The following is a 107,227-nucleotide window of genomic DNA, read 5'->3' as shown; positions in this document are numbered from 1 at the left end:
CAGCAGCTACTTGCTGATAGCCACAGTCTGCTCCATGTACCATCTTTTGTCCTAGAGGAGAACGAGTGAGATTGATGGCCTGCTGTTGGAATGGATCTACCTCACCACTGACAACGACAGCTGGAGGCTCAGGTCTGTTCTGAATGACGATGGAATCGTGCTGAGACATTGGCTGTTGTTGCTGAAGCTGCATCTGTTGAAGCACTTGTGCAACAAGGCGAGGATCAACTGGTTGTGGAGCAGGGGCCATTTGCCGTACTTGAGGCATCGGCTGTGGTTGAGAACCTCCTAGTACAGTTTTATTGTAAAAACTATCCATTGTATTGTCGTCTAAGTTATTTCATTCTAGCAATTGTCTGACATATCTTTGCCAATAATTTCTACTTTAGGGATGAAGGATGGTTTGAATGCCTGCCCTAGCGTTAGCAATGAATCAATATACCCATAACGTGCAAGTAGTGGACAGTGATGAGTTTGTGTAATTCTTTTTCCTTTTAAAGTAACGATTACTCGAAATCTATTGCCTGCTTTGGTATAGCCTAAATGCTTAGACCCATGCGGCCCATTAGCTTCAACACCTTTTGGTCTACCAATAATATTATCTGGTAGATCACTGCAGAAAAAGTCTCCGTGATGCTTCTTCGCTTCGCTCTCATAGGCTAGTCTGGCTAGTAATGGACAATCATAATGCCCAAGATTTTTTGATTTGCTATTTACTTTTAAGTGAGCTATAAATAAATTGTGTTTTGAGGAATAGCTATATCCTAATGCTGCTCTATTCTGAGCTTGTCCTTTTTGTAGGGTCAATCGAAGATTATTTTTCTTATTGTTTGTAGGGTTTCTGTCAATATGATCGACTGTTAGGTCTCCTGGATCTTCTTCATAATATAGATACCATGCGACTCTGTGCTCTAGATATTCTTTTCCATTAAAAGATAGTTTTCGATATCCACTTGAGTCAATATACCCTGCTCTAGTTCCAAGCTCTATTTCACAAGTTCTATTTGAACCTGAATAAGCGATTCGTAAGATTTCTCCTGTGTCAGGGTTGATACTTAAATAGTTTGATATATCCTTCGGAATAGGTTTATGTTTTATCATTTTGTTTTCAGTGTTTAATTTAATAGTCAATAATTTTCCCATCACTATCCATTCCCCATAGAGGTGACCGTTGCACTAAAGCATTGTTTTGTTTTTTGTATTCAGCTTGTTTAATTGCATCTAAACGTTGTTGGTTATCACGTTGTATCTGAGCTTGTTGTGCCATTGCGGCAGCATTGGCTTTAAGTTGTAAGTGAACACGCTCGATGTTTCGTGTATCAGGCACTGAACGCTGTTGGAGAGGAGGGGCAAAGCGTCCTTCACGAGCCGCTGTAATCATGTTTAATACCAAGGCATTGTTTGGTGTAGCAGCTGCAATTGGTTGAATAGTTTCAACTGGCATTGCCAGCCTGATTAATTCTGCATCTACTGGGGAGATAGCTCCACTGTTGAGAGCTTCGAGTGAGTCGAAGTCGTTAGCAGCAGCAGCTTGACGGATGCGTTTGCTTTGTTGCTTGAAGATGCGTTCATCAGACTGCTCTACTTGTTTCGTGAGATCATCGATACGCTTATGCAATAGCTGATTCTCTTTTACGAGACCAGCCAATTCGTTGCGTATCTGGCCTAAAGCTGAAGCGAAGTCTTGAGATAACATCTTTCTATTCCGTATCTAACTATTGTAAATACTTAGGCAGTTACTAGTGTCCTTTTCTTACGTGCACGGGATACACGTTTAGGAGTAACAGCAGGAGCTGGTTTTTCAGATAACTCGTTAACTGCAGGGGCAGCAGGACGAGGTCTTGGAACAGACTTTGTTGGGCGTTCTTTGACTGGTGCAGCGACTGCTTCAGAAGCAGGCTTTGTCCATTGATCTAATGCAGCTAATGGATGTTTATAAGCAGCCTTTGTAATTGCTATCACTGTCAAAGTAAATGCCACCACTGTGCCGATGAAGTTAGCGACGCTACGGATAGCGTTTGCATAATCATCAACACTAGCGGTAGTTATGTGTTTAATGTTTTGATTGAGTTGATCTTGTTGAATAATAATCATAGGTTTAGGAAACGAGAGTAAGGTTTACGTAGAGTTTTTCTGGAGCAGGGTTCCATAGAACTCCGGTTAAGAACCCGCATAGCCAAAGCTTCATGCCGGTTTTGTCGTCTGTGTAGAACGATGCGGAGGGATCTAATGGATCAGCTTCTAGGAACGTGAGACTTGTTGTCTCGTGTCGTAGTGGGATGCGACTTACTGTCATGGACATTGCGCTCCATTCGTCAGGCAAACAATCGGACATCTCTGTGTAGAAATGGTCGATGATTAGCTCCGTTCCGTTTAGAAGTAGCTCTCCATATGTTTTGTACTGTGGCAGATCGAATTGCCATAAGCCCATCTCGTTGCGTGTGATGTGAAAATCCCAAGCATCTAGATCTGGAGCTGAGGCATTGACTTTCTTGCGATCCTCATCGGATAGCTTCCAGTAAGTACAAGTTTGTAATGCTGTTTGTGTCATTGAATTATGTTGATGTAGGTGTTTAAGTGATGGCGATCACGAGCTTGCTCTTTAGCAGCACGTGTCGCACGTTTTTTTTCCGATTGTAAGAACTGAATCTGTACTTGGGTCATTTTGATATTGATATGTAGATGTATATGTGTTGGGGCTTACATCAGCTCTGCTGAATGCCCAAGGATCAGGCAATTACACGATGAGGTCTACGACCGCTACGTGCCATGGATCTGACAGCTACGCCACAGCTACGAATGTTCTCGCGGTGGAAGCGTGCTGAGATAACTGGGTTGACTGTTGAAAAGTCATAATGAGTCTCTTCTTTCTGTGTGGATGGGCGGAGAATAGTGATCACGAACGAGGGAATAAATCCTCGAACGAACGAGTAGACCTGGTTCTGATTGCAAGCACTCAGTGAAAAGGTCACAGTGTTTTTGTGATCTCCTCGGTAGTGACCGATGACTTGGAATGTTGATGATGTCATGTGAATATATAAATGACTGTGGACACGAATTGAAAAAGCCACCGGCAGGTGGCCTTGTTATTAACAGTCGAATACTGCATGGCCGATCTTGCCACTAAAGAAGCTCCCACAGTCCATAGCAATGCGGCCGGGGTGGTGTTCTACCTTTTGCGATTTAGTGACCGTATGGCCGTGGACAACGGTCCAAGGAAGTCCATGATCCTTACAAGTAAGGAAAGGTTTGCGTATCCAGATCAGGTCTTGAGAATCTTGATCTTCTAGTGACACACCTGGCCTAACACCAGCATGAACAAAGAGGTATTCACCCCGTTGCTCATATCGAGGTAGTGAGTGCATCCAGTTGAGATGACCCTTGAGATCTGGGATTACTTCTGCGTTACCGCCGTTGTATTCCCATAGTTCATAGTCATCGTCTTCTAATGATTCAATGAACATCTGCTCATGGTTACCGAGTAAGGCAACACATGAGCGATATCCATGGGATAGGGGTTCTTCAGTAAGAGCACGTACTCGATTGAGGACACGGAGGTCTCCATCTTCTTCAGGACTTCTATCAATGTAGTCGCCTAAGAAGATTAGATCGTGCCCTTGATGTGAGTAGGTTCTAAGTATTTTATCTAGAGGGTTATAGCAGCCATGTACGTCTGCAATTACTAGTGTTGTCATTTATTACTTATTTGATTGCACCAATTGAAATAGCCACCGAGAGGTGGCCTATTGATTAGTCTTCGTCATCTCGATCATTGGTTGTTGGATGTAATCTTTAGAGGGCAATCACCAAACAGATGAGAGCCGTGGTCAATGCGGTTGCAATGTGACCAAGGGGGGTTTTGTCAGCAGTGTTGTGGTTCATTTGGTGACCTCTTTTCGATACCTTTAATATCTTGCAAATGTTGGGATTTCACATCCCCTAAATGGGTGATTCTGTATCCCCAAATGGGGGAATGGTTTACGCGAACGCTGTAACTAATCGCTTCTCTTCGAGGTAGCAGTACGACCTGGGTTCATCTATAGGGAGCTTTGCGTATGTCTGATGAACAGCCATCCGTTTCTGAAAGAACGAATCCAGGAGATGCAGTCCCTTACTAGGTTGTCCGTAGAAACTCCAACCATTACGGGTAGGGAATGAAGCCCACGTGCTTGCAAGCCGATGAGCTTGATGCCTGAATGGACGGTTGACGTCATAACCAGTGGCACGAACGAGTTTCAGTGCTGCACTGTCCTGATTTTCAGGAGACATGACTTGGTTGGTTCCGTTATGCAGTCCTATCCACGTAGTAGATAAAAACTGATAGGCACCAGAGGCGTCTGATCGATAACCACTGCCGTAACGGCTGCCTCGAATTTGTCGGGGGTGGGGATGATCTGTATCAAGAGTGCCTTGCCCAGCTCTATCGGCAAACCGCATCGAATAATTTATCGATTGAGTTTTCTCATCCCACGTTCCTTCTGCGTAGGCAATAGTTTCAAGCAGTGCTTGTGTAGGAGCATGAACTACTGGGACAGGGATGTCTTCAGGTTCTGGTTGTGGTGATTGGTTGAAGCTGTCTAAAGCTTCTTGCATTGTTAGTGGTGCAGCATGTGTAATGGCACCGAGGTTGATACCTGCAGTTAACGAGCAATAGCTAGCCAGCAGAGTTTTAGCAGCGAGTGATCGCAGCTTGATTTTTCTAATCATAGATAAGTAGATAAATAGATATAGGTGTCTGCTTAAGCAGATACACCTATGGTAGATAGTTAAGTCAATTCACTTATTCACCTAGTTTCTGATGATGTGATATCCCACTTCCTGGGATTCCTACTGTCACTCCAGGTGTTTTGGCTTTACCAAGGAGTGGAATATTGACACGGAACCCAGGCACTCCTATGGATGCTGATACTCCAGATCCTGAAGTATTGATCCTTAGTAGACCATTTAAAAAGTTATTTCTTTTCTGGAATTTCATTTGTAATTTAGCAAGTTAATATTGATAAGCCCCGAAGGGCTATGTTTTTATCGTTGTACGGGACGACTGATATATGTCTGTCCTGGAGAACCATCTCCTACAGATACTGTATGAGTGATGACTGGTGTAGTCCCAACGGCAGACTGACGGTCTAGATATCGCTGATACCGCAGTTCCACCTCTTCACGGTGTGTAAGTGCAGTTCCTCTGCGAGTACGAGGACGCACGATTGATGAACGATGGGCGCCATGGCGCTTTGCTTTTTTGATAGACATAAAGTTACCTATATGAGTGGAGAGTCTTCTGATTAGAAATCAGAGGGTGTTTGTCCTATGAACTAGGACACGAACTAAAAAAGCCCCCGACAGGGGGCCATTGGGTTACGCCCAGCGAACTGAGCAGGTAGAGCCGCTTCGGCGATCATCGGGATCACGTCCCACGAATGGGACAGGTAGTGGACTTACACGATTAAATCGATGCCAAGTATATTTGACTATTGGAAGAACAAATATCCGCAGGATCACGTCCGATATACGGACAGGACTGGACTTACACGATTAAATCGATGCCAATCATATTTAACTATTGGAAGAAGAGGTATCCGCGTTCCATATGAAACGCAATTTGGTCAATATATTTACTTAGGCTTTGCAAGTTTCCACTTTTTACAAAGTGATGCACCTTGCGTTCAATCTGATTCAGTATTGTATTTAACTCATTTTTTGTATGAAATATGGGATTGATTAGCGTTTTATTCCCTTGGGGGGTATTGAATGATCCTGCAAGGCAGTTCGTACGTATACGATCCATTGCGTGGACCATCGTTGCATAATCAGATTTTGTATTCTCACAATTTATGATTGCGTTGAACATTTGCATTAAAGACGTACTGATGTATCGAGATGCTGTGATTGATGGTGTAGTGACGACGTTGTAAGAGCGCTCTTGATTTGTACGTGTGTATGGGTATATATGACCCACTCCACCCCACAAATCCCCTACAGCTAAAGCAAATTGTCTGTCACTGATAGTAATGTCTGTCTGCCATAGATGATCAATTGGCATTAACGTCTGCTGTGGTTTAGGTAGGTTTCTTTCGTCCCAAAGGACAACATCAATCTCAGTGAACAGAATTGTAAATTTTCCGTTTTCTTGTTTGAAGAATTTGTCAATTCGGCCTTTCATCATTACAAGTTGTCCGATGTGACCGGACATAATTGTGCGATCAGAACCTTTTTGGCAAAGCGGATGTCTAATTAACTGTTGCCGTCCACGTGTAATACGAGTAGGAACATTATGTGATTTTGATTGTGTAGTATTTGTAGTCATTTGACTGTATAGATAGTTTGTTTACTGGTCCTGAGGACACTTATTAAAAAAGCCGCCATCCCTGGCGGCCATAGTGATTCCTAATGTGTAATTACGTCCCACGAATGGGACAAGTTGTGGACTTATACATCAGTGATGAAGCCACAGAGATCGCCTGGCTCAAGGTAGGATCACGTCCGATAAACGGACAGGTGTAGCTGATTATCTGCGTGTGGCAGCTCTAAAGTTACGGCGAGCTATTTTGAGAGACTTACGTGCAGTGACAAAGTACTGCCATCTCTCAGGGGTGATGGTGGATGTCATACAGGCATCGATCTTTTCGATCATGTCGTCAAGATTCTCGATGTATGTATCGCATAATGAGATGAGTTCTTCGGCATCTACTGCAGAGATACCAGATGTGGCAGTCTCTGCGTATTGTTGAAGCTGTCCGAAGTCAATCTTGTCTGGGATGTCAGTCATGTGTTTGAACAGTATGGTCTACTAAAGCATGTCTTTTATTTGCAAAAGCATTACACCCTTATGTGTGAACAGGCTTTGAGGCAGAGTCGAAATATTCGACCATATAGTTATAGACGTCGGAGTCGTTCTCGATGTCATTGAGATACCTGCAAGTCCAGCCACCTACGGTTTGCCGGTTGCCTTGGCATACACGATGAATAACATGTGATGGATGTTTGATTATTTCAGCTATTTGAGCAGCTGTTCCGTCAAGCATTTGTTGGTCACGGGTGATTGCAACAATGCGTTGATTTCTTTTTTCTGATTGAGTTGTCATTTTGTTTGTAATTTGGATTGTTGTTTATTTGTGTTTTGTCTTACGTCTGACTTATCAAAATCGTCGTGATAAGACACTTCGCTCTACTTGAGTACATAGTGATACAAAAAGTGTCTTACGACGAGGTTCGAAAAAAAGCAGTGATAAGACAGCAGTTCTAGTCATACCAAGGGTTTTGGGAAGGGTGACTTAGCACGATTTTTTGTCCTAAGACAGCTGAAAACCACTGCAGGGCAATGCATTTCACTGTTTATATACCCTTCTGTCTTATGTCTTTGATCTCAAAAACATATGCAATATAAAAAGTAGAAGAGACCTGTGGAAAACCCTATTTAAAAAAGGTATATATAGGGAGTTTCTGTGACAGGTAAGACAAATCCTTGAGACACATTGCGCTGCAAGGGATTTGCCCTGTCTTACGTCATAAGACACCTTAAGTCAGCATTTAGTTACTGTTTTGCTCCACAATGTTTGTGACCCACTGCATCACCGAGATGGGCGATTCGAGGGCTTGAACTTTAGCGTCAAGAGCATCAGCAGCTGCTAGTAGTCCGTTGCCACGAAGTGAAGTTGCGTAGTAGGACATGCTTTCTTTCCAGCAGGAACGGATGTTGCCGTGCTGTGAGATCTTGAATTCGATTGATTCTCGATCCAAATTAAGCATCGACCACCAGATGTAATAAATCTGTGCTTCGACTGAAAGCTGTGTTTCCAAGTCGTCGAGGTTATCTTCTTCATAGCGGTCTTCGCGATACTCATTGAGTTCACGCATCATGTGAGTGAAGATGATGTCTTGATACTCTTCAGCGTCGCTGTCGGGAGGGCAGTCATTCTTGAAGGCTTGAGCATCTTTAGCTTCTTGAGGCCAAACTTCAGCGAATTGACGATCCCATTCGGTCTGAATTGCTTCTGTTATTGATTGAATAGACATAGGATTTTGTATGGGTAGGGGTTGTTTTGTTATTACGCTCAAGCTTGAGCTTTATGTGGGCTTATACAGGCAAACCTGACGCCACTAAGACCAAAAGCCGCGACACCTCGCGGCCATAATGAGTTCATTTATGAGAATGATTCTCACTTTGTAGAAAATAATTCACTATGAACGGTGGGTATGCTCCAGTTAACGAACACTCTCCAAAGTTTTCTGAAAGGTATTCAGTAAATGTAAGAGCATTAGTATTGCGTCCAGGTCTACGACCGAGAAACGCAAGTAACTGCAGACGCTGATGCGACTGTGTTAACTAGGGGGGTGTGGCTATTGATAGGAATCAAAGCTAGAGATAGGAGGTAGATGTAATAGATATAGGTATAAATCAGTGCGATATTGTACTCATATAGGAATGAGAATCATTATCACTACTGAATTATTAGATATCTGGGTGTCAATGTAGTGGATTGACGATTTCACTACCAGGATGTGCCTAATTTCCGTAGATATCGGGAGATAAACCCTAGTAATACTGCGGATTTACGCAAATGTAGGCGAATAATAGGAGTGTTAAGCTATTATTAAGTAATCTATCGGAATATATAGAGTCAGACAGTAGAATTTACAGCTGTATTTACTCCATATTTTTAGATAGAGGAATGAGTCGTAGAAAATATAGGCATATTCGCCCATATTTCTAGACATCGGGGGTGATCAGTAAATGATCGGGGGATATCAGTAGATATCAGTGGATGATCCCTAGACATGTCCAGTAAGAATGATAATCATTCTCATAATTAAGGACATATGGGGGTGATCATCTGTATATCAAGCAGGATCTAGTCAGATTGCTTCTCGATGTTGTGAGGATGGGTAAAGTCTTCCTCGCCCATGTAAATATTTTGCACAGCTACGGACGATGCCGATAATTGTGCAGCCATGGAGGCGAATGAAGCGAGATTATTTAAATCTTCGTGCTTGGCAGCGAGATCTTGATTACTCAGAGCCCATCCCATCATCTGATTGATGAGACGGAGGATAACCAGTTTTGGAATCATGTGATCATCGAACTTCTCACTCATCGCTTCGATAATCTCAGCAGATACCCGTTCGATTCGTTCTTGATAGTCTTCAGAACCCTCTGACTGTGCAGATGCTTCTGTTGTTGCGGATTTATGCAGCTGTTGTAGCTGTTCGATTGAAATCGAGGCAGGAAAATCCTCGGGGCGGGAGGTAGTCATAAAAAGTAGTTACGTATATGGGATACAAGTGAAAAAGAGAGCCACCGAGTAGGTGGCCTCTTGTGATTTCGCCCACTGACGTGAGCATGTGATGGGCCACTTCAAAAAGGGATAAGGATCACGCCCAATGTTGGGCAAGGGTGGACTTACACATCCGAGGATGCTGCCACCGTGATCAGTTCTTAGCCGCAGGCATAGCTCCGACTGTGACTGTCACCTGGTCCATACGGACGCGAGGTCTTTTGAGGAGTTTCACCTCACCAGTCGCCTTATCAGTCCATGTCGAGGTGACTTCTTTGACGTGCCCGACAACGTGGCAGCGACGGCCAGCAGGCAGATATCCCTTTTTGTAAAGTGACATCAGGCCATTGCTGTTTGTGAAACAGAATTCACATCCCATGTCGTCATCCTGAAGATTTTGGATGACAGACACAGACAGGAATTCTTGACCGTCACGGGTGACGAGTTCCGCATTGAAAATTCGTCCCTCCAGTGTCAAGGAATTAAATCCTGCGTAGTTTTTGGGAAGCGGCTTCTCAGTGGAGACAGCAGTGTTGGACAGGGTTGTAGCGGTATTGGCAGTAGCCATGAAGTGAATCCAGTACATGCTGGATACGAGAGAACGTCCTACGAGAGGACACGAATGAAAAAAGCCACCGACAGGTGGCTGGTGATTACGATCAGAAGATTTCGACTACATCGATTGCAGTGTCATTATCTGATGAGTAGTAGTCATCATCAGTTGGCACATCTAGTCCTAGCTCCTGATAACATTTACGCATGCCGGTGAAATCACCGTATGTATAAAGATCAGTGGAGCAGGAATCGTTGTTGTCGTTATAGATAGAACGCATTGGTTTATATGCAAAGGACATCCCATGACTGGGACACCCTTTGAAAGAGCCACCGATAGGTGGCCTCTTCACTCAGCTAGCAGACAGCATTGCCATGGCACGCTGCTGCTGGATGCTGGGAACATCAGCATGATTGAGTACTAATACTCCTTTAGGCATGCCGAGCTCCTGACGGAGACGCATCGCTCTGGTGACATATGCCTGGTAGGCATACTTCAGGTCATCACCTCTGAGAAATTCAGGGTGATAGTGAATCGTTGGATCACTAACCGTGATACCTGCTCTGATGAATGAGCGAAGTAGGGGAGCGATCTCGAATCGCTTCGAACCTGTAATCAGGTGCTGAGCTACCTGGATCACCATATTGTTGGTACCAGGAGCCATCCCCTCTGTGAAAAACACGAGGAGCTCTGGCAGACCGTGCTGAGCCATACCGACTGTGTAAATGAAACCGGGATGGGTCTCATCTCCACGAATCGGGAATAAGGCGAAACCGTGGTTCTTTGCTACACCGGTCTTCTGTATCTCGTAAGCCTCGATCGCAGAAGGGAAGGAGGAGGAGGTGGTTGTCATGTGAATTATGTGTAGGACACGATTTAAAAAAGACACCGGCAGGTGTCCTTCTTAGGCTGTTTCAGATGCTTGTTACACGAGTAGGTATTGCACCGCTCTCTAATCTGTATTGGATTTTAGTAAGCGATGAAATCTTAGAGTGTAGATCTTCTAATGATGTGAAGTTAAACTCCTTGCCAGTCCTTTCAGACTTACCTTTTACGCAACCCTTTGCGTTGACGTAGATGCGGAATCTGTCTCGGATCTGTCTGCGTTGAGTACCCTTGACATACTTGATGTAGCAAGCGATCTCAGTCCAATAGATGTGAAGCATAGTAATTAGAAATTTGATGATTACATCGATTGAAAAAGCCACCGGTAGGTGGCTATTGGATTAGCCAAAGCCGTGAGCTTTAGGCTGCTGTATGCGATGACGAGTAACGCCTTGTTCGCGACGGAAGCGCCTGCCTGCACGATTGCAGGGGAGGATTACTCCGGCAGCCTGCTTAATGCGACCGCGATACTTCTGTATCGTCTTCAGGAATGAAGCCTGTGTTTCATCGAAGAAACAGATGTTGCCGCTCATAGCGATTTCCTCTGTCTTCTCGATGAGTGTATTGATCAGATTGTGTTGCTGATCGAGGGTGATCATTTCAGATACCTTTCGAATTTCTCCGATTTGCTCGAAGAACTTCTTCAGGAGAGTGCCATCTGTCATGCCTTGCTCTTTGAAGCGTAGGCAGAAGGATTTAGTGCCGTCTTTACGAGAATATTCGTAAACGGTACACATCCCTACGACCGTATCAGTGATACGTGTCTTGAATGCATCAATACAGGAGATATCGATCCAGATGTGGTCACATGTGACGTATGGGCGGTCAATAAAGCGAACCGAATCATCACGATGTGTGATACGGACATTACGCAGGCATGCGAATTTCTTGTCTGGGGTAGGTGACTTGATATTGACTACGGTGCCCATGAAACAAGCTGATTCACCAAGGAATTCAGCAAGTTGTGAGCGATCGTATTGATCGAAGGGGATGTTATCCATGAGTAGTGAGTTATATGTTGTACACAATTAAAAAGAGACACCGGCAGGTGTCCCTTGTGTGGCATCAGGCAAAGCCTTTCTTAGATTTGTGCTTGCGCGTTCCTTTAGGAAGAACCATCATCATTTTGGGATGGTCTTCATGGAAATACAGGACAAGGGAGGTATTGGTCGAACAAGTGATTCTTCCTTCAGAAGCATTGTAATCTTTAAATACTTCAAAGTAAAAAGTATCAGCTAGATCGCTTAATGTTTTACGATCAGTTATTTCGATATGCCCGACTACTCCAGCTTTGTCTGGATTAGGTGCATCTTTGGAATGTAGGCTGAAGACCCAAACAGCAGGAGCAATGATTTGGTTGTCAATCTGAGATGCGACTTGTTGTGGCATGTAGAGGTAGCCCAGTGATGTTCTGGGGATAGGGATATTGCTCTGTGAGAGCACGAACTAAAAAAGCCGCCATACCTGGCGGCCATAGTTACGCCCATGAAAAACATGAGCGGGGAGGCATATAAATATGCGGTAGCGACGCCCAACGAATTGAGCGGAGGATGGCACCTGGCGCACTGTGGATCACGACTACCGTGGTAGTCAATAAAGCATGTCTTTTATCTGCAAAAGCGTTACACCCTGGTCTGTAAATCAGAGCTGTCTGACATTACATACAATAGGGGTAACAAGTGTAGAAATGTTATGGCTAATCCTGGCGCACACCGGTTGAGAGAGTTGATGAATGACCTCGGTGGTGGTCTTAATCGTATGGATGACCGAGTGCAGGAATTTGCTCGGAATACATATGGACGTATGGGTAATTATGTTCCTGAGGGAGCAAGAGGTTACTTAGATGATGTAAGTGAACTGATTCATAAAGATCGTAGTGGTTTTGATAATAGCTGGCAAGGTAAGACTGCTTTGTATGGAACAAGAGCACTGCAAGCAGGTGGAATTACAGCAGCTGGTGCAGGTCTGATTGACCTCACCCATGCGATGGCAAGTACGTTTGGTGGACCCGCAGATGATGCAGGCCCAAACACATTGCCGATGTGATCACATAAAGCCCATACATGCGACACCAATCATATCTAGAGTAGGGTCGTATTCAGGTTCATAAGTATCATCTTCGTTGATGTGACTATTGAGATAGTCTCGTTCCTCAGCTTCGTATGCCGCTACAGCAGCTTCAGCCTTAGCGGCTGCTTCTGGTGTACGGGTGTCAACCTTTTCCGTAGGCATCACCTCAGTAGGTGATACGGGTGTGACGACATCCTCAGGTTTTTGAGGGGTAGGAGTATCAGTCTCCTTGTCGGAAGACTTCTCCTTCTTGTCTGCCTTCTTTGTAGGCTCGGGATAACCGGGCTCACAAGGGATAGCAACACCTAACCCAGGGGAGCAATGTTTGCCATCAACACTTTCGAGTGAGACCCGAAAGAGTTTCCAGAAACGAGACTGCTCCTCACCTTGACGGTTAGGGTCAGGTATTGATTGGACCTTGGTAGATCCGACATGAATGAATAGGTCTGAACGACCGAATACTGGAAGTCGCATAATGCTCCTATGTAGGTGGTTAGTTGTCCTAAGAGGACACGATGAGAAAAAGCCACCGTCAGGTGGCTAATGATTAAGGACAGTTAAATGAATGATCAACATTGTTATCATTTAGTGCTGTATGAACAACTGCAGTGGCTACCGCAACAGCAGCCATAGGGGCAGCAACAGTTGGAGTTGCAACAACAGCTACGACTGCGGCAGGTGCAGTAACAGCGACTGTCTTGGCAACATTGACGACTTTCTTCTTGAAGGATTCTTCAAAGATTGAGTCTGAAGTCTCTTGTTGCGATTCATCCCAACGACTAGCAATGCCAAACCCTCTGGTGAGAGGTTCTCCTTCCATGTTTTCTACACACATCCTACGGATAGTCCAGGTACCAGGTGATTCTTGTGATGAATCATCGGTAGGTATTTGCTGTACTTGTATTTCTCCGATGTGAATTCGTTTCTTCATTCCCCATATTTTATATGAAGGCATTTGTTATCTCCTGTGTAAGTGGTTATTTGTCCTGTGAGGACACGATGAGAAAAAGCCACCGTCAGGTGGCTATATGGGTCAGCCAAATCCTTGGCGCTTACGGCGGTCGGAAGCCTTGGCTTCACCGCGAGCGCGTTGAGCATTTGCTCTGGACTGGGGTGATGTCATTTCGGCATCAGCAACAGCTGCCCAGAAGGCAAGCTCTTGCTTGTCGGAGGGGGTTAGTTCCATAAGTATTTAGATAGTGAAGGACATAGATAGAAAAAGCCGCCATACCTGGCGGCCATTGATATCAACCGCGTAGACGCTTGATATTCGCGATCTGCACATCAGATGCTTCTTTGATGGCATCTACGTTGCAGGTAAACCAGAAGGCGTAGAAGGCAAGACCGGCATACATGCCATAAGTGGACTGGTGGAAGGGCATGCCAAAGACATACCCGATACCACCAAGCATGGCGATGCCTAGTGCAATACCGACCAGAGCACAGGAGTAGATCCATGTCTCGGGGCGGCGCACAGCGAAGTCACCGATGGTGCGGTTGAGGGAATACAGAATGTGTGACATATCAGAGAAATATGAGAGGAACACGAATGAAAAAAGCCACCGGCAGGTGGCTAGTGGATCAGAGATATCTGCGATCAACACAGGTGTAGGTAGAGCCCATGAATGAATCGACAAGAACAATCTGATGTGTATCAGTTAGGTCCTTGCAGATGTCCTGTGCATAGGCTTCGGTCATCTTTGACCCTGCTACGCAGAGGATGAAGCCAAGACCCACGCCAAGGGTGATCGAGGTGAAGTAGGAAGACATTAGAAATATGTGATGAACACGATTGAAAAAAGCCACCGAGAGGTGGCCTTAGGTTCTGCATCAGATCAGAACATCCCTGCACTCCTTCACCTTGCGGTAGTGGGTGCGTCCTTCAAAGGATGTGTATGGATACAAGACCCACACATCCTTGAGGACAGTGAGAGGGGATGCCAGCCTGATGATGGACTGAGCGTTCTCACACCGTTGGATGCGAGATGCGTTATGCCATGCCTCACGCTGAGCAAGTTCTGCTTCAAGTGATGCAGAGAAAGGGACAGTAGTCATTGGAATCTTTCGATTGAACACGAAAGAAAAAAGCCCCCGGCAGGGGGCTAATGAATCAGGCAATTGCCTTGTCAGTGACATCCCTCCAGGAGGGGTTGAAGTCACTGGAGATGACCATCACAGATGGGTCACCCAAGACACGCCTGAAGTAGTGGCAGCGGCACATGTAGTCGTGCACTGCCTTGTCAGTATCTGAAGGACTGAGAACAGTGAAGGTGTACTCAATCTCTGGATCAGACACAACCTTCTTCGAACCATGAATGGAACGAATAAGTGCGTCTGCATCGAAGAGCTTTGAGCCTTCAATCAGATGACTGAGGAGATTCGTCAGGAACCCCATCTGTGGTGCGACGTACTCGGAGTCGAGGAACATCAGCACATCAGGTAGCCCATGCTGGGACATACCGATGGAGTAGATGAAGGCAGGACCTTCCTCATCCCCACGGACCATGAAGAAGCTGAAGCCATGCTTCTTAGCAGTAGCAAGGCGTTCCTTCTCATATGGGGTGATAGGAGCTGAAGAATTAGTGGTAGTCATAGTGAATGAATAATGAATGAACAACAAAAGAAAAAGCCTCCAACAGGAGGCAATGGTTCACAACCCAATTGGTAGTAGCAAGAGTGATACAGCCAGATAGATGTAGAAAATTTTCATGAATGAATATGTAATGAACACAAAAGAAAAGAGACACCGGCAGGTGTCCCCATTGATTAGGCGTAGGTCTTGCCTTGGATAAACAACAGGTGACGGGGGTCAACCGCCGCATCGTGTGATGCACAGCTGACTGACTTCACTTGCTGGCAAGCAATAGACTTACGGATGTGGAGAACCTTCTGATCTTCACGGGTACGGGACTTCATCTTGATGATTACATTGAACTCCCCGAGCAAGAGCAACCGGCAGGTTGCGGATTGGATTGCAATTAGATTGCTACTCAATGAGAAAGGAATCTCTTATCTGATTAGTTGTTAACCCTCGTAGTTATCACAGCTAACTCAAACGATTACACTTGCGTTGATCAACAGTTGCTAACTCAACTGTGATTCAACTGTGAATTCAAATAATATATTGAGAACAAAATAGTTTCAGCTACTAAAAGAACGCTGACTTCTATTGCAATGACACAAGTTGTATAGCTACTTATTTTTTTTTGTTTGACCGCCCATCGGGGTACGGAGGGTATTAAGCCCCCCAAGCGCGATGTACCATTTTTAACCTCCTATGGCGTTTTTGTCCGACATTTCCTGGGAGGTAGTGTGACAAAGAGGGGGGGTCCGTATATAACCGTAATTTTTTATTTCGTCAAAAAAGCTCTCTATAGAAATTTTTCTAAAACTGATTTTGGGTATATAGGAGACTTTATGTTTCCTTAACTATTCGCCAATCTGCTTAACTATCACTTGCCTCACTGTCGCAAATTAGTAACAGATAGAATGATTATTATTCTCGTAATAAATACATGCCCGGACCGAAGAAAAAGCCTGACTTGTCTAAACGATATAAAGAGACTAGTGGGAAACACATAGTTTCACCTGACGGAGCTCATATGAAAATCGGTGGATCAACGTTCAAACGCACCGTTCTACCTAGCGTTGCTACTAAACACGTGGAAAGTGAAAGCCTTGCTAGCGAATTAGAGGAGCTTGATGCCCAGCCAGTGAAAGAAGCCGATATCGACATCTGATCCCCCAATCGGGTGAGTAGATGCAGGAGCAAATCCCCCAGATAGGTGATGTGGCAAGGGTAATGGTCGAATTACAACGGATGTATGCACAGGCAAGACGCCGTGCTTCATCTCATATTCGTTTCAACCATGACCACTACAAGCAAGCGCACCAACCACAAGCAAGTCCTCGTCCGTCATTGCCCAAATGCAAGAGAGACCTTCAGTGCCGCCAGATTTCTGATGGCGCAACAAACTGTCTATCCAGTCAAACCTGGCTCGAAGACAGAAGCTTGGTTCAAACCCTTCTTGAATCATTTCATGACGATTGAAGGAATGGTGTTCAATACCCAACCCTTTGAAAAGGTGAACCTAAAATCCAACATAAAACGCTCTGTCAACCTCATTTCCTTGGCAACTGTTTGCTTAGTAGCGGCAGAAGATGAGGTTACATCTGTTTTTAAGGATGCTCCTTATCCTCAATTAGGTGAGGATCTGAAGATTGTGACAACCAACAGTTATATGGAGGGTGATTTAGTTCGATTGAATGTGCTTCCACTTGAAAATGAGTGGGGCTTACAGGTTGCTCATGACTCAGTAACACTGAAAAGTGATTATCTGCAACGCCTACTAAAGGCGCGACTAGTTGCTCTGCTGGAAAGTATTGAATGGACATATGAGAATTTGTTTCAGCTAATTCAAGATTTTGACCTTGTAAGTCGTGAGGTCTTTAATAATCAGCCGTTTTGGTTAAGCGATAGAAAGAAGATGCTTACTTACTCCACGCCATTGGAACGATTGGATGGTTTGAAGCAAGTGGTGGATTACTCGGCACATTTAATGAAACTGCTTTTGAAAGACGGAGTCATGACGTGTGCTGCTGAGTTGTTGAAAACACAAAGAGGGGACCATAAGGTGCAGCCTCTTCATGAGTTGGATCCGCAGTATCTGTCACTGCTTCAAACAGACATGCGGCTTCGGATCAGGACACTTGAAGCAGGGCCATTTCTGCTGAAGGACAATCCAAGGCTGTGGGAACACACCGGCTTGGAATAAAGCCTGATATTTCATCCGTTTGGGGGAGACTCAATCCCCCATCTGGGGGATGAAAAGCCAGTCCACGACAGGATATAACTAACTCATGAAAGAACTTCGCACCTACGCCGTCACCATCCGCAAGAGCGGCAGCCGCTATGAGCGCCGCATCATCGTCAGGTCCTGCGTCAGCCCAATGGCTGCTTGCCGTGTCGCCCACCTGACCAAGACACGTCCAGGGGAAACGGCGATCCTCGCCTATGCGGGGCGTGCATTAACGCAATAGGTCTGCACTATCGGGAGCAAACAAACCCGAGAACCATTGCTAAAAAGAACTATGACAACACTTCAAATGCTTCAATATCCAGATCTTACAGATGCTGAGAAAGCAGTCGTTGATGCACAGTTATCTGATCACGGTGAAGGGTTTGAGATCCACCGTATTAACAGCGAACTCTTCTATGCAGATGAGTACACAACGTGGTCAGTACAGATACCGAGCGAGCATGAGGAGCTGTATCCAGATCTCTTTGCTGATCAAGACGTTGGCTGTACAGACCCAGCTACCATCACTAAATCACGACTGCTTGGACTGACTGTTGATTTAGCTGATGACGATGATGCAGCACTCAAGATTATTGCAGAGGATTATCTAGGCGTTAAGTACGAGCACATCACCGACATCACTGTCGCCACTTGGTAAGTATCTCCACTTCTCCTTTAAATAACCAGAACTTAGTATGAGCGCATCAATAAGCAACGAAGAATTATTGGCAGCTATTGATGCAATGCACGGCTGCGGCAATGAGTCACTAGAAAACTGGCAAGACAAGCTCGACTTTGGCTACGAAGAGTTTCTTGAGCAATTTAATCAAGCCAAATTTGATGGGAAGAAAACTGAAGCAGAGTTAGAGAGTGTTCTCGATGAATGGCTAGGCGCAGAGAACATTGAACTTTGCCCAGAGAAGCAAGCAAAGCTTGTCACATTTATTGCAGGTATAGCAACTAGTGGCAGTGACAGTTGGGTAAGGGGTCATGAAGCCTTGAAATACTCAATTGCTCTTACAGATGAAGTATCTGAAGAAAGAGTTGAGCAGATCGATATGGCTGACTTTGCGACATACGTTGACGATGATGTTGTAGGTCACGGGGTTACTGGATTTCAGTACATATCGGCGGCAGTGGAATGGTGCAAGAAGTCAATCAAAGAGGATTTAAAAGATGCAACAGATGAGGAAAAAGCTCAGTTCTTTGAGAGTGCCAACTATGCTTACTCTTACGTCGGAAACTGGGAGTTCGGACAAGATGCAGTAGCATTCGTCCAACGTAATCCAGAGTGGCGCAATAATCTTTGGTTGTTTTATTTTGAAAATGAGGATTTTATTTCAGACAGTTATGAACCGCTGTTCATGGATCAGTGGTTTGTGGAGGAGTTCCAGGAAGAACTCAAACTAAATGCCAAAGCGATTTACAAGCGTTGGTGCGATGACGGCAACGAAGATCTATACAACGCATACGGACCAGAAGTAGAAGAGATCTTTGCCCAGTCTGGTGTAGTAACTAATACTGTAGCCTCCTTCCCCGAGTTCAAGCCAAAAGTCACTGGACGTAGCCGTTTACAAATACGAGAGGCTTTTCTTGCTGCTGCCGTTGGTGGAGCAGAAGATACAACTGGCATCTGGAAACTTCTAGAAAGCAAAGCGGGAACAGATGCTTATCCAGAGCATGGCCGGGAGATGCAAAGGCTTGTGATGTATATCGCTTCAAGACTTGAGAAGTCAAATAGCAATCTTGCTGGTGAACTAGAGACATCAACCACAGGGTTTCATATCTACAACATGATTGATAATCTTGTTCAGAATCGCAGGTGGGAAAAGTTTGAGCTGCCTACTGACACTGTAGAACCTGCTGTAGAAGAACCCAAGAAAGAAGAGCCAGTAATCGAGCAAGACACTACTGATGACAGATACGCCATGCTTGTCTTAATTAGTGAAGACGATTACGAAGATTGCATCGCTGGTGATCCTGATGAAGAAGGCGACTGGGAACCTGTTATTAATCAAGCAACGGATGCAAAATGCTGGCGTTACGTCCCCGCCAAGGCGTACCTAAACGAGAACGGTGAACGCCTGTCTGAAGAAGAGCACGCCAAGAAATACAAGATGAGCCTGGATGTCATCAGCTTTGTTGAGTGCTGCTATAGCCCGAAGTGGAGCCACGGCTTTGACTATTCACCTCTGTGGGAAGCAGCAATGTCTGATGGCTCAATAGATGGTGATGAGGTCGATGTTGACCAGCTCAGCCAAATGATTAAGGACCGAAAGTATTGGGCAGGAGATAACGGTGGATATGTTGTTGCGGATGCAGGCAGTGACCTAGCGACTTTGGTCCAACGTGGGCTTGATGGATTAGAAGGTAATGCATGGTTGAGTGGTCACCAGAATGTGGCAGCCTCATTCTTCCTGGCAGAAGCTTGGGATAGCGGTATGAAAGCCGTGCTTAGTGATTTTGCTCAGTATGTACACGAGCAAGAGGTGTCAGAAGAAGAGTACTTAAATGCTGGGAAACCTGTAGTCGAAAACTATGTAGCAGCTCTTCTTGGCGAGCAAAACATGAAAGCAAGTTTCCAATGGGCTTGGGACACATTTTCTCAGGAAGCTGATAACCCCTTCACAAACCTGTCGTTGGCTTATATCAAGCGTCATCCAGAACACCGTGATGCTCTTTGGGAGATGCTGTTTGCAGGTGACGCAGGCTCTGATAATTGGGAAGAGCTTTTGCAAGGTCAATGGTTTGATGAGTTCAAAGATAAGATTGAATTGTCAGCTAAGACAATCAATCACGAGTGGGGACAAGGTGGTGACTTCTCAGACTTTGGAGCAGAAGTTGCTGAGGTTTTCAAAAGAGGTCTATCACTTTCCACAACACCTGCAACCATTGATTTCAGTGGCAAACGTGTCTGTGTAACAGGCAAGCTCAGTCAGACCCGCAAGGAAGTTGAAGCATTGCTTGAGGCTGCTGGTGCAACCATTGCATCAGGCGTCAGCAAGACCACCGACTTCCTGGTGGCAGGGGACGAGAGCGGCAGCAAACTGGCGAAGGCTCAAGAGCTTGGTGTCACTGTGCTTACTGAAGAGCAGATGATGGCAGCGCTTGGTCAGGCTGAAGATGAATCAGCCGAAGGAGAGATATCAGACGATGAGTGGCCTTCCTTTTGCGAACAGCTCCACAGTGCAGGTAACGATCCTGATGCCTTTGGCTATGTGCTCGGACAATATATTTTGAACAATGCATTCACGGAAAAAATGATTGGGAAGTTGAAGAAGATTTATGCGTCAACGAACAGTCAAGAACTGAATCTATTCGATATGCCTTCCGAATCGGATTTCGTTGAATACTGCAAGAAAGCCGTGGTGGAATATATCCAAAGCGATGGTACATATCAAGTTGGCAACAAGCACTTCAACTTTGGTCAGCTGTATTTTGCAATTGATGCTGATACGGTAGAAGATACTGCAAAGCAAATGCTCTCATTTGCTCAACAGAATGCCGACAAGCCACACATAATGGAAAGGTTTACATCGTACCTACTTGATTCCAGTGAATCTGGGATAGGAGATAATTACCTGTGCTTAATGGAGCCATTCTGGAGTGCAATTAAACCGTACATCTTAGATAGTGAAATGCTTGATGCCTTCACCGGATGCACAGATAAGCTTTATTGTGATGACATGAGTGCGGAAATAGCTGAGTTATTTGAGCAACCTGATGTCCGTAAAACACTTGCAAAAGGAGGAGTCACGGTCTATACAAGGACGCTTAAGGATTAAGCCATTCCTCCCTTAGTCCTCACAACTAATTCACTTTATTATGGATTTAAATCTCACTCCCGGCGATCAAGCCATTCAAGATGCTTCATGCATAACCATCTACTGGAATGCCAATGAGTATCAAGAATTTAGCGAACAGCAGACATATAAATCATTCGCCAACGAGGAAGAGGCATACGACTTTATACAAGCCCTATACAGAAACTTAAACAAGAAGCTGACAGTCTGCCGACTAGAACTGACGATTGATGGTGAAGTCAACCAAATTCTGCCTGACAATACTGAGTACGAGCAGTGGGGGATAAACGCTCGTTACTCCAGCTATGAAGATGAACGAGACATTGTTTCGCAAGATCCTGAGTATGTAAATCTTGTCGGGGAGTCAAACGATGACCCTGAGACAGCCCGTGAGATACCAGTGCCTGAATTCATGGACCTCATCCGTACTGGCCAGTATCCAGTCATTCCTCCTGTTGAGTGGCAGGCTCAATGAGCTTGTGCTCCGCCTTCAGGCTTTTGATTGTTGATGTCAAGGTAGTCAATGCATTCTCATACTCTGATTTCCTAGCTTCGAGTGATGCGATTTGCTTTTCAGCTTCGCTCTTCTTCAGTTCAGCCATCTGGCTATCTGAAATAACGACCACACGATCACGAGTAGGGAATCCAAACTCGTTGAAAAGAGTAAAAGGGGAAGGTGCGAACATTTGATTATTGCGATTAGTAATAATCTATGTGATTACTATGAAGCAGGTTGTTCGGCTTTTGCATGGGATAACCGATCATCTAAGCTATTACTTCCTTTTTCTAAAGCTATTCAATTATCTTGTAAATATTATCATTGATTATCACGGATTCATTTTGTTGAAGCAGTAGTCGATATTTCTGATATTGCGGGTACACTCCCACTTCCCGTGCCCATGACATGATTGATGGGTGTATCTCACCTGTTGTTTTATTTTCTACTTTAAAGAACTCTTTTGCTTTGCAAGAGCAGAACTTGCATCCTTTGGTCTTACCTGATTTGGCATTGCATAGATTGAGGTTTACTGTTGTGCTACATCCTTGACAGATTGCTGGCACTGAATAGTTCGTTGGAGGAAGTTTCTTCCAAGGACCAGGAAGCGTTAGCCACAATCCATATTGCTTCCATGCAAATTGATAGTGACTTAAATTGAATCCAATAGCACGAGCAAACTCACGAACAGGCTGAGGAGGTGTCTTGAGACCTAAAGCCTTAATAGCATGAGGAACATATCCACCATGTTTCTGAATATGTTCCAGTATCTGACGATATTCTTTAATACGTTTCTGATGGTCAATGCTTGGTCCAGGTAGATTTCTGTTCCTACCATATTTAGATATTCGTAATTTGGCGAATACCTTAAAGATTGCTGGTTGAGATACACCAAACTCTCCAGCCCAAAATTTCTGTGACTTTCCTGAATCTTGTATTTCTTGTTTACGGGCTTCAACCTTATCGATCAATCTATTTCTAGGTAAAGCACGTTTAGCCCTCTTTAATGCAACTCGAATACCAGCTAGTGAAAAACCAACTTTAGCTGCGGCTTCGGCTCGCGTCATTCCATTTAAGCAAAGATACTCAAATTTATTCAAGAGCTCATCTGTTATTTGTTTATTCCTCCCTAAATTAGACATGCTACTTATTACTATTATCTGTAATGATTATAGGTGAATGTTAAGTATTTGTTGAAGGCCAAAAATTTCTTTGCTGTCCTGCTGATAAATATTTAGTGTCGGACATTTAGATAGAATAAGGAATATATTTAGTCGTAGTAGTAATGAATATCAGAGGTCGAAGATTTGCTGGAATGGAATTGGCTGGACAGCCTATTCAAAACATAAGTCAGCAGCTAAATGATGCAATTAATAAACTCAATCAAATCAATGTGAATGAGACACGAGGGTTCCCTTCTTCGGGGTTTAACGAAACAATCTTGGTGCCTGGCACAGATGCTCGTGTTGATATCAGGGCCAGCCGATCAGGTCTTCCTAACGCCTCGTTTGATCCCAACGAAACTACAATTTATGGAAACCCTGAGCAGATAGCTTTAATCGCTGACAAAAACAAAGGTGATGTTTTTTCCTTAGCTTGGTCTGTCGACGGTAGCTACGACAATGGTTCCCCTCGTAATGAGAGTGCCGCTGAAAGAAGCAGGCGTGTCAAGATCGCTAGAGCAGCAGACAGAGGGTTTGATAAAGCAATTAAAGATTTGCCTGAAGGCAGTCTTGTTGAAAATTCTCCAGTTGGTGCAGCTGCTGGTGATTTTGGTAGAGCTGACATTTACATGCAAAAAGGGTTCGGACCTTTGCAGAATGATGGTCTTCAGTATGGATTAGTTGAAAACGGAAGGATCAGACCTGTCTCTCCATTTGTTGTAAATGAAATGCATGCTCAGCATTTAGCTGAACGAGCTAAAAATGGAGGCAATACTCAGTTGTCGTCAGCTATCTCAAAAGAATTAGAAAGGCGTAAGTCTTTAGATCTAGAGAACAATTATGTAGGCAAACAGCCTGAGTATGACGATGACTATGGTTATGACGGCTATGATGATGGTCCTCCGCCTCCTGTAAGAAGACGTGAGTTTGAGAATCGCTTAGAAAGTGGACTTGATATACCTTACGACTACAGTGGTGATATCGATGAACAGTATCCTGACGGAATTGACGTTCGTCGAAGAGCAGAAGGAGTATTCAGGGAAGTTGACGAGTATGGTCGTCAAGATGATTTGGACGATGCCATCATTGCTGAAGGTGTCAGAAGAGTACGTGAACGTCAGTTAGAAGATATCGGTGATGGGCGTAATCGAGAAGCTGGGGCCAATATGGATCTGCTGCAACGCCTTAATCCTCGTCAGCTGCCTCAGCCAATATCAGCAACTGATCTGGACAGGATGCGGAATGCTCCTGATGATTACTCATCGCTTCGAACGGAATTACCAGCTAATACTCCAAGAGGTGAAAGGCGAGATGCATTTGTAAATGCTGTCCGAAATCGAATGGAAGCACACCCAACTGGAGCAGACTCAGCCCCTGCTGAAATACGCAACTCTGCTAAGCGTAACTTGATTGATATTTATGAGGAGACACCGGGTGGCCGTGTTATTGCACAAGAGTTGTTTAACCCAGGTGATGTAGAGAACCTGCGCCAATGGCAAGTCAATCAGGCTATTAACTGGCCGCTGCCTGCTTACACCCAAAGACCTGCACCTCCAATCCTTGATACTCAAGGGCGTGCAATGGGTCCCGCGCAATACAACGCTCATCCTGATGCACCTTCTCTAGGACAATCGAATTCATTCGGTCGTAGTACTTCTACAAATGCTCAGAGAAGAGAATTTGAAAATAGGGAACGGAATCCTTACTCCGGGACACCTTTAGCAACTGGAACCCGTGAAGTTCAATGGAGAGCTAATCAACCTGCTGAGAATTACGCAAACATTGATTCTTTGCAAGGCGTTGAACTGACACCAAGTCATATGCGAGTCAACGTTGTAATGGCTAATGATCGCATTGGAGCAATGGTTCAAAACGGAACCTTGCCAGTGAATACACCTAGAAATCCTCAGCAGATGCAGGAGTTCTATGGATTGCAGCCGAATTTCGATAACCTGCCTCAAGACTTGATGCGTATTAGGGCATTCAATGGACGCAATACAGCACCCTCTGATTTCTTTGATCGTGATTCTGCACAAGCATTAATCAATCTCAATGCAGCACAGAATGAATCTGGCAACATCTTGCTTGATTCAGTCAATGCAATGAGTAATCAATCGCAATTCAACATCGGCGAATCTGCACGTATCAGACGTATTCAGTCCACTCAGCCTTTTAATCCCAACTTTACAAACCCCATCGCTGATGAGCGTCAGAACAGAGAAGGTCGCAGACGAGCTAATCGAAGGAATGATCGTTGGGGTCCACCAATTGATGTACGACCCGATCCATTCACAGCATCTGTCCGTCGTCAGATGGAAGAACGTGCCATGCAACAAGCAGACAACCTTTCTCCAGATCCAGGTTGGTCTCTTGGCACCATCAGACGAGTTGACCCCAACTCGACTCGTCAGGATCTAGATGGCATCTCGTTTGCTGAACTTGGTATCGATGCGCAACGCCGAACTCAGCAACGCTCTCAATCTCCTGTTCCCTCTGGTTTAAGTCTTGATGAGTTCCTGGATTACACAGCAGACAGCACACCAGGAAACACTGTCGCAAGAGCGCAGCCAAGAGAGTCAACTCGTTCTGGTTCTACTTCTGCAGCATTGGCTAGACCTGAGAACCGGATTGTTCGTAGGCGTCGGCAAGCCGAAAGCTCAGCCGATAGATGGAATACAGCACCACTTGTTCCTGAATACGATGATATTCCGTTCTAGGTAGAGTGTTTAAAAGCAAAGTTAATCATAGATATAAAAATAATGTGGACCCAAGGAACCTCACTTCATAAATTCAAAGGGCTTAAACCGCCCGTAAAAGTTTATTCACATAGCCCTTACTTAGGACTTCCGTGTTTGCATCACGAACATGGTGATACTGAAGTTTATAGAGACGGGCATTCCCATGCTTGTCTTGCTTGTATTGAAAATATAGAAAGCTCTAAACTATCATTTAATCTTGATCGCTTAAAGCCTGAGCATCGTAAGCAAGCACAGAGCTTCTGGTCCAAAGTAAACATCGCATCCCTAGATGATTGCTGGCAATGGACTGCTCCCAATGTTCCAAAAATGGGCGTCGCTTTTTATTGGAAGCGTCCTCCTATTCGTAAAGTTTTTAAATTTCATGCAGTTCACGTTGCTAGTTGGCTGACCTGGGGAGATATTGGTAGACACGAAATCATCTCACTGTGCGGGCAGAGACGTTGTGTTAACCCTCTACATCAAATCCCATTAACACCAAGTGGTATTGGAATCATTGATGACATTGATATGACAAGCCTTTCTAAAGATCTTGAAATTTTAAAGCAGCAGCTTACGAGTGCTGCTCAGCATAATTTATTCTCCCCTTCTATTGAAGAACAAATTAGGCAAGATCCGAATGCCAATAGATATATGTCGAAGTACAGGCAAGCTTTAGACGATGTTGCTGATCGATACGAGTTAGCTTTATACGAGCGCAACGAGCATATCTACAATTCCACCCTTGAATTAATTTAGTGTCCGACAATCGTTAAACTAGATGTATATAGATAAGTAAGCAAATGTTAGATCAATCGTCATATCTTGGTTATCAACCCTCTAATACTGAAGTAGCGGCTCAAGAAGAAAACGAGTCAAACAATCTTCTGACTTTATTAGGTGGCGGATCTTTAGGGACTGGGCTGGCTATTGCAGGTGACATTACACAAAGAGCTAAGTCTAGTAGTGGTGAAATCACACGTGAGTCGCTGCAGAAAGCAGCCAATGAATTTGGCATGGATATTAAAACTGCTGCTTCTGTCATTTCTGGTAGATCTCAATATGACAAGGATCGCAAAAATAATATTTCAACAGAACCAACTATTCGTAAATATGCTGAGAGGAATGCTGGAACAGATAATTACATTAGTACTGATTTTGAGCCTGAATATACACTTGATGATCATCTACATGGACGCGAGCCTCAAAAGCAAGGGTATAGAAAAAACCGTCTAACTCAAGCAGCCATCGCAGCTAGAAGTGCCTTTCAACCTTCAAGTGAAGACTTCATTGCTGTAAAACGCGAAATCAATAGAAGACAAGGAAAAAATCCTGAAGGCCCACGCGGTGAAGTAGCTGTTGACAGAATGCCACTGGTTGATGGTATTAGAGAAGTTTTTGGCGGATATAGTGACGATCATATGAACGTTAGAAGAAGCCAAAACATAGACCTGATGAAACAAAATGCACATCAACAGGTTGGCTCAATTTTAGGAAGAACAGCATCTGATGCTGTTAATAATGGTGTAAGAAGTTTTTGGTGGCTAGTTAATGCACCACAAGCTGTGAGTGATTTAGTATCAGAACAAGGTGCTGGTTGGATGAACCGTGATGGTTTGTATGGTGCTGATGAATTAATCAAATCAGAAGCTGAGAATCGTCAGTGGATTGATAGTAAAGGCGCAGTCATGGATAATGATGTCCGTGTTCGTAAGCCTAATGTTCTTGCCGATGATATTGATTTAGATATTCTACGGAAGTACATGGATATGTATCCTGAAGCCAAGAATCGTCGTATACGCGATCTTGCAGAAATTGAAAGAGAAAAAAACCTTGGCAAAGATGAGGCTGAAATTAACAACCTAATTAAAAATAAAGTTAGTAGATATGATCCTATTTATAGCAGGAAGCGAACTAACAACAATCTATCTACCCTCCTCGCCTTACCTGCAGCCGTAGGTATTAACGCAGGTTTAGGGTTGGTTACACCGTTCGGCGGATCAGAAGGACGCAAGGCTATTTTTCCGTCTGACGAAGATCCATCTAAGACGAGTAATGTTTTCACGGAAATAGCAGCCAAATATTTTCTAGGAAGACAAGGAGATCTTTTGCCTTGGGAAGAGTTTAAAAAAGTACGACCTGATGTATCTAAATCAGATTACATGAGCTACAAGGGTTATCGGTTTAATAAAAAAGAAGATTGGAATATCTTAGACGGTGACTTTAATATTGCAAATGGAATCCTAAAAGGCGATGCAGATGGTATCGACGGCGCTGAAATTATGTTCTTAGGCAAATCGATGCCTGTTAATACTGTTCTTGCCCCTACAGGATTAGCAGTTATCGGCGCTGCTGCTGGAGCAGGGCTTGGAAAACATGGCATCCTCAATCTCACTGGACTGGAAGACGATGAAAAAGATCTTGCTTCTTTAGAGAAGTTTTACAATGATTACTCTAGTGATGAGGCTAATGTGACGCATCACTATAACCTTCATGATGATCAAGTAAGACGAGATGTGCAGAATATGAAAAAACAGATTGACGAAAGAAAGCCCCGCATTGAAGCAAGACGAAAAATTATGGACAATCCTCTTATGAGAGGTATTGGTAATCGCCTTAGAAAAACTAATCCTATCGTTACCGGATTGGTTGGCGGTGCAGCTGCTCTAGGTGCTGGTGCTCTTATTGGTGGTGAAGCAGAGCGACGTCGCCGTGAAGGCAAAATCCAAGAACGCCAAGAGCGGGGGTATTGATCATGAACTTCGGAAGTATTACGCGATTTGCAGGTGACCGAGTAGGTGGAATGTTTGGCAGTGCCTATAACGCTGTTGATAATCAGCTTGGAGGAATTCTTCCAGGTGGAGTAGATGTCAATGCCGGTGGTCTTGTCAAGAATGTTGTCAAGGATTCATTGCCAGGAAAACGATCAATGATTGGTGAAGCTGGTGCAAAGAAAGCAAACTCAGTTGCAGGTCATTTGGCTAGCGGTGATGTTGATAGAGCAGCAGTAGGTACTAGAGCTGGTGCAGCCACTGGCCAACTTCGTGAGCATCTTGTAGAAGAAGGCGTCGAAGCAGGTGCTAAAGCATTAGCTAGGCGTGCTGGGACATTCTCTATTCCTGTCGTGGGTCCAGTGCTTGGAACTTGGGACACCGTGAATGATGCCAAGAACGCATACTCATCTGTGCTTGAAGCAACAACAGGCAAGAACCTTGATCAACACGTGGACATCATGGCTCAGACCAGAGATAAAGGTCGTGGTCTTGCTGCACTATTTCCAGAAGCTGGATCAGTGATGCCAAGTGATGGAAGCATTCCAGAAGTCAGACAAGGCAGACAGCAAAATCCAATTGCTCAAGAAGTCAAAGCACGTTTTAACGACGCTGCCTCAACTTTCAATCCACTCAAGGGTGAGTGGGGTTTGAGTGAGATGTTGTGGGGTCGGTAAGCATTTAACCCATCACGTGCTTCACGGTCATCGGATCTTGAAACTGCGCAAGATTGCCCGTTCCGTACCTCTGATCCTGTAGATACTTCTCGTGATCGTCAAATTGATTACGCAACCTATCTAACTCATTCGGTTCCATGTCTCTCAGCTGACGTTCCCCAGGTCCGCCATGTGCTGGATTCCTAAGGTCAGGCTGGTGGAACTGATGTGTGTTTCCGCCTTTGTGGAAGTACATCGATGGATCACCATCATTAATGACACCTTCCTTGCCTTCATCTAAAAATGCATGACCACTTGCCTGAAGTATGGCTGGCTGCTGCGCAATTCCTGGAATCAAACGACCCGCAGCTACTTCTCCTTTAACTCCCTTTACGTAAGCATCCTTAAGGTCAAAGGCATGGGCTGCTTGTTGCTGAGAATGCTGCATTTGATCATGTCCGACATATTTATATATTCTACAAACTAATATGTACTCTTCATTTGCTTATTTGTTTGAATGATTTCATGAACTGTTCGCATAGATGATCACGCAATTGGTTCACACGTGCTTCGTCATAGGCTATAAAGTTTCCTCGCTTCTCTGCTTTCTTGTAGTAATGCAAGGCGTTGACGATGATTGTGTAGTCTTCTATTGAAATATCTATGTTTACATTCATTTTCTTATTGGCTTCTTGGCTTATTCTACAAACAATGGTTGCCATATTTATATGTTTAGTGGTATGATTTTTAAGGACAAGGTTTATAAAATAATGACTCCAGATATTCAGTTCCTCCACCATCGATTAGATTCTATTGAACAAAAGCTTACGCAAGTATTGCTTGCAATTGAAGAGACGGAAACAGAGCAATGGATCACAACAGCGAAAGCTTGTCAGTTGATGTCTATTTCTGACAGGCACTTAACCCGTCTCATTGCTTCCGGTGTGATCCATGGTCCTGCGATTAAAAATGTTGGGACCGCTAAGCGTCCTAGGTACAGGTATCACAGAACAAAAATGATGAACCAGTGGCTCAAGCGCGTTTCTTCAACTGCTTCTTAAACATCGCATCCATATGTGATTTGTTCAGCCAACGCCGATACGTCTCTGTATGAACCCGAACTGAGTGACCCATCAACTTGGCAGATAAATCGCTGTTGTATCCATCCGCCATTAAGCGAATCGCATATGCATGTCGCAGTGTGTAAAGCGAAAAAGGAAGTCGAGCAGGTCTTGTACGAATGCCAGGTCGCCCTGGCTTTTTTTCTGCAAAATAATCTGAAGCAGCTTTCGCAACTGTTTGATAAGACTGTGTTGGACGATGCTCTTCTCTCAGGTTTAGTTTTCTGACCCACTCAGGCTTGCAAGGCCAAGCTTCTCTTGCACCTGTTTTTCCTTCTGAAATATCAAGCCGACCATCTGCCGTTAGCGATGAATAAACGATCTCATGTGGTCTGATGCCATACGTGAGCATGATTCCGTATAGCCATTTCCAATGTGGAGCGTCAATTTCTTCGTAATAACCCAAGAGCTCTTCGTCTGAAGGAATGTCTCTAGGAGTTAACTCAGCAGCTGTGTAACCAGCGGATGCTTCAAAAATCGAACTCCGGTCAAACTGCTTCCAACCCTTGAAGGCAATTGTGATGCTGTAGATAGAGCCATCTGTTTTGCGAGCGGCAAGGCTTGGATTACTAAGCAGTAGATCCCTTAAAGCAGCTTCATCCACCACTGCTACTGGCGCAGAACGCATGCGTTTGTATGCAGGTGAAAACTTTTTGCCCCAAGCCGTTTTCCAGCTTTGCTCCACGCCTGGATGCTTGTGTCTAAAAGTCTCCTCAATAGCTGAGGCAAATTCTGCTGGGGTGATGCCGTCAGCTGCGATGCCTTGTGCTCTCTTCTTCAGTGCTTCCTTACTCCAGAGAACCCAGGAAAATGTCCCGCTTTGGATCTGTTCATCCAACTCCAGCGCCATTGCTTTCAGCAGTGCCACGTTGTCTGGAGTGGCCTTAAGCCCTGTACTGATGGTTTGATATGAGGTTGCACGTGCATCCGCCTTCTTAGGCAGTGTTGCTCTGAGTTGATAGGTGTTGAAACGCTCAGCCACACGGCAGTGAGACAGCGCTCCATTGATTCCATCAAGCCAACTCGCCACACGCATTCACACGGAATTCACACGCAGGGTAGGTAAAACCCAGTGGAATGGACCCCTTTACAGGGGACATTGGCACCAGTCACACGCTGGTCAAACGCTCGTCAGAGCAATAAAAAAGCCACGCTCATCGCTGAGAAGTGGCTCTATGACTGGGGTTTTGATGGACCGGTAATAAATCGGAGCGGCGGGATTTGAACCCACGACCCCCACTACCCCAAAGTGGTGCGCTACCAAGCTGCGCTACGCCCCGTCAGAAGGAAGCTATCACAGCGCATTCCCCCCTTTGTTGAAGCGTGCAGACCGTCTCAGCAGGCGGTCTGTCAATTCGCTTCGGCTGTCGCTGCTGTATCCCCAAAGGCGCAAATTCTTGGCAAGGAGACGCAACTCACAGAGCGTCATCGAAGCCAACTGGAGCTCCGGCAGTGTGCGCCAGGCTCTGCTGGTCATCGGCATTGCTGAGCGGCTCGGGCGCTCATTCAAGGCAAGCGTTCCATCGGCCAGCCATTCAGGAATGAGCACAATTAAAACGGCAATCAAGCCATAAAGCTCTACCAATCCCTTAGGCAATGGGTGCAGCCGACGGCGCTGGCGTGGGTCAGGTGAAGGCTTCACAAACCTCTTCTAGGTGCCTTGGTGGATCTCAATAATCTAAGTTTCACATTCAAAACTCTGTTTGTGATCAAATCGCCAAGGAGCTTTCGCTGGGCGAGGATTGCTCCTTCCACAGCAACGGCTCCGCGTTGTTGTTATTCGGTCTCAGACTGAAGATCAAAGCGAACACCACAACGAGGGTGAGAGCAATGGCTGCCATGACGACCCTGTCTGGCAAGGCGTTGTTCATGGGTTTAGGCTTTCAGAGAAATGGGGCTGTTGTCACCGCGCAAAACACAGTGACTGATGGACCAGTCGTAGTGGCTCCAAACAGTGCTTGGGAGTTTGTAATTGGCACCAGGGAAGTCACCAAGCAAGACACCGCTTGGCATGGCTGAGCAATACGGCCTGCTGCCCGGCCTGGCCAAGTATTGCTGGTGGTACTCCTCGGCTCTAAAAAACACTTGATCGGAAGCGATTTCCGTTGTGATGGCAGCATCACCTTGATTGTTTAAGGCTGCCTGGTACCAATCACGGCTTGCGATTGCCAGCTCTGCTTGCTGTTCCGTGCTGGTGTAGATCGCTGATCGATATTGGCTGCCTCGGTCGTTCCCCTGTTGATCGCCTTGGGTTGGGTTGTGGCATTCCCAAAACAGCTTGAGGAGATCACTGAAATCAATCGCCGTCGTGCTCCAGACCACTCGCACCACTTCCGAATGGCCTGTGCGTCCACTGCAAACCTGTTCGTAGCTTGGATTCTCGACTTTTCCGCCTGCGTAACCAACCGCTGTTGACACCACACCAGGAAGTTTCCAAAAGCCTTTCTCAGCTCCCCAGAAGCAGCCGCAACCAAACAGGGCCTCCTCCTGATCGTCCATCAAAGGCGCATTCAGGGCAGTGCCAAGCACGACATGCCGCCCTTGATCGCTGGACGGCTGTGACGGTGTTGTCTGTCCGGTAAGCCAGGAGGGCAGCATCGCGATGAAGTCAATGCCGAAACCCTAGGCAACTGATTTGGGTTCCAGTTGAATGTGGTTCAGCAACGTCGTGACAAAGGCGAATAGAAGAAAGGGCAAGCTCAACACAAGAATCAGCCCTACACCCACAAGCGCGAACAACGGCTTGGATGACCCCATCAGAGCCAGGCCAGAGGCCAAACTCACAAAAATCACTGCCATCCAGGCCAAAATCTGGCCGTAGATGTCGCCGAAGGTGAGGGTGCAGCGCACCGCGAAGGGAGAGCTGGAAGACATCGCTAAAACCTTTTGAACTAGCTAAGCCCCGAACGCCACATTTGTCGTGGCTTTATGGATAAGCGTTTCATGTTTCAAGCCACAGCGTCCAAGCGTTCGGCAGCCTGCTCCCGCTCCCAAAGGCTGCGGTAGGGGCCCTTCACCGTGATGAGTTCGTTGTGATGACCTTGCTGGACGAGGCGTCCCTGCTCCAGAACAAGAATCCGATCGCAAGCCGCAGCTGCCGACAGCTGGTGGCTGATCATCACAATGGTGCGTTGCGTTTGCCGACGGACGGACGCGAGAATCTCAGCGGCGGTGTTGTTGTCAACGCTGGCTAAAGCGTCATCCAGCACGAGCAACGGTGAGGTCATTAACAACGCTCTACCAAGGGCCGTCCGCTGCCGTTGGCCTCCACTGAGCGTGATACCTCTTTCCCCCACCAAGGTGTCAAAACCATCGGGGAAACCCTTCACATCATCAAGAAGTCGGGCTTGATCAGCTGCTGCTTCCACCCGATCCATGCCTGCTTCTGGATCTCCATAGCGGAGGTTGTCGGCAAGGCTGCTTGTAAACAGATAGCCCTCCTGGGGCACGAGCGCAATTTGCTCTCTGAGGTCTTGAAGCCGGAATTGGGTGAGATCGCAGCCATCTAAAAACAGCTGTCCCTCCGGGACTTCCACCATGCGACCCAGGGCTCGGGCAAGGGTGGTTTTTCCGCAACCAACAGGACCCACAACCGCCACCAATTCGCCTGGGGCAATCCGGAATGAGAGCCCCCTCAAGGTGTCTTGATCACTTCCGTCGTAACGAATATGCAAATTCCTTGCTTCTAGTTCGCCGAGCATCTGTTCTTTAACAGCGACAGGCTCCAATGGATCCGCAACACGGGGACGGCGCGAAAGGAGCTCTTCGACTCTCTCCAGGCTGACCTGACCGGTCTGAAAGGTGTTGAGCGTGAAGCCCAATAAGGCCGTTGGAAAGACCAGTCGTTCCACATAAAGGATGAGAGCAACCAAGCTGCCGATGGTGAGTGCTCCTCGCTCCAACTGTCCACTGCCAAGGGCAATCAAGAGCAGCAAGGAGATGGAAGAAATCCCCTCTAAAAGTGGAAAAAGTGTGCTGCGGGTTCGAGCCAATCGAATTGCCGAATCCCGGTAATTTTGATTTCGTGTGCCAAAGGCATCTAGTTCCTGAGCCTCTTGTCCGTAAATCTTGATCGCTGCAATGCCGGAAAGATCTTCTTGAATGAGTTCACTGAGACCCGCCAAATCTTCCTGTTGGCGTCGCTGTTGGCGCATCATTCGGCCGCCAAACAAGCGCACAGATCCGAGCATGACCGGATACAAGGCGATCGCTGCCACGGTTAGTCCTGGATCAATGGCCAACATCGCTGGGAGTGTGAAGGCGTAAGCCAGGACGGTGTTGGTCAGGCTGAGGACGGCAAAGCCAAGAAGCCTTCTTACGTTTTCAACATCGCTTGTGGCACGGCTAATAATTTCGCCGCTGCCGGTTTGCTGCACCCAGCCGGGTTCCTGCAGCAACATTTGATCGAATAACTTTTGGCGCAATTCCACTTCAACTTGCCGCCCAACCCCAAACACCAGCTGACGCGAAATCAGCCGCGCAATCCCCATGCTTGTGGCCAGCAACACGATGAAGCCGGCTTGACGGAGCACGTCGGAGATTGCGAAACCGTCTTGTAGGTCATCAATGACCCGTCTCACCTCAAGCGGGATGGTGACGCTGAGAATATTCACCACCACCAGCGTTAGGGCTCCCACCAGAACCGTGCGACGGTGCGGACGCAGATAGCGACCGATCAAATCGAGACGGAAGGCGGCCATGCCTGGTGCAGAACAGCTATCAACCTAGGCATTCGTCTTGGTTAGAAGTTGGTCCGCAACCGCTGACTTCGAGAGTCATAGCTAGTTACTTCTTTATCTGGTCATTGCCTGGTTTGTGGGTGATAGTGGAGATGTCCCCATCATCCGGCCCGGCGTGCATCTGCACACCGGGCTTTTTTCTGAGCAGACACTTCAATCGCGTTTCTCTCATGGTCACTGCATCAGCGTCCTGGCCCCAACTTCTTGAGCAGTTGTTGGGAGGGAACGTTCTGTCCAAGGAGGATGCTTCTGCACTGATGGAGGCTTGGCTGGCGGAAGAGCTCACGCCCGTTCAGACCGGTGCATTTCTTGCGGCTTTGCGCGCACGCGACGTTCAAGGCACGGAACTCGCCGCGATGGCCCAGGTTTTGCGCAAGGCGTGTGCGCTTCCAAACGCGAAACCAAACCTTGCTCTTGTCGACACCTGTGGCACAGGTGGAGATGGAGCTAACACCTTCAATATTTCAACGGCTGTTGCCTTCACAGCGGCGGCCTGTGGGGCCAATGTCGCCAAACATGGCAACCGCAGCGCCAGTGGAAAGGTCGGCTCCGCCGATGTTCTTGAGGGATTGGGATTGCAACTCAAGGCTCCATTGGAAACAGTGGTTGGAGCCTTACCTGCATCGGGAGTGACGTTCCTCTTTGCTCCTGCATGGCATCCAGCACTCGTAAACCTCGCTCCGCTTCGCCGCAGTTTGGGGGTGCGAACGGTTTTCAATCTGCTCGGCCCTCTGGTGAACCCACTCACCCCAGAGGCGCAAGTTCTCGGTGTTGCCAAAACGGACCTGTTGGATCCGATGGCGGAGGCCCTACAACAACTGGGGCTCAAGCGCGCCGTGGTGGTGCATGGCGCGGGAGGGCTGGATGAAGCTTCGCTGGAGGGAGCGAATCAACTACGCATTCTTGAGAACGGAACGATTCGTTCCGATCAACTCAGCGCCTCTGATGTTGGCTTGACCTCTGCTCCCCTGGAGGCCTTAAAGGGTGGGGATTTGGTGACCAATCAGCAGATTCTTGAGGCGGTCTTAAAGGGTGAAGCTCCTGCTGCGCACCGGGATGCCGTCGCCTTGAACACGGCGCTGGTCCTTTGGGCTGCAGGCCTTCAGTCTGATCTGTCCAAGGGTGTTCAACAGGCTTTGACAAGCTTGGGGGAAGCGCAGCCGTGGCATCGACTTGTGTCTCTCCGCGATGCCTTGGAAGGTCGCAAGGAAGAATGAAGAGGCCATGGCTGACACTCGCTTCTGCTAATGACCGCTCTTAACCCATTCACAGCGCGTCTGGTCCTGCAGGACGGCACGGTTCTCGAGGGCTTTGCCTGTGGTCAGCGCGGCAGCGTGATCGGCGAGGTGGTGTTCAACACCGGAATGACGGGATACCAAGAGGTCCTGACCGATCCCAGTTACTCAGGTCAGCTGATCACCTTTACCTATCCGGAGATCGGCAATACGGGTGTCAATTCAGATGATCAAGAGGCGGATCAACCTCACGCCCGGGGCTTGATCGTGAGGCAACTGGCCCCTCAAGCGAGCAACTGGCGCAGTCAACAATCCCTTCCTGAATGGATGGAGCAAAACGGTGTGATCGGAATTCACGGCGTGGATACCCGAGCTCTGGTGAGGCACCTACGCGAATTGGGCCCCATGAACGGCGTGATCAGCAGCGATGGTCGCCCAGCTCTTGAGCTTTTAGAGGAACTCAAGCAAGCCCCTTCGATGGAGGGGCTCAACTTGGCTGACCAGGTGTCGACCCCAACCGCCTACAAGTGGACGAAGCCCTGCGGCGTCCCGTTTGATCAACGGTTCCAAACGCGTCCTGAGCGCCCTTATCGGGTTGTAGCCATTGATTTCGGGATCAAGCGGGCGATTCTTGAACGACTGGTTAGCCACGGCTGTGACCTAACCGTTTTGCCCGGTAACACCGATATCAAGACCGTGCTCTCCTACGAGCCTGAAGGTGTTTTTCTGTCCAACGGACCTGGTGATCCAGCGGCTGTGCAATCGGGCATCACCCTGGCCCGGAATCTTCTGGAGCACAGGCAGCTGCCGATGTTTGGGATCTGCCTGGGGCATCAAATTTTGGGATTGGCCCTCGGGGGCACAACCTTCAAGTTGGCCTACGGCCATCGTGGCCTCAACCACCCTTGTGGCAGCACTGGTCAGGTGGAAATCACGAGCCAAAACCACGGTTTTGCTCTTGATGCAGCGTCCTTGCCTGCGGACCAAGTAGAGGTGACGCATTTCAACTTGAACGACCGCACCGTGGCGGCCTTGGCCCATCGGAATCAACCGGTGTTTGGCGTTCAATATCACCCTGAAGCCAGTCCAGGCCCCCACGATGCAGATCATCATTTCGCCCGATTTGCGGGCCTGATGGCTGATCGCCGTTGATTCGAGATCAGATCGTGGTGAGAAGGAGCCAATCTCCCTAGTATTTATCGCAACAGAATTCCGGGGGATTGGTCCCATTACTGAACTGCAGCGATTAACCGTTTCGCTTCGGGGTGGCTTCGAGCAAAAGGGTGGCTGTGTGGTGTTTCATTTCACCGGTCAGCTTGATGCCTATTCCGAGAGTCAGTTCATGACCTACGTGACTGATGTGCTGAAAACGAATAAGTCCCCGGCCGTGATCGACCTCGTCAAGGTTGATTTTCTCGACTCTTCTGGCTTGGGCGTTCTTGTTCAATTTGCCAAGCAATGCAAAGACTCCAAACGACGTTTTGCCGTTGTTGGCAATGCCCGCGTTGTTCAAACCGTCAAGTTGGTGCGACTTGAGGAATTTCTCCACCTCGTGGAAGATCTGGATAAGGCTGTTAGCCAATTTGCAACTTGAGTGACTGGATTCGTTCTCAGTTGCCCCAAGAGCCTGAGCGTGATCTTGGATCGTTACAGCTCGCTTGGCTGGGGGATGCTGTTTGGGAACTGCATCATCGACTGAGATTTTGCAAAACTCCAGGTCGATCTCAGGACTTACACCAAGCCGTTGTGTCTCTCGTTCGTGCTGATGCACAAGCCGCTGCGTTAGAGAAACTTGAGCCATTTTTGACCGACCAAGAACGCGATTACGTAAGGCGTGGACGCAATCGGGCTGGCCGGGGACCCAAGCGTGCTGATGCTGGTGTCTATGGAAGAGCAACGGGATTTGAGACAATGATTGGCTGGCTCTTTTTGCAGAATCCGGCGCGGCTTGCGCAGCTCTTGGATCGACTCGAGGAGACCGACACCGTCCTGTAATAACCACCCCTGCTATGAGCTCACGATTCGATCGCCGCCCCCCCTCTGGCTCTGGCAGCGGCTCAGGTTCACGCGGTCGGCGTCCGTTTCGTGATGGATCACCACCCATCCGTCGCGATCGAGATGACAGCTGGGGGGGACGTCCTGAAAACGGAAGCAGCGACCGACGTTCCAGTGACCGTCGCCCGTCGGATCGGCGCTTCTCAGAACGTCGTTCTGGCGACGCCTATGGAACGGATCGTCGACCGGCTTTTGATCGCCGCTCCTCCGATCGAAGACCCTCGGACCGACAGTTTTCCGACCGAAAGCCCTCCGAGCGAAAGCCTTCTGACCGACAGTCTTCTGACAGACGGCCTTCCGATCGCCGTTTTTCAGAGCGTCGCTTTAAAGATCCAAGCGCCAGTGACCGCCGCCCTTCCTTCGATCGCTCCTCTGATCGTTCCTCCGATCGTGCAAGCGGGGATCGGTCGTTGACGGATCGCTCCTCCTCAGACCGGTTTTCTGACAGTCGTCCGCCTGAAGGCTCTTTCAGCGATCAGCGTTTTTCCGATCGTCGCTTCAAGGATTCGGGCTCAACGGATCGCCGTCCGTCTTTTGATCGTCGCTCCTCTGACCGTTCTTACGGAGAGCGTCGAGCACGTTTTGCTGAGCGTCGTGGCCAGGCTGGGAGTGGTCAGGGTGGGAGTGGCGGTAAAAGATTTTCCCCACGTTTGGATGACAAGCCCCGGGGGGAGTCGAGTCCTCATGCCCCAGAGGCCGTGGCCGATGATTTGCTCTGGGGGCGTCATGCCACTCAGGCGGCGCTAGAGGCAGGCAGGCCCATTCATCGCATTTGGTGCACCTCTGAGCTGCGCAGTGCTTCGAAATTCCTTCAGCTGCTCAGAGATGCCAAATCGTCCGGAGTGTTGGTGGAGGAGGTCACCTGGGCCAGGCTTGGCCAGCTCACCGGTGGCGCTGTGCATCAGGGCATTGTTTTGCAAACGGCCGCAGCTGAAACCTTCGACCTCGGGGATTTGGTGAAGGGATGCAGTGCCTTGGACGAGGCCCCGTTGTTGTTAGCCCTCGATGGTCTGACCGATCCCCATAATTTGGGCGCCATTGTGCGTTCAGCTGAAGCGCTCGGAGCGCATGGCGTGGTTCTCCCTCAGCGAAGAAGTGCTGGCTTGACGGGGTCTGTCGCCAAGGTTGCTGCCGGTGCCCTTGAGCACTTACCCGTTGCTCGGGTCGTCAATCTCAATCGATCCCTTGAAACCTTGAAATCGTCTGGGTATCGGGTGATCGGCTTGGCTGAGGAAGGTGACCTCACCCTTGAGGAGGTGGATCTGGATGGCCCGCTGGTGATTGTGACCGGCTCTGAAGGACAAGGGCTGTCGATGTTGACGCGTCGTCATTGCGATCAGTTGATCCGCATTCCCTTGCGAGGCGTCACCCCCAGCCTGAATGCATCTGTTGCCACAGCCCTTTGTGTGTATGAGGTGGCTCGGCGCGGCTGGATGAAGGGTCTCAAGGGACAGAACCCATCTCCACGAATTACCCGGCCCCAATTGGCTGGATCTGCTCTTGCAACGGCCCCTGCCAGCGCAGAGCCCGGCGACGCCCCCATCTCGGATCCGTCCCCAGAACAACCGGCTTCCCAACAACCTGCATCTCAACAACCGGCTTCTCCACAAACCTCTGTCCAGCCCTCAGACCAGCTGTCTGAGCAGCTGTCTGAGCAGGCTTTAGAGCAGTCATCTGAGCAGTCTTCTGAGGAGGGTTCAGAGGGTTCAGTGGTCAATCTTGATTTAGGGCGTGAGTCCGAAATGTCAGGACCTGATGCTTTTGCAGTGAGTATTGATCTCTAATTTCGACCAAACGTCATGAAGCAAGGCAAAATACTTTGACCTCGACAGCTCTTCCATGAGCCCCTTGATCAGGCCCCTGCGCAGTCTCGCCAATGGCCTCGGCTTTGCATGGTGGGCTCGTGTCCAGACCCATGGGCCTGATGTCACCTATTGGTTCGGCCCCTTTGTCACCAAGAATGGTCTCGAGCAAGTGCTCCCAGCCTTTCTCGATGACCTTTCTTCAGAAGCACCTTCGTCAATTGATCATTCGGTTCTGCGTTGCCGTAGATCGGAACCGCTAACAATCAACGGTCAAGGCTGATCCTGCGGCTGATAGCGTCGCTGTTGGAACCCAAATCCTGTCGATGGCGATTGCCGAGTGGCGTCAGCAACTTGAACGCGGTGAAGTCTCCGCCAGGGAGCTAACTGATCATCATCTGGCCCGAATCGAGGCAGTTGATCCAAGTGTCCATGCCTTTTTGGAGGTCACAGCCGATCGAGCTCGCGCGGATGCGGATCGCTTGGATGAAGCGCGAGCGGCAGGAGAGGACCTGCCTCCCTTAGCGGGTGTGCCAGTCGCCATCAAGGACAACCTCTGTACAAAAGGAATTCGCACAACCTGCTCCAGCCGGATGCTGGAGTCCTTTGTTCCGCCCTATGAATCCACCGTGACTGATCGCCTCTGGCGCGCAGGAGCGGTTCTGATCGGAAAGACCAATTTGGATGAGTTCGCCATGGGCGGCTCAACCGAAACATCCGCCTTTGGACCAACCGCCAATCCTTGGAATACGGGCCACGTGCCTGGAGGCAGTTCTGGGGGAAGTGCAGCAGCCGTCGCCGCAGGCGAATGCATGGCCTCCCTGGGGTCCGATACAGGTGGATCCATCCGACAGCCAGCATCCTTCTGTGGCGTGGTGGGTTTAAAGCCCACTTATGGCCGTGTGAGTCGTTATGGGTTGGTGGCCTTTGCCAGCTCGCTGGACCAAGTGGGTCCCTTTGCGACATCCGTCTCGGATGCAGCTGAACTGCTGCAAGCGATCGCTGGGGAAGATCCGCGAGATTCCACCTGCCTCAAGGCTCCTGTGCCCAATTACCGCGATCGTCTCGGACGCTCCGTGAGTGGGCTTCGTATCGGAGTGGTGCGCGAGTGCTTTGACCAGGAAGGACTCGACCCGCAGGTCAAAGCGTCGGTGCTTGCCGCCGCCGATCTCTTGCAGTCTCTAGGGGCCGAGCTCGTGGATGTGAGCTGCCCTCGTTTTAACGACGGCATCGCCACGTATTACGTCATCGCCCCATCCGAAGCCTCAGCCAATTTGGCTCGCTACGACGGCGTGAAATACGGCTTCCGAGCTGAGGATGCCTCCAGCCTTGCTGCGATGACGGCGCAAAGCCGAGCCGAAGGCTTTGGTAGTGAGGTGCAACGGCGCATCTTGATTGGCACCTATGCCCTTTCCGCTGGGTATGTGGACGCTTACTACCGCAAGGCCCAGCAGGTTCGTACCTTGATCCGTCGGGACTTCGAGACGGCCTTTGCCTCCGTGGATGTGTTGTTAACCCCCACGGCTCCGTCCACAGCCTTTGCCGCTGGTGCCCATGCAGACGATCCCTTGGCGATGTACCTGGCGGATCTACTGACGATTCCTGCCAATTTGGCGGGTCTACCGGCCATCAACGTGCCTTGTGGATTCGACAGCGAGGGGCTGCCGATCGGGGTTCAACTGATTGGCAATGTGCTCGAGGAACCTTTGCTTCTCCAAGTGGCCCACCAGTACGAGCAGAGTGCGGATGTGATGGCCCGACGCCCCGAGGGCAGCTTTATCCCTGCTTGATCCGTAGCAAAGGGTCTTAACCCCCTGCATGTGGTGCGTGCAGGGGTTGATACCCCCATATCTTGCGCATGCGTTTACGCTAGGGGTATGGCATTTGTTCCCCTTCACAACCACAGCGATTACAGCCTTTTGGACGGCGCCTCGCAGCTTCCTCAGATGGTTGAACGTGCCAAAGAGTTAGGGATGCCGGCACTGGCACTCACGGATCACGGCGTGATGTACGGAGCCGTAGAGCTTCTCAAGTTGTGCAAAGGAGCAGGCATCAAGCCGATCATCGGCAATGAGATGTATGTCATCAACGGTTCCATTGATGACCCTCAACCTAAGAAGGAGCGCCGATATCACCTCGTGGTGCTGGCGAAGAATGCCACTGGTTACCGCAACTTGGTGAAGCTCACCAGCATCAGCCACCTGCGTGGAATGCGAGGGCGAGGAATTTTTTCCCGTGCCTGTGTTGATAAACAATTGCTGAAGCAATATGGCGAAGGTTTAATCGTTGCCACCGCTTGCCTTGGTGGTGAAATTCCTCAGGCGATTATGCGTGATCGTCTGGATGTAGCCCGTGATGTGGCCCGTTGGTATCAGGACGTCTTTGGCGATGATTTTTACCTGGAAATTCAGGACCACGGCTCACCTGAAGATCGCATTGTCAATGTTGGAATTGTTCAGATTGCCAAGGAACTTGGAATTCGCCTGATCGCTACCAATGATGCTCATTACCTTACGCGTAACGATGTAGAAGCGCATGACGCTTTGCTGTGTGTTCTCACCGGCAAGCTGATTAGCGATGTTAAAAGGTTGCGTTACACCGGCACAGAATATCTTAAAAGTGAAGAGGAGATGTCACGGCTCTTTGCTGACCATCTTGAGCCAGATGTGGTGTTGGAAGCAATTAGTAACACTGTACAAGTTGCAGAGAAAGTTGAGGATTACGACATTCTTGGCCGGTATCAGATGCCGCGTTTCCCAATCCCAGAGCCACACACTCCTGTGAGTTATCTCCAGGAAGTGACGGAGCAGGGTTTACGCAACCGATTGGAGATTGATTCCGAAACAGCCATTGATCCGATCTATGGAGATCGTCTCTCCCATGAATTAAAAATCATGGAACAGATGGGATTCCCTACCTATTTCCTTGTGGTGTGGGATTACATCCGCTTTGCGCGAGAGCAGGGAATTCCCGTTGGACCGGGGCGTGGATCAGCGGCGGGGTCATTGGTGGCCTATGCGCTTGGAATTACCAATATCGATCCCGTGAAGAATGGCCTGTTGTTCGAGCGATTCCTGAATCCAGAACGGAAGTCGATGCCTGATATTGACACCGACTTCTGTATCGAACGCCGGGGTGAAGTGATCGACTATGTCACGCGCCGTTATGGCGAAGACAAGGTGGCTCAGATCATTACTTTTAACCGCATGACGTCCAAGGCGGTTCTAAAAGATGTGGCAAGGGTTCTTGATATTCCCTATGGCGATGCAGATCGACTCGCAAAGTTGATTCCTGTCGTACGCGGCAAGCCAGCGAAATTGGCAGCCATGATCGGTGAGGAATCTCCCAATCCTGAATTTCGCGAAAAGTACAAGAAAGATCCTGTCGTTAAGCGTTGGGTCGACATGGCAATGCGCATGGAAGGGACGAATAAAACCTACGGAGTGCATGCTGCTGGAGTTGTGATTGCAGCGGATCCTCTGGATGAACTTGTTCCCCTGCAGAGAAATAACGATGGACAGGTTATTACTCAATATTTCATGGAAGATGTGGAGTCGATGGGGCTTCTGAAGATGGACTTCCTGGGTCTGAAAAATCTCACGATGATTGATAAAACTCTGGAGCTTGTTGCTACCACGATTGGAGAAAGAGTTGATCCAGATAAGCTTCCGCTTGAAGATCCTGAAACGTATGCCTTGCTTGCTCGTGGCGACTTAGAAGGCATTTTTCAGCTGGAATCAACGGGGATGCGTCAAATCGTTCGCGATCTCAAGCCCTCATCTTTAGAGGATATTTCCTCGATTTTGGCTCTTTATCGTCCTGGTCCTTTAGACGCAGGACTGATTCCAAAATTTATTAACCGCAAGCATGGTCGTGAGGCGATTGATTTCGCGCATCACTCGATTGAGCCGATCCTTCAAGAAACCTACGGGATCATGGTTTATCAAGAGCAAATCATGAAAATTGCTCAGGATATGGCTGGCTATTCATTGGGAGAAGCGGATTTACTTCGTCGCGCCATGGGTAAGAAAAAGGTGTCGGAAATGCAGAAACATCGTGGAATCTTTGTGCAAGGTGCTTCCGATCGTGGTGTGGATAAGAAAATCGCTGACGAACTCTTTGACCAAATGGTTCTCTTTGCTGAATACTGTTTTAACAAAAGCCACTCCACGGCCTACGGAGCTGTTACTTATCAAACTGCGTATCTAAAAGCGCATTATCCGGTGGCTTACATGGCCGCCTTGCTCACAGTGAATGCTGGAGCCAGCGACAAAGTTCAACGCTATATCTCCAATTGCAACGCAATGGGCATCGAAGTGATGCCTCCAGATATCAATGCATCTGGGATTGATTTCACTCCTAAGGGTGATCGCATCCTGTTTGGGTTGTCAGCTGTTCGCAATCTTGGTGATGGCGCGATTCGCGCCGTGATTGGCTCTAGGGAATCAGAGGGGCCATTCCAATCCCTTGCTGATCTCTGTGATCGTCTTCCCTCTGCGGTGCTTAATCGCAGAAGTATGGAGTCGCTGATCCATTGCGGAGCGATGGATGCTCTTGAGCCCGAGGCGAATCGGGCTCAACTGATGGCTGATTTAGACCTTCTTCTTGATTGGGCTACGTCCAGGGCCAAAGATCGCGCCAGCGGACAGGGCAACTTGTTTGATTTGATGGCAGCGTCCAGTGAGGGCGCTGATGAGGCAGGAACTGACCTCAGCTTGGCGCCCAAGGCTCCTCCGGTGAAGGATTACCACCCCACTGAAAAGCTCAGGCTTGAGAAGGACCTTGTTGGTTTCTATCTCTCCGATCACCCGTTAAAACAGCTCACTGCTCCGGCGAAACTTTTGGCCCCTATCGGCCTCGGCAGTTTGGAAGAACAAGCCGACAAAGCCAAGGTCAGTGCGATTGCGATGGTGAGTGAGATGCGTCAGGTCACCACTCGCAAAGGGGATCGAATGGCGGTGTTGACCTTGGAAGACCTCACTGGATCCTGTGAAGCGGTGGTCTTCCCTAAAAGCTATGCCCGTTTGGCTGATCACCTGATGGCGGAGGCTCGTTTGTTGGTTTGGGCCGCCGTGGATCGCCGCGACGAGCGGGTCCAATTGATCGTGGATGACTGTCGAGCGATTGATGATCTGCGTTTACTGATGGTGGAACTTGATCCAGAACAGGCCAGTGATGTGGCTGTACAACACAAATTGCGCGAATGCCTTCAGGCCTACCGCCCAGATCAGGAACAGTTAGGCGTCAGAGTCCCGGTTGTTGCCGCAGTGCGCCAAGGAAATACGGTTCGTTATGTGCGTCTTGGACCACAATTTTGTGTTCGCGATGCCTCTGAAGCCGCTCTTCATCTTCAAGAGAAGTCCTTCAACGTGACATGCAGCGAACCTCTCCTGAATTAAGGCGCTGATTTAGGTCTGCTTTTGAGCACGAATGGATTCGCGCATTCTCTGGATGTTGGGCTTGATGTGCTCGAGTCCCAGCAAGGTCCCTGCATTCTGTTCCCAACTGGCTGATAAAACGCCATAGCTGAGACCCCCTAGTCCCAACAAAAAGAAACCTCCAGAGGCCAGCAAGGTGATCCCAGGGGGAACATCCATGATCTGACGTGAGACCAGGAAATAACTTCCAACGAAAACACCCATTCCCATGATTGAAGGGATGCCTGTGGCGATCGCCACGCGTCGTGCCATTCGGTTGGCAACAGACTTGGGAATGGGTTGACTGCTTCCTGATTGAGAGGCAGATCGTTTGGATTTGGATTGTGCTTTCGATCCTTCTGCTGACCGGCGCGGCTCGAAGGGCAGAGAGTTGCGTCGATCAGCCATGGGGTCCCTGAAATCCTGTGCAGCTTGCTTAGCCGCGGATTCCAAGCTTAGAAATGAGATCGCTGTAGCGCTGCTCACTCTTGCCTCGGACGTAGCCAAGCAGACGCTTGCGACGACCAATCATCTTGAGCAGCCCCTGGCGGGACGAATAATCGTGGATGTTTTGCTGAAGATGACTGCTGAGCTTCGAGATGCGCTCGCTCAGCATGGCGACCTGAACTTCTGCCGATCCGGTGTCGGTGGCGTGGGTTTGGTGGCTGTTGATGAGTTGCTGCTTTTCAGTTGTATCGAGCGACATGCGAAGCGTCCGGCCCTACTTGTGCAAACAACTAATTTACCTCTTCATGGTCACGATTAGGACGAAGGGCGGTTCAACCAACGCAGGCTTGCGCGTAACCACCCATCCCCGTCATCCGATGCCGGGACGTCTTCTCCATTGGTCACAGCGCGCATCGCGCGGCGGATCTCTAAATCCTCATATCCGAGTGTGCTGAGGGTGAGCTGTAAATCCTGCAGGGGGTCGGGATCAATCGGCAGCGATTTGAGATCACTTCTGTCCACAAGGGAGAGGTCGGAACGATCATTGTCTTGATCTGCACTCCATGCACCCAGTCGATCGCGAAGTTCCACCGCAAGGCGTTCTGCTGTGCGTTTGCCTACGCCCTGCGCTTGGGTGAGGCGTCGCAGGTCTCCATCGATGATCGCTTCAATCAACTCGGCAGCGCTGCAGCTCTCCAGCAACGCCAGCCCCACTTGAGGACCGACCCCATTCACGCTGATCAGAACGCGAAACAGATCTCTCTCTCTGCGATCTGGGAAGCCAAACAAACTCGAGCCATCGTCCCTTTGCACCTGATGAATCCAGACGGTGCAAGTTGTCCCTGCGGAGAGAGGTTGTAGGTACCTCGAAGCCAGTTGTACCTCATAGCCCACACCTGCGCAGGCAATAACCAATCCCTGACGTCCGCCCTGACTCCAGTGTTCGATGCGTTCTCCTTGTAGCCAGCCGATCATGCGAGTTCTTTCAATGGCCCCATCGAGGCTTCTGTGGGCATGACCTGGGGACAGTCATCAGATAAGTCAACCACCCGTCTTGAGCTTGAGGAAGCGACCGTGCTTGATCGCGGCGCGCCAATGATGGATTGCAAGAGCACACAGGGGGGTGCTTCGTTGCAATGACGGGCAAAAAAAAGAAGGCGATGAAGCCTTCTTTGGGGGGTGTGAGGAGCCAAATCTTGTGAGGAGATGGCCGCATCCATCCTTATGAAGAATGTCCCACTCAGTCAACTAACTGACACGTAGAGACTTGTTTGTTTCGATGTCTGTGGAGATTTGCTCGCGAAGAGCGCTCTTTTGGAGTTTTCAAGCCATGCAGGCCTACGGCGGCAAGGGCTCATGAGATGGATGGGTCACCGCATAAAAAAAGAAGGTGTTTGATGCCTTCCTTGGGGGGTGTGAGGAGTCAATCCTTTGTCAGGAGTTGACACGTTCTTTATAGGTCAAGGCTCAGGCTTTGTGGCAATCCAACAAGTGACAAGACGTGTCTTGCACGCTGTTCTTCTTCATTCGCAATGCTGATGTGAGGAGGACTTCTTCGCGGAGTGGAAACAAGGCAACACGCCTGTTAAGAAGTCGAGAAACCCTGCCTTTGGCGGGGTTTTCTTTTGGCCAAAGCTTTCTTCGGCTGGCTGATGGGAAGAAGCAACTCACGAATCAGTGTGATCACTGCAATGCCAAGTCTTTGCCTTCCTTAAGCGGTCTGGATCTGTGCGGCATCCATGGTGTAGGGGATCGCCGCCCTTCTTGGCAAATGTAGTGTCCCCCTCCCAATCCTCAATGTCGATTACGGGGCTCCATTTTACGAAGAGATGATGCTAGAAGGTCGGGAAGAAGACGCCTTGAAGATGAACGAGAGTAGCTCCATAACCCTGCTTCAGCTTGTCCAGGAGGTTGCCTACTGTGATGGCTCAATGTCTGAGGAAGAAGAGGAATTGATCCTGTCTCTTATTGATAGCCATGGCCTTCAGGAAGATCGTGATGCCTTGAAAAACCGTTTGGTTGAAGGTTATTCATCGCCGTCACGCAACATCAGCGTGGCAAGGGGAAGCACTCAGCGGATTGAGCATGATGATCTTTTCAAGCGCTTGAGTGCACTGCAGTCAAAGGAAGAACGAGATCTTGCCGTCAAACTGGCCTATCTCACGGCCATGGTCTCCAGAGATCAAGATGATTTGACAGACATCAATGCCCAAGAGCTTGCTCTTTTTCGAAAGATCACTGAGGCCTTTCATTACCCAGAAGAACGGGTTCGGGCTATTCAGTGGGCGGCAGATGAAGAGCTGCAGCAATGGAGCATTCCTTCTCTGAAGCAGGTGCTTTTAAGTTGGCTCGGCTAACGCGACTTAAAAGAAATTTCCGGCATAAAAAAAGATCTCTTTCCAAAGAGATCTTTTTTTATTTATTGGAAGATCGCTCCCTCAAGCGACATACGTTTGCAGATCCCGTCCAAGGAACGCTTTACATGTAATGGCAACCTGGTGAAGCTTTGAAAAGCTCACTGTTGAGGCGCTTGATTCAATTTGTAGATATTGAGAGCGAAGCAGGCGGTCCCGAAGCTCACAAGAAGCACGAGAAGATCTTGAGTGTTCATGGGTTGAACCGGTAAGAGTGTTCTGTAGGGGACTCAGCTTTGAGCTGCTTTTGCTTTCTTCACGACTGGCAGATCGGAAGGCTGGGCAAGGATGTAAACCACGGCAGCGGAAACGATTCCGGTGAAGGCGATCAGGCCAAAGATGGCGGTTGAGTAATCGGTCATCGGATCAGGCTCTTTTCGTTATGCAACAAAGCTTAGGTCATTTGTAACGAAAGGTAAAGCCCGGCCGTTTTGCTTGTGGGTCTCCAGGCAGCAGGCATAAAAAAAGAAGGCGACGAAGCCTTCTTTGGGGGGTGTGAGGAGTCAATCCTTTGTCAGGGTTGACGGGACTATTAAAAACAGAAATCTTGTGACAGTCACCTAAGTGTTGGCAGAAAGTGGCACAGTGCCAATCGCAAAGCACAATTGATTTGTGAGGAGGGCTTCTTCACGGAGTGGAAACAAGGAATCACGCCCGATAAGAAGCCGAGAGACCCCGCCTTTGGCGGGGTTTTCTTTTGCCTGTTTGTTTTGACTGCTGCTTCATCGCCTGGTCGTTGTCTCTGGTTGGGCGTTCACCAGCGCCGGTGTGGTGGGTTCGCTCCGGCAAATCTTTGCCTGCGTTCAGCGTGTCTCGTGAGGGGGTGGCTGTTGCGGACTCCAGCACCACGACTTCCACCCTTTAGGCTAGTACTCCAGTACTAAGGCGAGGGGGTTATGGAGGAGTGGAGCTATGTGGATGATCGGGAGCTGCAGAACTGCCGGTGTTCCAGTGTGTGCGTGGCGTGCCAGCACTTCAGGCATGGTGTTGATCAGCACTGCCACACGCTGGTTGCTTGCAACATCCGGCAGCAGCAGCTGCAGCAGGGTCAGCACCTCACCAAGACTTGCAAGCTATGGGCACCCACCTGGCAGAGCAGCTCAGGCTGGGCACCCGAGATGGGGTGAAACGCTAGGGGGCTGAATCCGTAGCGAGCTGACGGGGAGGCGAAGCTAGAGCTACGTTTTTAAAACAATTGATAGTGGTGTGCCATGTCAAAAGTAATCGCATCTGTTGAAGCTGGTCACCTCCTTGCCTCTGAACTGTTTGATGCGCACGTGCAGGCAGAGCTTGCAGCAGATTTGGATGCCACCATGGAAACCATGGTGGATAGTCCGCATCTCCTTAACCTTGGTTCCGGTTCAGGCGGAGTGGGTCAAGAAGGCGTTCGTCGCTTTTATGCAGAACAGTTAATCGGCCAGTTCTTTCCACCCGATGCAGAATTCGTGCCGGTGTCACGAACCATTGATGGAGAGCGCCTCGTGGATGAGGTTGTGATCAAATTTACCCATACCCAGAAAATCGAACACCTCCTTCCTGCAGTGGAACCCACCGGGCGGAAAGTAACGATCGCTGTTGTTGTCATTGTTGGCCTTCAAGACGAGAAGGTGGCCTACGAGCACATTTATTGGGATCAGGCTGGACTGCTGGTGCAACTCGGGCTTTTAAACCCCAAGGGTCTCCCCATTGATCCGACTGCTCCAGAGCGATTACTTAAGGTCATGAACCATTAATTTCACCGTTCCTTTTTGGTGTGATGTAAAAGGCTTGTCAGTCGTTTAGTTGATGCTTAGAAACCTGTCTCGTCGGCTTCTGTTAGTCAGCCATTTTTATCCTTAAAAAACAGAGCAAAAAAACGAGCGGTTTCTCAGGCCGCTCGTGCTCTCCCTTTTGTCAGCAGCTCGACGCCGCTGCGCAAAGGATCCTGCATGTCCATGGTTTTGTTTGTAGCGATACACACCCTGCTGAAGACTGAGAAAGAACGCAGAGACATTGGCGGAGCGTCCCTGCTTGTCAACGTTGAACGGATGGGATGCGATCTGCATGGCCGCCAGGATTTATCTGCATTGGACCGCCCGCGCCTGGTGCAGGGTGGTTGAATTTGCTGAAGAGTTCGGCATTTCGATCGCCAACAACCCTTTGGTGCTCGGAGAACGAAGGGGGGGATGAGCTGCGCATCAGAGACCTGGATCCAGCTGTTGATCACCACGGCTCATCCATAAAGAGAGGCCGCCCCTCCCGGATAGGAAAGACGGCCTAACTCGCTCGTTTATGCATATCGCAGACCATTAATCAGTGAATCTGTATCGCGGAAGCCTGAACCTCGTATCGAAAACAGTGAACTGAAAGAGTGGTGCGAAGCGACTGTCTGCAGGATCACCTGGGGCCGGGGCTCTAGGTGTGGGGTCGTTTTCTCCTTGGGGCACCTAGGACGGTGCAGTTGGAGCATCGATTGGCGTGGCGCGCAAGGCATTGCCTACCAAAGGAACAACCCACGTCTTGTTGAGACTGTTGGAGCAGGGACCTGAAGTCAGCTTGCTTCTGCTGATAACTCAGGTGGAGTGTCGTCTGTCAAAGCGCCTCCGATCTCGATGCCCATAGTTTGCGGCAGCCGTGCAGCGTTGCCATCGGTGTAAAGGCGCATTGCCTTCACAGCAGAAACCACCGAAATTAGGAATGGCGTGCCTCATCAGCTAGACGATTCAGCGCATGGCTACAGACAAGTGTTGATCGATGTTTTGTTGAAGAAAGGCATCAACACGGCAAAACTGAATCCATTGCGATGATGAAAACCGGTCAAACATGCATCTCTCTTGTGTAGCGGTGGTGTCTTGATTGGTTCCCCTAGAGGCCCTCTGACCATTGCTTTTTTCCTGATTCCAGCCTCCGATCAGCCTTGTCAGAGTGGTCCCGCAACCGCATGGATGGGCGGTTGTACCTATCGCAGCTTGCTCAGCGAGTTTGTAGAACGAATGCAGCCAAACTTTCGCTCATGGAAATCCATACCGCTCATGCTCAACCGATGGGGAGTTTGATTTTTGAAGGTCATCACAAACCGTTTCACGCCTTGGCCTGCCCTCTCAATCCTCAATCTGTACGGATTGCCAAGAAAAAGTAATTGGGTCTTGTCTCAGCAATGATTCAGCATTCGTCCGCCTCGTGCGGATTTTTTATGCTTCGCCACTGCTCTATGGCCATCAATCGTGATCCAATTGGCAACTATCGTGCTCTGTATTAATTGGCAGGACTGCGAAGTTATGCCGTGGTTACGGAACACCCCCAACTGCTCATGCTGCCTGTCCTGCCAAGCCTGAATGTTTGGATGACAGCGCTGAAGCGCTGCACGCAAGGTTTTTTCGTTGTTTGCGTGGTGTTGCTTCTAAACCTTGGATTAACCGGATGCGGACCATCCGACCAACCTCCACGAGGCGTCTTGCTGAAAGCGCTGGGCCTACAAATTCAATTAACTCAAACAGCGATTGCCCGCTCCCTTGAGTTGGAGCCTGTGGGTGTGCCTGAAGTGAGTCGTGTGCGCGTGGAAGAGCAGGAGTCGATTCGCCTCGGTGAGCAACGTGGCATCCATCTCACCGGGCGCTTTGATTGGAGGCTTCCCGCTGATTCAGTGCGTGTTGATAGTCCTTTCGAGCTGTTCTTAGAGCGAGGGGAACGGGGTCAAAGTTGGCGTCTCGCCCAACCGGTTGGTTCGAGCGATGGAACCTCTCAAGACTGGATCACCCATCCCTTGCCCATCGATTCGCCTTGATTGTTCAGGCGGATACATTCAGGTTTCAGCTTTTCGAGCACTCCTGGCACTCAGGCTGATCAGCGTGGCCCCCAAAACGCATAAGGCTCCAAGCACCACGGCGCCCGTAATCGGTTCTGCAAAAAACAGCACGCCCCACAGTGACGCAAACACCACTTGGACGTAATTGATCGAGGTGGCCCGGGCTGCCGGTAGTGCGGATAGGCCTTCGGTTAACCAGATCTGCCCGAGCTGCGTAAACAATCCAACCCCGATCAGCCAGAGCCACTCGGTTGGATTGGGCCAAAGCGCGGCTTGCCCCCAGAGCAAGGGCAGAGTGGCGGGCACCGATACCAAGGGAAAGTAGAAGACGATGACGAGAGGGTGCTCTCGTACCGATAGCTGGCGCACACTCACGTAGGCCAGGGCCGTTAGCAAGGCGCCACCTAGGCCAATCAGTGCTGCCATGGCGGGCAGGCTTCCCATCGGGCTGCCCACCCATTGCGGTTGGACCACCAACATGACCCCCAACAGGCCTAACAACACAGCGATGCCGATCCGGCGCCGGACCGGCTCGCCCAGAAGCAGCCATGCTGCGAGTGCCGTCAGTGTTGGGTAGGTGTATTGCAGCAGGGTTGCTGCCGCGAGTGGTAGCCGAGCCAGGGCCTCAAAGAAGCACAACAAGGCTGCAGTCCCCAATCCCCCACGGACCAACAACAAGCCTCGTTGCTCTCCCCACGGTGAGACCTTGAGACGACGCAACATGGCCAGGGTGATGGCAATGCTGATGAGGGAGCGCACCAGCACCACTTCCGCCACGGGCAGCCGTCCACCCAGGTGTTTCACGCAAACGGTCATCAAACTGAACGCCAAAGCACAGGCGATCAGGGCTCCGCAGGCTCGCCATTCTCGAGCGGATTGGCTGCCTCGTATCGCGCCTAACAGCCCCTGCATGGTGGTTTCGACGACACCTGCCAACCATGGCGCATCGCGCTAAACAGCCATGGCGCATCACGCCGAACAGCCAGAACGGCGTCGGGCCTCGCAGAATGGTGTGATGGCGATGCCCCGTCTTCACCCCCGCACCATCGACGCTGTTAAAGAGCGTGCCGACATCGTTGATGTGGTGGGTGAGCACGTGGTGCTCAAAAAAAAGGGACGCGAATTCGTTGGCGTTTGCCCGTTTCATGACGACAGCAAGCCGTCGATGACGGTATCGCCGCAAAAGCAGTTTTATTACTGCTTCTCCTGCGGAGCGGGCGGCAATTCCATCAAATTTTTGATGGAGTTTCAGCGGCAGAGCTTCAGCGACGTTGTTCTAGATCTGGCGCGTCGTTATCAACTGCCGGTGGAAACGGTGGATGGTCCTCAACAGGAGCGTCTCCGTCAACAACTCTCCAGGCGTGATCATCTCCATCGTGCCTTGGCTCTCGCTTCAGGCTGGTTTCGCAGTCAGCTGAAGAGTGCATCGGGCACGGAGGCCCTGGCTTATCTGCGCGATCAGCGTGGCTTGAGCGACGCCACGATGGAGACCTTCGCGCTCGGCTATGCCCCCGATCAGTGGGACGGATTGCTCAAGCATCTTCAACACGTTGAGGGGTTATCGCCGGAGTTGCTTGAGTCAGCGGGTCTGGTGGTGCCCAGGAAAGGGGGCAACGGGTTTTATGACCGCTTCCGTGGCCGGGTCATCGTTCCGATTCGCGATCGGCAGGGACGGGTGATTGGCTTTGGCGGTCGAAGTCTCGATGGCAGCGATCCGAAGTATCTGAATTCACCTGAAACAGAGGTCTTTGAAAAAGGCAAGCACCTCTTTGGTCTCGATCAGGCGGCCAATGCGATCCGCAAGGACGATCGCGCTGTGGTGGTGGAGGGCTATTTCGATGTCATTGCCTTGCATGCGGCCGGAATCACCAATGCTGTGGCATCGCTGGGCACCGCCCTCAGCGGACAGCAAATCACCCAACTCTGTCGGTGCAGTGACGGCAAACGCATCGTTCTCAACTTTGATGCCGATCGTGCGGGGATCCGAGCTGCCAACCGGGCCATCGGTGAGGTGGAGCAGCTTGCGCTGCAAGGACAATTGGAGTTGCGAGTCCTCCACACCCCCTCGGGGAAGGATCCAGATGAGTACTTAAAGGATCACGGAGCTGGGGACTATCGCGCCCTGCTGGATCAGGCACCGCTTTGGCTTGATTGGCAGATCGAACAGGTGCTGGAAGACCGTGATCTCACCAAGGCTGATCAATTCCAACAAGCTGTTAGCGGGTTGGTGGAGCTGTTAGGCAAGCTGCCTCAATCAGCGATTCGCACGCACTACCTCCAGCAAGTTGCGGAGCGGTTAAGCGGTGGTCAAGGCCGATTGGCGTTGCAGCTGGAGCAGGATTTACGCCAACAGGTGCAAGGTCAGCGCTGGCATGGACGTTCAGCCCGGCATGAAAAGGCTGGTGAAGTCAGCCAACGAGAGCGTTGTGAAGCCGAGATCTTGCGCATCTACTTGCACTGTCCGATGCACCGCTCCCAGGTGCGTTGTGAATTACGCCAACGGGAGTTGGAAGACTTCGCTCTTCAGCACCATCGTCTGTTGTGGTCTGCGATTACCGATCTTGAAGAAGGCAACATCGGCTCCGGTCGGCTGGAGTCGATCAGTCGGGGGAAGGATCCAGGACATGAACTAGCCGATCTTGATCTGCCTCGCTTGCTCACCGATCAGCTGCTGCTGGAAAACAGTGCGTTGGTGGCCAAGTTGACGCCGCTTTTGGAACCCGCGGAGCTGCAGCGTTTGGCGTTGGCGCGTCCCATGGACGTGTTACGCGGTACCGCGGCCATTTTGGAGCGGCAAAAGAGTCATAAACGCTGCCGACACTTGCTGGAGGCTTGGGGGGGGCAACGGCTTGAGACGCTGGAACGTTGCATTGCTTCGCTGATTGCTAACGAACAAGAGCAGACAGCAACGGCAGAGGGAGTGGATATGGAAGGTCGTATTCAGGAGATGTTTGAACAATTGAATGCGGATGCGCTTCGATTGCAAGAGCTTTATTACTCCGAGAGGAAGCATATTCAGCATCTTGATCAACAACGCTGTGCTGGCTATGAGGTGGTTGTTGCTACTCCCCCTGAATCGATACCGCCAGCGGCTTGATGGATGGGTGTATGGGTTGGTAGTCCTTGAATCAATCAAAGGCGATCACCTTCAAAAGGTGTCATTTGATCCGAAGGGATGTTCAAGATGACCATCAGAGAAGCAGATCCGCCTGTGTGGGCTTGTAGAGGCTGCCGTGGTGTGTATTTGCAGCTAGACATTAAGGGTGTTCTTTCAGCCCAATGAAAACTGCGCTCGCCACACTCGTGGTTGCTCTTGCAGCACCCGTTGCTGTCACAGCTTCTCCTGGGGTGCCTGACTCAGTGATGAGCCATATCACTCAGAACTGCAATGCATCTGTTGCTGGAAACAGTGAAGCAACGCAATCCGACGAAAATTGCATCGCTACAGCTGTGGAGGCTTACCAGAAGACCCAGCGATAGGTTTGCGCTCTCTTGCCTTGGATTGAAGCTTTTTCTGCCCTGTGAATAGCAGGGCTTTTGTTTGGTGATAGTGATGTGGTTGGCATTTGATTGCTATTCAGGGTAGACACCATATTTCCGCTTATTTGCAAGATAATGTTTATATTGTGATTTTGGGCGCATCTCGAAGACTGATCGGGCATGAGTTCATTCAGCATTCGATATTTCCATGCGCTTTATTGCAAGGCTAAATTCTAGCTTGATGGCACGATGCTCTTGCCGCAAAGGCAAAGACAAGTTGTCAGTATTGATTCCTTTAATTCAATGCTTTGTTGGCTTGAAGGTCTGGATTAAGCGGTTGATCGAGAGTGGACTGGGTTAGGAATTTGAGCAGTTTGATTGTGTTGGAGGGCAATTGTTTAGCTTCCAATAATTGTTCCAGCTCTTGCGCTCGTGCCAGCACCATTTGGCAGGCTGTAACATGATCGTTGGGCTCTAACTGTTGACATAGACCTGGGCACGTGCATCGTTTTGGATGGTGCCGTCGCAATTGAGGCCCAGGCCTTGTCTGAACAAATCTGCGTGAAAAAGGCCTAGCGCTCTTTTCATGCCCATGGCATCGGCGAGCAGTTCGTCGAAGAGGTTTATTCGCATTTCCCCAACCAGTTTGCGGCAAGCGATATGGGTTAATTCATGTTCCAGTCGCCAGATTTGAGATTGCTTGATCCATTGATCGAGACTGGGGGAGCTGGGAATGCTTGAGGCGGAGAGAGAGCTGTATGGGGCTCGATGCAGAATCAAGATTTGGCATCGAGCTTTCGTATCGATCTCTCTGATCAGTCCCCAATGAATCAAGCCTGCAACCGCTTGTGCATGCACGGCTTCCTGCACTGGCACCGTTTCACAGCGATGGGCGAGGCAGCGCATGATCAGTACAAAGTCATCGTGATCGCTCACCGTTAAAACTGGCACTGCCCCGCAGGCATGGTCTGCGATGGTGATGGAAAACCCACTCGGGTCCTTTAAACGCGGAGCATCCTCAAGATCACTGGGTTGCGGTGATTCACCCCGAAGCACCAAGCGTTGATAGCGATCACTCAGGCGGGCGAATGGTTGTGGGGTCACCAAAAGTTGCGGCAGCTCTGAGCGCAGGGCTGGCCACTGTTCGCCCTGCGGTGTGGCTTGCACCAGACGCCACCACATCTCTATGGCGTCTGGTGCAAGCGGGAGCATGGGCCAGATGGCGTTTGCGTTCGAGAAGGGCTTGCAATAGTCCTGGAGGTCTTGCATTACTGATAATGGGTGAATAGGTCTCCTTAGTGATGTCTGAATTTTTTGAAGCGATCTGGCATGGAGAAGGAATCGGCGATGGTGGCGATCTCGATGAAGCCCTTCAGTCCTTTGTGGTGGTGAAGCCTGAAAATAATGATTGGATCGAGGCATGTGCTGTCGAGGGCGCTAATCCCTGTATTGAGCGTTTCGCCTCCTTCGATTCCTATCTTGATAATCAGGATGCTCTGGAAGTGATTCCTGTGACGCCCCAGATGATTGCAGTCGCGATTGAGCAGTTGCCCGTTTGATGACTGATTCCACGATTGACTTCTCGACCTACACGCCAGTGAATCACCTCTGGCCCGCTTTTGTTGAACGCCTGGGAGCTGAAAAGGCGCAACAAGCAGTGCGTCAAGCGCTTGATCTTCAAGGCATGAGTGGCCATGCCGGCAGTCTTCCCGTTCTTTTCGTTGAAACCTGTGGTTTGGCGCTTGCTCATACAGATCTTGTGCGAGAACAGACAGGCCTTAATAGCCATGGATATCGCATGGTTTTATTGCTGAGTCGACGTGAATTAGAAGTGCAGCTATTGCAAGATGCGTTGTAAGTGTTGGATATTCGTTGGTATGCATTGTAAGAAAGATCATTAGAGTTGCCATTTAGATTATCGTTTTTTGCCAATTGACTCGGTGTGTTTAGCATTATGATCGCCTGATTGGGCAGCGACGTAGGAGGCTTTCCATAGGCACTTTGCTTGAACAGCATCAGGGCAGTCGAAGCTGCTGCTGGTGAAGGTATTAAGTTGTTGTTGCTAATGTTGGTCTTGGATATTTTTATGCTCTAAATTTCTCTTAAATGCTCAGCTTGGCTGGTTTTCCTGCTGGGCCTAGTTCCTGGGATTGATGATGAAGGTATTGATCATAGGCGGAGGGATCGCTGGACTCACGCTTGCCTTAGCTCTTAAGAAGCACGGTATTCCTGTCACTGTTCATGAAAAATATAATCATTTTCAAAATCAGAAAACAGGATTTCTGATTTGGAGTTATGCGATCAAAATCTTGCAAGACTTGGGGGTTCCTGTTGATGAGGCAGGCACTCCCCTCGAAGCATTTCGGATCCATGGTCGAAAGGGAAGATTTGTCTGTGAGATGCCAATCGGTGCGATGTCGCGATTGCAGGGAGCGGATAGTTATGAAATCAATCGATTTCGCCTTTCTGAATTGCTGTCTAGAATGGTCGGTGATGATTTAATTCTTGGCAGTGAATGTGTTTCCATCTCTAGTGTTGAGGATCAGGCGATCGCAACTTTTGCTGATGGTCGCTCGGATCAAGGTGATGTTTTAATTGCTTGCGACGGCTCTAATAGTGTTGTTAGAACGTTTATTCATCCAGGAGTTCAGCTCAGAATGCTTGGTTCTGGTGGTTGGATATCAGTGATTAATCAACGGCCTCCATTGTTACCATTGAACACTCAAATGGAGTTTTGGCAGCCGGGGGTGAAAGCAGGAGTTGCTGATCTCGGGCATGGTGAAATCCGCTGGTATGTGGCTTTTAAAAACTATATCCCTCGTGCAACTGAGTCCAAAAAAGATCAGATTCTTAGGCGTATGAAGCCTCTTCCTGAGCTGATCCAGTCCTGTCTGGAATGGACTGATGAAGACCAAATGGTGCCTACGCAGGCTGGCGATCTTTTGGCCTTATCTCCTTGGTACCGTGATCGTGTCTTGATGATTGGTGATGCTGCCCATGCCACCAGTCCTTATGCCGGAATGGGAGCCTGCTCAGCGATTGCTGATGCTGCATTTCTTGCAGATTTGATGGCTTCTGGTCGGTCAGTTCCTGCCATATTTGAAGAGTTCCAAGCGGTGCGTAAGCATGCAGCAGATTCAGTGATTAAGGAATCACGACGCGGCCTTGATGTATCCACTTGTGGTGACCTTAAAGGCTGGGTTCGTGATTGGATGTTCAAGAACATGCCAGAGAAGAAGTGGAATCAGATCGTGACTGACATGGTGACTGGTCATTGAATCAATCCATTGGCTTCGATCTGTGTTTGTGGTGTTGATGAAAAACGGCGCTCTTTCGGATTTTTTTGAGAGATTCATTGTTTATGCCTGCACCACAGGCACGTCGCTCAGGCGAGTTGTGGCGGCTCGACCCAGGCGTTCGCGTCGCATGGCCCAGCTCGGATCCAGACCGCAGGCGGCCCATTGCACGGTGCCTCGCCCATAGCGGTGATTGAGACGATCGACCGTTGCCATCAAGCTTTCCCGTTTCTGCTGCTCTTCCTCCGTACAGGGCACCCATAGATGCTGTTGCAGTTGATCGATTCCCTGCAGGTGTTGCATCAGAACACCTGCCTTCGCCAGCGGACGGTGCGGTTGAAAAATGCGTTCCACCAGAGGTAAGGCAGCTGCTAACAACACCCGCGTGTCGTTGCTGGGTAGATCGAGGCTGGTGCTGGCAGCTCGGCTGTAAAAAGCTGGAATGAATGGGCTCGTGCGCGTGTAGATCGTGAGAGCCGCTGTGCGTTGATGTTGCTTGCGCAGTTTTTCCGCTGCTCGCACCACATAGGTGGCGATCGCTTCGCGGAGCTCTTCCAGGCTGGTAATGGGATGGCTGAAGCTGCGGCTTACGCAGGTTTCCTGCTTCGGAGAGGGGTCGAGATCAAGCGGTAGGCAGGCATGACCTTGCAGTTCTCTTTGCAGTCGAACTCCCACCACGCCGGCCTTAGCGCGCAGGCAGCCACTGGGCATATCACGGAGCTCCCGTGCGTTGACCACTCCCCGCATTCGGCACCAGAGGGCGAGTTTGCGGCCGATGCCCCAGACGTCTTCAATGGAAATTGTTTCCAGCCAGCGATCGGGATCAGGACACAAGCCAAGATCAAAGAGTCCGGCGTGGGCTGGCACCACTTTCGCCAGGCGGTTGGCCAGCTTGGCCTGTCCCTTGCTGGCCCCGAGACCAATGGCAATGGGTAAACCGAGGTTGCGTCGAGCCAGGGTTCGCAACCGCTGTGCCCATGGATGCAAATTTCCGTTCGAGGGGCGGCTCAGCCGGGCAAAAGCCTCATCAATGGAGTAAATCTCCAAATCCTCAACTTGGCTTTCCAGCAAACTCATTAGCCGCTGACTCATGTCGGCATAGAGCGCGTAATTCGAGCTGCGAATCACAACATTGTGCTGTTCCAGATGGCGCTTCGCTTTGAAATAGGGGGTGCCCATGGCGATGCCAAGAGCGCGTGCTTCCGCGCTACGGGCCACGATGCAGCCATCATTATTTGAGAGCACCACCACTGGCCTGCCGATCAGGGCTGGATCCAGGCTTTGCTCGCACGAGGCGTAGAAATTGTTGGCATCAATCAGAGCCGTGACCTGGTTCATCGCGACGACCTGAGCGCTAAAGAGGATGGATCACGTGAATCGCGACGCCCCAGATCTGCACATCTCCGCAACGATGGAGATCTAAATGGGGATAGTCAGGGTTCGCCGCTTCCAGGCGTAGTTGGCCGCGATAGCGAGCGAGGCGTTTGAGAGTGAAGGCGCCATCCAGGACAGCCACCACCACTCGGCCGGGACGAGGGTCGAGACTGCGATCGACCACCAATAGATCGCCATGGTGAATGCCCGCCCCCGTCATGGAATCGCCGCTGACGCGCAAAAAGAAGGTGCTGCTTGGATGGCGAATGAGTTGTTCATTGAGATCGATCCCCACATCGATGTAGTCATCAGCAGGGGAGGGAAATCCTGCGGCAACCTGATCACTCGCCAGAGGAAGGCTGAGTCCTTTCCGTTGGAGTCGCAAAGGCTGGGGTGGCTGAAGCGATATCCGATCCGAATTCACGGAAGCGCACACTGACGATCGCTTAATGGTACAAGTGTTCTAGTGCTCGTGCTGTGGCTCGGGCCATGCCAGCGGAACAGGGTTCCCCTTATGGAGTTGGATTTTGCAGGTCCTTGCTCTTCTTTTCTGTTTCCCAGACCTCAAGGACATCAGGGAAATGCTCTTCTATGCATGCATCACAGATGCCATGGCTGAAGTTTAAATTCGTGCGTGTCGATAAATACTGATCCAGATGCTGCCAATGCCCTTCAGTATCTTTTGCTTTCCTGCAATAAGAACATGTTGAGATGAAGCTGCCTTCATCAGTATGTGAGCAGAAAGATTCAATTAAATTGATTGATCTCTTCCTCAATTCAAGAAAGGCAACGGCTTGTCTTGACAGAGATTGCATGATGTTGAACTGTGTATCGGACAGGCCATGGGGCTCTCTGTCGATCACGCAAAGCGTGCCAATTCTGAGGTTTTCGTCATTTTGCAGAGGAAAGCCTGCATACAGTCTGATTTTAGGCTCACCTCGCACTAAAGGGTTGTCAAAGAATCGCTCGTCTTTTAATGCGTCTTCAACGATTAAAGGTTCGGAGGAGTGAATCGCATGGGCGCAGAATGACCAATCGCGAACAGTCTCTTCAGCCTCAATGCCAACCTTGGCTTTGAACCATTGACGATTTGAATCAACAAGGCTCAAAAGAGCAATTGGAGTGCCACAAGTTAAAGAAGCTATTTTGGTAATATCGTCATAATTTTCTTCAGGCTTTGTGCCAAGAATTCTATACTCATTCAGCGCTTTAAGCCTTTCTGACTCATTTATGGGAATTTCAGGCTTTTTCAAGTGATGAGCATTGGCTGATTCTATAGTTTTGAGCGTAAATAGCTAGAAGTGCATAAAGCAAAATAAAAGTTTATTTTGTATGGCTGAAGCTTGGCGCTGTTCTCCGTTATTGGCTTGTAAGAATTAACAAAATTGTTAACTTAATCTGACGGTTGTGGCGTCCAGGGCATGAGCCTTGGGATCAGCCGTACTTTGAGCCTGGAGCCGCTAACAGGCCGGTCCAGCGTTCGTAAGCCCAGTTCTGACTCTTCTGTTTGGAGTTGTAAGCGTTTGCTGTGGGCGCAAAGCTGTGGCAGCAGGCGCAAAGCTGGGGCAGCAGGCGAAAGTCGTGGTTCGGAGTTCGAATCGATCAAGATGATCACCTCCGAAGCTGCTGCTGATGGCCGACTCTCCCTACCTCCTTGCCATCGCCTTGTTTGAGCAGAATGGGAAACGGGCGATGCCCCTCGGGGGACGCTCCCTGCCGCGGGATGTGACGCAAGATGAGGCGGGGGTGCCTGTGCAGATCGCCTGTGAGCTGGCTTTGGAACTCCTTCTTCGCGTTTGGCAACGCAGTGATCAAGGGCCCTTGCAACGCGAAGCGGGGCCAGGAAGTTTGCTGATGGCCGAACTGGGCATGGAGCATTTGCCTGAGGATTTACCGCTTCTCAAAGCAACCTGGCTCACCACAGGAGATAGCGCAGCCTTTCAGCGGGGACTGCTAGCGATCAGCTCACGTTGTTGGAGTGTGAGCATCGCCAAATTTGAGCCGATTACGTTCCGCGCCCTGGAGGCGTCATAGACAACGGAGGCTGAACAGGGAGCTCAAACGCCCTCACGATGCAATCGTTGGGATGAGTGCTGCTAATCCAGCAGCAATGGGATCCTGCTGATCGGCACCGAAGTGAACACCGTCTAGAGGAGACGTTTCAGCGACAGTTTGTAAATCGAAAAAACACACCGACTCTTGTTCCGCAAGGTTGCGATACAGAGAGGGAAGTAAACGGGACTTGGCAGTTGCTCCTTTAAATCCCCACGCAAGAGATTGTGGCGTGGTTTGGATGACTCCAGGACTGACTAAAACAATCGCGGGGGGGCGATTGGAGTTATGTGGTCCACATTGATAGGACATGCGCACATCATGAATCAAAATTTTTGCTCCAGATGTGATCTCTTCGGCAGAAAGATTTAGATGACTTTTGCAGTCGTTGCATCCAAGCGCAAGAATGACAACATGCAGAGGCTTGCAGCTGTGAAGAATCATGGGCAAGTCGTGCCTGCCGTTGCAGCTGTAGTCGCCACCATAATTAACGGCACCTAGGGGATCATCCATGACCCAAGTTCTTGAATTCAAGCCTTGTTCAAAAACAGTCCAGGATTGATGATGAGGGTTTTGCTGATTCAGAATCTGTTGGAGTCGATTGGGCCAACGAGTTTCAAAGGGCAAGCGACCACTCCCATCAGGTGCCATTCCCCAGGTGTTGGAGTCTCCAAAACACAAAATACTTTTTGGCTCCATGCTCTCTGCCTCCAAAGATGGGATCGATGCTTGAGCTGAAGACAGCATCACGACAAGCAGGAGGCCAACAATGACATTTCCTGGTTACGCACGGTGATATGGACTGCCTTGCTGGATCGCTTGGGCTCGGAACAGTTGCTCGATCAAGAGGAGTCTTGCAAGCTCATGGGGGAATGTCATCGGTGAAAGGCTCAGTTTCCAGTGGGCCAGGGCCTTGAGCTCTGCTGTTAAGCCATCAGCACCGCCAATCACAAAGGCAAGTCGCTGCGATCCAAGGCTGCGGAGTCGCTCAGACAAGTGGATCGACGTCAGCGTTTCACCCTGTTCCATCAACATCACAGGCCACTCATCGCTTCGCAGGGCCTGGCGAATCGATTCGGCTTCTTTTTCGGGAGTGCCATCACGCAACTCAACGATCGTGAGTCCAGGAAGACGTTTGCGATAGAGCTCGATTCCTTCCTGAACCCAGCTCTTGCGAACTTTCCCGATGGCAATAATCCGGCAGCGAGACGGATTCATCCCTGAGGATCCCAACGCATGCAGGACTCAAACGCAGTCTTCGTCATCTTCCAAAAGAAGCTGGCCAAAGGCCACATACAGCGATTCTTCTTCGCTTCCAGCCGCCACCTTGGGTCGAGAGGGCCTGGTTGTTTTGCCCTGGCCACCGCGAAGCGGTTGTCTGGATAGGGGCTGGGATGACGGGAGCGCCTGGGCCTGCGCCTTTACCTTGGCTTTGTTCTGAGTCGCAACGTGGCGCTCAGCCTCCTTGAGCCTTGCCATCAAATGCTCAGGAACAGTGCCATCACTGCTCGCTTTCATCAGTTCCTGAAACAGGCGTTCAGGGTTGTCTTCGGTTTCAATGCGATGGCGTTTTTCGGTCGCCTTGACGGGCCGATCCTTGTTCTGTTGAGGTGGTGCGATCGGCTCAGGCAACGAACGGCCCAATTCCTTGAGGCGCTCCAGGCTGCGGGGATCAAAGCTCATGAGCAGCCCAGGGTCTCGCTAGTGTCTCGACCGGTGACAGGATTCACGCCTTCAGCGTTGGCACAGAGCACCTTGAGCGCATCAGCTCTGAGGGGCACGTTGGTGAAATCAGCGCCTTCAACGGTGACGTTGATAAAGCGCGTGTTGAAGGCAAAAGCATCCTCCAGCACCGCATTGGTGAGGTTGGTTCCATCAAAGACCGCAGAATCCAGCGTGGCGTCGCGAAGGTTGGTGTTGCTCAGATTGGCGTCTTGAAGTTTGGCCCCATAAAGGCTTGCCCCCTGAAGATCACTTCCGGAAAGATCAGCTTCTCGAAGGTTGGTGAGGTTAAAGGTCACACCTTGCATTTCCCGATTTGAAAAATCGGCACCAATCAACACCTGCTTGGCATAATCCATCGCGGCAAATGCTGGTTGCATCGGCCAGGCCAGTGTGACGCAAAGGACCATCAGCGGAGCCAATAAGCGCAATCGCATCGGGACTGAGACAACTGTTGTTCAGCCTAGGACTTTTAGATCCGTTTGTTCTTTTCGGCTTGAATTGCCTGTTCCAAGCTGTTTAGGCGAGCTTCCCTGGATCCCCAAAGCTCCATCAAGACTGGCGGATTGTTGATGGGCATCACAGAGAAACGATGATCCCTATAAATTTCTTTAAAGATGGAATCAACTTCATCGCGATAGGGGAGATCAATCGGGCGAATTCCGTCATCTTCCATCGCAATTGGCCAATGGTCCGAAATCGGTAAGAAGATGATTAGATCAAGTTGTTGAAGAGAATTTCGCACTCTTGCTGCTAATGATTTAACAAATTCGTCGTCGATGTCAGTGGTTTGATGATTGGCTGTGTACTGGGAATAAGCAATATAATCAACGGGACAGCGATCAAAAATAACGCAGTCACTTTCTTGCTGGTAATTCATAAGCCTGCTGATGTTGTAGTACATCTGAATCCCGTTATGCAGTCTCGTGCTTTCTTGGCGAAAGCGAATGTCATAGCCCTCCTGGTGCAGCGCTCGAAAAGGCTCTTCTTCGCGAATGTAATGATGATGCCGTTGAATCCAATCGTGCACGAAAGTGCTTTTTCCTTGTGAATGTGTGCCGCTAATTGCGATGCGCATACAACGATTCAATCTTTAAGGTTTATAGCCCTCAAGCTGTGCATTGAGCCAGGTTGATTGGGGGAATGGTTGAAAGCATGTCGTCACGCCGTGCCTTCATGCCCAACTCTCAAGCGCAAGGTGCTCAAGCAGAGCGCTATGTCAAACAGATTTTGCTGGCGCATCAATGGTGCTTGTTGGAACAAAACTGGACCTGTCGGTATGGAGAAATTGATCTGCTCCTAACAAAACAGTCTCTGCCAAGCGCTCGAATGCTGGTGGTTGAGGTGAAGGCTCGCCGCCGCTCAGGCTTGGATGGATGGGGGATCGCTGCGTTTGATCAGGCAAAACGCAGGTGTTTGGCCCGAAGTCTGCAGTGTTGGCAAGCCGCCAACCCCTGGAGTGAGGGCTGCTGTTTTGAAGTGGTCTTGGCGCTCGTAGCCCTTCCCGTGCACAGGCATTGGGTGCGCTGGATCCGCATCGAAACGCTTGCGGGCGTGAGCTGGTGATCACTTGTTTGATGCGTTTGCCATCAAGGCACGGATGCACCGCATCGCAGCATGGTGACCCTGGTGAGGGTTGCTGACAACAAGCCCCGAAACCGATCGCAGGGGGCGGATAAAGGCCCGTTCACCAGGAATCATGTGCATCAGCATGTGCTGGATGATCTGAATGGGATTCCTACCGCGCTCTTCGTTATCCCGTTTAAGCCGTCGAATCATGCGCAGCAGTAAGGGAGCTTCGAGATAGAACAACGCTGTGATCGAGCCATCTTTCAGCAGGTCTTGCGGCCCATAGGCCCCTTCGAGCAACACAAGCTGGTAGCTCTGATTCAGGGGTTTGCGTGCAACATCGCGCGTCGACATGTCGTAGGTGCGCAAGCTGCTTGCAGCGTGATGGCTGACCTGATCCAGCTCGGTTCGCAACGCGTCGCTGTCAATGGCCGCCGGGGTGTCAAATCCGAAACGTGGGTGGGGGCGCCAATGGTGCCTGTAGTAGTTGTCGCAGCAGATCACGAGCACTTCAATGTTGATCGCGCCCAGGGCTTGAGCCAGTTTCAGGCTGAAGCTGGTTTTCCCAACCGCGGACGGGCCAGTGATGCAAATCACAGGAACCTTTGCCATCACGCCATCGACCGAGTTCTTCAATCCTGCATAGGGCACAGTGAATCAACGCTGTGAATGTCATGACCTTTTCAGGGCACACGGCCCGCAAGCGTTTTGGCCAGCACTGGCTGATCAATGAGCGAGTGCTGGATCGAATCGTTGAGGCCGCCGAACTCCAAGACGGGGATCGCGTCTTGGAGGTGGGGCCTGGTCGCGGAGCGCTCACCGAACGTCTTCTGGCTTCAGACGCAGCGGCCATTCATGCTGTGGAGCTTGATCGTGATCTCGTGGCTGGGCTTCAGGAGACGTTTGGAGGCCATCCAAAGTTTTCCTTGCAGGAGGGAGATGTTCTCTCGGTTCCCTTGGACCTGTCTGATGGGGAACCGGCCAACAAAGTTGTCGCCAATATTCCGTACAACATCACTGGCCCCCTGCTGGAGCGTTTGATCGGTCGTCTTGATCGTCCCGTCGAACCCTCCTATCAACGGCTGGTTTTGCTTGTTCAACACGAGGTTGCTCAACGCATCCGCGCCCGTCCTGGCCACAGCAATTTCAGTGCCTTGAGTGTGCGCATGCAGTTGTTGGGACAGTGCAGCCACGTCTGTCCTGTGCCCCCGCGCTGCTTTCAACCACCACCGAAAGTGCAGTCCGAGGTGATCTGTATCGATCCCTTCCCTTCCGAACGGCGTCCTATTCCTGCACTGGCCCGTGGAGTGGAACGTCTGCTGAAGATGGCCTTCTTGAGTCGACGCAAAATGCTGCGCAACACCTTGGCGCCGTTGTGTGCTCCGGATCAGTTGCAAGTGGTGGCTGAAGAGGCGGGGATCAGCCTTCAGCAACGACCCCAGGAGGTGGCACCAGAAGCCTGGGTTGCCCTAGCGAAGGGTTTGAATCAGTTCGACTCTGCTGCTTGATCGGATGAGCGCCACCGTTCGCGTCACCGCTCCCGCCAAAATCAATCTCCATCTTGAGGTGCTCGGTCAGCGATCCGATGGGTTTCACGAATTGGCGATGGTGATGCAAAGCATCGACCTCGCTGATCAGCTGGACTGTTCCAATAGCGCTGATGGATTGATTCAGCTGAGCTGTGATCAGCCTGGACTCAGTTGCGGCAGCGACAATCTGGTGATGCGTGCCGCCGAACTGCTCCGGCAGCGCTCTGGTTTTCATGAGCTTGGCGCTCATCTACATCTGCGCAAACGCATTCCCATTGGTGCTGGTCTTGCTGGAGGCTCCAGTGATGGTGCTGCCGCTCTGCTGGCGCTGAATACGCTCTGGGGTCTCGGACACAGCCAGGATCAGTTACTCGCGATGGCTGCGGAACTGGGCTCCGACATGCCGTTTTGTCTTGCCGGTGGGAGTCAGCTCTGCTTCGGCCGAGGCGAATGTTTGGAATCCGTCCCCGCAGCAGCGCAGTCTTTCGGAGTGGTGCTGGTGAAAGATCCCAGCGTGAGTGTTTCGACGCCCTGGGCCTATGGCGAGTGTCGTCGTCTCAAGGGCGACCACTATTTGTGCGATGAAGACGCTTTTGCACAACGGCGGCAGCAATTGCGTGCAGCCTCGTGGTTGCATCCGCTTCGAACGGCTGAGCCGCCTCCGCTGCGCAATGATTTACAGGATGTGGTGGCACCTCAAACAGCCTCTGTGCAAACGGCCCTTCGTTTGCTTCAGGGTCTTCCTGGGCAGCTGCGAACGGCGATGAGTGGTTCAGGGCCGAGTTGCTTCGCCTTGTTTGCCAATCGACTGGATGCTGATCAGGCGTTGAATGCTGCCCGTGATGGGTTCGCGCAAGCCGGTTTGGATGCCTGGAGTTGTTCATTTTTGGCTCATGGCGCCAAGCTGATGCCATGAGCAGGAGTGAGATGAGCAGCAGTGATAAGAGCAGCAGTGATCCGAGCAGCAGTGAAAGCGAGACGCCAGAGGTTCCTCCAAAACGCAAGAAGGGTCCTCTTAGTTTCTTGTCAGGCTCACTCACAAGTTTGCTGATGGGCTGGATCAGCCTCGGATTGAGCAAAGGGATGGTGACCTATTTCGCAAACCGTCCACCCACGTTCAGTTCTGCCACCGCCGTAAGCATTGCCTCAGCGTTGAAAACGTTGTTGATCGGAATGTCTTTCCTCGCCACTTTCAGCTTTTCCTTTGTTGGGATTGGCCTGTTTCTTGTGTTTCTTCGCAGTCTTTTTACAGGCAAAGAAGCCGATGCTGTCTAGCCTCAGATCTCTGTCCTGAACTGCCATAGGCGGTTATTGGTGATGACTCCCCATGATCTTGGTCAGCTGATCCTGCTGCTTTCTCCGGGGTTACTCCTCTCGGTGCTCCTGCTCACAACGTTTGCCGCAGGAGGCTGATTTTTTCGTTGCTGAGATAGCTTGGCCACTCACGCCGGCTTGGCCGGGATTGCAGCAACGCCGTGGCAGGGACCCTTCTCTTCAACGCACTTCGTGAGGCCATCGACGAGGAGATGGCCCGAGATCCCCACGTTTGCGTGATGGGGGAAGACGTCGGTCAATACGGCGGCTCCTACAAGGTCACAAAGGATCTCTACGAGAAATACGGCGAATTGCGTGTGCTCGACACACCGATTGCTGAAAACAGTTTTACGGGCATGGCTGTCGGTGCAGCCATGACAGGCCTGAGGCCCATCGTGGAGGGCATGAACATGGGCTTTCTGCTGCTGGCCTTCAATCAGATCTCCAACAACATGGGGATGCTCCGCTACACCAGTGGGGGAAATTTCACCATTCCCACTGTGGTGCGTGGACCAGGAGGGGTGGGCCGCCAGCTGGGAGCTGAACATAGCCAGCGCCTTGAGGCCTATTTCCATGCCGTGCCTGGCATCAAGATCGTGGCTTGCAGCACGCCCACCAATGCCAAGGGGCTGATGAAGGCTGCGATCCGCGACAACAACCCCGTGCTCTTTTTTGAGCATGTGTTGCTGTACAACCTCACAGAAGAATTGCCTGAAGGTGACTACACCTGTGCTTTGGATCAGGCGGATCTGGTGAAAGAGGGCAGTGACGTCACGATCCTGACGTACTCACGTATGCGCCACCATTGCTTGAAAGCTGTGGAGCAGCTGGAAGCGGATGGCATCAATGCTGAGTTGATCGATCTGATCAGTCTCAAGCCTTTCGATATGGAAACGATCGCTCGCTCCATCCGTAAGACCCATCGGGTGATCGTGGTGGAGGAGTGCATGAAGACCGGTGGCATCGGAGCTGAACTGATTGCCCTGATCACGGAGCATTGCTTCGACGATCTCGATGCCCGGCCCATTCGCTTATCCAGCCAGGACATTCCCACGCCTTACAACGGCAACCTGGAAAATCTGACGATTATTCAGCCCCACCAAATCGTGGAAACGGCCCAGGCCATCGTGCGCACGGGGCTCTGATTCATGGCCCGTCAACAGGGGTGGTTTGCCCTCATCCTCGCTCTGGCCATCGCTGCTGGATCGGTTCTCACAAGCTTTCCTCTTCAGTTGGGGCTGGATTTGCGCGGGGGGAGTCAGCTCACCCTGGAAGTGCAGCCATCGGGTGAGATCACCAAGGTGAACGCCGAACAGCTGGAAGCCGTGAAGGCGGTGCTCGACCGTCGTGTGAATGGTTTGGGAGTTGCCGAATCAACACTCCAAACCGTGGGCGATAACCAACTGGTTTTGCAGCTTCCAGGTGTGACCGATCCATCCAGAGCAGCGCGCGTGCTCGGGAGCACAGCCTTGCTGGAATTTCGGGCGCAGAAGCCTGGCACAGAGGAGGAATTACGGGGCCTGACCCAACTCAGAGCGCAGTTGAAAAGCGTTCTGGCCTTGAACGAAAGCAAGGACGCGTCAGATCAAGCTGATCAAGACGATGAACGCTCCCGTGAGCAGTTGGCGAAGGCGCAAAAAGAGTTGGGTCTTGATGGCACGGCGAATTCTGAGCAAGAGCAGTTGGAACAGCTGCTGGCTCGTGCCAACGAAGAAATTGTGGAACGGTTCGAGCCGGCGGCCCTCACGGGAAAGGATCTCGTCACGGCTGGTCGCCAGCAGCAGCAAAACGGCAGTAGCTGGGAAGTGACGCTCACCTTCAACCGTGAGGGGGGTGACAAATTTGCAGAGCTCACCCGTTCGATTGCAGGGACCGGGCGTCTTCTCGGCATCGTTCTGGATGGTCGACCCATCAGTGAAGCGGGCGTGGGGGATCAGTTCAAAGCCGCGGGTATTACCGGCGGTTCAGCTGTGATCACTGGCAATTTCAGCGCTGAGGAAGCCAGGGACCTCGAGGTGCAGCTGCGCGGTGGCTCCCTGCCTCTGCCGGTTGAAATTCTTGAGGTGCGCACGATCGGCCCCAGTCTTGGCGCTGAAAATGTGCGTCGCAGCTTGATTGCAGCGCTTGCAGGCCTGGTGTTGGTCGCCATTTTCATGCTGCTCGTCTATCGACTGGCAGGTGTGGTGGCTGTGCTGGCCCTCAGTCTGTACGCCCTGTTCAACATGGCGGCCTACGCGCTGATCCCGGTCACCCTCACGTTGCCAGGAACGGCCGGGTTCATTCTCAGTATTGGCATGGCCGTGGACGCGAACGTGTTGATCTTTGAGCGCATCAAAGACGAATTACGTCGAGGCAATACCTTGATCCGCTCCATCGAAACTGGCTTCTCTCAAGCCTTCTCCTCGATCGTTGACGGTCACATCACGACGTTGATTAGTTGCGCTGCGCTGTTTTTCCTTGGAACCGGTCTGGTGAAAGGCTTTGCGGCAACGCTTGGAATCGGCGTTCTGCTCAGCCTGTTCACGGCACTCACCTGCACGCGCACGCTTTTGCGCTTCTTGATGAGCTATCAATCACTGCGCCGTCCCACCAACTTTCTGCCCGCAGGGCAGCTGCCTTCCTCCGCTGCTTGAGCCATGGCTGTGTCCTCCCCAACTGGTCAAGAACGCCCTTTGCGTTTTCCGCTGAGCCGCCAACGCCGAAAGGTTTGGCTGATCTCTGTGATGGTGTTGTTGATCAGCACGCTGGGTTTAGTGCTGAGCTGGACGAATCCTCAGATCGGCTCGCCGTTAAGACCCGGTCTCGACTTCACAGGTGGAACGCAAATCCAGCTTGAACGGTCCTGCACAGATCGTTGCCAAGACGTCAGGGCCATCGACATCCAGCAGAAGCTTGAAGGCCTCACCCTGCCTGCGGAAGGAAGCGATCAAGATTCCGGCAGCCTCCCCAATCTTTCTTCGGCTCGGGTTCAGTTGCTCGATCGAGGGGAATCGGTGGTGGTGCGCATGCCAGCGTTAAGCGCTTCCCAAGGACAAGCGGTGATCGAGGCCCTTGAGCCTATTGCGGGTCCCTTTGAAGTGGGTGGTCAATCTGTTGACACGATTGGCCCCAGCCTTGGTGGTCAGTTGCTGCGCAGCAGTTTGATCTCTTTGCTGGTCGCGTTTGCCGGTATCGCCCTCTACATCAGCATTCGCTACGACGGACGTTATGCCGTTCTGGCACTCGTGGCCTTAGGCCATGACGTGTTGATCGTGTGTGGTGTCTTCGCCTGGCTTGGACTGATCAGTGGTTTGGAAGTCGACAGTTTGTTTGCTGTTTCGCTTCTCACAATCGCTGGCTATTCCGTGAATGACACCGTGGTGGTGTTTGACCGCATCCGCGAACGCCAACGCGAAGATGGTGACCTACCCCTGGATGCTCAGGTGGATCGTGCTGTGTCCGCCACGCTCACCCGCACCCTTTACACCAGTGGCACCACCTTGCTTCCGCTCTTGGGTTTGATTTTGTTTGGCGGTTCCACCTTGTTTTGGTTTGCAGTGGCGCTTGCGATTGGCGTGATTGTGGGCAGCTGGTCCAGCATCGCCCTGGCCCCTTCCCTCCTCAGTATCTGGCCCAGGCAACGCACGGCGGGTGCGTGATTTGGCCATGACACCCAGCTCTCCATCCCAACGCTGGGTTCCCTTGCTCTTGGGCGTGCTGGCTCTGCTGGATTTACGTGTGGAGATTCAGCTCTTGCTTGATCACATCACGCTCACCAGTGTGATCTTTGCGATTCGGCACCATCTCCTGGCGGTGGTGGTTTTGCTTCTCCTCCCTTCGATGTGGCGTCACTACGGACCCGTGCGTCGCTCTGAGCTCTGAGCGCTGACTCCTAAGTTGGAAGTCCGCCTCGAATACACGATGTCGCTTGATCTCGACGCCAAGAAAGTCCTCCTTAGAAAAATCCCCCATGGCTTGTTCATCTGCGGTGTTGCAGAAGGGGATCAAGTCAATGGGTTCACGGCTAGTTGGGTGACACAGGGATCGTTCGATCCCCCTCTTGTGGTGATGGCTGTTCGTGCCGATAGCACTAGCAACGGCATGATTCAGCGCACGCGCCGCTTTTCCCTCAACGTATTGGCTGCCGATCAGAAGGATTTAGCTGCTGTGTTTTTCAAGCCTCAGCAAGCGGTTGGCGGACGCTTTGAGTCCGCACCGTTCACCACGGGCGCGTTGGGTTTGCCGATCCTCAAGGACGGCCTCGGAGCCGTGGAGTGTGAGCTCGTGGGTGAACTCGCCCATGGCGATCACACCGTGTTTCTTGGCGAAGTGAAATCAGCGGTTCTCCACCGTGATGCTGCTGCCCTTGAGCTCAGCAGCACGGGATGGCAATACGGGGGATAACTCCCAGCGGTCCATAATCTGCTTGATCACCACTTGCTGCATGAACACCTGAAGCACCACCACGAGCGGTAATGCAAGCAGCACGCCTGGCAGCCCAAGCAGGGCTCCCAGGCTTAATTGGGCTGTCAATGCCACCGTGGGTAGGAGATTCACTGTGCGACTGAGCAGCACCGGTGTGACCACAAAGGCTTCAAGGTTTTGCAGTGCAAGCCGCAGGACCAGCACCTGCACCATCAGGGTTGGAGAGATCAGAAGCGCAATCCCCATCGGCAAAAGCGTTGCTGCCGTCGGTCCAATCGTGGGGACAAAGGTGAGCAGGCCACAGACCAAGCCGCTGAGCAGTGCCAAAGGGACACCCAGGATGGCCAACCCCGTCCAGGTGAGCACAAACACGGCGGTGGCTGAAATGGTCATGCCAGCGAGCCATCCGCCGAGAGCTTCCCGGCAGCGATCGAGCATTTCCGTGACCTGAGCCCTTGCGGGACGCGGACTCACGGCGATCAGCATCTGCCGATGAGAATGGGGATCCAGGGCGAGCAGGATCGCCAGCAGGCTCATCAACAGCAGCTGAATCAAGCCGTTCGCCGCACCACCGGCGTAACCAAGCAGTTGTGCTCCAACGGGTTGTATCCCTTTCCAGCTCAGCGATTCAGAGGGATTGATGTTGAGGTCCGACAGGCTGGGTTGACTGGCGATGATCGATTTGATTTTGTCGATCAGATTGGGCAGTAACGCGGTGAGTTGTTCGAATTGACCCAGCAGTTCTGGGAGGAGCAGTTTCACCACCAAGGTTCCGCCGACGAACAGGATGACCAGAACCAGCAACAGCGCAACGGGCCGTTTGAGCCTGAAACGTTCCATCAACTTCTGAATCGGTACGTCGAGGGTCACGGCCAACACGACGGCTCCGAACAGAATCAGCAGCACCCAGCGCAACTGCCACAACAACAACGTGAGCAGGATGGATGTGAGGGCAATCAGCAGGGTGCGAGCGTTCATGAGGCCAGTTTCTGCCTCTTCCAAGGGTCGAGAAGATCGTGAACGACGATTTCACGAATGAGCACCTGCAACACAACCGCGAGGGGTAAAGCGAGCAATAGGCCAAGAGGACCGAACAGAACTGTGAATACAAATTGAGCCGCCAGGGTGAGGCCTGGAAGCAAATTGACCTGGCGCTGCATCACTGAAGGCGTGATCACGTAGCTCTCAAGGTTCTGAATCACGATGTAGAGGCCCAGGACCGCCAATGCTTTCCAAGGGGCATCGAGGAGGGCGACGGACATCGGAAAGATCGTGCTGAGCGTGGGACCCACATTCGGAATCACGTTGAGCAAGCCAGCGAGCAAGGCATTGGCCATCACCAGCTTCACTCCCAGGAGTGAGAGTCCGATGCCAGCTAAAACAGCCACGCACACCGAGCTGATCAAAACGCCAATCATCCAGCTGCTGAGGGCATCGCCGCACATGTTGAGGATGACCCGTGCCCGTCGCCGATAGAAGGACGGCACCAGCTGAATGCCAACGTTTTTGTAGGCATGGGGCTGGACTGCCACCATCAAGGTGACGGCGATGACGAAGAGAAGCTGCACGACACCACTGCCGACATTGCCAGCCAAACCAAGCAGTCCCAAAAAGCCTCCTGTCACGCTGGAGGCAATGGCCGGTCCACCTGGGCTGTCCGCCAAGCCTTTGGGGAAGAGCAGTTGGCTCCAATTGCTGGAGCTCTCACTGCCATAAACCAAGGAGCTCACTGACGAAAACGCCTGCAAAAGCAATTCTTTCAGCGCTTTTGCGGCCGATGGCAGCTGAAGAATGAGTTGCTGAAACTGACTCGTAAACGGCGGCACGATCACGGTTAAGGCCACCGCAACCATCACCCCCAAACCCAAAACACAGGCCAACAATGCCAAGGGTCGGGGAAGGTTCCAGCGCTGACGCAGGGCTCCAACGAGGGTGCAAAGAGCCATGGCCAGCACGATGGCTGCAAACAAATGGATCAGGACTTCACGCAGACTCCAGAAAAGGAGGCCTGTTGCCAGAACAGCGCAAAGTCCAAACCAGTGTTGAAGCTTCACCCGTTCGCGTTGTCACTCGCTGCAGCTTCGCCTGAATCCTGGGAATAACCGAGACCTGAGGAATCGGCATATCTCTGGGCGAAGCGCATGAAACGCTCAAAATCCTGCTCGCTTTTCCAGGTGTAAGTAGCTTCCAATGCGCTTGGTTTGCCATTCACAAACTTGCCATTCACCTCACGGGTCACGAGCGTGCCCTCTTCGTCGAGCATGAACATGCCCGTGATCGCTTCCATGACTTCAGGAGCCAGGGCTTCCGGTTGTTCAAACACGAAGATGGCTTGACCCGTGCGTCCGTCACGGCTGCGTGTGACGCGGATGTCGGGAACGACGGGTTCATCCACTCCGCGCAGAAACTGGATCACTGCCTTGCTTCCGTCTGCCATGAATGCTGCTCCAGTACCTACGCGGGATCTTAAGGGGCATCGATCGGTACAACGCGACTGGTGTTCAGCAGTTCGATTGCCGCATCCTTCGGATTGCGCCCACTGAGATCAAGATTGGCTGTGTCGCGGGCTTGTTTGAGCTCGTGGTCGTAGCAGCGGTCGTAATAGTCGAGCATCGCGCTGCAGGCATCGCGCCAGCGCTGATCTCTGATCGCCTCTAAGGCAGCTTGTGTCCTTTGGGGACCAAGTCTGCGCTGGATGCGTTCCGTCGCTTTGCACAGCTCATCGGCGTCTTGGCAGGCGTAGACATCCACGAGCTGATCAATTCGCTCATCGAGACTGCGGCGAATTTCGAGCACCGGTGCCTGTTGCATTTGCTCGAACAGTGCCTTTGGGATGCGACAGCAGCCCACAGAAGAGCTCTCGGCTTCCAGCCAAATTTGAGGGGCGTGTTGTTTCCCGTAGCCATTTAGGGCTTCAGCTAGTTCATTTTCGTAATGCTCAGTGCTGGGCTGATTGGGTTGACCAAGACCACCGAAGCTGCTTCCACGGTGATGAGCCAACCCCTCCAAATCCACCACAGCCACGTTGAGAGATTGCAAGGCGATCAGCAGATCTGTTTTCCCTGTGCCCGTTCTTCCACCAAGCAACCGAATGGGCCAGCGGCGTTCAAATTGTTCGAGCACCCAGCGCCGATACACCTTGTATCCGCCTTTCAGCACAAGGGTGGGATGGTCCTGGAGAGCCGCGAGCCAAGCCATGCTGTTTGAGCGCATCCCTCCCCGCCAGCAGTACAGCCGAAGCGGCTGGTCCGTGCCTCCAGCCGCCCTTGTTAGAGCGTTGGAAAGATCAACAAGGGCTGGGCCAGTGAAGCTCAGGCCGAGCTCGATGGCCTGTTTTCGGCCCTTTTGTTTGTAGGTGCGACCGACGATGGCCCTCTGTTCATCGTCAAACAGAGGGATGTTGATGGCTCCAGGCCAATGGCCCTGCGCAAATTCCGAGGGGGTGCGCACATCAACCAGCGTTCCGCGCGCTTCTCGAAACTGATCGATATTGCTCACGTTTGTGGATCCCATCCCTGACATAGTGGGATAACGCCGAGCCAGTTAGAGCCGGTAGTACGTCATGCTTTCTGGTCTTTCTTCTTCATCCAATCTCAGCGTCGACCAGCTTCTAGAGAAATTCTCCAGTGGCTCATCACGACAAAAACGCTCCTTGATCCCAGCTGTCGAGAAAGCGGCTGATCAGCTGGCTGCCATGGGTGCGGCTGCTCTTGCCTCCTTTGATCGTGAAGGAGACGAGTGGGCTGCTGGTTGGATTTTGCAGACCCTGCATCGTCATCAACCGTCGGCCTTGAGTCCTCTTTTCGGTGCTTCTGGGGGATGGTTTTCCACAGGTTCGGAATCGGACCTGGATTATTCCCCCCTTCAGCAGGCCCTTCTCGAAGAACGGTTCGAAGAGGCTGATCGCCTCACCAGCGTTTTTCTTCGCAAGCTGGCCGGAGAGCAGGCTGAACGGCGGGGATACGTCTATTTCAGCGAAGTCTTGACCATGAGGGGGCTGGACCTTGTCACGATGGATCGTCTTTGGATCGCCTACTCCCAAGGCCGGTTTGGGTTCACAGTGCAGGCCCGTTTGCTGGCCACTCTCGATGGCCGTTACGACAAGCTCTGGCCTCGGATTGGCTGGAAGCAGGAGGGAGTCTGGACGCGTTATCCGAATGCCTTCGATTGGTCATTGAAGGCTCCAGAAGGCCACATGCCGCTGATCAACCAGCTTCGTGGTGTGCGACTGATCGATGCCCTTCTCAACCATCCGTCCCTGGTTGCTCGTCAATGAGTTAATGCTCTGTGGCATGGATCGGATTGAGGGGTATGGTCAAAACAGAATGCTTCGGTCCTGATGTCATCGCGGCTTGGATCGACTTCAGGGTCGTTCAGTTTTAATTTCACCCCCTCGTTTCAACGAACGCGCTGGGCTGATTTCATTCTTCCGTCCACGCTGCAACTCTCTCCCTTGCTGGAGTTGCTTCTCGATCCCGTGGAATGTGATGAGACAACCGGTCGGCTGCAGCTCGGTCTTCAGGAAGCTCTCGTCAATGCTGTGCGTCATGGGAACGCAGGCGATCCCAACAAGTGTTTGCGTGTGCGCCGCATCCTCACGCCTCAATGGATGATTTGGCAGATCCAGGATGAAGGGGAAGGAGTCCCCACCCATGCACGTCTTGGCGAGCTTCCTAAGTGCATCGAAGCCAATCAAGGCCGTGGCTTGTTTTTGATTTATCAGTGTTTTGACGATGTGCGCTGGAGTCGACGCGGGAATCGCGTTCAGTTGGCATGCCGCCGTCCCGTGTCTCGCGTGACCTCCCTCAACGATGCGGACAGCCAGGGTCTTTCAGTTCCCGTCTGATCCAGCGCAGGGCTTGCTCGGTGAGCTCCTCAACATCGTTGCGCTCTCCACCCTGGATGAGTTGAGAGAGAGCAGCAGCCATCAGTTCAGCGCTGCGACGGTCGGCATCGGTCTTTAAACGATGCCAGTCACGGTCGCCAAGACTCAAGCAACGATGAAGCTCCTGCGCCAGTTCAGGGGCGGATTCTGGCCAGCGCGATTCAGCCGTTGACATGGTCTTCTGACGATCGGTTGCCTTTATCCTGATGCTTCACGTCCATGGCTGTGACGTGCACAGTGAACGCTTTCATGGCATCAGGTTCCCGTCGCAAACAGCTACGTCCGTTACACGCCTTGGCCGCTCTGATTCACATTCAGCCAAGGAGTTGGGAAGCCAACGATGTCCGTTCAAGGCGACGATTGCAACGTCGCAACCTGCTGCAACAACTTGTTGAAGGGCAAGATGAATTTGAGTGGATTTTTAAACCAACAACGGCCCCAAAGTTTTGGCGTTCGCTTCGCTGGGGCGGCCCAGGAGTGTTGATTGGATTTGTCTTGGCCAAGCTGTCGTCGGGCAGCTAGAGCGCATCCCTGGGTTTAACCAACGAGGGTTTTGTGATGAACAATCACAAGCGATTCAGGCGCGGTGAGAGGCCCTTCAGAAGAAGAAGGAAGTTCATTGTGGTCGGCAGGAACAGCCTGGCCTTTCAACCAAGCTTGATGGAGTGCGTGGCGCCGCGTGTCTTCTTCGAGAACGAGACGATCAGCAGCATCCTGAGGTGTTTCGCCATGCAAAAGGGAGGTACGAATACGGATTCCAAATCCATGCGCTTCCACTTGCACTTTGCCTTCCATTAGGACCAACTGAAATGTCCAGCCTTGAAGCCAGCGGACATAAAAAGGGTTGATCATCAAGGCCCTCGGCAAGGGTTCCTGCACCTTATGGGGCGTTGGTCGCCCTCAAGAAGGGTGTGTCAGGGAATCACTTCAAGGCTTGTTGGCAGTCCAAACTCTCACCATGAAATGGGATTCAGCTGAGATCCCTGTGAAGCCAGCGTTGCTCAGGCGTGATTCGATGTCATCTGAAATGAAATCTCTGTAGAAAGGCTCGTGAAAGATCCGTCGGAAGTTATCCATCGCCACGCTGTACTGCGGTGAATCTTTGAGCTGAATGGAGTCGGCGAGAACAAGAACTCCACCGGGCTCAAGCAATCGATAGGCATCATTAAGAACCGCCTGCCGCGCTTCAGCAGGAAGCTCATGCATCAGGAAAACGCAGGTCACCGCCTGCATGCTTTCGTCACCAAAGGGCATGGATTCAGCATTGCCTTGAAGCAGCTGCACAAGGCTGTCGCTTCCCTTGTTGAGCCAACGATTGGCCTGACGCAAATAGGACTCAGACAAATCCAGGCCAAAGAGTGAGGCTTTTGGCAGAGCCGCTCGAATCTGGTGAAGCGTCCGACCGGTTCCCGTCGCTACGTCGAGAATGCGCAGACTGGCGTCTGGGCGATCACTAAACCGCTTCAAGCCACGCTTCAAGGGGGCAATCAGCCTGCGGCGCATCGAGTCTGCGGATCCGTTGAACAGGATGTCGACTTGCAAGTCATAGAGTTCAGCGGAATGATCACTGAGATAGCCATCGGTTTGATGATGGAAGTTTTGGAGGTAGTAATCCGGGTAGAGCTCTTTGTCGTGCGTATCGGGAATGTCTTGGACGTTGCGTGATCGTCGCCTGGCCCAATTTGAGGGAAGGTCAAGCCACACGCGGGGATAGCGCTCGGCCCACTCCAGCCAGGGAATATCAAATAGCAAAGATGAGGGATAGAGCCCCTGTTCTGACTCCTGCCAATCGATGTCCTGAAGCGCGCTCAAGGAGCGTCGCAATTCATTCATCAAGGCGTCAGGAACCGGTTCTGTTCTGGGCACGACATCGGGTGCCAACAGCTCCATGGCTTTGGTGCTCAGCTCCTTATGGGCCAGTCCTGCCAGGCTCCGGCCCTGCTGGATGGTGCGGTAGGCGATTTCGGTCAGGCTCGACGCCATTGGGCTGTAGTTGGATCAATACGCCTATTCCAATGGATGAGGCCATCCAACCGAGGATGCAAGTCAGGCCATTCCGGCAAGAATTGTGAAGCTGATGCAAATTCCGTATCAACCGATACAGAATATTTGCATCGAAACGAGGCCTTGCGTCATGAAAGCCGTTCTTCGTTCTCTCCCAGTTGATTACAGCGGCAATGTGTTGGAGCGTCACCAGAAGGCCGCTGTTGAGTTTCTCTCCTGGGCCGATCATCACGCCCATGAGCAAAGGTTGAGCCAATCGAGTCAGGCTCAGCTCGAGGGGCATCCTGATCTTCTTGATTCCAATAGCGCTCAGGCTCAACAGCGCGTTTGGGCGAATCGCCATGCCCATCAAAAGCATCTTCACGACAGCGCCATGGCTCACCTTCGCCACAGCTGAGACATCACCAGTCTCTTTTGGACGTTGATTGAAAGGCTCAAAAGGGACTGGTTAGCATCCCTATATCCCCGCAATCACTTGGCTTCATTATCAGTCAAGATCGATTAAAGCAAGACGATTATGGGCTTTGGCTGCGGGCATGGAGCCGCGACATGTCTGAGCATGGAATGCCTTAAGCTTCGCTACTTCAAGACTTATTGCGTCTTAGGTGTTTAGTAGTCAGTCCTTGCCTAATTCCGTCAAAGTTTTTTATTGGGTGTGGGCATTTTCATTTCCCTATGATTACCGCTATTTACCATTCCCGGAAGAGCCAACGGGTTTGGTCTTTATTGGTTTCTGGATTGTCTGGTTGGGTGTTGGTGGTTTGATCGCGATACCGCTTGGTGACTGGATCGCCAAGAGAAATAGTTCATAGATGGTGTTGCTTTTTAAGCAATATGGTTTCTAGATTCTTGAACTTGCTTGTATTGAGGTTTATTGATGAATACCTGTTTGTGATTGAAACCCCACCGCAAATAGAGTTTATTCGCTTCTCCATCACTGGCCTGCTCGACTCTGAGGGAGCGCAGCCAATCAAAAGTCAGCGCGTGGAGAGCTCTTCAATGGAGAATTCGCTACGCAAAGCTCTGGCATCTTGAATTCTTTGTTGGCTTGCAAGATGTCTCAAGCGCTCGTCAAGCCATTTGCGTAGGCGCGGAGTGAACAGCTGAGATGATTGCTCATCCGATGGTTGGTGCTCGCCAAATGGAATCGTCATCGGATTCACCAGGCAACTCACGTTAACGAGAAGCAGAATGCGATGGGATCTATTTTCTGCCTTGGATGTTGAGTGGGCTCATGCATTCAATTGAATGAAGATCAACATCCCTTGTTGCTCTTTAGAACCTTTTCTCCAAGGCTGATTCTGTAGATGTCGGAACTGTCGAGACGGCATTCTTCCTCATTGTTGGCAATGGGAGCCGTTGCTTCTGTTTTTGCAACTCCCTCGGTGCAATACTTTTGTGCTATCGACGAAGCCCAATTCTTGAAGGAATCTTCATTTGATGTTGTCGCAAAATTCGTGGAATTTGTGCAAATTGTTTCTGCCGATGCTCCTTTTTGGATGTCGGATTCGATCAATTCGGCCCACTTTTTTTTATTGACGCCTTGCCATTGTGCTTGTGCTGATGAAGGAGCCCAGCAGAGTGCTGTGAGCAAGAACAGTGACGTGGCGGAGATTGGGACGAGGGGTTTCATGGGCTGGTGAATGGAGGATATCCCTATGGCCTTTGCCATTATTTTATTGCAATCACAATAACCCAATCATGTTGATGTCTGAGATTATCTAAACAGCAAGCGAACGATTGGTGGGTCTTCTCATTGAAAGTTCAGTTAATCACTAGGCTGCTATAAGGATTTTTTTGAGTTGTTTTATCCTTAGCATTGCTTAGCTCAACAACAAGCGATCCACGAAATCGTGCCAGCTGAGACTTTTCTGCTGGTTTGGGAACACCAACGCTTGTTCCCCGGCGGTTAGGGGCGGTTGGCCGATGCTTTGCAGGAGACGTGTTAATTCCTCTTGATCGAGACGATCGTTGCCATTGGCATCAACGGGCATTAAGTACAGCAGCAGGCGTTCTTCTCCCTGCCGGAGTCGTTGCAAGCGTTGGATGAGCTGGCTGAATTCAGCGGAGTCGATGTGGCCATCACCGTTGAGATCCATCGACGCCATCGTTGCCGTTAATTGATCGTTGAGGGATGAGATTCGGCGCTGATGGCTTTGCTTGCTCGTCCCGCCTGACAACAGCGCATGGCGAAGCTCCTCAAGGCTGAGGTGGCCATCACGGTTCAGGTCGAGCTCATCGAAAAGGGCTTGCATCTCGCTGTTCAGCTCGCTTTGAGGCTGTTCCCCCCCAGCGTTGGGGGCCATGCCGTCCAGTCTCTGTCGCAAGTTGCGGCGGAAGCTTCCTAACAATTCACTCGCTTCCAGAAACCGTTTGCGGTGTTCCTCAGGGCTAACAACGGCATGCAGGGCCACAGGAATCAGTGCCGGCAGGGTTCGGCCAGCCAGACGCTGCAGCATCCAGGTTGTGAGCACGAAGCTCAGAGTGAGCGCTGGCAGGCTGCCCATAAACATCCCCTGTAGACCCTGTAGAAGGCTGGCAAGCCCGGCTCCAATGAGAGCGATGATCAGGGTTCTGCGTCCGGGCACGTGGAAGATACCGCCGAGGGCGATCGCCACCAAAACGCCGTTGTAACCCCATAACCCTTGGGCTAAAGCAGCGTTGTCAGCTCCGCTTGCCAAGGCGGTGATCATTCCCATCAGGGCGCCACACGCTCCGAGCGCGGCGGCGATGGGGCTTGCGACCGCAACCGCCAGGAGAACGAGCCACCCGCTCACCAGGTCGGAGCAGAGAAACACCTGTCCGAAGCTGTGAGGAAGGCCGAAAGCCAACGCCTGAACGAAGCCAGGTGAAGCCGCCGCTTTCACCGTTTCGATGCTGTCTGGTATTTGAGGGCTCACCAAGGCCACCAGTCCCCAGGTGATCAGGCAGAACGGCAGGGTGAGCGCCGGCGGGTCTCCGCGGCGATGAAAGCGGCGTCGCCACAGTTCGAGTATCAGCGTTGTGAGTCCGCCTCCGAACGCCACCAACACTGCGATCAGGCCGGCATCTACCACGGATCTGGAGTCAGCTAGAACTGCCGCAGCACATCCCACAAGGGCACCGTTGAAGCCATGGATTCCCTGATCGCGCAGGCTTTGGCCAAGATTCAGCAGCTTGGAAACGGCGTTTGCTGCAGCCATCCCTAAGACAGCCAAGAGAGCCATCCAAGGTGACTGGATCAGAAAGGCCAGCAGCAGCAGGCCACCACTGAGAGGATGGTTGATAAAAATCACTTGGGAAAAGCTGCGTAGACCGCTTTCCCAGGGACCCGCCTGGAAATGCTGTTCAGCAAACAACCCCTTTCCTCCTACCGGCGCTGGCGGCGGCGGTAGGAGAGCTTGCAGGAGCTGATAGATCGATGCTGGGTCAGCTTGCATGGGATGAAGCTCTCGAGCTGAACCGCTCCTCGAGCACCTCCAGTCCAGCCCGGAAGATCCCCAAAGAGAGCTCGGCCAGGGTGTTTAGCTCATCAAGGTAGGGATTGATTTCACAAATTTCCCAGCAACACACGCGGGGATCTGAGAGAAGCTTGCGCAGCAGGAGAACGGCCTCATGGGCCCAGAGCCCTCCAGGGACTGGGGTGCCTGTGCCCTTGCAGATCGTTGAATCCAACGCATCCACATCGAAGGTCACATAGATCAGGTCCACGTCGGCGAGGTGGGAGAGGCAGCGGTTGGCTGCATTGATGGCTCCATCGCCTCTCACCTCCTCAGTGCTGATCACTGGGATGGAATAACGGGCCAAGGTGGCGTCTTCAGCAGCCTCGGTGTCTCTGACGCCGACATAAATCAGATCACCGAAGTCGATCGCTGCAGATTCGAGACCGTGCAGTTGCTGCAGATCCTTCCAGAGTTGTCGGGTGACAGGGTCTGGATCATTCATCGCCTCGGAAAGGTTGTCGTGCCCGCAGGCGATCGCCAAGGGCATCCCATGCATATTCCCCGAAGGGGTCGTGAACGGAGAATGAATATCAGCGTGGGCATCGATCCAGATCACCCCAAGCCGCGACTGTGGATGGGCACGACGGATCCCTGCAATTGTTGAGGCGGCGGTGGAGTGGTCTCCCGCAAGGACGATTGGGAAGCTCTGCTGCTGAAGCGTGCTGCACACCAAATTCGCTGCGTCCTGCATCACGCCAGCGATGGTTTTGATGTGACGAGCGTGGGGTGTGGTGCTTTTTCCTGTGGTAGCGGCATGGGCCGATGGTGTTTGCCCCTCTCGAATCTCGGCGATTAAGCCTGCGCTCATTTTTTGGAGATCTTGTTGGTGTTTGACAGCACTTTTGAGCATTTCAATGCCTGCACCTGCGCCGGGTTTCCCCGCTCCCAGGTCACAGTCCACCTCCACAAGACTGACTCCACTCAGCCCAGCCGTGCTGCTGATCTGGACCAGGCTTTTCTTTAAACGTTTGAGGTCTGCAAGGGAGCAATTGAGGCGGTTGTGGTCTTCGAGCAGGGTTAAAAACTCATCAACGCTGATCCGTCCGTTCCCATCGCGATCAAGCCTCTCCAGCAACTCCTGGGAATCGATGGATGCTTCTGCTGTGCCCAGTAGCGACACCATCAACGAAAGCTCATCGTGACTGAGACACCCGCTCCCATCTGTATCGACCAGCTGAAACAGATCTCTCAACAACTGATGGGTTCCCAGCCCAGGCTGCTTGCTTGCCCAGCGCAGAAAGTCCTCTCGGCTGACATCAGCTTGGCTATCTATGAACTGGCGAAGGGCCTTGGCTTCCTGTTCAGCGATGATCCCCGACATGGAGTTCAGCACCTGCTCCACTTCGGTTGGCGTGATGGCCCCATCGCCATTGATATCAAAGAGGGCGTAAAGAGAGGAGAGCTCGGTTTCGAGAGGGATTATTGACATGGACGTGCACTCGTGAGGAGCCTTTAAAGGAATTAAAAGACTTTAAGCGTGTCAACTCCAAACAACACGGGCGATGTTGAATGGTTGCCCCTAGATCATGGGCTTCGACGCTTAAAACCTCAAAGTCATTGTCAAATTGGCTACAGAAGTTGAACGGGCGGAATGTTAAAGCATTAAAATTAAGTTTTCCTTATGGATTTTCAAGGGAGTTTGGAGGAGTTGCAGGCGTTGGTCGCGCAATTGGGCGTTCCATGCCATTGGCAACATAAAGGTGCCTATGAGCTCGCTTTCTTCGATGACGGCATCAGTAATCTCAAGCTGAACTGGTGGCCTCTCACTGGAGAATTGAGGTTGGTGGGAGATCCGGAAGTGCGAGACTACATTCTGGAGAAGCTTAAGGTTTTGCTTCAGGACTCCAAGCAGGCATGAATGATCAGGCTGAATCCATTGGCGGTTGAGCCATGGACCATGTCTTGAATCATTAACTGCGATTCAAATTAATAGCAAGGTGTGCGGGGTAGTCATAACTGTGGGGTTTGTTACTGGCATCTTCTTTTTCATTGTTTTGACGCAGGTTTGACTGGCTTACGCCGATCTGTGCCCATAAAAAATGATCCCCATTTTGGGGATCATTAGGAGGCTTGTTTAAGGCCTGAATACTACGGGAGGACCGTTTCGATCAGGCGTCGTAGTACATGGTGAATTCGTGGGGATGGGGGCGCTGACGCAGCTGCTGCACTTCTTCGTACTTCATGTTGATCCAGTTGTCGATGAAGTCTTTGGTGAAAACACCACCCTCTAATAAGTAGTGATGATCAGCGTTCAAAGCTTCTAAAGCTCCGTTTAGAGAAGCAGGAACGGTGGCGATGTCCTTAAGCTGCTCTGCGGGAAGTTCAAACAGGTCACCATCGAAGCCATCACCAGGATCAATCTGGTTTTTGATGCCATCAAGCCCAGCCATCATCATGGCGGCAAAGGCCAAATAGGGATTGGCTAACGCATCCCCTGATCTGAATTCCAAGCGCTTGGCTTTTGGACTCGGGCCGGTGAGGGGGATTCGAACGGCGGCAGATCGATTGCCCTCTGAATACACCAAATTCACCGGTGCTTCAAATCCTGGGACGAGTCGCTTGTAGCTATTGGTGGTGGGATTGGTGAAGGCCAGGAAGCTTGGAGCATGCTTCAAGATTCCGCCGATGTACCAACGGGCTGTTTGAGACAAGTTGGCGTAGGTGCCTTCCCCGAAGAACAAGGGTTGACCACCCTTCCACAGGCTTTGGTGAACGTGCATGCCTGTGCCGTTGTCATTAAAGACAGGCTTCGGCATGAAGGTTGCTGTTTTGCCGTACTTCTTGGCCACGTTGCGGACGACGTACTTGTAAGTCATCACGTTGTCGGCAGCTTGAATGAGTTCGTCGAATTTCATTCCCAATTCGTGCTGACCGGCACCAGCAACTTCATGGTGATGCTTCTCAATTGGGATCCCCAATTGGGCCATCATCAACAACATCTCAGAGCGGATATCTTGCGCTGTGTCGTTTGGTGCTACAGGAAAATAACCTTCCTTCGTTTGGATTTTGTAGGCGAGGTTCCCGCCTTCTTCGACCCGTCCGGAGTTCCAGCCAGCCTCAATGGTGTCAACGCTGTAGAAGCACCCACCTTCGCTTGAGTTGTAGCGAACGTCATCGAAGAGGAAAAATTCAGGCTCTGGACCAAAAAATGCCTTGTCTGCCAGCCCTGTATTGGAGAGATAAGCCAACGCTTTCTGTGCCAAAGCACGGGGACAACGCTCGTAGGGCTCACCCGTTCTTGGGTCCTGAATCGAGCAGATCAGGCTGAGGGTCTTATGGCGATAAAACGGATCCACCCATGCCGTGGCGGGGTCTGGAACCATGGACATGTCGGAAGCGTTGATCGCTTTCCAGCCGCGTATGGAGGATCCGTCAAAGGCCAGGCCTTCCCGAAAAGCATCCTCATCGACCATGTCCGAGCACACGGTGAGGTGTTGCCACTTGCCGTGCAGATCGGAAAATTTGAGGTCGATCAGCTCGATCCCTTCGTCCTTGATCTGACGAAGGACGTCCTGAGCAGTTTTAGCCATGGTTGAGGCTGCAGCCGAGAGTATCTCGCGCAACCGTAGGCATCGATCTGACACTGTTTTGTATCAATGCGCACTTTTTGCCGCCGCCGCCCTCCTGGTCAGGTCTTTGGGTGAGGCTCGGGTCAGCGCTTGGTAACCGTTTCTGTCAAATTCCTTGGATCCCTGGTGATGAAAGCGTTCTGCCCACCTTTGTGGTGTTACCTTCCAGCCAGTGATCCCTAGCGTCCCCCATCATGCGTGATGCCATCACCGGGTTGATCGGCCGTTACGACCAATTGGGTCGCTATTTCGATCGATCGGCCATCGATCGGATCGAGGGTTATTTCGGCCAAGCAGAGCTGCGACTCAAGGCCGTGGAGCTCATCAATCGCGAAGCGACTGAGCTGGTAAGAGAAGCCAGTCAAAGACTGTTTGTAGGCGACCCTGAACTGCTCTTGCCTGGTGGCAACGCCTACACCACTCGGCGGCTTTCAGCTTGCTTGCGCGACATGGATTATTTCCTCCGTTACGCTAGTTACGCCCTGATTGCCGACGACAGCACGATCCTGAATGAACGGGTGCTGAACGGCTTGGACGACACCTACAAGAGCTTGGGTGTTCCCACAGGACCCACGGTTCGCAGCATGATCCTGCTTGCCGATGTTCTCTGCGAGCGCATGGTGGCGGAGGGATCAAGTCCGAGCGATTGCCTGATGCTTCGCAAGCCCTTCGACCATCTGGCCTCAGGTCTTTCCGCAAACGACATCAGCCAGCGTTAAGCGCTCCATCCTTGATCTCGTTACGAGAGGCGTTGCAAAGCAACTGTTTTGCTCCCTTTTTAGGCCTGTCTATGCGTAGGCTGCTGGCCATTAATTGGTGACCCTGGCTTTGGCGACGACGCATTCCCCCCTGTCGGTTGACTCGTCCCACCGAAGGGCCATTGCCCCGATCAGCACTCCCGATCGTTTGCTGCTCGGACCAGGACCTTCGAACGCCGATCCAACGGTGCTCAAGGCTTTGTCTCGGACTCCGATTGGCCACCTCGATCCGCTCTATGTGGAGTTGATGGGCGAAGTGCAGGAGCTTCTTCGCTATGCCTGGCAGACCGACAACCGCTTGACCTTGCCGATGAGCGGCACGGGGAGCGCTGCCATGGAGGCAACGCTTGCCAATACGGTTGAACCCGGCGACACCGTTCTTGTCGCTGTCAAGGGCTACTTCGGGAACCGCCTTGTGGACATGGCCGGTCGTTACCGCGCCAATGTGAAGGTGATCGAAAAGCCTTGGGGTGAGGCATTCACCAAGGAAGAGCTTGAAGCGGCTCTGATTGAGCACAAGCCCACCATCTTGGCGATGGTGCATGCCGAAACCTCCACCGGCGTGTGTCAACCGATGGAAGGAATCGGAGATCTCTGCCGCAAGCACGATTGCTTGCTCCTGCTCGACACCGTGACCTCTCTCGGTGGGGTCCCCCTCTATCTCGATGAATGGAAGGTTGACCTGGCCTATAGCTGTAGTCAGAAGGGACTGAGCTGCCCTCCAGGTCTTGGTCCATTCACCATGGGACCCCGCGCTGAAGCGAAGCTCGCCGCACGAAAAGACAAGGTGCCTAATTGGTATCTCGATGTTTCCCTTCTCAATCAGTACTGGGGCAGTGACCGCGTTTATCACCACACAGCACCGGTCAATATGAATTTCGGCATGCGTGAAGCGCTCAGGCTGTTGGCAGAAGAGGGCTTGGATATGGCTTGGGCCCGTCACCTCAGCAACGCTGAGGCACTTTGGTCCGGTTTGGAAGCGATCGGTCTCGAAATGCATGTGCCCGAGGAGCTTCGGCTGCCCACACTCACCACCGTTCGCATCCCAGATGATGTGGATGGCAAGGCCTTTACGCAACATCTGCTCAACAACCACGGCATTGAAGTGGGTGGCGGCCTTGGTGTTCTTGCTGGAAAAATCTGGCGAATCGGACTGATGGGCTACAACTCCAACCCCGAGAACGTCAGCAGGTTGTTGAATCTGTTTGAAACAGAGCTTCCCCAGTTCCGACAGAACGTCGCCGTTGCTGCTTAAACCAGCCCGACAGCATCACTTTTGCCTCTTCACCCCGCACACCACCGATCACGGACATTCGGTGGTGTGCACTGGTGTGAGTCGCCAAGTTGATCGTGCTCCCCAAGGCTCCTCGCTTCGGGTCCGTGGCAGCAAAGATGACCTGTCCGACTCTTGCTTGAACCAAGGCGCCGGCACACATTGGACACGGCTCCAAGGTCACCAACAGGGTGCAGTCATTCAGACGCCAGTCATCCTGCAACAGGCAGGCCTGACGAATGGCCATCAACTCCGCATGCCCAAGCGGGTCATTGTTGAGCTCCCTCTGGTTCATGCCATGGCCAATGCAGCGGCCTCGCTGATCCAAAACAATGGCGCAAACGGGAACGTCTCCCCGTTCGCCGAAACGACGCGCGCGTTCAATCAAACGTCCCATCCAGGCTTGCATCTGCGTTGGAGATAGGTCGAGTGGAGACTGCACCATCAGGCTGTTCGCTCTGCGCGTCGGGGGATCTGCCGGCCCTTCAATGTGCCACCACAGGGGACAATGATCATTCCCCATCTTGTCTTCTTGGTCGGACCTTCAAAGAATCCTGAACCGGTCGCTCTTTCGGCGTTTGCTTCACCCGATGCGCTTGACCCTCAACTCCTTCAGTTTTTGGAGGGTGCTTCCGAGCGCTTATGCAACTGGATCGGTTCGGCGGCTGAGAGGGGTCCTTTGCCAGCACTTCGGGTGCTGCCAGATGCTGCTCCGCAGACCCATGGCCGCACCATGGAGCAACTTCTGGATGACCTTCAGCAGGTGATGGATGGGGCGTTTCAGCCTTCCCACCCCGGGGCGATTGCCCATCTCGATCCGCCGCCGCTGAGTGCGTCGATCGCTGCAGATTTGATCTGCGCCGGGCTGAACAACAACCTTTTGGCCGAAGAGCTGTCTCCCAGTTTGAGCCATCTCGAACGGCAGCTTTGCGCCTGGTTTGCTGAGCGCATTGGCTTTCCTGCAGGGTCTTCTGGTGTTGCGGCAAGTGGCGGCACGCTGAGCAATTTGATCGCCTTGGTGGCCGCTCGCCATCACGCTGGCTTGGACCACACGCCAGATGCGGTGGTGGTGGTCAGTGCTGATGCGCATGTGTCCTGGCACAAGGCAGCGCGGGTGATGGGGCTACAAAACGACGCAGTCCGTGAAATCCCGGTGGATGGGCAAGGACGCATTGATCTGCAGCAATTGGAGGATGAATTAACAGCGCTTTCAAGAGAAGGTCGCCCTTGTATCGCCGTGGTGGCGACAGCAGGCACCACGGTGCGAGGAGCCATCGACCCTGTTTCTGCGTTGGCTGATCTCTGCAGCCGCTTGGGTCGTTGGCTGCATGTGGATGGGGCGATAGGGGCTGTTTTTGCTCTTAGTCCCACCAGCACCCATCTTCTCGATGGGATTGCTCGCGCTGATTCGATCACCGTGAATCCTCAGAAAGTTCTCGGCATCACAAAGACCTCATCGCTTCTCTTGGTTCGCAATCCCTCCGTTCTGGCCGAAGCTTTCTCCACAGGTCTTCCCTACATGGAGCCAGCCCTCGAGCACGATCACGGCGGAGAACTGGGTTTGCAGGGAAGCCGTCCCGCGGAAGTGCTCAAACTCTGGCTTGGTTTGCGGCAACTTGGTGAATCGGGAATTGAGCAGGTGTTGTCCGCTGCGATTGCTCGCCGTGAGTACCTCCAGCAACAACTGGATCCCAACAGGCTGATGATTCTCTCGGGCCCTTTGCATGTGCTCGCCTGTCGGCCGCAACGAGGACAGGCGCAGCAGCACGAAAGCTGGTCGATCGAGACACGCCGGCTCTTGCTCAGCCAGGGCATCATGGTATCGAGGCCGCTCCATCAGGGACGGCATCACCTCAAGGCTGTCCTTGGCAACCCCCACACCCATGACGGTTTGTTGGATCAACTGGCATCAGCTCTGAATCAATCCGTGGAGGTTCGGCCCTAATGGCGGCTCCCAAGCAGCAACGCGGCCGCTGGGTGGCCATCGTCACAGGGATTGTGTCTGTGCTGATCGGCGTGGCCTATTTGGCCCTGATCACGGTTCTCGATGCCCGGGGCCCGATGCGTCCTCCCCCGCCCGAGGCCCTGGTTGGGGTGGTAAGCGCTTCTTTGCCGTCTGGCGCAATGGCTCTACCACCTGCCTGAGAGCGGTGTCGAGAAATCGCTTGAGGGCGCTATCGCGACGGTTGAGCTCGTAGTGCCGCTGCACAACGTCCTGCACTCCACCATCTCCCCAATCTTGATCTTGCTGGAAATAGGTGATGAAACTGGCTCCGGCAATCCGCGTCAGCCAGGCAGCAGCCACACCCTGAACGGCTTTTCCCAGGAGCAGGGTGGGCAGATTCAAACTGAGTGCGGTGCCGATCAAGGCCACCCCGCCTTTCACAACACCAAGGCCTGCCAGGGTTCTCCCCACCGAGACGGCCAACTCCTGAGCTTTGTCCCGGGTTAACTGCACGTTGTAGACCTTCGCGACCTCCATCACCATCTGGGCATTCACTGCCGCGGTGCCCAGCAAGTCGATGCCGGGGAGTGGTGTCGCTGCCACCACGCCAGCACTAATCCAGCTGTAACGATCCACGATCCGTCGCGCTTCGGTCTGCCGCTGGCGGTTGAGCAGCGAACGCCCCTTATCGCCAAGCGTCCTGCATTGAAGAAGAATGTTGTCCGCTATGAGCTCTTCGCCGTCGGCGTGCAGCACCACGGCCATGCGTTGGAGCAGCACCGCCACCTCAGCAGGAGGTTGCCAGGGTTTTTGGCCAGGTCTTGGCAAGGATTGGGGAGCGGCGCTGGTTGGGATCACATCCTCAGCAGCCAGCAGGCCTTTGCAACGTCCGCGTAGCAAGGCCAGTAGACGCTTTTCCTCCTCCTCTCCCCTTAAATCGCATTTGTTCAAGACCAACATCAAGCGCTTGCCCAAGCCCGCAAGGCTGCGCACCACATCCCATTCGGCAGAGCGAAGATCTCCATCCACCACCACCAACATCAAGTCGGCACGGCTGGCGCGTTCCCGGGCTTCCTGCTCCCGATCTCTTCCGTCGAGGCCGCTTTCCAGGATTCCAGGGGTATCGACCAATTGCAGCCCGCGCTCCAGCTTGTTGAGGCGAAGCCGATAGGTCTGGCTGCCGGTTGTGGAGCCCATCGCTGCTCCAACACGCCCAACAATGTCTTGGAGAAGGGCACGAATCAGGGATGTTTTCCCACTGGAGCCCGTGCCAAACACCACCACCACCAAATCGCCGCGGGCCAATTCACGGGCAACGCGCTCCCGTTCCAGATGCAGCGCTTGCCGGGCTACGTCGTCTTGAAGCCGCTCTAAAAGGCGATCAATGCTTTCCAGGCTCTGTTCAGCTGCTTGTCGACGCGACCCAGGCGGTGAAGGGGCTGTGCTGCTGGCGTTGTTGGCTCCGCGACGGCTTTTCCATCCCTTCCACCAGGGCCAGCCAATCTGTATGACAAAAGCAAGCACCAGGAGGGTGCCGATGAGCAGCACTGGACCCACCAGCCAGGGCGGAAGGATATAGCTGAGATCCCAGAGCAGATTGCGAATCGCCTGAAGCACCAGTCCAAGCACCAGCAGGACAATCAGCCCTGCGGCAGCCAACAACATCAGGCGATTGGATCCCTTCATCGGCCCGCCACACCGCCCTGTCCTGCGGCACGAATGATCCGGCCCCAAAGAGAGGCTGCTACGGCGCTGGAACTGGCTGAGGGACTGTTGTCATCGTTGCCCAGCCAGATTCCCAGCACCCAATGGCGACTCGGCTCATAGCCAATGAACAGCAGGTCACGGCCATCGTTGGTGGTTCCTGTTTTCCCGCCTTCCTGTCCACCCAGCGAGGCGGCTCGCCCGGTGCCGCTGCGAATCACCGATCGCATCAATCCCTGCATTTGCTGCGCTGTCTGTCCCTTCAACACACGACGGGCCGCTTGGCGCTCCCCAGTGCTGTCATGACCAATGCCGCTATGTCCATTGAGGCTGCCGCAGCCACTGGGACGATCCAAGCGACAGGTTTCTGCATCGAGCAAACGACGAATGGTGGTGGGGGGGTGCCAGATGCCGTCATTGGCGACGGCGGCATAGGCACTGGTGAGTTCAATCAAGCGCACCTCACTTTGGCCAAGGGCTAGGCCCGGAACAGGGTCTAAGGGTGTGGAGATGCCCAAGCGTTTCGCCAAACTCACCACTTGTTCCAGGCCGACGCGTTGGGCCAAGCGCAATGCTGCGGTGTTGTGGCTGGAGGCGAAGGCACTGGCAAGCGTGAGCTGGCCCGAACAGGTGCTGTCAAAGCGTTGCCCCCCCCAGCGCAGGGGGCTGCAATCCAAGGTGTCGGTGGGTGTTAGGCCTTGCTCTAGGGCCGCTAAGTAAGTCATCAGTTTGAACGTGCTGCCGGGTTGCCGCATCGCCATCGAGGCACGGTTGAACTGGCTTGCCTGGTAATCACGACCTCCCGCGATGGCGAGAACCCCGCCCGTGCGGCTGTCCAGCACAACAGCAGCCCCCTCTTGAACACCCAGCGTTCCGCTGTTGGCCAACAAACTGCTCAACTGGCGCTCCACCACGGATTGCAGAACCGGGTCCAAGAAGGTTTCGATCAAGAAATTTCCTTCATCAGCAACGTCTGGGCCCACGAGCTCTTTGAGGTCTCGGCGCACTTGATCGGTGTAAAAGGGTGCTGAGCGACTCACCTGCTCCCGACTGCAGGCCGCTTTGGCTAACTGAATCGGTTGACGACGGGCCAGTCGCGCCTGCTCCAACGAGAGGCGACCGCCATCGGCCATCTTGTTGATCACCCGGTTCCGCGCTTGCAGAGCGCGCTGGGGAAACTGACAGGGATCGTGGCCATTTGGTGATGGCAAAAGACCCACCAGAAGGGCTGCTTGTTGCACATTGAGGTCTGCTGCGGATTGATCGAAGAACACGCGTGAGGCATCTTCGAATCCCCAACCAACGCCCAAGTACACGCGGTTGAGATAGCTGAGAAGCAACTGGCTTTTGCTGAAGCGACTTTCCAACTGCAAGGAAACGAGCAGCTCTTTCCATTTCCTCGCCAGGGTGTCTCCATCACCCACGTAGTCGGGATACAGGCTGCGAGCTAATTGCTGCGTGAGACTGCTGCCGCCCTCTAGCACCTGTCCGCCGATCAAATTGGTGCTGAAGGCTCTCAACGTGCCAATGGGATCGACGCCCGGATGCCACCAGAAGCGGTTGTCCTCACTACTCAGAAGAGCATCAACGAGCAAAGGGGAGAACGCCTTCACCGACTTGAGCTCGCGATGACGACTGGAGTCAACGGAGGCGAGCGGTTGGTTGTTGCCGTCGTAGATGGCCAGAGGACCGCGCACGCGTGCCAGTTGCCCACGGATCGGCATGGTGATGTGGGAGAGCAATAGCAGAGCACCACCGCCGCCCAGGCATCCCAATACGAAAAAGCCCAACCAGCGTTCGATCCGATGGCGACGTCGCCCTGCTGCGTCAATAAACTGCAGAAAGGGAGCCGTGGCGTCTAGGGAGGGCGCGAACTGAACCACGTCTCCATCGCGTAGTTCCAGCTGCTTGACCCGCCTGCCTTTCCACCACAAGCCATTGGTGGAATCCAAATCTTGAAGGATCCAGTGCCGCCCCTGACGTTGCAGCACAGCGTGTTGGCGGCTGACGGCTGGATGATCGATGCTCACTTCCAGAGGACCATCGCGGCCAATGCGATAGCCGTCGCCATGCAAGGCAATGGAACGATCCTCCTGATCTTCCTGATGAATGATCAGTTGGGCTGACCAGGGGCCGTCAGGATTTCGCTTGTCCATTGCGTTGGGAGAGAGCGTCGATGGCGAAGCAGAGGACGGCGACGTTGATGGCGATGTCCGCGCCATTGAAGATGGGAAAACGGAATGGCACGAGCTCGAGGAAGTCCGTGACATATCCCAGTTGCCAGCGGTCGATGCCATTGCCCAGCGTTCCTCCCAGCAGACAGGCCAGGGCGAGACCTAACCAAAGATCAAGTCGCTTGGATCGCCAGATCCAGCCCAGCAAACCAACCGAAACGAGCAGGCTGAGAACGCTGAGAAGGGCTGTGGAGTCACTCAACATGCTGAAGGCGGCACCGGTGTTGCGTACCAGCCGCAACTGCAGCAATCCAGGGAGGAATGGCTGCGACAAATTTGGAAGCAGGTGGAATCGAGCCCAATATTTGGACGCTTGATCCATCAGCAGGATCAACAGGCTGATCAACACAACTGTGCGACGCCGGATCAGTCGGTTGCTGCGGCTGATCATTCGATCCAGAGCAAACGACGAATGGGCAGCGCAATGAGGGCAATGGCCACGCAAAGCGTCAGTTGGGCCAACAAGGGACCGAGGCTGTAACTGAACAACAAATCAGGAAGTGATTCATTCCAACGGCTCAAAACCGTTCCGAGAAGCAAATTAAGAATTCCGCATAGCTGAATTGTGATGACGCCGGCAATGCCCGCCAACGTGAGGCGCGCTAAGTCGTTCATCCCTGCTTGATGGGCAAGACGTCCCGTGAGCCAGGCTGCTGGAACAAAGCCAGCGAGATAGCCAAAGGCGGGGGTTTGCACGTAGTCCAAACCACCACCGTCATGGAAGACCGGAAGATCAACCAACCCCACGGTGATGTAGGCAACCGCTGCCATCACGCCCGATCGTGGGCCGCAGACAAGGGCGCACAGCAGGAGTGCTGGCACTTGCCAGGTGCTGGGCAAACTCAGCAATCGGGGAGGAAGCTCTGCAACGGGCAGCAAGACGGCGGCAGGAATCAAACTGCCCACAAGGATGAGAAGAAGTCCCGCGATCGCGCCGCTCCAAGTGGCAAGAGCCCGCACGGCTAAATAACAGCTGCCCCCATCCTGCTGTAGGAGAGGGTGATTGCCCAGGTGTCATGACCGTTTCCATCGGTGACCAAGTCCGACTGATCAGCCCGATGCCCTATCTCAAAACGGCAGATCCAATGCCAATGCTTCGGCCTTCCGATCTCGTTGGCAGTGATGAATCCGGAGCGGTGGTTGCTCTCCATCCCCTCGAGATTGCTGCAGTGCGTTTCCGACGTGGCACCTTTTTAATTCCGATCAATCGCTTGTGTCCCGCTGGAGCAGAGGAGGAACGTTAAGGACTCGTCGCGTTCCCTTGTTCTTAATTCCAGACAGGCAGCTCACATCAGAGCCAGTGATTGGCCTGTTCGGCAGGCGCACGCGTTGCAAGAAGCTTGTTCAAGACTGTTTAAATAAGTGTTCTATATGGCTATGGATTCTTTGGCTTAAAATCCTTATTTGAATTGATCAGGGTGCTGAATCGTTTTTGGTTAAGAGCAAGTTAATTGTTAGTAAAAGATCGGCAAAGAAGCGGGGTTTGAAATGCTTGTAATCAGGGATACAGCCTGTTGATGTCTTGCATACAGGTTATTATTTGCTTGCCGAATAAACTTTTGGCGGGTTCATTCCCTCAATATTTTTTGGTGTGAGGACCGAAAATGAAACTTTTCCGTCAACTGCTGGTGGCCCCAGCGGCCCTGGGCCTTTTGGCTCCTGTGGCTGCAAACGCCACTGATTTCAAAGCGACTGAGCTGAACATCAACGGTGTTTCTGACTACGCCGCCAGCTCTGCATCGAACAGCCGCGAGCAAGTCACCAGCATCACTCAGTTTTCCGACGTTTACCCAACCGACTGGGCTTATCAGGCACTTAGCAACCTGATCGAGCGCTACGGCTGTGTGGCTGGTTACCCCAACGGCACCTACCGCGGTAACAGGGCAATGACCCGCTATGAAGCGGCTGCTCTGTTGAACGCTTGTCTCGACCGCGTCACCGAAGTGACCGACGAGCTGAAGCGCCTGATGAAAGAGTTCGAAAAGGAACTCGCCATCCTCAAGGGCCGTGTTGACGGTTTGGAAGCTCGCGTTGGCGAACTGGAAGCAACTCAGTTCTCCACCACCACCAAACTGAAGGGACAATCCACCTTTGTGATCGGTGCGACGAATGCTGGTGGTAGCAAGGCTGGCGCTGATGCTTACAACAGTGCTTTTGGTGCTACCACTTTCAACTACGATCAACGCTTAGTTTTTAATACTAGTTTTACAGGCAAAGATAAATTGCTTGCTCGTTTGCGGGCTGGCAACTTTAAAAAGGGCAAAAATGCTTTTGCTGGTGCAGGTGTAAACCTCGCCGCACTGGACGTTGCGACCGACTCGGGTGCTGTTGACAGCGCTCTCAGCAATAATGTGATTGTTGACCGCCTTTACTACAAGTTTCCTGTAGGCGATCAATTCACCGTGATTGCTGGTGCCGTTGCTCGTAATACTGAGTCGATCGCTCTGTGGCCTTCTAAGTATAATAAAGGTGGTGCCAAAATCCTTGATTGGACGGCATTGATGGGAACCAGTGGTGTTTACAACAAAGAAACTGGACAGCTGATTGGTGCTTATTGGCAACAGAAAGTTGACAAGGGAGATAACAACTTCAGTGTCTCTGTCAACTATGTTGCTGATGACAAGAATGGAAATATCTCTGACCCCAATAAAGGAGGTTTCATGACTTCCAATTCTGAAGCCAGCTTGATGGCTCAAGTGGGTTACGCCGGTCCTCGCTGGGGTGTCGCTCTTGGCTACCGCTATGGGCAATGCGATAGCGGTAATGGCCTCCGTCGTGGAACCAGTTTTGCAAAGTCTGATGACTGGAACAATGACTGCGAATATGGCGAAAAAGATTCACTTCGTCGTGCCAGCAGCTCGAACAGTTACGCGATTAATGCTTACTGGGCTCCTGAAGATCCAGGCTTCATTCCCTCCATCTCTCTTGGTTGGGGTTTGAATACGGTGAGTTCTAACGACAAGGCAGATGGAACTCCTTTGACGACTCAGAGCTGGATGGCTGGCCTTAAGTGGGATGATGTCTTCTTAAAAGGCAATGATCTTGGCTTTGCTGTTGGCCAACCTACGTTTGCGACGGCTCTTAAGGGTGGTGATACTCCATACGATGGCAACTATGTCTTCGAGTTGTATTACAACTTCCAGGTGACAGATAACATTGCTATTACACCAGCACTGTTTTATCTATCTCGTCCTGAGGGACAGGACACACAAGCTTTCGTGAAGAACGGAAGTGGCTACGATGGCCAATTCAATGTTTTTGGTGGGTTGGTCCAGACAACATTTAAATTCTAAATGCTGCCTAGAATCTATCTCAACTAAGATTGTTGATTTTTAGACCCTCTGCTCTTGCTGAGGGTCTTTTTTGTTTGTGCTCCTTGCTGCATGGCACCAATCACTTTCTCGAAAGATGGGCATAGACAAACGTGCAGACGGGGTGCTGGTTGGCTAAGCTAAAGAAGAATTCCGTTGACGAAGTTTCAAAGGTGTCCGAGTCTTTATGACCACCGATTTTTTTGATATCTCGCAAGGGGCCCGTCTCTTGGTTGTTGATCAAGATCAAGAAACTCGTGATCTCATGTGTGGCGTTCTCAAAGAGGAGGGATTTGAGGTTAAATCTTTGGGTGATGGATTGATTGCATGGGATCTTTTACAGCAAGAAGAGTTTGAGTTAATTATTCTTGATCGTAAGCTCTCCGGGGTCAGCGGCTTTGACCTTTGTAGAAAACTTCGAATGCAAAATAATCAATCTCTTATTCTAATGACTAGTGGTTTAAATACGGAAGCTGACCGTGTCATGGGTCTTGAAGTTGGTGCAGACGACTATTTGATCAAGCCATTTGGATATCGTGAGTTTTTGGCTCGTTGCAGAGCCCTTTTACGGCGCCATCCATCAAGTGGAGCGGCACCTATTTCTGCAAAGTTTGAATGCTGTGATCTCAAGCTTTTTCCGGATGAATGTAGGGCTTCTCGAGATGGCTGTGATATTAAACTTTCACCTAAAGAATTTAAACTTTTAGAGTTGTTCATGCAGCACCCAAAGAGAGTGTGGAGCCGTGACGAATTGCTTGATCAGATTTGGGGTGTCGACTATATCGGTGATAGAAAGACGGTTGATGTTCATATTCGTTGGCTGCGTGAAAAAATTGAAGTTAATCCTTCTAGTCCAGCTAAGATCTTTACGGTTCGTGGTTTTGGTTACCGCTTTTGCTGATTAAATATTGTTGAGGTTGTTGATTCAACTTCTAGGTAATTAGTTTGGTCGTGTAAAGCGTTTTGCGTTCTCACTTGCAACTTTTTTTGCATTTATTTCCTATTTATTTGGCTTGAATTAATCCATTATTTTGCTGTTGGTGGTTATTCCGTTTTGGAAGAAGACTTATAACCATCTTTTGTTGGCTATCATATTGAAGCCAACCACTCTCTTTGAGTTGGCCTAATATCTTTGTGACGGTAACTCGGGTGGTGCTGACAGCACTCGCTATTTCCTGATGGGTAAGGCGTAAATCTAATTTTAGCCCTTGATTGCATGGATTGCCATAATCTTCTGCTAATAACTCTAAAAACCTTTTTACACGATTTTCTACACCACGCAGTCCTAAAAGAGCAATGAGAGCTTCTGACTGATGGGTTCTTCTGATCATCGCCTTCATCAGATTGTTGCCCAGATGAGGCGTTGAATTCACATCTTGAATCGATAGACCAAGCAAGTCGCAATGATCAAGCGTGGTGGCCTGGTAGAGGTCGAGTTGTGTTAGCGGATCACCAAAGGGTTCATTTGGACCTGCAATCGCAATTAACACATCATCACCTTGCTCATTCAGGCAGCTTAATTTCACGATGCCTCGTACAACGATCCAAATATGCTCTGGGAGCATAGGGATGTTGACCCCTGCATCAAAATGAATGGAGCGACGTCGATAGCTGTTCTCTAAATCTCCTAGAAAACCGCTGGAGCTGCTAGGGCTGCAAACCATTTCGCAGTGTGCTCTTGGTGTGAAATAAGGCTATGGAGCTGAATTCAGCACTGAGCAAAGAGTTGGTAATGGTTTGTTTAAGGGTCTTCGTCTCTAGCGCTGAGCCCTTGAATGGTCATCAATATCGCTTTTATGCTCTGATCTTGATCTCTCGCGACCCGTCTGGATTGATCTTTACCTGCTCTGGGGAATGCTTTAACCCTTTCTAAACACACTTCGAGCTTGGGACGAGTAGGTGTGGATGGATTCTTTTTTCAGTTTCGATGCGTATTGGCATCAATGGTTTTGGCCGCATTGGTCGACTTGTTTTTCGTGCTTTATGGGGCCGTTCAGGGATTGACATTGTTCATGTAAACGATTGCGCTGGTGATGCTGCTGCTGCTGCCCACCTTCTCCAATTCGACTCTGTACATGGGCGCTGGCATCCAGAGGTTCTGCCGCATCCAAATGGGTTTCTTATTGGCAATCAGCCAGTTCGGTTTAGCTCAGAGAGTGATCCATCGAGTGCGCCGTGGATTCAATCCGGGGTGGAGATGTTGCTGGAATGTAGTGGAAACTACAAGCAACCAGAATCACTTCAAAGGTTGTTAGATGCTTTAAAATTAAAGAGAATTCTTGTTGCTTGTCCTGTAAAAGGATCTGTTGATGGTGTTGAGATAATCAATGTTGTGTATGGGATTAATCATCACCTCTATGATCCAAATCTCAACAGAGTTGTGACAGCTGCCTCTTGTACAACCAACTGTTTAGCACCGATTGTTCAGGTCATTCATAACAGTTTTGGGATTAAGCATGGCTCGATTACGACCTTGCATGATGTCACCAACACTCAGGTTGTTGTGGATGGTTTTCATCATGACTTGCGACGTGCTCGTTCCTGCATGCAAAGTCTGATCCCCACAACGACTGGTTCAGCAAAGGCGATCGGCCTAATTTTTCCTGAATTAGAGGGCAAGCTGAATGGTCATGCGGTGCGTGTGCCTCTCTTAAATGCTTCCCTCACTGATGCAGTGTTTGAATTGGAGAAGGATGTGACGATAGAGGATGTTAATGGAGCCTTTGAAACGGCTGCCAATGGTGATCTTCGCGGCATTCTTGGTTATGAAACCCGCCCGTTGGTGTCCGTCGATTATGTGAATGACAACCGAAGCACTATCGTTGATGCGTTGTCCACGATGGTTGTTAACCGTACGCAAGTAAAGATTTATGCCTGGTATGACAATGAGTGGGGGTACAGTTCACGCATGGCTGATCTGGCCTGTCATATAGCTTCTCTCGAGGAATGAGGCTCTCTTCGCTGCAGCAATACAGCATCGTGACTGCAAATTATTGGGCATTTACGCTCACTGATGGAGCGTTGCGTATGTTGGCTCTATTTCACTTTCATGAGCTTGGATATTCCACACTCGAAATTGCCTTTCTGTTTCTCTTTTATGAGTTTTTTGGGATCCTAACGAGTCTTTATGGCGGTTTGATTGCTGCTCGGTCTGGACTGCGTTTCACGTTGTGGGTTGGCACGTTGCTGCAGATCCTTGCGTTGTTGATGTTGATCCCTGTTGCTGCCAGCTGGCCAAAGTTGTTGAGTGTGACCTATGTGATGGTCGCTCAGGCGGTTAGCGGCATCGCGAAGGATCTCAACAAAATGAGTGCGAAAAGTGCCATTAAGGTTGTTGTTCCCGTTCGTGATAATGATGTTCAGACCGGGGATCTACAACTTTTTAAATGGGTTGCCATTCTTACTGGATCCAAAAATGCTCTCAAGGGGGTTGGTTTTTTTCTTGGTGGTTTGCTTTTAACCTCTTTTGGCTTCAATGTTGCCGTTGGTTTGTTGGCAGCAGGTTTGGCATTAGCATTCCTGCCAACCTTGGCTTTGCCAGGTGATTTTGGACAGATGAAGGACAAGCCTTCTCTGTCGTCCCTCTTCTCCAAATCCCAAGGAATCAACGTCTTGTCATTGGCTCGTTTTTTCTTGTTTGGTGCCAGAGATGTCTGGTTTGTGGTGGCTTTACCCGTTTTTCTAGAGGCCTCTTTGGGCTGGAGCTTCTGGGAAATTGGAGGCTTTTTAGGCCTTTGGGTGATCGGTTACGGCATTGTTCAGGGGTCTGCTCCTGGATTGCGTCGTCTTTGGGGAAAGACCACTCCACCTGGGGTTTCTTCTGTGCAGTTTTGGAGTGCCCTGTTAACGGCGATACCGGCTCTCATCGCGATTGCCCTTTGGCGTGAAGTCGATGTGTCGGTTGCCATCACTGCTGGATTGACTGCGTTTGGTGTTGTTTTTGCAATGAACTCCTCCATTCACTCCTACATGGTTCTTTCTTATACCGATTCCGAAAACGTTAGCCTCAACGTTGGCTTCTATTACATGGCGAATGCCGCTGGACGTTTAACGGGTACTTTGCTGTCGGGAGCTATTTTTCTTGTCGGAGGCATGCAGGCTTGCTTGTGGATGTCTTGCCTTCTTGTGGGATTGGCATTTTTGAGCAGCTGTAAATTGCCTATTCCGCCTAGACAATCCATGCAGCCTCTTTAATTTCTATTGTGGCTGCTTTTGATTTGCTTGTCATTGGATGTCTTGTGGCATTAAAAAAAGGGGGGAGAATGACTCTCCCCCCTTTTGTTTTATCCTGATACGTTGCTTGACTAAGGATTACTCCTTGATGGTTGCAACGGCTTCTTTGGCTTTGCTAATGACTTCTGGAGGAAGTGAAACATAGCCAAGTTCAGGAGCTTTGGACTGGGCCTCGTCCGAGAGCATGTAGTTAAAGGTCTTCTGAAGAAGAGGTAACTTTTCAGCATTGTTGTTGGCATAGGCCAGCACCCAAGTGAACGTCACGATTGGATATCCACCCATAGGGTTTGGATTGCCACCGATCAGATCTGGACCGAGATCGATGGATCCCAGCGCTTCACTGGCCGTTTTGTTCGTGGGGACAACTTTTTCACCTGAGCCGTTTTGCACAGCCGCTGCTTGGAGATCTCCTTTTACATAGGCCAGCTCGACGTAGCCAATGCCACCATCGATTTGTTGAAGTTGAGCAGACACACCTTCATTTCCTTTGGCTCCAATTCCTGAAGGCCATTGGACAGATTTGTCAGCGCCTACATTGTCTTTCCATTCAGGACTAATCGCTGAAAGGTGTTTGGTGAAGTTGTAGGTGGTTCCGGATCCATCCGAGCGATGCACAATCTTGATCGCTTTTGAATCGCATCCGAGCTCACTGTAGTTTTTGATCGAGCCTAAGAAGATGCCGGCTAATTGATCTTGTGTCAGCTTTAGTTCACAGCCTGCATTGTTGTATGCAACGGCGATAGCACCAGCTGTCATTGGGATCTGCACGACACCACGACTTATTTTTGCAATGGCTTCGGGTTTCATTGGCTTGTCAGAAGCCCCGAAGTCCACTGTGCCGGCAGTGAATTGGCGTACACCTGCCCCAGAACCTACGGATTGGTAATTGACTTGGATTCCCTGCGGCGCTAAGTCCGAAAACCAACGCTGATAAATCGCAGCTGGAAAGGAAGCTCCTGCTGCCGAAAGAGTCCCTTCGATGTTGCTTTTGCTGTTTTCTGTGCTTGTACACGCTGCAAGGCTGAGGCCTGCAGCCACACCCATGAGAGTGATGGATGAGCGAATTGGGAAAGGGCGACGCATGCTGTGCAATTACTGCCCGCTTGTTTTAAATGCTGATCTTCATTACCAATTAAAGGATGCATTAAGGACTGGTTATCAGTTCCCTCTGTCTCTGCTTTTTTGAGGCAGTGAGATCTCAACAATGGATCCGGACGGTCATGCGTTGGGCGTGTCTTGAAGCTGATTGGTTTTGTAGTTTTGAGGGCAAATCAAACGCGTTGCGACGGCGTAGCGATTGAGCCAGCGATTGACTCGGATGCGCTGTACAGGCGGCACTTCCTCAAGCAATTGGGATAGTTCAATCGCTCCAAGCCGTCTTAACTCGCGAACATCAACGTGCCAAAGCGATTCGGCTTCTCGGATTAAACGAGCCCAAGTGCGCACCTGTTGCCAGCGCCGCAGGCGACGCCGCAAGGGATCCATGCTCCGGAATTCGCAGTGGCTGAGAGGTCTCTGCACGCTGAGCCGTAGTTAGAGAACAACCGTACTGACAGCCTGATGCCGCGGACCCTCTCCGTGAAAAATCCCCTATGTGGCTTCGGATTGCTGAAACAAAACTGGATGCTTGGCTTCAAATCGCGTCTTGAGTCACCACTTGAAAAGGCAGCTCCGCTGCTTCGCGCGCGCTGAGACGTCTTGTCCAGGCCCCCTTCACGGGATCATTCCAGCGGAATCCCGCCTCACGAGCGAGTTGGCGATCGTCGTAGGACACCTGTGCTCGCATCAGGGAACGGGGTTCCCGTCCTCGTTCAATCAGCTTTTCAAGTTGATCGCAACGGCGGAACACTTCGGCCAAATAGATGCAATCGGTCAGTGCGCGGTGGGCTGCCCAAACCGGAATCTCGTAGGCGAGGGCCAAGTCTCGAACGGAAGGGCGGGGCCTGAGTTGTTTCTCGGAAGGCCAACGGATGTCCTCCATGCTGCAGAGCCACGGACGATCGGTGGTAGGAAGAGACCCTCTGCCAAACCACTGCTGGTCGAAGGCTGCGTTGTGTGCCACCAGTAGGTCGGCTGCGTTCAGCAATTCCTGGAAGTAGTCCAGCCCTGGTTTCCAGGGTTGGGGCAGACGTGTAACGGCGGCGGGGATGCGGTTGATAGCCTCCGCCGCATTCGAATCAACGGGCAACAGGCAAGACATCTGGGCCAAGATCTGCCGGCTTGGGACATCAAACAAAATCGCCCCAATTTCAAGGCAGTGATGCTCTTCAGGCTCTAACCCAGAGGTTTCCGTATCGAGGATCAACAGGGTGTGCGCTGGGGAGGGATCGCCTGCTTCTCCTTCTGATACGGGGAGAGGTTGCGGCTCTTCCATCTCAAATTCACCCAGAAGATTCAACTGACCAGGAACAGCGCCCGACTCCATCACTGCAGCTCGTTCATTCTTAAAACCATTCTCCCGTCTAGCCCTAGGTGCTTCCTAGGGTGCCTGAAATTCTTGATTTCCTCCATGGCTCTCACGATCGGAGACCGGGCACCAGAGATTGCCCTCGAAGATCAAGACGGCGTGATGCGACGTCGCGAAGAGTTGCAAGGCAAGGTGTTGGTGTTGTTTTTCTATCCCAAAGACGACACCCCTGGATGTACGGCTGAAGCTTGTGCTTTTCGCGACACCCATTCCTCACTCGAGACCCTTGGTGCTGTGGTTTGGGGTGTGAGCAGCGACGATGCCGTGAGCCATCGCAAATTCGCTCAGCGTTATCAGCTGCCGTTCCCCCTCCTCAGTGATCAGGGGCAGCAGCTACGCACGCGTTTTGGGGTTCCCAAAGTTCTGGGATTGCTTCCAGGACGGGTCACGTATGTGATTGATGCCGAGGGAACCATTCGCCATATTTTCAACAACATGCTCGATGGTCCTGCGCACGTGCGTGAAGCCGAACGGATCGTGAAGGAGTTGTCCCAAGGATGAGCCGCTGGCAGCGACAACAGGGCTGTTGGTGCCTCTGGCCTGCTTCCGCAAAAGGGTTGGTTGAATTTATTGGGGGGAGCTACCTAGCCACCAATCCCCAGATCAGTTACCGACGATTGTTGGAAGGGTTGGCGGCTCGTCAGCTTGCGGTTCACGCCTGGAGTTACGTCCCTGGGTTTGATCATCAACTGCAGGCGCGGGAAGGTTGGCAGGCCTTACGCGCCTGTCGATCAGCGCTTCATCAGCGCTTAGGCAAAGATCTTGTTCCGGTCCGTGTGGGCCACAGCTTGGGCTGCAAGCTGCATTTGTTGGCCCCGGATGGCGGGAGAAACAGTCTTGCGATGGCCGCTTTGAGTTTCAACAACTTCACCGCTGAACGCTCGATTCCTCTGCTTGGCACATTGGCGCCAAGCCTTGGCGTGGTGACGGAATTCAGCCCTGGACCCGAGGAAACTCTGCGCTTGATCGAACGTTATTACCTCCAGCCCCACAACCTGGTGATCCGCTTTGGGGCTGATCAGTTGGACCAGAGCCAGGACCTGATGCAGGCGTTAAGCAAGCGCTCCGGTGATCAAAGTCAGTTTGTTCCCATGAAGGGAGATCACCTCACCCCTGCCAGTGCTGGCCTTCGACAGGGGCTTCTGGGGGACTGGGCCGATGATCCGTCTAGAGCCAGGGTGATCGGAGAACTGATTCAATCCATTGGCAACGTGGGGCTCGGTATTGAACGTCAGCGATGATTGAGAAAGCTCTTTTCAGATCGTTGTGAGCGACAACAAAACACAAAACGTTCTTCTTCAGATTGCTCGATGCATCGCTCTGAGTGATGGCACTATTTCTGATGAGGAAGATCGTTTGCTTAAAGACTTGCCTGAGCGTCTCTATCTCGAGGAAGCCACCCCTGATTACAGGCCCAATCAGCCACAGAGTTTGACAGAGCTCGCCACGTTGCTGACAAATCACACCGATCAGTGCACAGCGGTGAGAGTGGCTTGCTTGGTGGCAGGCGTGTCAAGGAATCCAGGCGATGAATCGGATATCAATCCAAAAGAGCGTTTGGCCTATCGCGAGTTGATTGAAGCTCTTCAAGTTTCGGACGAAGAATTAAGTGAAATTCAATGGGCTGCAAAAGAGGAGCTCCAACAGAAACGTTCGCTTCTCAACGTGATTTTGGACGCCATTTATGGAAAGGATGGATGGCCCGATCAAGCGCTTCTTCCACCAGATTTCCCGATGATTTGAGTGGTTTCCCATGCAGAAACAGCCAGGGCTGCTCCTGCATGGGTTGGTTGGCCTTAGCCGCGTAAACGATCAAGAACGGAGCGATCTTCCAGCGTGCTGGTATCGCCAGTGACCTCCTCACCGGCTGCGAGAGCGCGCAGAATCCGGCGCATGATCTTGCCACTACGCGTTTTAGGCAAGGCATCGCTGCAGCGAATCTCGTCTGGCCTTGCGATCGGCCCGATCTCCTTGCCGACATGGGCACGCAGTTCAGCGACGAGGGCGTCGGTTGACTCACGTCCAAGTTCCAGCGTGACGAAGGCAACAATGCCCTCACCCTTGAGATCATCGGGCCGACCGACCACGGCGGCTTCAGCGACGGCGGGATGGCTCACCAAGGCCGATTCGATTTCCATCGTGCCCAGACGGTGGCCAGAGACGTTGATCACGTCATCCACACGCCCCATCACCCAGAAATAGCCGTCGTCATCCCGGCGTGCCCCATCACCAGCGAAGTAAAGGTGCGATCCATCTGCAGGACGAATCGCTTCCCAGTAACTCTCTCGGAAACGCTGGGGATTTCCATGAACGGTGCGCATCATGCCTGGCCAGGGCGCTCGCACTGCCAGGTACCCGCCTTCATTGGGTCCACAGCTATTGCCCTCTGCATCGATGATGTCGGC

128 protein-coding genes and 1 tRNA gene (2 of these 129 only partly in view) are annotated in these 107,227 nt (G+C 51.4%); 56 read left to right on the top strand and 73 right to left on the bottom strand.

From position 1 onward, the window contains the following. From SYN8016DRAFT_RS03790 to SYN8016DRAFT_RS03725, 15 genes are all read right to left on the bottom strand, one after another. A protein-coding gene (locus SYN8016DRAFT_RS03790) for a hypothetical protein (RefSeq protein WP_216725571.1) crosses the window boundary here: on the bottom strand, positions 1-268 show its 5' portion. 107 nt of this gene lie to the left of the window's left edge; only the first 268 of its 375 coding nucleotides appear in the window; its start codon is at positions 266-268; its stop codon lies beyond the left edge, outside the window. 77 nt (positions 269-345) lie between these two features. Beyond that, the gene (locus tag SYN8016DRAFT_RS14395; RefSeq protein WP_006852941.1) at positions 346-1,143 is read right to left on the bottom strand and encodes an HNH endonuclease signature motif containing protein; all 798 of its coding nucleotides are present in this window, start codon (positions 1,141-1,143) and stop codon (positions 346-348) included. Further along, positions 1,121-1,696, bottom strand: coding sequence for a hypothetical protein (locus SYN8016DRAFT_RS03780; RefSeq protein WP_006852940.1), 576 nt, complete (start codon positions 1,694-1,696; stop codon positions 1,121-1,123). The genes SYN8016DRAFT_RS14395 and SYN8016DRAFT_RS03780 overlap by 23 nt, the downstream gene beginning before the upstream one ends. Positions 1,697-1,728: 32 nt before the next feature. Further along, on the bottom strand, positions 1,729-2,094 hold the full coding sequence (locus tag SYN8016DRAFT_RS14895; protein ID WP_006852939.1) for a hypothetical protein: 366 nt from the start codon (positions 2,092-2,094) through the stop codon (positions 1,729-1,731). A gap of 995 nt (positions 2,095-3,089) precedes the next feature. Beyond that, positions 3,090-3,695, bottom strand: a complete 606-nt coding sequence (locus SYN8016DRAFT_RS16015; RefSeq protein ID WP_006852937.1) for a metallophosphoesterase family protein — start codon at positions 3,693-3,695, stop codon at positions 3,090-3,092. Between the two features lie 283 nt (positions 3,696-3,978). After that, positions 3,979-4,707: a hypothetical protein gene (locus SYN8016DRAFT_RS14890; protein WP_006852936.1), complete on the bottom strand. Its 729-nt coding sequence runs from the start codon at positions 4,705-4,707 to the stop codon at positions 3,979-3,981. A 73-nt stretch (positions 4,708-4,780) separates the two neighbouring features. Further along, a complete protein-coding gene (locus SYN8016DRAFT_RS16010; protein ID WP_006852935.1) occupies positions 4,781-4,975 on the bottom strand; it encodes a DUF4236 domain-containing protein in 195 nt (64 codons plus the stop codon). A 582-nt stretch (positions 4,976-5,557) separates the two neighbouring features. Beyond that, positions 5,558-6,304 carry a hypothetical protein gene (locus SYN8016DRAFT_RS03765; RefSeq protein WP_141561347.1) on the bottom strand — a complete coding sequence of 249 codons (747 nt, stop codon included), beginning with the start codon at positions 6,302-6,304 and terminating at the stop codon, positions 5,558-5,560. Positions 6,305-6,505: 201 nt separating this feature from the next. Then, on the bottom strand, positions 6,506-6,766 hold the full coding sequence (locus SYN8016DRAFT_RS03760) for a hypothetical protein (protein WP_006852931.1): 261 nt from the start codon (positions 6,764-6,766) through the stop codon (positions 6,506-6,508). A 761-nt stretch (positions 6,767-7,527) separates the two neighbouring features. Further along, positions 7,528-8,013 (bottom strand): hypothetical protein, encoded by a 486-nt coding sequence (locus SYN8016DRAFT_RS03755; protein WP_006852929.1) that lies wholly within the window; start codon positions 8,011-8,013, stop codon positions 7,528-7,530. Positions 8,014-8,849: 836 nt separating this feature from the next. Next, on the bottom strand, positions 8,850-9,251 hold the full coding sequence (locus SYN8016DRAFT_RS03750; RefSeq protein WP_006852928.1) for a hypothetical protein: 402 nt from the start codon (positions 9,249-9,251) through the stop codon (positions 8,850-8,852). A gap of 175 nt (positions 9,252-9,426) precedes the next feature. Continuing rightward, a complete protein-coding gene (locus SYN8016DRAFT_RS03745; protein ID WP_141561346.1) occupies positions 9,427-9,840 on the bottom strand; it encodes a hypothetical protein in 414 nt (137 codons plus the stop codon). Between the two features lie 337 nt (positions 9,841-10,177). After that, the gene (locus SYN8016DRAFT_RS03740) at positions 10,178-10,678 is read right to left on the bottom strand and encodes a DUF4262 domain-containing protein (protein WP_006852925.1); all 501 of its coding nucleotides are present in this window, start codon (positions 10,676-10,678) and stop codon (positions 10,178-10,180) included. Positions 10,679-11,051: 373 nt separating this feature from the next. Beyond that, positions 11,052-11,711 carry a hypothetical protein gene (locus SYN8016DRAFT_RS03730; RefSeq protein WP_006852924.1) on the bottom strand — a complete coding sequence of 220 codons (660 nt, stop codon included), beginning with the start codon at positions 11,709-11,711 and terminating at the stop codon, positions 11,052-11,054. 64 nt (positions 11,712-11,775) lie between these two features. Further along, a complete protein-coding gene (locus SYN8016DRAFT_RS03725; RefSeq protein ID WP_141561345.1) occupies positions 11,776-12,153 on the bottom strand; it encodes a hypothetical protein in 378 nt (125 codons plus the stop codon). Positions 12,154-12,438: 285 nt separating this feature from the next. Between SYN8016DRAFT_RS03725 and SYN8016DRAFT_RS14885 the strand changes: the two genes are divergently transcribed. Beyond that, on the top strand, positions 12,439-12,756 hold the full coding sequence (locus SYN8016DRAFT_RS14885; RefSeq protein ID WP_159098295.1) for a hypothetical protein: 318 nt from the start codon (positions 12,439-12,441) through the stop codon (positions 12,754-12,756). Here SYN8016DRAFT_RS14885 and SYN8016DRAFT_RS03720 read toward each other — a convergent pair whose 3' ends face one another. The 6 genes from SYN8016DRAFT_RS03720 to SYN8016DRAFT_RS03695 form a co-directional block, all read right to left on the bottom strand. Continuing rightward, positions 12,757-13,254: a hypothetical protein gene (locus tag SYN8016DRAFT_RS03720; protein WP_006852921.1), complete on the bottom strand. Its 498-nt coding sequence runs from the start codon at positions 13,252-13,254 to the stop codon at positions 12,757-12,759. It abuts the gene before it with no gap. Between the two features lie 73 nt (positions 13,255-13,327). Continuing rightward, positions 13,328-13,735: a hypothetical protein gene (locus tag SYN8016DRAFT_RS03715; protein WP_216725570.1), complete on the bottom strand. Its 408-nt coding sequence runs from the start codon at positions 13,733-13,735 to the stop codon at positions 13,328-13,330. A gap of 78 nt (positions 13,736-13,813) precedes the next feature. After that, positions 13,814-13,966, bottom strand: coding sequence for a hypothetical protein (locus SYN8016DRAFT_RS15270; protein ID WP_006852919.1), 153 nt, complete (start codon positions 13,964-13,966; stop codon positions 13,814-13,816). A gap of 61 nt (positions 13,967-14,027) precedes the next feature. Further along, the gene (locus SYN8016DRAFT_RS03710) at positions 14,028-14,381 is read right to left on the bottom strand and encodes a hypothetical protein (protein ID WP_141561343.1); all 354 of its coding nucleotides are present in this window, start codon (positions 14,379-14,381) and stop codon (positions 14,028-14,030) included. Between the two features lie 229 nt (positions 14,382-14,610). Beyond that, positions 14,611-14,835 (bottom strand): hypothetical protein, encoded by a 225-nt coding sequence (locus SYN8016DRAFT_RS03700; RefSeq protein WP_006852916.1) that lies wholly within the window; start codon positions 14,833-14,835, stop codon positions 14,611-14,613. A gap of 55 nt (positions 14,836-14,890) precedes the next feature. Further along, on the bottom strand, positions 14,891-15,373 hold the full coding sequence (locus SYN8016DRAFT_RS03695) for a DUF4262 domain-containing protein (protein WP_006852915.1): 483 nt from the start codon (positions 15,371-15,373) through the stop codon (positions 14,891-14,893). Positions 15,374-16,295: 922 nt separating this feature from the next. Here SYN8016DRAFT_RS03695 and SYN8016DRAFT_RS15620 point away from each other — a divergent pair. The 6 genes from SYN8016DRAFT_RS15620 to SYN8016DRAFT_RS03660 all read left to right on the top strand — a co-directional run bounded on the left by SYN8016DRAFT_RS15620 (position 16,296) and on the right by SYN8016DRAFT_RS03660 (position 21,857). Beyond that, complete coding sequence (locus SYN8016DRAFT_RS15620) at positions 16,296-16,520, top strand: hypothetical protein (protein WP_006852914.1); 225 nt, start codon at positions 16,296-16,298, stop codon at positions 16,518-16,520. Positions 16,521-16,649: 129 nt separating this feature from the next. Then, on the top strand, positions 16,650-17,555 hold the full coding sequence (locus tag SYN8016DRAFT_RS03680; RefSeq protein WP_141561342.1) for a hypothetical protein: 906 nt from the start codon (positions 16,650-16,652) through the stop codon (positions 17,553-17,555). Positions 17,556-17,640: 85 nt separating this feature from the next. Further along, positions 17,641-17,820 carry a hypothetical protein gene (locus tag SYN8016DRAFT_RS03675; RefSeq protein ID WP_006852911.1) on the top strand — a complete coding sequence of 60 codons (180 nt, stop codon included), beginning with the start codon at positions 17,641-17,643 and terminating at the stop codon, positions 17,818-17,820. A gap of 51 nt (positions 17,821-17,871) precedes the next feature. Further along, on the top strand, positions 17,872-18,237 hold the full coding sequence (locus SYN8016DRAFT_RS03670; RefSeq protein ID WP_006852910.1) for a hypothetical protein: 366 nt from the start codon (positions 17,872-17,874) through the stop codon (positions 18,235-18,237). 37 nt (positions 18,238-18,274) lie between these two features. Continuing rightward, complete coding sequence (locus tag SYN8016DRAFT_RS03665) at positions 18,275-21,364, top strand: BRCT domain-containing protein (RefSeq protein ID WP_006852909.1); 3,090 nt, start codon at positions 18,275-18,277, stop codon at positions 21,362-21,364. A 40-nt stretch (positions 21,365-21,404) separates the two neighbouring features. After that, a complete protein-coding gene (locus SYN8016DRAFT_RS03660; RefSeq protein ID WP_006852908.1) occupies positions 21,405-21,857 on the top strand; it encodes a hypothetical protein in 453 nt (150 codons plus the stop codon). Here the strand turns inward: SYN8016DRAFT_RS03660 and SYN8016DRAFT_RS03655 are convergent. Together SYN8016DRAFT_RS03655 and SYN8016DRAFT_RS14880 are read right to left on the bottom strand one after the other, a co-directional pair. Continuing rightward, entirely contained in the window at positions 21,826-22,068 is a 243-nt protein-coding gene (locus SYN8016DRAFT_RS03655; protein ID WP_006852907.1) for a hypothetical protein, read from the bottom strand. The genes SYN8016DRAFT_RS03660 and SYN8016DRAFT_RS03655 overlap by 32 nt on opposite strands. A gap of 106 nt (positions 22,069-22,174) precedes the next feature. Then, complete coding sequence (locus tag SYN8016DRAFT_RS14880) at positions 22,175-23,020, bottom strand: hypothetical protein (RefSeq protein WP_006852906.1); 846 nt, start codon at positions 23,018-23,020, stop codon at positions 22,175-22,177. 173 nt (positions 23,021-23,193) lie between these two features. Between SYN8016DRAFT_RS14880 and SYN8016DRAFT_RS14875 the strand changes: the two genes are divergently transcribed. The 4 genes from SYN8016DRAFT_RS14875 to SYN8016DRAFT_RS03610 all read left to right on the top strand — a co-directional run bounded on the left by SYN8016DRAFT_RS14875 (position 23,194) and on the right by SYN8016DRAFT_RS03610 (position 29,224). Further along, positions 23,194-25,758 carry a hypothetical protein gene (locus SYN8016DRAFT_RS14875; RefSeq protein WP_141561341.1) on the top strand — a complete coding sequence of 855 codons (2,565 nt, stop codon included), beginning with the start codon at positions 23,194-23,196 and terminating at the stop codon, positions 25,756-25,758. Positions 25,759-25,893: 135 nt separating this feature from the next. Continuing rightward, positions 25,894-26,535, top strand: a complete 642-nt coding sequence (locus SYN8016DRAFT_RS14870) for a hypothetical protein (RefSeq protein ID WP_141561340.1) — start codon at positions 25,894-25,896, stop codon at positions 26,533-26,535. Between the two features lie 44 nt (positions 26,536-26,579). After that, positions 26,580-28,529: a hypothetical protein gene (locus SYN8016DRAFT_RS03615; protein ID WP_006852903.1), complete on the top strand. Its 1,950-nt coding sequence runs from the start codon at positions 26,580-26,582 to the stop codon at positions 28,527-28,529. 2 nt (positions 28,530-28,531) lie between these two features. Further along, on the top strand, positions 28,532-29,224 hold the full coding sequence (locus SYN8016DRAFT_RS03610; protein WP_006852902.1) for a hypothetical protein: 693 nt from the start codon (positions 28,532-28,534) through the stop codon (positions 29,222-29,224). Between the two features lie 4 nt (positions 29,225-29,228). Here SYN8016DRAFT_RS03610 and SYN8016DRAFT_RS03605 read toward each other — a convergent pair whose 3' ends face one another. Next, complete coding sequence (locus SYN8016DRAFT_RS03605; RefSeq protein ID WP_006852901.1) at positions 29,229-29,651, bottom strand: hypothetical protein; 423 nt, start codon at positions 29,649-29,651, stop codon at positions 29,229-29,231. Between the two features lie 244 nt (positions 29,652-29,895). Here SYN8016DRAFT_RS03605 and SYN8016DRAFT_RS15255 point away from each other — a divergent pair, with 244 nt between their 5' ends. Further along, positions 29,896-30,264, top strand: a complete 369-nt coding sequence (locus SYN8016DRAFT_RS15255) for a hypothetical protein (protein WP_159098292.1) — start codon at positions 29,896-29,898, stop codon at positions 30,262-30,264. Here SYN8016DRAFT_RS15255 and SYN8016DRAFT_RS03595 read toward each other — a convergent pair. The 7 genes from SYN8016DRAFT_RS03595 to SYN8016DRAFT_RS03570 all read right to left on the bottom strand — a co-directional run bounded on the left by SYN8016DRAFT_RS03595 (position 30,236) and on the right by SYN8016DRAFT_RS03570 (position 35,024). Then, entirely contained in the window at positions 30,236-31,306 is a 1,071-nt protein-coding gene (locus SYN8016DRAFT_RS03595; protein ID WP_141561339.1) for a hypothetical protein, read from the bottom strand. The genes SYN8016DRAFT_RS15255 and SYN8016DRAFT_RS03595 overlap by 29 nt on opposite strands. Before the next feature lie 224 nt (positions 31,307-31,530). After that, positions 31,531-31,604: transfer RNA gene (locus SYN8016DRAFT_RS03590), tRNA-Pro, on the bottom strand. A 14-nt stretch (positions 31,605-31,618) separates the two neighbouring features. After that, entirely contained in the window at positions 31,619-31,966 is a 348-nt protein-coding gene (locus tag SYN8016DRAFT_RS03585; protein ID WP_006852898.1) for a hypothetical protein, read from the bottom strand. Positions 31,967-32,033: 67 nt separating this feature from the next. Continuing rightward, the gene (locus SYN8016DRAFT_RS15475; protein WP_006852897.1) at positions 32,034-32,195 is read right to left on the bottom strand and encodes a hypothetical protein; all 162 of its coding nucleotides are present in this window, start codon (positions 32,193-32,195) and stop codon (positions 32,034-32,036) included. A 4-nt stretch (positions 32,196-32,199) separates the two neighbouring features. After that, entirely contained in the window at positions 32,200-32,922 is a 723-nt protein-coding gene (msrA, locus tag SYN8016DRAFT_RS03580) for a peptide-methionine (S)-S-oxide reductase MsrA (protein WP_006852896.1), read from the bottom strand. 24 nt (positions 32,923-32,946) lie between these two features. Beyond that, positions 32,947-33,198, bottom strand: coding sequence for a hypothetical protein (locus SYN8016DRAFT_RS03575; protein ID WP_006852895.1), 252 nt, complete (start codon positions 33,196-33,198; stop codon positions 32,947-32,949). Between the two features lie 74 nt (positions 33,199-33,272). After that, positions 33,273-35,024 (bottom strand): ABC transporter ATP-binding protein, encoded by a 1,752-nt coding sequence (locus SYN8016DRAFT_RS03570; protein WP_006852894.1) that lies wholly within the window; start codon positions 35,022-35,024, stop codon positions 33,273-33,275. Between the two features lie 209 nt (positions 35,025-35,233). Between SYN8016DRAFT_RS03570 and trpD the strand changes: the two genes are divergently transcribed. The 8 genes from trpD (at position 35,234) to SYN8016DRAFT_RS03530 (ending at position 45,554) form a co-directional block, all read left to right on the top strand. Further along, positions 35,234-36,280 (top strand): anthranilate phosphoribosyltransferase, encoded by a 1,047-nt coding sequence (gene trpD, locus SYN8016DRAFT_RS03565; RefSeq protein WP_006852893.1) that lies wholly within the window; start codon positions 35,234-35,236, stop codon positions 36,278-36,280. Between the two features lie 30 nt (positions 36,281-36,310). Next, positions 36,311-37,450: a glutamine-hydrolyzing carbamoyl-phosphate synthase small subunit gene (gene carA, locus SYN8016DRAFT_RS03560; RefSeq protein ID WP_006852892.1), complete on the top strand. Its 1,140-nt coding sequence runs from the start codon at positions 36,311-36,313 to the stop codon at positions 37,448-37,450. 85 nt (positions 37,451-37,535) lie between these two features. After that, positions 37,536-37,892, top strand: coding sequence for an STAS domain-containing protein (locus SYN8016DRAFT_RS03555; RefSeq protein ID WP_071778017.1), 357 nt, complete (start codon positions 37,536-37,538; stop codon positions 37,890-37,892). Then, positions 37,889-38,293, top strand: a complete 405-nt coding sequence (locus SYN8016DRAFT_RS03550) for a ribonuclease III domain-containing protein (RefSeq protein WP_006852890.1) — start codon at positions 37,889-37,891, stop codon at positions 38,291-38,293. Before SYN8016DRAFT_RS03555 ends, SYN8016DRAFT_RS03550 begins: the two co-directional genes overlap by 4 nt. Positions 38,294-38,307: 14 nt before the next feature. After that, entirely contained in the window at positions 38,308-40,137 is a 1,830-nt protein-coding gene (rlmB, locus tag SYN8016DRAFT_RS15690) for a 23S rRNA (guanosine(2251)-2'-O)-methyltransferase RlmB (protein WP_006852889.1), read from the top strand. Positions 40,138-40,192: 55 nt separating this feature from the next. Beyond that, positions 40,193-40,438 carry a DUF1816 domain-containing protein gene (locus SYN8016DRAFT_RS03540; protein WP_006852888.1) on the top strand — a complete coding sequence of 82 codons (246 nt, stop codon included), beginning with the start codon at positions 40,193-40,195 and terminating at the stop codon, positions 40,436-40,438. A 43-nt stretch (positions 40,439-40,481) separates the two neighbouring features. Further along, the gene (gene gatA, locus SYN8016DRAFT_RS03535; protein ID WP_006852887.1) at positions 40,482-41,945 is read left to right on the top strand and encodes an Asp-tRNA(Asn)/Glu-tRNA(Gln) amidotransferase subunit GatA; all 1,464 of its coding nucleotides are present in this window, start codon (positions 40,482-40,484) and stop codon (positions 41,943-41,945) included. Positions 41,946-42,032: 87 nt separating this feature from the next. After that, positions 42,033-45,554 (top strand): DNA polymerase III subunit alpha, encoded by a 3,522-nt coding sequence (locus SYN8016DRAFT_RS03530; protein WP_006852886.1) that lies wholly within the window; start codon positions 42,033-42,035, stop codon positions 45,552-45,554. A gap of 9 nt (positions 45,555-45,563) precedes the next feature. On the opposite strand, the gene SYN8016DRAFT_RS03525 is transcribed toward SYN8016DRAFT_RS03530, so the two are convergent. Genes SYN8016DRAFT_RS03525 through ruvA form a run of 3 tightly spaced genes read right to left on the bottom strand, consistent with a single transcriptional unit; the run spans position 45,564 to position 46,994 of the window. Next, a complete protein-coding gene (locus SYN8016DRAFT_RS03525) occupies positions 45,564-45,980 on the bottom strand; it encodes a PAM68 family protein (protein WP_038013257.1) in 417 nt (138 codons plus the stop codon). 28 nt (positions 45,981-46,008) lie between these two features. Next, positions 46,009-46,278 (bottom strand): 30S ribosomal protein S15, encoded by a 270-nt coding sequence (rpsO, locus tag SYN8016DRAFT_RS03520; RefSeq protein WP_006852884.1) that lies wholly within the window; start codon positions 46,276-46,278, stop codon positions 46,009-46,011. Positions 46,279-46,334: 56 nt separating this feature from the next. Next, positions 46,335-46,994 carry a Holliday junction branch migration protein RuvA gene (gene ruvA / locus SYN8016DRAFT_RS03515; protein ID WP_006852883.1) on the bottom strand — a complete coding sequence of 220 codons (660 nt, stop codon included), beginning with the start codon at positions 46,992-46,994 and terminating at the stop codon, positions 46,335-46,337. 890 nt (positions 46,995-47,884) lie between these two features. Between ruvA and SYN8016DRAFT_RS03505 the strand changes: the two genes are divergently transcribed. Next, positions 47,885-48,376, top strand: a complete 492-nt coding sequence (locus SYN8016DRAFT_RS03505) for a hypothetical protein (RefSeq protein ID WP_253909775.1) — start codon at positions 47,885-47,887, stop codon at positions 48,374-48,376. A 287-nt stretch (positions 48,377-48,663) separates the two neighbouring features. Here the strand turns inward: SYN8016DRAFT_RS03505 and SYN8016DRAFT_RS15925 are convergent, their stop codons facing one another. The 3 genes from SYN8016DRAFT_RS15925 to SYN8016DRAFT_RS16005 form a co-directional block, all read right to left on the bottom strand. Then, positions 48,664-48,795, bottom strand: coding sequence for a hypothetical protein (locus SYN8016DRAFT_RS15925; protein ID WP_006852879.1), 132 nt, complete (start codon positions 48,793-48,795; stop codon positions 48,664-48,666). Positions 48,796-49,081: 286 nt separating this feature from the next. Next, entirely contained in the window at positions 49,082-49,282 is a 201-nt protein-coding gene (locus SYN8016DRAFT_RS14865) for a hypothetical protein (RefSeq protein ID WP_141561338.1), read from the bottom strand. A 17-nt stretch (positions 49,283-49,299) separates the two neighbouring features. Beyond that, positions 49,300-49,488 (bottom strand): hypothetical protein, encoded by a 189-nt coding sequence (locus SYN8016DRAFT_RS16005; RefSeq protein WP_159098290.1) that lies wholly within the window; start codon positions 49,486-49,488, stop codon positions 49,300-49,302. Positions 49,489-49,644: 156 nt separating this feature from the next. Between SYN8016DRAFT_RS16005 and SYN8016DRAFT_RS03500 the strand changes: the two genes are divergently transcribed. Continuing rightward, positions 49,645-50,166 (top strand): nuclear transport factor 2 family protein, encoded by a 522-nt coding sequence (locus tag SYN8016DRAFT_RS03500; RefSeq protein ID WP_006852878.1) that lies wholly within the window; start codon positions 49,645-49,647, stop codon positions 50,164-50,166. 102 nt (positions 50,167-50,268) lie between these two features. Here SYN8016DRAFT_RS03500 and SYN8016DRAFT_RS15615 read toward each other — a convergent pair whose 3' ends face one another. Then, positions 50,269-50,478: a hypothetical protein gene (locus SYN8016DRAFT_RS15615; RefSeq protein ID WP_038013252.1), complete on the bottom strand. Its 210-nt coding sequence runs from the start codon at positions 50,476-50,478 to the stop codon at positions 50,269-50,271. Here SYN8016DRAFT_RS15615 and SYN8016DRAFT_RS14860 point away from each other — a divergent pair. After that, complete coding sequence (locus SYN8016DRAFT_RS14860; protein WP_006852876.1) at positions 50,477-50,602, top strand: hypothetical protein; 126 nt, start codon at positions 50,477-50,479, stop codon at positions 50,600-50,602. The two genes, SYN8016DRAFT_RS15615 and SYN8016DRAFT_RS14860, sit on opposite strands and share 2 nt — an antisense overlap. A gap of 361 nt (positions 50,603-50,963) precedes the next feature. On the opposite strand, the gene SYN8016DRAFT_RS15920 is transcribed toward SYN8016DRAFT_RS14860, so the two are convergent. After that, positions 50,964-51,098, bottom strand: coding sequence for a hypothetical protein (locus SYN8016DRAFT_RS15920; protein ID WP_255444974.1), 135 nt, complete (start codon positions 51,096-51,098; stop codon positions 50,964-50,966). A 624-nt stretch (positions 51,099-51,722) separates the two neighbouring features. Here SYN8016DRAFT_RS15920 and SYN8016DRAFT_RS03485 point away from each other — a divergent pair. Then, positions 51,723-52,196 (top strand): hypothetical protein, encoded by a 474-nt coding sequence (locus SYN8016DRAFT_RS03485; protein ID WP_006852874.1) that lies wholly within the window; start codon positions 51,723-51,725, stop codon positions 52,194-52,196. An 18-nt stretch (positions 52,197-52,214) separates the two neighbouring features. Here the strand turns inward: SYN8016DRAFT_RS03485 and SYN8016DRAFT_RS03480 are convergent, their stop codons facing one another. Beyond that, a complete protein-coding gene (locus SYN8016DRAFT_RS03480; protein ID WP_006852873.1) occupies positions 52,215-53,129 on the bottom strand; it encodes a DMT family transporter in 915 nt (304 codons plus the stop codon). A gap of 103 nt (positions 53,130-53,232) precedes the next feature. On the opposite strand from SYN8016DRAFT_RS03480, the gene dnaG reads away from it, so the two are divergent. Together dnaG and SYN8016DRAFT_RS03470 are read left to right on the top strand one after the other, a co-directional pair. Next, positions 53,233-55,314 carry a DNA primase gene (gene dnaG, locus SYN8016DRAFT_RS03475; protein ID WP_038013733.1) on the top strand — a complete coding sequence of 694 codons (2,082 nt, stop codon included), beginning with the start codon at positions 53,233-53,235 and terminating at the stop codon, positions 55,312-55,314. Between the two features lie 182 nt (positions 55,315-55,496). Beyond that, the gene (locus SYN8016DRAFT_RS03470) at positions 55,497-55,697 is read left to right on the top strand and encodes a hypothetical protein (protein ID WP_006852871.1); all 201 of its coding nucleotides are present in this window, start codon (positions 55,497-55,499) and stop codon (positions 55,695-55,697) included. A 474-nt stretch (positions 55,698-56,171) separates the two neighbouring features. Here the strand turns inward: SYN8016DRAFT_RS03470 and SYN8016DRAFT_RS03465 are convergent, their stop codons facing one another. After that, the gene (locus SYN8016DRAFT_RS03465; RefSeq protein ID WP_253909774.1) at positions 56,172-56,909 is read right to left on the bottom strand and encodes a hypothetical protein; all 738 of its coding nucleotides are present in this window, start codon (positions 56,907-56,909) and stop codon (positions 56,172-56,174) included. An 89-nt stretch (positions 56,910-56,998) separates the two neighbouring features. Between SYN8016DRAFT_RS03465 and SYN8016DRAFT_RS03460 the strand changes: the two genes are divergently transcribed. The 3 genes from SYN8016DRAFT_RS03460 (at position 56,999) to SYN8016DRAFT_RS03450 (ending at position 58,975) form a co-directional block, all read left to right on the top strand. Next, positions 56,999-57,256 carry a hypothetical protein gene (locus tag SYN8016DRAFT_RS03460; protein WP_006852868.1) on the top strand — a complete coding sequence of 86 codons (258 nt, stop codon included), beginning with the start codon at positions 56,999-57,001 and terminating at the stop codon, positions 57,254-57,256. Beyond that, positions 57,256-57,555 (top strand): hypothetical protein, encoded by a 300-nt coding sequence (locus tag SYN8016DRAFT_RS03455; protein WP_006852867.1) that lies wholly within the window; start codon positions 57,256-57,258, stop codon positions 57,553-57,555. Before SYN8016DRAFT_RS03460 ends, SYN8016DRAFT_RS03455 begins: the two co-directional genes overlap by 1 nt. 298 nt (positions 57,556-57,853) lie before the next feature. After that, a complete protein-coding gene (locus SYN8016DRAFT_RS03450) occupies positions 57,854-58,975 on the top strand; it encodes an NAD(P)/FAD-dependent oxidoreductase (protein ID WP_253909773.1) in 1,122 nt (373 codons plus the stop codon). A gap of 81 nt (positions 58,976-59,056) precedes the next feature. Here SYN8016DRAFT_RS03450 and SYN8016DRAFT_RS03445 read toward each other — a convergent pair whose 3' ends face one another. The 4 genes from SYN8016DRAFT_RS03445 to SYN8016DRAFT_RS03430 form a co-directional block, all read right to left on the bottom strand. Beyond that, positions 59,057-60,331 (bottom strand): Y-family DNA polymerase, encoded by a 1,275-nt coding sequence (locus SYN8016DRAFT_RS03445; RefSeq protein WP_006852865.1) that lies wholly within the window; start codon positions 60,329-60,331, stop codon positions 59,057-59,059. A 16-nt stretch (positions 60,332-60,347) separates the two neighbouring features. Then, positions 60,348-60,791, bottom strand: coding sequence for a LexA family transcriptional regulator (locus SYN8016DRAFT_RS03440; protein WP_006852864.1), 444 nt, complete (start codon positions 60,789-60,791; stop codon positions 60,348-60,350). An 88-nt stretch (positions 60,792-60,879) separates the two neighbouring features. After that, positions 60,880-61,620, bottom strand: a complete 741-nt coding sequence (locus SYN8016DRAFT_RS03435; protein ID WP_006852863.1) for a GAF domain-containing protein — start codon at positions 61,618-61,620, stop codon at positions 60,880-60,882. A 140-nt stretch (positions 61,621-61,760) separates the two neighbouring features. Further along, entirely contained in the window at positions 61,761-61,973 is a 213-nt protein-coding gene (locus tag SYN8016DRAFT_RS03430) for a hypothetical protein (protein ID WP_141561337.1), read from the bottom strand. A gap of 26 nt (positions 61,974-61,999) precedes the next feature. On the opposite strand from SYN8016DRAFT_RS03430, the gene SYN8016DRAFT_RS03425 reads away from it, so the two are divergent. Beyond that, positions 62,000-62,401, top strand: coding sequence for a hypothetical protein (locus SYN8016DRAFT_RS03425; RefSeq protein ID WP_006852862.1), 402 nt, complete (start codon positions 62,000-62,002; stop codon positions 62,399-62,401). A gap of 33 nt (positions 62,402-62,434) precedes the next feature. On the opposite strand, the gene SYN8016DRAFT_RS03420 is transcribed toward SYN8016DRAFT_RS03425, so the two are convergent. The 5 genes from SYN8016DRAFT_RS03420 to SYN8016DRAFT_RS03400 are packed head-to-tail and all read right to left on the bottom strand — an operon-like array spanning position 62,435 to position 65,219. Continuing rightward, a complete protein-coding gene (locus SYN8016DRAFT_RS03420) occupies positions 62,435-63,166 on the bottom strand; it encodes an SGNH/GDSL hydrolase family protein (protein ID WP_006852861.1) in 732 nt (243 codons plus the stop codon). A gap of 36 nt (positions 63,167-63,202) precedes the next feature. After that, the gene (locus SYN8016DRAFT_RS03415; RefSeq protein ID WP_006852860.1) at positions 63,203-63,637 is read right to left on the bottom strand and encodes a 23S rRNA (pseudouridine(1915)-N(3))-methyltransferase RlmH; all 435 of its coding nucleotides are present in this window, start codon (positions 63,635-63,637) and stop codon (positions 63,203-63,205) included. A gap of 27 nt (positions 63,638-63,664) precedes the next feature. After that, complete coding sequence (locus SYN8016DRAFT_RS03410; RefSeq protein WP_006852859.1) at positions 63,665-64,102, bottom strand: hypothetical protein; 438 nt, start codon at positions 64,100-64,102, stop codon at positions 63,665-63,667. Further along, positions 64,099-64,578: a pentapeptide repeat-containing protein gene (locus SYN8016DRAFT_RS03405; protein WP_006852858.1), complete on the bottom strand. Its 480-nt coding sequence runs from the start codon at positions 64,576-64,578 to the stop codon at positions 64,099-64,101. Before SYN8016DRAFT_RS03405 ends, SYN8016DRAFT_RS03410 begins: the two co-directional genes overlap by 4 nt. A gap of 35 nt (positions 64,579-64,613) precedes the next feature. Then, complete coding sequence (locus SYN8016DRAFT_RS03400) at positions 64,614-65,219, bottom strand: ATP-binding protein (RefSeq protein ID WP_006852857.1); 606 nt, start codon at positions 65,217-65,219, stop codon at positions 64,614-64,616. A 98-nt stretch (positions 65,220-65,317) separates the two neighbouring features. On the opposite strand from SYN8016DRAFT_RS03400, the gene SYN8016DRAFT_RS03395 reads away from it, so the two are divergent. Further along, a complete protein-coding gene (locus SYN8016DRAFT_RS03395) occupies positions 65,318-65,707 on the top strand; it encodes a YraN family protein (RefSeq protein ID WP_006852856.1) in 390 nt (129 codons plus the stop codon). Here SYN8016DRAFT_RS03395 and SYN8016DRAFT_RS03390 read toward each other — a convergent pair whose 3' ends face one another. Continuing rightward, positions 65,708-66,322: a uridine kinase gene (locus SYN8016DRAFT_RS03390; protein WP_006852855.1), complete on the bottom strand. Its 615-nt coding sequence runs from the start codon at positions 66,320-66,322 to the stop codon at positions 65,708-65,710. It lies immediately after the preceding gene. 62 nt (positions 66,323-66,384) lie between these two features. On the opposite strand from SYN8016DRAFT_RS03390, the gene rsmA reads away from it, so the two are divergent. The 8 genes from rsmA to SYN8016DRAFT_RS03350 all read left to right on the top strand — a co-directional run bounded on the left by rsmA (position 66,385) and on the right by SYN8016DRAFT_RS03350 (position 72,936). After that, entirely contained in the window at positions 66,385-67,218 is an 834-nt protein-coding gene (gene rsmA / locus SYN8016DRAFT_RS03385) for a 16S rRNA (adenine(1518)-N(6)/adenine(1519)-N(6))-dimethyltransferase RsmA (RefSeq protein ID WP_006852854.1), read from the top strand. A gap of 4 nt (positions 67,219-67,222) precedes the next feature. Then, positions 67,223-68,155: a 4-(cytidine 5'-diphospho)-2-C-methyl-D-erythritol kinase gene (gene ispE, locus SYN8016DRAFT_RS03380; RefSeq protein ID WP_006852853.1), complete on the top strand. Its 933-nt coding sequence runs from the start codon at positions 67,223-67,225 to the stop codon at positions 68,153-68,155. Continuing rightward, a complete protein-coding gene (locus SYN8016DRAFT_RS03375; protein ID WP_006852851.1) occupies positions 68,152-68,514 on the top strand; it encodes a DUF3082 domain-containing protein in 363 nt (120 codons plus the stop codon). Before ispE ends, SYN8016DRAFT_RS03375 begins: the two co-directional genes overlap by 4 nt. Before the next feature lie 200 nt (positions 68,515-68,714). After that, on the top strand, positions 68,715-69,698 hold the full coding sequence (locus tag SYN8016DRAFT_RS03370) for a pyruvate dehydrogenase complex E1 component subunit beta (RefSeq protein WP_006852849.1): 984 nt from the start codon (positions 68,715-68,717) through the stop codon (positions 69,696-69,698). Positions 69,699-69,701: 3 nt separating this feature from the next. After that, positions 69,702-71,186 (top strand): protein translocase subunit SecD, encoded by a 1,485-nt coding sequence (gene secD, locus SYN8016DRAFT_RS03365; RefSeq protein ID WP_006852848.1) that lies wholly within the window; start codon positions 69,702-69,704, stop codon positions 71,184-71,186. Between the two features lie 3 nt (positions 71,187-71,189). Beyond that, the gene (secF, locus tag SYN8016DRAFT_RS03360; protein WP_006852847.1) at positions 71,190-72,191 is read left to right on the top strand and encodes a protein translocase subunit SecF; all 1,002 of its coding nucleotides are present in this window, start codon (positions 71,190-71,192) and stop codon (positions 72,189-72,191) included. 7 nt (positions 72,192-72,198) lie between these two features. After that, positions 72,199-72,414: a hypothetical protein gene (locus tag SYN8016DRAFT_RS03355; RefSeq protein ID WP_006852846.1), complete on the top strand. Its 216-nt coding sequence runs from the start codon at positions 72,199-72,201 to the stop codon at positions 72,412-72,414. A 39-nt stretch (positions 72,415-72,453) separates the two neighbouring features. Further along, positions 72,454-72,936, top strand: a complete 483-nt coding sequence (locus SYN8016DRAFT_RS03350) for a flavin reductase family protein (RefSeq protein ID WP_006852845.1) — start codon at positions 72,454-72,456, stop codon at positions 72,934-72,936. On the opposite strand, the gene SYN8016DRAFT_RS03345 is transcribed toward SYN8016DRAFT_RS03350, so the two are convergent. From SYN8016DRAFT_RS03345 to mnmH, 4 genes are read right to left on the bottom strand one after another with little or no spacing between them, the layout of a single operon-like run. After that, positions 72,868-73,935 (bottom strand): AI-2E family transporter, encoded by a 1,068-nt coding sequence (locus tag SYN8016DRAFT_RS03345; protein WP_006852844.1) that lies wholly within the window; start codon positions 73,933-73,935, stop codon positions 72,868-72,870. The two genes, SYN8016DRAFT_RS03350 and SYN8016DRAFT_RS03345, sit on opposite strands and share 69 nt — an antisense overlap. Continuing rightward, positions 73,932-75,011 (bottom strand): AI-2E family transporter, encoded by a 1,080-nt coding sequence (locus tag SYN8016DRAFT_RS03340; RefSeq protein ID WP_006852843.1) that lies wholly within the window; start codon positions 75,009-75,011, stop codon positions 73,932-73,934. The genes SYN8016DRAFT_RS03345 and SYN8016DRAFT_RS03340 overlap by 4 nt, the downstream gene beginning before the upstream one ends. Beyond that, positions 75,008-75,394 (bottom strand): photosystem II reaction center protein Psb28, encoded by a 387-nt coding sequence (gene psb28, locus SYN8016DRAFT_RS03335; protein WP_006852842.1) that lies wholly within the window; start codon positions 75,392-75,394, stop codon positions 75,008-75,010. The genes SYN8016DRAFT_RS03340 and psb28 overlap by 4 nt, the downstream gene beginning before the upstream one ends. A gap of 29 nt (positions 75,395-75,423) precedes the next feature. Beyond that, positions 75,424-76,479, bottom strand: a complete 1,056-nt coding sequence (mnmH, locus tag SYN8016DRAFT_RS03330; RefSeq protein ID WP_038013242.1) for a tRNA 2-selenouridine(34) synthase MnmH — start codon at positions 76,477-76,479, stop codon at positions 75,424-75,426. Positions 76,480-76,519: 40 nt separating this feature from the next. Here mnmH and SYN8016DRAFT_RS03325 point away from each other — a divergent pair, with 40 nt between their 5' ends. Beyond that, positions 76,520-77,233, top strand: a complete 714-nt coding sequence (locus tag SYN8016DRAFT_RS03325; protein WP_006852840.1) for a GUN4 domain-containing protein — start codon at positions 76,520-76,522, stop codon at positions 77,231-77,233. A 63-nt stretch (positions 77,234-77,296) separates the two neighbouring features. Further along, on the top strand, positions 77,297-77,803 hold the full coding sequence (locus SYN8016DRAFT_RS03320; RefSeq protein WP_006852839.1) for an ATP-binding protein: 507 nt from the start codon (positions 77,297-77,299) through the stop codon (positions 77,801-77,803). Here SYN8016DRAFT_RS03320 and SYN8016DRAFT_RS03315 read toward each other — a convergent pair. Further along, a complete protein-coding gene (locus SYN8016DRAFT_RS03315; protein WP_006852838.1) occupies positions 77,763-78,017 on the bottom strand; it encodes a DUF6439 family protein in 255 nt (84 codons plus the stop codon). The two genes, SYN8016DRAFT_RS03320 and SYN8016DRAFT_RS03315, sit on opposite strands and share 41 nt — an antisense overlap. Before the next feature lie 74 nt (positions 78,018-78,091). Between SYN8016DRAFT_RS03315 and SYN8016DRAFT_RS03310 the strand changes: the two genes are divergently transcribed. After that, positions 78,092-78,364 (top strand): hypothetical protein, encoded by a 273-nt coding sequence (locus SYN8016DRAFT_RS03310; RefSeq protein WP_141561333.1) that lies wholly within the window; start codon positions 78,092-78,094, stop codon positions 78,362-78,364. A 15-nt stretch (positions 78,365-78,379) separates the two neighbouring features. Here the strand turns inward: SYN8016DRAFT_RS03310 and SYN8016DRAFT_RS03305 are convergent, their stop codons facing one another. Further along, entirely contained in the window at positions 78,380-78,694 is a 315-nt protein-coding gene (locus tag SYN8016DRAFT_RS03305) for a hypothetical protein (protein ID WP_006852836.1), read from the bottom strand. A gap of 75 nt (positions 78,695-78,769) precedes the next feature. Then, a complete protein-coding gene (locus tag SYN8016DRAFT_RS03300; protein WP_006852835.1) occupies positions 78,770-79,825 on the bottom strand; it encodes a class I SAM-dependent methyltransferase in 1,056 nt (351 codons plus the stop codon). Between the two features lie 151 nt (positions 79,826-79,976). Between SYN8016DRAFT_RS03300 and SYN8016DRAFT_RS03295 the strand changes: the two genes are divergently transcribed. Both SYN8016DRAFT_RS03295 and SYN8016DRAFT_RS14855 read left to right on the top strand, forming a co-directional pair. After that, positions 79,977-80,243, top strand: coding sequence for a hypothetical protein (locus SYN8016DRAFT_RS03295; protein WP_006852834.1), 267 nt, complete (start codon positions 79,977-79,979; stop codon positions 80,241-80,243). A gap of 226 nt (positions 80,244-80,469) precedes the next feature. Further along, entirely contained in the window at positions 80,470-80,658 is a 189-nt protein-coding gene (locus SYN8016DRAFT_RS14855; protein WP_141561331.1) for a hypothetical protein, read from the top strand. Positions 80,659-80,823: 165 nt separating this feature from the next. On the opposite strand, the gene SYN8016DRAFT_RS03290 is transcribed toward SYN8016DRAFT_RS14855, so the two are convergent. From SYN8016DRAFT_RS03290 to SYN8016DRAFT_RS03275, 4 genes are all read right to left on the bottom strand, one after another. After that, positions 80,824-81,000 (bottom strand): hypothetical protein, encoded by a 177-nt coding sequence (locus tag SYN8016DRAFT_RS03290; RefSeq protein ID WP_006852832.1) that lies wholly within the window; start codon positions 80,998-81,000, stop codon positions 80,824-80,826. 101 nt (positions 81,001-81,101) lie between these two features. Next, positions 81,102-81,479, bottom strand: coding sequence for a hypothetical protein (locus tag SYN8016DRAFT_RS15610; protein WP_216725569.1), 378 nt, complete (start codon positions 81,477-81,479; stop codon positions 81,102-81,104). Positions 81,480-81,669: 190 nt separating this feature from the next. After that, a complete protein-coding gene (locus SYN8016DRAFT_RS03280) occupies positions 81,670-83,265 on the bottom strand; it encodes an urea transporter (protein WP_006852830.1) in 1,596 nt (531 codons plus the stop codon). Continuing rightward, positions 83,255-84,757 carry an arginase family protein gene (locus SYN8016DRAFT_RS03275; protein WP_006852829.1) on the bottom strand — a complete coding sequence of 501 codons (1,503 nt, stop codon included), beginning with the start codon at positions 84,755-84,757 and terminating at the stop codon, positions 83,255-83,257. The genes SYN8016DRAFT_RS03280 and SYN8016DRAFT_RS03275 overlap by 11 nt, the downstream gene beginning before the upstream one ends. Before the next feature lie 192 nt (positions 84,758-84,949). On the opposite strand from SYN8016DRAFT_RS03275, the gene SYN8016DRAFT_RS03270 reads away from it, so the two are divergent. After that, complete coding sequence (locus tag SYN8016DRAFT_RS03270) at positions 84,950-85,186, top strand: hypothetical protein (protein ID WP_006852828.1); 237 nt, start codon at positions 84,950-84,952, stop codon at positions 85,184-85,186. A gap of 250 nt (positions 85,187-85,436) precedes the next feature. Here SYN8016DRAFT_RS03270 and glnA read toward each other — a convergent pair whose 3' ends face one another. Beyond that, positions 85,437-86,858, bottom strand: a complete 1,422-nt coding sequence (gene glnA / locus SYN8016DRAFT_RS03265; RefSeq protein ID WP_006852827.1) for a type I glutamate--ammonia ligase — start codon at positions 86,856-86,858, stop codon at positions 85,437-85,439. Between the two features lie 233 nt (positions 86,859-87,091). Between glnA and SYN8016DRAFT_RS03260 the strand changes: the two genes are divergently transcribed. After that, on the top strand, positions 87,092-87,616 hold the full coding sequence (locus tag SYN8016DRAFT_RS03260) for an allophycocyanin subunit beta-18 (protein WP_006852826.1): 525 nt from the start codon (positions 87,092-87,094) through the stop codon (positions 87,614-87,616). 109 nt (positions 87,617-87,725) lie between these two features. Continuing rightward, positions 87,726-88,910 carry an alanine--glyoxylate aminotransferase family protein gene (locus SYN8016DRAFT_RS03255; RefSeq protein WP_038013725.1) on the top strand — a complete coding sequence of 395 codons (1,185 nt, stop codon included), beginning with the start codon at positions 87,726-87,728 and terminating at the stop codon, positions 88,908-88,910. Here SYN8016DRAFT_RS03255 and SYN8016DRAFT_RS03250 read toward each other — a convergent pair. Then, complete coding sequence (locus SYN8016DRAFT_RS03250; protein WP_006852824.1) at positions 88,840-89,373, bottom strand: nucleoside deaminase; 534 nt, start codon at positions 89,371-89,373, stop codon at positions 88,840-88,842. The genes SYN8016DRAFT_RS03255 and SYN8016DRAFT_RS03250 overlap by 71 nt on opposite strands. A 63-nt stretch (positions 89,374-89,436) precedes the next feature. Between SYN8016DRAFT_RS03250 and SYN8016DRAFT_RS03245 the strand changes: the two genes are divergently transcribed. After that, positions 89,437-90,873, top strand: a complete 1,437-nt coding sequence (locus SYN8016DRAFT_RS03245; protein WP_006852823.1) for an aminotransferase class V-fold PLP-dependent enzyme — start codon at positions 89,437-89,439, stop codon at positions 90,871-90,873. A 90-nt stretch (positions 90,874-90,963) separates the two neighbouring features. Here the strand turns inward: SYN8016DRAFT_RS03245 and SYN8016DRAFT_RS03240 are convergent, their stop codons facing one another. The 4 genes from SYN8016DRAFT_RS03240 to SYN8016DRAFT_RS03225 are packed head-to-tail and all read right to left on the bottom strand — an operon-like array spanning position 90,964 to position 95,771. Next, entirely contained in the window at positions 90,964-92,559 is a 1,596-nt protein-coding gene (locus SYN8016DRAFT_RS03240) for a YcjF family protein (RefSeq protein WP_006852822.1), read from the bottom strand. Then, positions 92,556-94,733 carry a transglycosylase domain-containing protein gene (locus SYN8016DRAFT_RS03235; RefSeq protein ID WP_006852821.1) on the bottom strand — a complete coding sequence of 726 codons (2,178 nt, stop codon included), beginning with the start codon at positions 94,731-94,733 and terminating at the stop codon, positions 92,556-92,558. Before SYN8016DRAFT_RS03235 ends, SYN8016DRAFT_RS03240 begins: the two co-directional genes overlap by 4 nt. After that, positions 94,714-95,202 carry a signal peptidase II gene (gene lspA / locus SYN8016DRAFT_RS03230; protein WP_006852820.1) on the bottom strand — a complete coding sequence of 163 codons (489 nt, stop codon included), beginning with the start codon at positions 95,200-95,202 and terminating at the stop codon, positions 94,714-94,716. Before lspA ends, SYN8016DRAFT_RS03235 begins: the two co-directional genes overlap by 20 nt. Then, positions 95,199-95,771: a biotin transporter BioY gene (locus SYN8016DRAFT_RS03225; protein ID WP_006852819.1), complete on the bottom strand. Its 573-nt coding sequence runs from the start codon at positions 95,769-95,771 to the stop codon at positions 95,199-95,201. Before SYN8016DRAFT_RS03225 ends, lspA begins: the two co-directional genes overlap by 4 nt. A gap of 56 nt (positions 95,772-95,827) precedes the next feature. On the opposite strand from SYN8016DRAFT_RS03225, the gene SYN8016DRAFT_RS03220 reads away from it, so the two are divergent. The 3 genes from SYN8016DRAFT_RS03220 to SYN8016DRAFT_RS03210 all read left to right on the top strand — a co-directional run bounded on the left by SYN8016DRAFT_RS03220 (position 95,828) and on the right by SYN8016DRAFT_RS03210 (position 99,023). Next, the gene (locus SYN8016DRAFT_RS03220) at positions 95,828-96,055 is read left to right on the top strand and encodes an NAD(P)H dehydrogenase assembly family protein (protein WP_006852818.1); all 228 of its coding nucleotides are present in this window, start codon (positions 95,828-95,830) and stop codon (positions 96,053-96,055) included. Positions 96,056-96,415: 360 nt separating this feature from the next. Beyond that, positions 96,416-98,104, top strand: coding sequence for an iron uptake porin (locus tag SYN8016DRAFT_RS03215; RefSeq protein WP_006852817.1), 1,689 nt, complete (start codon positions 96,416-96,418; stop codon positions 98,102-98,104). 205 nt (positions 98,105-98,309) lie between these two features. Further along, positions 98,310-99,023, top strand: coding sequence for a response regulator transcription factor (locus SYN8016DRAFT_RS03210; protein WP_006852816.1), 714 nt, complete (start codon positions 98,310-98,312; stop codon positions 99,021-99,023). 103 nt (positions 99,024-99,126) lie between these two features. Here SYN8016DRAFT_RS03210 and SYN8016DRAFT_RS03205 read toward each other — a convergent pair whose 3' ends face one another. Then, the gene (locus tag SYN8016DRAFT_RS03205) at positions 99,127-99,786 is read right to left on the bottom strand and encodes a Crp/Fnr family transcriptional regulator (RefSeq protein ID WP_006852815.1); all 660 of its coding nucleotides are present in this window, start codon (positions 99,784-99,786) and stop codon (positions 99,127-99,129) included. A 263-nt stretch (positions 99,787-100,049) separates the two neighbouring features. Between SYN8016DRAFT_RS03205 and SYN8016DRAFT_RS03200 the strand changes: the two genes are divergently transcribed. Continuing rightward, positions 100,050-101,072, top strand: a complete 1,023-nt coding sequence (locus tag SYN8016DRAFT_RS03200) for an ArsJ-associated glyceraldehyde-3-phosphate dehydrogenase (RefSeq protein WP_006852814.1) — start codon at positions 100,050-100,052, stop codon at positions 101,070-101,072. Beyond that, positions 101,069-102,316 (top strand): organoarsenical effux MFS transporter ArsJ, encoded by a 1,248-nt coding sequence (gene arsJ, locus SYN8016DRAFT_RS03195; protein ID WP_006852813.1) that lies wholly within the window; start codon positions 101,069-101,071, stop codon positions 102,314-102,316. Before SYN8016DRAFT_RS03200 ends, arsJ begins: the two co-directional genes overlap by 4 nt. A gap of 117 nt (positions 102,317-102,433) precedes the next feature. Here arsJ and pstS read toward each other — a convergent pair whose 3' ends face one another. The 3 genes from pstS to SYN8016DRAFT_RS03180 all read right to left on the bottom strand — a co-directional run bounded on the left by pstS (position 102,434) and on the right by SYN8016DRAFT_RS03180 (position 104,780). Then, the gene (gene pstS, locus SYN8016DRAFT_RS03190; protein ID WP_006852812.1) at positions 102,434-103,438 is read right to left on the bottom strand and encodes a phosphate ABC transporter substrate-binding protein PstS; all 1,005 of its coding nucleotides are present in this window, start codon (positions 103,436-103,438) and stop codon (positions 102,434-102,436) included. 135 nt (positions 103,439-103,573) lie between these two features. Beyond that, the gene (locus tag SYN8016DRAFT_RS03185; RefSeq protein ID WP_006852811.1) at positions 103,574-103,840 is read right to left on the bottom strand and encodes a hypothetical protein; all 267 of its coding nucleotides are present in this window, start codon (positions 103,838-103,840) and stop codon (positions 103,574-103,576) included. A 148-nt stretch (positions 103,841-103,988) separates the two neighbouring features. Beyond that, positions 103,989-104,780 carry a 3'-5' exonuclease gene (locus SYN8016DRAFT_RS03180; RefSeq protein WP_006852810.1) on the bottom strand — a complete coding sequence of 264 codons (792 nt, stop codon included), beginning with the start codon at positions 104,778-104,780 and terminating at the stop codon, positions 103,989-103,991. Between the two features lie 84 nt (positions 104,781-104,864). Here SYN8016DRAFT_RS03180 and SYN8016DRAFT_RS03175 point away from each other — a divergent pair, with 84 nt between their 5' ends. Genes SYN8016DRAFT_RS03175 through SYN8016DRAFT_RS03165 form a run of 3 tightly spaced genes read left to right on the top strand, consistent with a single transcriptional unit; the run spans position 104,865 to position 106,565 of the window. Next, on the top strand, positions 104,865-105,323 hold the full coding sequence (locus SYN8016DRAFT_RS03175; RefSeq protein WP_006852809.1) for a peroxiredoxin: 459 nt from the start codon (positions 104,865-104,867) through the stop codon (positions 105,321-105,323). Next, positions 105,320-106,063, top strand: coding sequence for a DUF1350 family protein (locus SYN8016DRAFT_RS03170; RefSeq protein WP_006852808.1), 744 nt, complete (start codon positions 105,320-105,322; stop codon positions 106,061-106,063). The genes SYN8016DRAFT_RS03175 and SYN8016DRAFT_RS03170 overlap by 4 nt, the downstream gene beginning before the upstream one ends. Positions 106,064-106,088: 25 nt before the next feature. Beyond that, positions 106,089-106,565, top strand: coding sequence for a hypothetical protein (locus tag SYN8016DRAFT_RS03165; RefSeq protein ID WP_006852807.1), 477 nt, complete (start codon positions 106,089-106,091; stop codon positions 106,563-106,565). Between the two features lie 53 nt (positions 106,566-106,618). On the opposite strand, the gene acs is transcribed toward SYN8016DRAFT_RS03165, so the two are convergent. Then, positions 106,619-107,227, bottom strand: partial view of an acetate--CoA ligase gene (gene acs, locus SYN8016DRAFT_RS03160; protein WP_006852806.1) — the 3' end only. It continues 1,362 nt past the right edge of the window; only the last 609 of its 1,971 coding nucleotides appear in the window; the start codon falls outside the window, past its right edge — the gene reads right to left on this strand; its stop codon occupies positions 106,619-106,621.

The organism is Synechococcus sp. WH 8016, assembly GCF_000230675.1.
Taxonomy (GTDB): Bacteria; Cyanobacteriota; Cyanobacteriia; order PCC-6307; family Cyanobiaceae; genus Synechococcus_C.
The sequence above is the reverse complement of the archived record's forward strand: the minus strand, read 5'-3'. Positions and strand labels throughout refer to the sequence as shown.

Coding starts and splice junctions, on each gene's coding strand:
- SYN8016DRAFT_RS14395 (WP_006852941.1), bottom strand. CDS start 1,143: ATGGGAAAATTATTGACTATTAAATTAAACACTGAAAACAAAATGATA.
- SYN8016DRAFT_RS03780 (WP_006852940.1), bottom strand. CDS start 1,696: ATGTTATCTCAAGACTTCGCTTCAGCTTTAGGCCAGATACGCAACGAA.
- SYN8016DRAFT_RS14895 (WP_006852939.1), bottom strand. CDS start 2,094: ATGATTATTATTCAACAAGATCAACTCAATCAAAACATTAAACACATA.
- SYN8016DRAFT_RS16015 (WP_006852937.1), bottom strand. CDS start 3,695: ATGACAACACTAGTAATTGCAGACGTACATGGCTGCTATAACCCTCTA.
- SYN8016DRAFT_RS14890 (WP_006852936.1), bottom strand. CDS start 4,707: ATGATTAGAAAAATCAAGCTGCGATCACTCGCTGCTAAAACTCTGCTG.
- SYN8016DRAFT_RS16010 (WP_006852935.1), bottom strand. CDS start 4,975: ATGAAATTCCAGAAAAGAAATAACTTTTTAAATGGTCTACTAAGGATC.
- SYN8016DRAFT_RS03765 (WP_141561347.1), bottom strand. CDS start 6,304: ATGACTACAAATACTACACAATCAAAATCACATAATGTTCCTACTCGT.
- SYN8016DRAFT_RS03760 (WP_006852931.1), bottom strand. CDS start 6,766: ATGACTGACATCCCAGACAAGATTGACTTCGGACAGCTTCAACAATAC.
- SYN8016DRAFT_RS03755 (WP_006852929.1), bottom strand. CDS start 8,013: ATGTCTATTCAATCAATAACAGAAGCAATTCAGACCGAATGGGATCGT.
- SYN8016DRAFT_RS03750 (WP_006852928.1), bottom strand. CDS start 9,251: ATGACTACCTCCCGCCCCGAGGATTTTCCTGCCTCGATTTCAATCGAA.
- SYN8016DRAFT_RS03745 (WP_141561346.1), bottom strand. CDS start 9,840: ATGGCTACTGCCAATACCGCTACAACCCTGTCCAACACTGCTGTCTCC.
- SYN8016DRAFT_RS03740 (WP_006852925.1), bottom strand. CDS start 10,678: ATGACAACCACCTCCTCCTCCTTCCCTTCTGCGATCGAGGCTTACGAG.
- SYN8016DRAFT_RS03730 (WP_006852924.1), bottom strand. CDS start 11,711: ATGGATAACATCCCCTTCGATCAATACGATCGCTCACAACTTGCTGAA.
- SYN8016DRAFT_RS14885 (WP_159098295.1), top strand. CDS start 12,439: ATGAATGACCTCGGTGGTGGTCTTAATCGTATGGATGACCGAGTGCAG.
- SYN8016DRAFT_RS03720 (WP_006852921.1), bottom strand. CDS start 13,254: ATGCGACTTCCAGTATTCGGTCGTTCAGACCTATTCATTCATGTCGGA.
- SYN8016DRAFT_RS03715 (WP_216725570.1), bottom strand. CDS start 13,735: ATGCCTTCATATAAAATATGGGGAATGAAGAAACGAATTCACATCGGA.
- SYN8016DRAFT_RS15270 (WP_006852919.1), bottom strand. CDS start 13,966: ATGGAACTAACCCCCTCCGACAAGCAAGAGCTTGCCTTCTGGGCAGCT.
- SYN8016DRAFT_RS03700 (WP_006852916.1), bottom strand. CDS start 14,835: ATGACTACTGTCCCTTTCTCTGCATCACTTGAAGCAGAACTTGCTCAG.
- SYN8016DRAFT_RS03695 (WP_006852915.1), bottom strand. CDS start 15,373: ATGACTACCACTAATTCTTCAGCTCCTATCACCCCATATGAGAAGGAA.
- SYN8016DRAFT_RS15620 (WP_006852914.1), top strand. CDS start 16,296: ATGCCCGGACCGAAGAAAAAGCCTGACTTGTCTAAACGATATAAAGAG.
- SYN8016DRAFT_RS03680 (WP_141561342.1), top strand. CDS start 16,650: ATGACCACTACAAGCAAGCGCACCAACCACAAGCAAGTCCTCGTCCGT.
- SYN8016DRAFT_RS03675 (WP_006852911.1), top strand. CDS start 17,641: ATGAAAGAACTTCGCACCTACGCCGTCACCATCCGCAAGAGCGGCAGC.
- SYN8016DRAFT_RS03670 (WP_006852910.1), top strand. CDS start 17,872: ATGACAACACTTCAAATGCTTCAATATCCAGATCTTACAGATGCTGAG.
- SYN8016DRAFT_RS03665 (WP_006852909.1), top strand. CDS start 18,275: ATGAGCGCATCAATAAGCAACGAAGAATTATTGGCAGCTATTGATGCA.
- SYN8016DRAFT_RS03660 (WP_006852908.1), top strand. CDS start 21,405: ATGGATTTAAATCTCACTCCCGGCGATCAAGCCATTCAAGATGCTTCA.
- SYN8016DRAFT_RS03655 (WP_006852907.1), bottom strand. CDS start 22,068: ATGTTCGCACCTTCCCCTTTTACTCTTTTCAACGAGTTTGGATTCCCT.
- SYN8016DRAFT_RS14880 (WP_006852906.1), bottom strand. CDS start 23,020: ATGTCTAATTTAGGGAGGAATAAACAAATAACAGATGAGCTCTTGAAT.
- SYN8016DRAFT_RS14875 (WP_141561341.1), top strand. CDS start 23,194: ATGGAATTGGCTGGACAGCCTATTCAAAACATAAGTCAGCAGCTAAAT.
- SYN8016DRAFT_RS03615 (WP_006852903.1), top strand. CDS start 26,580: ATGTTAGATCAATCGTCATATCTTGGTTATCAACCCTCTAATACTGAA.
- SYN8016DRAFT_RS03610 (WP_006852902.1), top strand. CDS start 28,532: ATGAACTTCGGAAGTATTACGCGATTTGCAGGTGACCGAGTAGGTGGA.
- SYN8016DRAFT_RS03605 (WP_006852901.1), bottom strand. CDS start 29,651: ATGCAGCATTCTCAGCAACAAGCAGCCCATGCCTTTGACCTTAAGGAT.
- SYN8016DRAFT_RS15475 (WP_006852897.1), bottom strand. CDS start 32,195: ATGAACAACGCCTTGCCAGACAGGGTCGTCATGGCAGCCATTGCTCTC.
- msrA (WP_006852896.1), bottom strand. CDS start 32,922: ATGCTGCCCTCCTGGCTTACCGGACAGACAACACCGTCACAGCCGTCC.
- SYN8016DRAFT_RS03575 (WP_006852895.1), bottom strand. CDS start 33,198: ATGTCTTCCAGCTCTCCCTTCGCGGTGCGCTGCACCCTCACCTTCGGC.
- SYN8016DRAFT_RS03570 (WP_006852894.1), bottom strand. CDS start 35,024: ATGGCCGCCTTCCGTCTCGATTTGATCGGTCGCTATCTGCGTCCGCAC.
- trpD (WP_006852893.1), top strand. CDS start 35,234: ATGGTCACTGCATCAGCGTCCTGGCCCCAACTTCTTGAGCAGTTGTTG.
- carA (WP_006852892.1), top strand. CDS start 36,311: ATGACCGCTCTTAACCCATTCACAGCGCGTCTGGTCCTGCAGGACGGC.
- rlmB (WP_006852889.1), top strand. CDS start 38,308: ATGAGCTCACGATTCGATCGCCGCCCCCCCTCTGGCTCTGGCAGCGGC.
- SYN8016DRAFT_RS03540 (WP_006852888.1), top strand. CDS start 40,193: ATGAGCCCCTTGATCAGGCCCCTGCGCAGTCTCGCCAATGGCCTCGGC.
- gatA (WP_006852887.1), top strand. CDS start 40,482: ATGGCGATTGCCGAGTGGCGTCAGCAACTTGAACGCGGTGAAGTCTCC.
- SYN8016DRAFT_RS03530 (WP_006852886.1), top strand. CDS start 42,033: ATGGCATTTGTTCCCCTTCACAACCACAGCGATTACAGCCTTTTGGAC.
- SYN8016DRAFT_RS03525 (WP_038013257.1), bottom strand. CDS start 45,980: ATGGCTGATCGACGCAACTCTCTGCCCTTCGAGCCGCGCCGGTCAGCA.
- rpsO (WP_006852884.1), bottom strand. CDS start 46,278: ATGTCGCTCGATACAACTGAAAAGCAGCAACTCATCAACAGCCACCAA.
- ruvA (WP_006852883.1), bottom strand. CDS start 46,994: ATGATCGGCTGGCTACAAGGAGAACGCATCGAACACTGGAGTCAGGGC.
- SYN8016DRAFT_RS03505 (WP_253909775.1), top strand. CDS start 47,885: ATGAACGAGAGTAGCTCCATAACCCTGCTTCAGCTTGTCCAGGAGGTT.
- SYN8016DRAFT_RS15925 (WP_006852879.1), bottom strand. CDS start 48,795: ATGACCGATTACTCAACCGCCATCTTTGGCCTGATCGCCTTCACCGGA.
- SYN8016DRAFT_RS03500 (WP_006852878.1), top strand. CDS start 49,645: ATGTCAAAAGTAATCGCATCTGTTGAAGCTGGTCACCTCCTTGCCTCT.
- SYN8016DRAFT_RS14860 (WP_006852876.1), top strand. CDS start 50,477: ATGGCCGCCAGGATTTATCTGCATTGGACCGCCCGCGCCTGGTGCAGG.
- SYN8016DRAFT_RS15615 (WP_038013252.1), bottom strand. CDS start 50,478: ATGCAGATCGCATCCCATCCGTTCAACGTTGACAAGCAGGGACGCTCC.
- SYN8016DRAFT_RS03485 (WP_006852874.1), top strand. CDS start 51,723: ATGCTGCCTGTCCTGCCAAGCCTGAATGTTTGGATGACAGCGCTGAAG.
- SYN8016DRAFT_RS03480 (WP_006852873.1), bottom strand. CDS start 53,129: ATGCAGGGGCTGTTAGGCGCGATACGAGGCAGCCAATCCGCTCGAGAA.
- dnaG (WP_038013733.1), top strand. CDS start 53,233: ATGGCGATGCCCCGTCTTCACCCCCGCACCATCGACGCTGTTAAAGAG.
- SYN8016DRAFT_RS03470 (WP_006852871.1), top strand. CDS start 55,497: ATGAAAACTGCGCTCGCCACACTCGTGGTTGCTCTTGCAGCACCCGTT.
- SYN8016DRAFT_RS03465 (WP_253909774.1), bottom strand. CDS start 56,909: ATGCTCCCGCTTGCACCAGACGCCATAGAGATGTGGTGGCGTCTGGTG.
- SYN8016DRAFT_RS03460 (WP_006852868.1), top strand. CDS start 56,999: ATGTCTGAATTTTTTGAAGCGATCTGGCATGGAGAAGGAATCGGCGAT.
- SYN8016DRAFT_RS03455 (WP_006852867.1), top strand. CDS start 57,256: ATGACTGATTCCACGATTGACTTCTCGACCTACACGCCAGTGAATCAC.
- SYN8016DRAFT_RS03450 (WP_253909773.1), top strand. CDS start 57,854: ATGAAGGTATTGATCATAGGCGGAGGGATCGCTGGACTCACGCTTGCC.
- SYN8016DRAFT_RS03445 (WP_006852865.1), bottom strand. CDS start 60,331: ATGAACCAGGTCACGGCTCTGATTGATGCCAACAATTTCTACGCCTCG.
- SYN8016DRAFT_RS03425 (WP_006852862.1), top strand. CDS start 62,000: ATGGCCGACTCTCCCTACCTCCTTGCCATCGCCTTGTTTGAGCAGAAT.
- SYN8016DRAFT_RS03420 (WP_006852861.1), bottom strand. CDS start 63,166: ATGCTGTCTTCAGCTCAAGCATCGATCCCATCTTTGGAGGCAGAGAGC.
- SYN8016DRAFT_RS03415 (WP_006852860.1), bottom strand. CDS start 63,637: ATGAATCCGTCTCGCTGCCGGATTATTGCCATCGGGAAAGTTCGCAAG.
- SYN8016DRAFT_RS03410 (WP_006852859.1), bottom strand. CDS start 64,102: ATGAGCTTTGATCCCCGCAGCCTGGAGCGCCTCAAGGAATTGGGCCGT.
- SYN8016DRAFT_RS03405 (WP_006852858.1), bottom strand. CDS start 64,578: ATGCGATTGCGCTTATTGGCTCCGCTGATGGTCCTTTGCGTCACACTG.
- SYN8016DRAFT_RS03400 (WP_006852857.1), bottom strand. CDS start 65,219: ATGCGCATCGCAATTAGCGGCACACATTCACAAGGAAAAAGCACTTTC.
- SYN8016DRAFT_RS03395 (WP_006852856.1), top strand. CDS start 65,318: ATGCCCAACTCTCAAGCGCAAGGTGCTCAAGCAGAGCGCTATGTCAAA.
- SYN8016DRAFT_RS03390 (WP_006852855.1), bottom strand. CDS start 66,322: ATGGCAAAGGTTCCTGTGATTTGCATCACTGGCCCGTCCGCGGTTGGG.
- rsmA (WP_006852854.1), top strand. CDS start 66,385: ATGACCTTTTCAGGGCACACGGCCCGCAAGCGTTTTGGCCAGCACTGG.
- ispE (WP_006852853.1), top strand. CDS start 67,223: ATGAGCGCCACCGTTCGCGTCACCGCTCCCGCCAAAATCAATCTCCAT.
- SYN8016DRAFT_RS03375 (WP_006852851.1), top strand. CDS start 68,152: ATGAGCAGGAGTGAGATGAGCAGCAGTGATAAGAGCAGCAGTGATCCG.
- secD (WP_006852848.1), top strand. CDS start 69,702: ATGGCCCGTCAACAGGGGTGGTTTGCCCTCATCCTCGCTCTGGCCATC.
- secF (WP_006852847.1), top strand. CDS start 71,190: ATGGCTGTGTCCTCCCCAACTGGTCAAGAACGCCCTTTGCGTTTTCCG.
- SYN8016DRAFT_RS03355 (WP_006852846.1), top strand. CDS start 72,199: ATGACACCCAGCTCTCCATCCCAACGCTGGGTTCCCTTGCTCTTGGGC.
- SYN8016DRAFT_RS03350 (WP_006852845.1), top strand. CDS start 72,454: ATGTCGCTTGATCTCGACGCCAAGAAAGTCCTCCTTAGAAAAATCCCC.
- SYN8016DRAFT_RS03345 (WP_006852844.1), bottom strand. CDS start 73,935: ATGAACGCTCGCACCCTGCTGATTGCCCTCACATCCATCCTGCTCACG.
- psb28 (WP_006852842.1), bottom strand. CDS start 75,394: ATGGCAGACGGAAGCAAGGCAGTGATCCAGTTTCTGCGCGGAGTGGAT.
- mnmH (WP_038013242.1), bottom strand. CDS start 76,479: ATGTCAGGGATGGGATCCACAAACGTGAGCAATATCGATCAGTTTCGA.
- SYN8016DRAFT_RS03325 (WP_006852840.1), top strand. CDS start 76,520: ATGCTTTCTGGTCTTTCTTCTTCATCCAATCTCAGCGTCGACCAGCTT.
- SYN8016DRAFT_RS03320 (WP_006852839.1), top strand. CDS start 77,297: ATGTCATCGCGGCTTGGATCGACTTCAGGGTCGTTCAGTTTTAATTTC.
- SYN8016DRAFT_RS03315 (WP_006852838.1), bottom strand. CDS start 78,017: ATGTCAACGGCTGAATCGCGCTGGCCAGAATCCGCCCCTGAACTGGCG.
- SYN8016DRAFT_RS03310 (WP_141561333.1), top strand. CDS start 78,092: ATGGCATCAGGTTCCCGTCGCAAACAGCTACGTCCGTTACACGCCTTG.
- SYN8016DRAFT_RS03305 (WP_006852836.1), bottom strand. CDS start 78,694: ATGATCAACCCTTTTTATGTCCGCTGGCTTCAAGGCTGGACATTTCAG.
- SYN8016DRAFT_RS03300 (WP_006852835.1), bottom strand. CDS start 79,825: ATGGCGTCGAGCCTGACCGAAATCGCCTACCGCACCATCCAGCAGGGC.
- SYN8016DRAFT_RS03295 (WP_006852834.1), top strand. CDS start 79,977: ATGAAAGCCGTTCTTCGTTCTCTCCCAGTTGATTACAGCGGCAATGTG.
- SYN8016DRAFT_RS03290 (WP_006852832.1), bottom strand. CDS start 81,000: ATGACGATTCCATTTGGCGAGCACCAACCATCGGATGAGCAATCATCT.
- SYN8016DRAFT_RS15610 (WP_216725569.1), bottom strand. CDS start 81,479: ATGAAACCCCTCGTCCCAATCTCCGCCACGTCACTGTTCTTGCTCACA.
- SYN8016DRAFT_RS03280 (WP_006852830.1), bottom strand. CDS start 83,265: ATGCAAGCTGACCCAGCATCGATCTATCAGCTCCTGCAAGCTCTCCTA.
- SYN8016DRAFT_RS03275 (WP_006852829.1), bottom strand. CDS start 84,757: ATGTCAATAATCCCTCTCGAAACCGAGCTCTCCTCTCTTTACGCCCTC.
- SYN8016DRAFT_RS03270 (WP_006852828.1), top strand. CDS start 84,950: ATGGATTTTCAAGGGAGTTTGGAGGAGTTGCAGGCGTTGGTCGCGCAA.
- glnA (WP_006852827.1), bottom strand. CDS start 86,858: ATGGCTAAAACTGCTCAGGACGTCCTTCGTCAGATCAAGGACGAAGGG.
- SYN8016DRAFT_RS03260 (WP_006852826.1), top strand. CDS start 87,092: ATGCGTGATGCCATCACCGGGTTGATCGGCCGTTACGACCAATTGGGT.
- SYN8016DRAFT_RS03250 (WP_006852824.1), bottom strand. CDS start 89,373: ATGGTGCAGTCTCCACTCGACCTATCTCCAACGCAGATGCAAGCCTGG.
- SYN8016DRAFT_RS03245 (WP_006852823.1), top strand. CDS start 89,437: ATGATCATTCCCCATCTTGTCTTCTTGGTCGGACCTTCAAAGAATCCT.
- SYN8016DRAFT_RS03240 (WP_006852822.1), bottom strand. CDS start 92,559: ATGAAGGGATCCAATCGCCTGATGTTGTTGGCTGCCGCAGGGCTGATT.
- SYN8016DRAFT_RS03235 (WP_006852821.1), bottom strand. CDS start 94,733: ATGGACAAGCGAAATCCTGACGGCCCCTGGTCAGCCCAACTGATCATT.
- lspA (WP_006852820.1), bottom strand. CDS start 95,202: ATGATCAGCCGCAGCAACCGACTGATCCGGCGTCGCACAGTTGTGTTG.
- SYN8016DRAFT_RS03220 (WP_006852818.1), top strand. CDS start 95,828: ATGACCGTTTCCATCGGTGACCAAGTCCGACTGATCAGCCCGATGCCC.
- SYN8016DRAFT_RS03215 (WP_006852817.1), top strand. CDS start 96,416: ATGAAACTTTTCCGTCAACTGCTGGTGGCCCCAGCGGCCCTGGGCCTT.
- SYN8016DRAFT_RS03210 (WP_006852816.1), top strand. CDS start 98,310: ATGACCACCGATTTTTTTGATATCTCGCAAGGGGCCCGTCTCTTGGTT.
- SYN8016DRAFT_RS03205 (WP_006852815.1), bottom strand. CDS start 99,786: ATGGTTTGCAGCCCTAGCAGCTCCAGCGGTTTTCTAGGAGATTTAGAG.
- SYN8016DRAFT_RS03200 (WP_006852814.1), top strand. CDS start 100,050: ATGCGTATTGGCATCAATGGTTTTGGCCGCATTGGTCGACTTGTTTTT.
- arsJ (WP_006852813.1), top strand. CDS start 101,069: ATGAGGCTCTCTTCGCTGCAGCAATACAGCATCGTGACTGCAAATTAT.
- pstS (WP_006852812.1), bottom strand. CDS start 103,438: ATGCGTCGCCCTTTCCCAATTCGCTCATCCATCACTCTCATGGGTGTG.
- SYN8016DRAFT_RS03185 (WP_006852811.1), bottom strand. CDS start 103,840: ATGGATCCCTTGCGGCGTCGCCTGCGGCGCTGGCAACAGGTGCGCACT.
- SYN8016DRAFT_RS03180 (WP_006852810.1), bottom strand. CDS start 104,780: ATGGAGTCGGGCGCTGTTCCTGGTCAGTTGAATCTTCTGGGTGAATTT.
- SYN8016DRAFT_RS03175 (WP_006852809.1), top strand. CDS start 104,865: ATGGCTCTCACGATCGGAGACCGGGCACCAGAGATTGCCCTCGAAGAT.
- SYN8016DRAFT_RS03170 (WP_006852808.1), top strand. CDS start 105,320: ATGAGCCGCTGGCAGCGACAACAGGGCTGTTGGTGCCTCTGGCCTGCT.